This is a genomic window from Roseovarius sp. MMSF_3350 (genome assembly GCF_030733425.1).
GTDB lineage: Bacteria > Pseudomonadota > Alphaproteobacteria > Rhodobacterales > Rhodobacteraceae > Roseovarius.
This window is the reverse complement of the sequence record NZ_JASHIZ010000001.1, coordinates 336279-448176: the sequence shown is the minus strand read 5'-3', so window position 1 is coordinate 448176 and position 111898 is coordinate 336279. Positions and strand designations below refer to the sequence as shown.

Here is a 111898-nt window from a genome sequence, read left to right as displayed (position 1 = left end):
CCAACGCGCTGACCGCGCGCGGCCTGCCGGTGGCCATCCATGCTTTCACCGACGGGCGCGACGTGGCGCCGACCTCGGCCAAGGTCTATCTAGAGGCGCTGCGGGCGGCCCTGCCCCTGGGCGCGCGGATCGCCACCGTGTCGGGACGGTATTACGCGATGGATCGCGACAACCGCTGGGACCGGGTGAAGCTGGCCTACGAGGCGCTGGCCCACAGCGAAGGCTATACCGCCGACACCGCCGCCACCGGCATCGACGACGCCTATGCCAAGGGCCGCACCGACGAGTTCATCAAGCCGCGCGTGCTGGGCGATTACCAGGGCATGAAGGACGGCGACGGTTTGCTTTGCCTGAACTTCCGGGCCGACCGGGCGCGCGAGATCCTGGCCGCCTTCGCCGACCCCGAGTTCGACGATTTCGACACCGGCAGGCGCCCGGCCTTTTCCTGTGTCAGCGGGTTCACCGAGTATTCGCGCCAGCACAGCCGGTACATGGACTGCATCTTTCCCGACGAACAGCCGGTCAACACGCTGAGCGCGTGGCTGGCGCAGCATGGCAAGCGCCAGTTCCACACCGCCGAGACCGAGAAATACCCGCACGTCACCTTTTTCCTGGCCGGCGGGCGCGAGACCCCCGAGGAGGGCGAGGCGCGGTACATGGCCGCCTCGCCCAAGGTGGCCACCTATGACCTGCAACCCGAGATGTCGGCGGGCGAGGTCACCGACCATCTGGTGGGGGCCATCGAAGAGGGGTACGATTTCATCGTGGTGAACTATGCCAACCCGGACATGGTGGGCCATACCGGCGACCTCGATGCGGCGATCCGGGCCTGCGAGGCGGTGGATGCGGGGCTGGGCCGCGTGCTGGAAGCGCTGGACTCGGCAGGCGGCGCGATCATCGTCACCGCCGATCACGGCAATTGCGAGACCATGATCGACCCGCTGACCGGCGGGCCGCACACCGCACACACCACCAACCCGGTGCCGGTCATTGTCAGGGGCGCACCCGAGGGCGCGCGGCTGCGCGACGGGCGGCTGGCCGATCTTGCGCCGACGGTGCTGGACCTGATGGGCCTGCCCAAGCCCGAGGAGATGACCGGGCAGAGTCTGCTGCGATGATCCGCGCGGGGTTTCTGTCGCTGGCGCTTTTGGCCGCCACGCCCGCCCCGGCGCAGGACCCGGGCGCGGATGCGCGCGCGGCGTCGGACCGGCTGAACCGGGCCGCCGCGCTGATGGAGGCCGCCGACGGAGCGGCCAACCGCGTCAAGGCGCTGACCGAGGTTGTGGGCGCCTACGAGGACGGGCTGGAAGCGATGCGCGAAGGGCTGCGCCGCGCCGCCATCCGCGAAGAGGCGCTGTCGCGCCGGCTGCAGTCGCGCGAGGACGAGATCGCCCGCCTGCTGGGCGCGTTGCAAAGCATGGCGCAATCCGAGGGGCCGGTGCTGTTGTTGCATCCCTCGGGCCCGATCGGCACGGCGCGGTCCGGCATGATCCTGTCCGACGTGACCCCGGCGCTGGAGACCCGCGCCGCCGCGCTGCGGGCCGAACTGGAGGAAGTGACCGTCTTGCGGACCTTGCAGGAAAACGCGCTGGACACGCTGCGCGAGGGGCTGCAAGGCGCGCAGGAGGCCCGCACCGCGCTGAGCCAGGCGATTGCCGACCGCACCGGCCTGCCCCGCCGTTTCAACGAGGACCCGGTCAAGACCGCGCTGCTGGTGGCCTCGACCGAAACGCTGGAAGGGTTCGCCAGCGGTCTGAGCGAGATCGCGGTGGACGAGGTGCCCGGCTCGCTGCCCGGTATCGACGCCCGCAAGGGCAGCCTGCGCCTGCCGGTCGAGGGGCGCATCCTGCGCCGGGCCGGAGAGGCCGACGCCGCCGGAATCGTCCGCCCCGGCATCGTGATGGCCGCCCGCCCGCGCGCGCTGGTGACCACCCCCGCCCCCGCGACGCTGCGCTATCGCGGCGAATTGCTGGACTACGGCAATGTGGTCATCCTCGAGCCGCAGGCGGGCCTCCTGATGGTGTTTGCCGGGCTCGACGTGGTCTATGGCGAGATCGGCGAGGTTCTGCCGGGCGGCAGCCCCATCGGCCTGATGGGAGCGCCAGAGGGCGCGGACGGGCAAGGCACTAACGCTCTCTTGATCGAGAATGGCAAAGATGCGGGTGCGTCCCGGACCCAAACACTTTATATAGAAGTCCGAGAAGAAAACGAACCTGTCGATCCGGAGACCTGGTTCGAGACAAGCGAAGGATGAGCAACCCGATGAAGAAGTTTCTGATCGCCGCCCTCGTCGGCAGCCTGACCGGCGCGGTCGTGACAACGCAGGTCGCGGCGCCGCTTTTGGCGCAGGAGGCGGCCAAGACGACGAATGTTTACGAACAACTTGATCTCTTTGGTGATATTTTCGAGCGCATCCGCTCGCAATATGTCGAGGAGGTGGACGAGGGCGAACTGATCGAGGCCGCGATCAACGGCATGTTGACCTCGCTCGACCCGCATTCCAGTTACCTCAGCCCTGACGACGCCGCCGACATGCGGGTGCAGACCCGCGGCGAGTTCGGCGGCCTTGGCATCGAGGTCACCCAGGAGGACGGATTCGTCAAGGTGGTGTCGCCCATCGATGGCACCCCGGCGGAAACCGCGGGCATCGAGGCCGGCGATTTCATCACCCATGTGGACAATGAAAGCGTGCTGGGCCTGACCCTGGACGAAGCGGTGGAGATGATGCGCGGCCCGGTGGGCAGCGAGATCATCATTACCGTGGTCCGCGAAGGCGAAGCGGAGCCGTTCGACGTCTCGATCGTGCGCGACACGATCAAGCTGACGGCGGTGCGGGTGCGCACCGAACAGCAGAGCGTCGTTCTGCGGGTGACGACGTTCAACGACCAGACGTTCCGCAACCTGGAAAGCGGTCTGGCCGAACAGATCGAGGAAGCCGGCGGCATCGACAGTATCAGCGGCATCGTTCTTGATTTGCGCAACAACCCGGGTGGCCTGTTGAACCAGGCGATCGAGGTGGCCGACGCCTTTCTTGAAAAGGGCGAGATCGTTAGCACGCGGGGGCGGCTGGTCGACGATGGCGAGCGGTTCAACGCCAAGCCGGGCGACCTGGCCGAAGGCAAGCCGATCGTGGTGCTGATCAACGGCGGCTCGGCCTCGGCGTCGGAAATCGTCGCCGGCGCGTTGCAGGACCATCGCCGGGCCATCGTGGTGGGCACCAAGAGTTTCGGCAAGGGCTCGGTCCAGACGGTCATGCCACTGCGCGGCGACGGCGCGATGCGCCTGACCACGGCACGGTATTACACGCCCTCGGGCCGCTCGATCCAGGCTCTGGGCGTCAGCCCGGACATCGTGGTGGAACAGCCTCGCCGCGAAGAGGAGACCGAAGAAGAGGAAGAGGAAGGCGCCGCCAACCGCTTTGGCCGGTCCGAGGCCGACCTGCGCGGGCGGCTGGACAATGATAGCCTGAGCGAGGACGAGATCCGCCAGATCGAGGAAGAGCGCGAAAAGGCCGAGGAAGCCGCCGAACTGCGCGAGGAGGACTATCAGCTGGCCTACGCGATCGACATCCTCAAGGGCCTGACGGCGCTGGGACCGCAATACGACTGAGCCGGTCGAACACCGAAAGAATGCGCGGGCGGGGATAATCCCCGCCCGTTTTCGTATTACGCTGCGCCATGCCCGACTTGCGCCGCCCCTCCCCCCGAGACGTCGCCGACCTCACGGCGCTGTGCCTGCGGTCCAAGGCCTATTGGGGGTAGGACGCGGCGTTCATGGCCGCCTGCGTGCCGGTGCTGACGCTGACCGAGTCGGAGTTGCGGAACACCCCGACCATGACCGAGGTCGACGGCGAGACGCTGCTGGGCATGGTGCAGGTCTCGAACGGGAATGACGGCTGATACCTGCAAAAGCTTTTCGTCGATCCCGCGCATATGGGCGCGGACACGGGGCGGCGGCTGTTCAGATGGACGGTCAGGACGGCCCGCGACATGCGCGCGCGCGAGATGATCGTCGAGGCCGACCCCGGCGCGGTGCCGTTCTATATCGCCATGGGCTGTCGCGCGGCAGGCAGAGCCCCGTTCGAGACGATCCCGGGCTTGATGCTGCCGCGCCTGATGTACGATCTGCGGTATGCCCCACAAAATCCGTACGAATTTTGTGGGGCTGCAACTTCAGAGCGTCGAAAAGTTGATCGATACGTAAAGCAACTCCGCCCCGTCGCCGCTGAAGGTGGCTGATACGCTCATGCCGTAGGGTGTCGCCCGTAGACTGCGCCGGATCACCCCCGTCGTGGGAAAGCGTGGACCGTTCCGGCGGATCGACCAACCGCCGCCCACCCGCAGCTTGCCGTCATGCGTGCGGTGGGGTTGATATACCCCGGCCCCGGTACCGACGCACCGGCCCGTCAGAAGCCAGTAGAAAAGGAAAAACAGCGGCAATATTCCCAGAAGGACGTTGACTTGGCCCAGCGGCACCGCGATCACGATAACCGCGAGGGCCAAGACATGAGATGTGGCCCGCAGGCCATCCCGGTTCCAGGCCCACCGATCGATCACATAGAGAGTGGCCGTCGCGGCGGTAATGACCAGAAAGGTCACAGGAAACACGAACATGAGTGGAAAAAGAACGCCCCCTGCCCTGTGCGTTTAGTGAATCTCTGGATCGCCCCAAAGCCCCCCTGCCACCATCGCTGCCGCGAAGAGGGACAGGATGACGGGTGCGTGCGGCACCCGGTCGGTACTGGTCATGGTAGAGTCTCCGCGTCGCGCCCCTGCGCAGAGCATAGGTCTGGATTGGACGGAGAGCAGGTCAGGAAACCCCTGACCCCGGGCTCGCCGCTGCCGCGCCTGGTGTACACTCTGCGATAGGCCCCACAAAATTCGTACGAATTTTGTGGGGCACGCTTCAGCCGGTGCGCGTCAGATGCGCCTCCATCGCCGCCAGCCCGTCGTCCAGCCCGCGCCGACCGAAGCCGAGGCGAAAACGGTCGGTCGGAGTCGGCCCGAGGTCCGAGCGGTAGATCGTGCTGGGCAGCAGCAGGACGCCCGCCTCCTCCACCAGTTTGCGGGCAAACTCCTCGACCCCGTCCGCACCGAGGTAGCGCGGGAAGCCGGTGCAGGCGCCATCGGGACGCTGCCACTCGAAAAGGTCGGCATGGCGCGCGAAGAACGCGTCCCATTTGGGCAGGTTCTCGTCCACGATGGCGCAGTTGCGCGCGAGGATCGCATCGCGGTTCTTCAGCGCGATCAGGGCCAGCCGCTCGCTGGGGCCGGAATTGCAGATCGACAGGTAGTGCTTCATCCGCTCCATCCGGCTCAGCACTTCGCGGTCCTGGCAGGCAATCCAGCCCAGGCGCAGCCCGGGCAAGCCGTAGGACTTGGACATCACGCCCAGCGACAGGCCGCGTTCGTAGACATCGGCGATGAACGGCAGATGCTGCGCGTCCGACGGGCCGAGACCGTTGAAGATCTCGTCATGCAGGATCCAGATGCCGTGCTGGCGGCAAAGGTCGATCAAGGCGTCGTACCGGTCCCGTGGCAGGATCGCACCGGTAGGATTGTGCGGGAAGTTGATCGTCAAAAGCCGTGTGTTGGGCCGGATCGCGTCGCGCACCCGGTCGAGGTCGAGCGACCAGTTGTCGTCAGGATCCAGAGGCACGCCCGTTGCCTCGCAGATGGCCAGCGGCAGGCTTTCATGCGACTGATAGTTGGGCGTGACCACGATTGCGTGGCTGTCCGCATCGAGCAGAACGGCGTTGGCCGCAAAGATGCCTTCGCTGGCGCCGGCAAAGCACAGGATGTCGTCGGCGCCCTGGCCCGCGTAGGTTGCGGCGATGGCTGCACGCAGATCGGGCGCGCCGCAGGTTTCGGTATAGCCCAGCCACATGTTCTCGAACCCGGCGCGGTCCTCGGCGGTGGCCATGGCCAGAAGTTCGGGCAGCGCCATGCTTTCGGCGTCCGAGGCCGTCAGGTGGTGGCGGGCCTTGAACTCCCACTTGGCGAAATGGGTTTCGAGCCGGAATTCGGGCAGCGTCGTCATTGGTGTTCCTGTCGGTTCAGTCCACCGCGCGGATAAGCTTGCGCTCCAGCACGCGCAACACCGTCCGCAGGTCGTGACCGCGCTTGAGCACCTGCCCGTCCATGCCGATCACCGCGTACTGCCCCTGCCGGTTTCTCAGCTTGGGGCGTTTTTCGATGCGGTAGAGCGGGTTTTCGGCGGTGCGCCGGAAGACCGAGAAAACGGCCACGTCGCGCAGGCTGGAAATCCCGTAATCGCGCCACTCACCGGCAGCGACCATGCGGCCATAGACCGACAGGATCGCGGCAAGTTCGGTACGGTGAAAGGCCACCTCAGGCGCACCGGGATGAGGCGGGAACGGGGAGGTGGGTTGGAATGTCATTTTTTCAGAGTTGCGGCAAACGGGCCCCGAGGCAAGGGGTTTGTGGTTTGCGTCGGTCATCCGGCTGTGTGGTGCCGGCGTCATCAGAGACTTGATCCGGGGTCGCGCGGGGCAGAGATCTTCCGGTCAGGCCCGAGTGTGAGCGTGCGCCCGAACTGAACAGCTTTCGGGTCGCCATCCTGCGGGCTGGCAATCGCGCGGCTCTCTACCCCCGGCCGATATAGGGCATCTTCGTCGCCATCACCGTCATGAACTGGACGTTCGCCTCGGGCGGCATTTCGGCCATGTGCAGGACGGACCGGGCGGCGTTTTCCACGTTCATCGTCTGCATTTCGGGACTGGCCTGCTTCAGCCCGGCCACAAGTTCGCTTTCGGCATTGCCGATATCGATCTGCCCGCAGGCGATGTCGAAAGGCCGGCCATCCAGCGACAGCGAGCGGGTCATGCCGGTGATCGCGTGTTTCGACGTGGTGTAACAGATCGAGCCGGGACGCGGCACATAGGCCGAGAGCGAGCCGTTGTTGATGATCCGACCGCCCTGCGGGTCCTGCGCGCGCATCGCCGCGAAGGCCAACCGCGCGGTGATGAACATGCCGCGCAGGTTGACGGCGATGACCTGGTCGAATTCCTCGACGCTGACCGCGTCGGGTGTGGTGGAAGGGCCGAACATGCCGGCGTTGTTGAACACCGCATCCAGACGCCCGGTCTTGCCCAGAAACGTTTCGAAGGCGCGGTCCATGGCGCCCGCGTCGGTCACGTCCGCGGGCAGGACGACCGCCTCGCGGCCCTGTGCCAGTTCCGCCAGTTTTTCGGCGCGACGCGCCAGCAGGCCCACCCGCCAGCCTGCGTCGAGGAATACCTCGGCCGTGGCCCGCCCGATGCCAGAGCTTGCGCCGGTGATCAGAATGGATTTCATAGCTCTGTCTCTGCCTCCATTTCCAGTTCCAGGGGCGCGGGGGCGGCGCGCAGGTCGTCGATGCGCAGAGCGCCGGTGGGTTTCGACAGCCGGTTGCGCACGACCCAGTGCAGACGCTCCTCGGCGCGGGTGATGGCGACGTAGGCCAGACGCTTCCACAAGGGCTGCCCCGCCTCGGTGCGGCCCATGCGGGCGGCGGCGTAGATATCGGGGGCAAAGACCTGCACGTCGGGCCATTGCGAACCTTGCGCCTTGTGGATCGTCACCGCCGCGCCATGCAGAAACGTGGCGCCCATGCGGGCGGCGAAGGGGATGAAGGGCTCTTCCTCGTCGGGCTTCTCGATCTTGACGATGCTGGCGGCGCTGACGCGCGGGTCCTCGGCGCCCATCACGTGCAGGCGGGAAAAGCCCGGCTTGCGGCCCGCGCCCAGATAGATCACCTGCGCGCCCTTGATCAGGCCGCGCGCCTCGAGGTCCAGCCGTTTCTTGCGGTGCTTGAGCGGCAGTTCCAGACCGTCGCAGATCAGCGGCTCGCCTTCCAGAAGCTCGGTTTCGGGCGCGCCATGCACGGCGCGGAAGGCGTTGATCAGGCGGATGCGCGTGGCGTTGCGCCAGACCAGCACGGGGCTGCGCGCCATCAGGTCGACCTCGACCCTTTGCGCCCATTGCACGCGGTCGTCCTGCGCCGCCTTCTGCTCGACCAGCCGCTCGAAATCCTGAAACCCGACCTCGGGGTCGCCCAGGGCGTGCGCCAGATCGAGGATCGGGTTGTCGGCATCCTGCCGGTGGATGCGGTTCAGCGTCAGCTTGGCGGGCGCGGGCAACCCGTCGAAGACCATCGCGCCGGACTGGTTCACCGGGGCAAGCTGGGCCGGATCGCCGAAAATCAGCAGGGTCGGAAAGATCTCCTGCAGATCCTCGTATTGCTTTTCATCCAGCATCGAGGCCTCGTCGATGAAGCCGATATCGAGCGGTTCCTCGCGGCGCTTCCAGCCGGTGATGAAATCGCTGCCCCTGAGACCGGCGGCAGCCAGCGCCCCCGGGATGGACTTGTGCGTGCCGTAGAACAGCCGCGCGCGTTCCAGCGCCTCCTCGGTCAGGCCCTCGATCTCGGGCTTGTCGCCATTGCCGGCCAGCCATTCGGCGATGCGCTCGTATTCCGGGTCATAGACGGGGGTGTATAGGATGCGGTGGATGGTGGTGGCGGGCACGCCGCGCATCCGCAATACGCTGGCGGCCTTGTTGGTGGGGGCGAGAATGGCCAGCGTGCGCCGGTCCTTGCGGCGGCGGCCTTCCCAGTCGCCCGACACCACGTCGACGCCGGCCTCTTCCAGCGCGCGGTAGAGGGCGGCCAGCAGCAGGGTCTTGCCCGAGCCGGCCTTGCCGACAACGGCCATCACGCGGGACTTGCCCTCGCGCGGCGGGGTCAGCATCCCCTCGTCAAGGTCCACGCCCACCTCGCGCAGCGCGGCGGCGATGCGGTCATGGGCCTCGGCCTGGTCGTCGGAATAGGTGAGCGCGGTCTGGGACATGGCGCGATCCTACAACCGCGCTTTGGCCGGCACCAGCGCGGGGGCCGATTTCTTGCAAGAAATCGGATCGGAAAATTGCAATTTTCCGGCCCGGAATTTTAGAGAATTCCGGTGCTGCGCAGATCAGGCGGATTGCGCGAACGGCTGGCGCTCGTCGCCGAAACTGCGGCGGAACCACCCTTCGCTCAATTGCGGGGTCACACCGGCGCGGCGGGCCACCTGCACAAGGGCGGCGTCGGTGAACTCCCACAGGCCCACGCTGATCCGGTCGCGCCCCGTGCCCACGCTGCCCAGAACCTCGGGCGACGCGCCGATCATCCGGTAGATGCGCACCATGCGCGCGTCGAAAACACCGGCAAAATGCTGCACCCCGAAGTGGCGCATCAACTCGCCTCCGCCAAGCATCAGCGCCGCCGCGACCCGCCTTTCGGCGCCGCGCGCGAGGCAGAAGCGGGTGCATTCCCATATATGCGGGCTTTGGATCGTACCGCCGCCAATGATATCAGTGAAATGCTCGTTGATCATCGTCCGCCCGGTGGTGGGCAGGAACCGCATCGAGCCCGTGTGGCGGCCATCCGCTCCTTCCCAGATCACGTAAAGCGGGTTGAGGGCGTCGTATTCATCGCGCTCGAACCCCTGCGCATCGACCGTAACGTTCCAGCCCAGCCGGGTTCCGAACCGGTCGGCCCGGTCGCGGAACATGCCCTCGGCCAGCTTGGTGAAACGGGTCAGTTGATCGGCATAAAGATAACGTAGCACGGGCGGTTTCCCCTCTGTCGTTTTGATAAGAGGAAAAGTCCCGCCAACTTGTTAAACGCCCATGCAGGCACCGCGCGTTGCGTTGACAGGCGGGGTCAGATCACGATCAATCCCTGGCTGATGGCGCGGGCAACCGCGTGGACGGTGTTGATCGCCCCAAGCTTGAAGCGCGCGGATTCGATATAAACCCGCAGCGTGTGCTCCGAGATCGACAGCGTGTCGGCCACCTGTGCCCGTCCATAGCCCAACGCCAGCAGCGTCAGCGCATCCACCTCGCGCGGGGAGAGTTGCCGCGCGGGCGCGGGGGCGCGGTCGGGCTCGAACTCCAGCGCCTTCTGGTTGAACGTGTGCGCGCACAGGATCAGCTCCCGGCGATGCGCCTCGGTGAACGCTGCCCAGGCGTCGTCGTCGCAGCGGTGGTTCACCGTAAAGAGCGCGAATTGCCCATTGGGCCCGCGCAGGGGTATCGAATAGCCCTGGTTGCCCAGCCCGTGATCCAGCGCTTCCTTCAGGAAGGCCTGCTCGGGTTTGCCGGACCAGTCCAGCCGCTTCCAATCGACCGGGTGGAACCGCTGGTAGCACGCCTTTACGACCGGATCTACGCGCAGGTAGTCCTTTTCGATATAGCGATCAATCCAGGCTTGCGGATAGGTCCCGCAGCCATACTGGTCGCCCGCGGCGCTGACCCAGTGATAGATGAGATGATCGATTTGAAACAGCTCGCGCAGGCGGTCTGCCAGGCTTTGCAGGTCCGCCGGGTCACAGGCGCGTTCGAGGTCTTCCAAAATCGGTTCCAGCCGCCGCGGCGGTTGCACGTTCATACCCAATCGTCCCTTCCCGCGCCGGCGTCGATTCAGATGCCAGCTCCGCCGCCGCGACGAGTCTCGTGTCGTCGATCTGTTCGGCGAGTTCCCAAAGACCGTTCTGCCGAGCAAAGGTCCTGAGATCGGCCAGGACGTCCAGTATCCACTCGTTCTGCATGTGAGCCTCCTACGGGAGTAGTTAACGAAAGATTAACTCAACTTTAGCATGTTAAACTTTATTGCCGTATTCGCGCTTTTTCCCTCCCCAAAAATGGTGAGGGCGCGATTTCCAATCCTCTGAAATCGCTGATTCTGCCCGAAACACATGGAAAAAAGCCTGCGAACCGGGACACCGATTCGCAGGCCAGATGCGGGCCGGACCGGCCCGTCAGGGAGAAGTCTTAACCTTTCTTGCCGGCGTCCAGCACGTCCTCGACCGTGCGCAGCCCGGTGCGCGGGGATTGCACCAGCACCGCCATGTTGCCCGGCTTGTGCTCGTTGCGCAGCATCTTCATGTGCGCGCCCGGGATCTCTTCCCAGGGAAAGACCTCGGACATGCAGGGATCGATGCGGCGCTCGATCACCAGCTTGTTGGCGGATGAGGCCTGTTGCAGGTGGGCAAAGTGGCTGCCCTGCAGGCGCTTCTGGTGCATCCACATGTAGCGCACGTCGAAGGTACAGTTGAACCCGGTGGTGCCGGCGCAGATGACGACCATGCCGCCCTTCTTGCACACCAGTGCCGAAACCGGGAAGGTCGCCTCGCCGGGGTGTTCGAACACGATGTCGACGTTGTTGCCTTTGCCGGTGATGTCCCAGATCGCCTTGCCGAATTTGCGCGCCTCGGTGAACCATTCCTTGTATTCCGCACTGTTCACCTTGGGCAGCTGGCCCCAGCAGTTGAAATCCTTGCGGTTGATGACGCCCTTGGCACCCAGCGACATGACGAAATCGCGCTTGTCCTCGTCGGAAATGACGCCGATCGCGTTCGCACCCACCGTGTTGGCCAGCTGGATAGCGAAGGACCCAAGGCCGCCCGACGCGCCCCAGACCAGCACGTTCTGCCCGGGCTTCAGCTCGTGCGGGTGGTGACCGAACAGCATCCGGTAAGCGGTGGCCAGCGTCAGCGTGTAGCAGGCGCTTTCTTCCCAGCTCAGGTGCTTGGGCCGCGGCATCAACTGTTGCGCCTGCACGTTGGTGAACTGCGCGAACGATCCGTCGGGCGTCTCGTAGCCCCAGATGCGTTGCGTGGGCGAAAACATCGGGTCGCCGCCGTTGCAGTGCACGTCGTTGCCGTCGTCCTGGTTGCAGTGGATCACGACCTCGTCGCCCACCTTCCAGTTCTTGACCTTGTCGCCCACGGCCCAGACCACGCCAGAGGCGTCGGAGCCGGCGATGTGATAGTCGGCGCCATGCCCGTCGAAGGGGCTGATCGGCTCGCCCAAGCCGGCCCAGATACCGTTGTAGTTCACGCCCGCGGCCATCACCAGCACCAGCACCTCGTTGCTGTCGAGCGTCGGCGTGTCCACCACCTCGACCTGGAACGACTTGTCGGGCTCGCCATGCCGCTCGCGGCGGATGGCCCAGGCATACATCTGCTTGGGCACATACCCCAGGGGCGGCAACTCGCCGATCTCGTAGAGGTCTTTCTCGGGCGCGTCGTAGGGTGCGATTCCGGTTTCGGTGTCCAGAGCCATCGGGGCCTCCTTCATATGCGTTTGCCGCGATGCAGAATCGCGCCTGTCCGCTCTGAAATATCTTCCATCACGCAACAATGCAATGCCGACTTATGGGTTTTTGAAATTTTATAACCCTGCAGACGCAGAAAAATCACTCGTTTTGCGCCGCATCTGCGAAAAACTGCCGGATGGAATTGGCGTAATAGACCAGCAGGTCGCGCTCTTCGGGCACGATTTCGATGCCCTGTGCCGTGTCGCGGACCAGCCCGCGCTTGCGCAGGATGCGCAGGCCCGCCTCGACGGAATAATCCATGTCCTCGCGCGCGATGTGAACATGCGCCTGGCCAAGGCTGCCAGCCATCTCGGACAGCACCTGTTTCAGCCTTGCCTCGGGCAGCGGCGTTCCGGCCTCCAGCAGGGCATGGGCGACCATCGGCACCGGCAGCACCGGCACCTCCTGCCCGATCCGCGCCATCAGGCGGTCGCCCAGGGTTTCGACCGGAGCGCCCGGGTGTTCGCGCTGAAACGCCGACAGCGACACCGGCGCGCCGAAACTGACCGCGGCATAGCCGTGGCGGTGATAGCGCCGGGTGATCCACAGCCAGAATTGCTTCAGCACGAAGCCCGCCACCACGCTGATCCGCGCGCCGAAGCGGCGCTTGCCCGCCTTTCCCGCGGCGACAAGGATGCGGTCCTCGAACACTCGGTCATAGTTCACGGCGACCGGAACGAAGACCACGTCGCGCCCGTCCGGCTCGCGTTCCTCGATGATGTATTTCAGGATGCCCAGCTTGGGCCTGGCCAGCGCACCATCGAGGCTCAGGCCGCCCTCGGGGAACACCGCCTGGGTCACGCCGCCATCGGTGGCCATGCCGACATAACGCGCCAGCACCCGGCGATAGAGCGCGTTGAGCGACCGGCGCCGGATGAAATACGCGCCCATGGTGCGGATCAGCCGGCTGAGGGGCCAGACCCGCGCCCATTCGCCCACGGCATAGCTGAGCGCCGATTGCTCGGCGGCGAGCCAGGTGACCAGCACGTAGTCCATGTTCGAGCGGTGGTTCATCACGAAGATTATCGTGGCATCGGGGTCGATAGTGCCGATCCCCTTTTCATCGAACCGCCCCATGCGAACGCGGTAGAGCGCCGTGCTCAGCAGCTTGGTCAGCCGGATCGCGATGCCGAAATAGGCGAAGGCGGAAAAGCTGGGGACGATCTCGCGCGCGTAGCGCTTGGCCTTCTCGAAGGCCACGTTCTCGGGGATGCCGTTTTCCTGCGCGTGCTCGGCGATGGCCTTGCTGACCTCGGGGTCGTAGATCAGGCGCTGGATCATGTCATAGCGGCGCGCGAGCTTGAACGGCTCTATCTTGCGCTCCAGCCGTTCGTTCAGTCGCGCCACCACCCGCTCCATCCGGCGGCGGAAGAACCAGCGTACCGAGGGGAACAGGAAATGCGAGGCGAAGGTGACGGCTGCGAAGAGCAGGATCAGCACCAGCAGCCAGAGGGGAAGTTCAACCGTTTGCGTCATTCAGCGCACCATGCCAGCCCGCGGGAGGGGGTACAAAGGAAAACGGGTTTGGGGGGCATCGCTTTGCGGCAAATGATATAGCGAATATTAGATTGCTCTTTCGGTGCAACAACACAGCCGAAATCAATCTCTCAAGTTTACCTTGGCGAATGAAGTGAGCTTCCGCATTTCGGGGTAGCAATGCCAGCTAATACGTTGTTCGGAGCACTTTGCTTTTGGCCAAGATCAAACTATTGTACGGAAAAATTAGTCGCGTATCAGCGACATGGATCTTCGCGATTTTGCACGTGAACGCCATGATCGAGACGAAACAATGATATTTATCTTTTTGGTAGGCGTACCCTTTGGAATTTGGTTGTTTGGCTACCTCAATGAGTTGACCACAGTTTGGATCCCACTGGTTGCCTGGATCGGTGCGCTGGTTTCATTCCCGTTTCGCGAATGGCTACGAAGCGACAGGATAGGAGCCAATGCAGGTGCCTCGGTGGCTCTCAAGCTTATCCTACAAATCTTCCTACTTGCCGGCACACTCGGATTTTGGGCGAGCCTTGGCGTTGTAGCTAGTTGGTTTGCTCGTGGATTAGTACCTTGAGTGTCAATCCACCAGCGTAACCGAACCCTTCCACTTATGGAACGCTCAATACTTCTGTCGCGCACCGCCTCGAATTGCCGCAACGCAGCGAATTGACAGCGTCACATAATTCCGAATAGTTTGCCCACGTTGAAAGAAAGTTGCGCAAACCGATTCACGAGGCCGCCCGATGTCGCAGATGCAGAATGAGACCCCCAAGGATCGTCCCTGGCTGATCCGCACCTATGCGGGCCACTCCACCGCCAAGGCGTCGAACGCGCTCTACCGCTCGAACCTGTCCAAGGGGCAGACGGGCCTCAGCGTGGCGTTCGACCTGCCCACCCAGACGGGCTATGACAGCGACCACGTTCTCAGCAAGGGCGAGGTCGGCAAGGTCGGCGTGCCGGTCTGCCACCTGGGCGACATGCGCACGCTCTTCGACCAGATCCCGCTGGATCAGATGAACACCTCGATGACGATCAACGCCACCGCGCCGTGGCTGCTGGCGCTCTATATCGCTGTGGCCGAGGAACAGGGCGCGGATGTCAGCGCGCTTCAGGGCACGGTGCAGAACGATCTGATCAAGGAATACCTCAGCCGCGGCACGTACATCTGCCCGCCGAAACCCAGCCTCAAGATGATCGGGGATGTGGCCGAATACTGCTACACCCATATCCCCAAGTGGAACCCGATGAACGTCTGTTCCTACCACCTGCAGGAGGCCGGCGCGACGCCGCAGCAGGAGCTGGCCTTTGCGCTGGCCACCGCCTGCGCCGTGCTGGACGAACTGAAGCCGCGCGTGCCCGAGGAAGACTTCCCGGCACTGGCGGGGCGCATCAGCTTTTTCGTCAACGCGGGCATCCGCTTCGTGACCGAGATGTGCAAGATGCGTGCCTTCGTCGACCTGTGGGACGAGATCCTGCAAACCCGCTACGGCGTGGAGAACCCCAAGTTCCGCCGCTTCCGCTATGGCGTGCAGGTCAACTCGCTGGGTCTGACCGAGCAGCAACCCGAAAACAACGTCTACCGCATTCTGATCGAAATGCTGGCGGTGACGCTGTCGAAAAAGGCCCGCGCCCGCGCCGTGCAACTGCCCGCCTGGAACGAGGCGCTTGGTCTGCCGCGCCCGTGGGATCAGCAATGGTCGATGCGGATGCAACAGATCCTGGCCTACGAGACGGACCTCCTGGAATACGAGGACCTGTTCGATGGCAACCCCGCCGTCGACGCCCGCGTCGAGCAGCTCAAGGACAGCGCCCGGCAGGAGCTGGAGACGCTGGGTAGCATGGGCGGCGCCATCGGGGCGATCGAGCACATGAAGGCGCGGCTGGTGGACAGCAACGCCGACCGCCTGGGCCGGATCGAGGCGGGCGAGACCACCGTGGTGGGCGTCAACAAGTTCACCACCTCCGAACCCAGCCCGCTGCAATCCGAGGATGGCGGCATCATGCGCGTCGATCCGGCGACCGAGGCCGAGCAGATCGACCGCCTGAACGCCTGGCGCGAGGAACGCGACGACGCGGCCGTGAAGACCGCGCTAGCGGCGCTGCGCGAGGCCGCGGCGATGAACGAGAACATCATGCCCGCCTCCATCGCGGCGGCCAAGGCGGGTGTCACCACAGGCGAATGGGCCGAGCAGATGCGCCAGATCCACGGCCAGTATCGCGGCCCCACCGGCGTCTCGGGCAGCCCGTCGAACCGCACCGAGGGCCTGGACGATATCCGCGACGCGGTGGATGCGGTCAGCAAGAAGCTGGGCCGCCGCCTGAAATTCCTGATGGGCAAGCCGGGCCTCGACGGGCATTCGAACGGCGCCGAGCAGATCGCCTTTCGCGCCCGCGATTGCGGCATGGACATCTCGTACGAGGGGATCCGCCTGACACCCGAGGAAATCGTCACCGCCGCGCTGAATGACGAGGCGCATGTCATCGGCCTGTCGATCCTGTCGGGCAGCCACATGCCGCTGGTCGAGGATCTGCTTAACCGGATGCGCGAGGCGGGGCTGGGCCACGTGCCGCTGATCGTCGGCGGGATCATCCCCGAGGAAGACGCCAAGCGCCTGCTGGAGATGGGCGTGGCGCGGGTCTACACGCCCAAGGATTTCGAGCTGAACACGATCATGATGGATATCGTCACGCTGGCCGACCCCAAGGCGGTCGCCGCCGAGTGAGCGACAGGGCGGATCGCAACAAGGCCAACGCCATGGCCTTTTACGACCTGATGTTCAACCAGTGCCGCCCGCGCGAAGCCATCGAGCGCTACGCGGGCGAGGTATATATCCAGCACAATCCGCATGTCGCGGACGGTAAGGATGCGTTCATCGACTATTTCGAGCGCATGGCGCGCGAATATCCGGGCAAGCAGGTGCGTTTCGTCCGCGCCGTGGCAGAGGCCGACCTCGTGGTGCTGCATTGCCACCAGACATGGCCCGGCAGCGAAGATTATGCGGGGATGGACATCTTTCGTTTCGACGAAAGTGGCAGGATCGTCGAGCATTGGGACGTCCTGCAGGTCATCGCCGGCCAGTCGGCCAACGAGAACGGGCTTTTCTGATGCGTCCCGGGATCGTCCGCGGAGGGATTGGGCGCGACCCCGGAACGCACTGGGCGTGCCGGATAACCGGCCCGCTTACTCGGTCTGGGTGTCTTCGGTCTCGGCGCCGTCCTCGGCACCTTCGGCGGCCTCGGCCTCTTCTTCCGCGGCTTGCTGAGCGGCCTTGCCTTCGGCGGCGGCAACCTTGATCTCGTCAAGGATGCGCTGGTTCAGTTCCTGATCCTGCTGCGCCGCGATGTCGATCGCCTTGAATTCCGCCGGCGTGATATCGGCGATCACGTCGATGGCGTTCACGATGGAGTCGTTGGCATAGGCCATCAGTTCGGCACGTTTCTCGCCGTCCGCCTCGGCCTCGATCCGCGGCATGAAATGCTCGGCCACGACGTTCACGGCCACCAGCGCCTGCACGAAAGAGCGCAGCTTTTCGTCGGTCAGGGTGTCGTTGGTGATCCCCTCGGCCGGCTCGATCGCCTCGAGCGTGCGGGTCGGGGTCTGTTTCTCGGCGTTCTGCTGGGTTTCACCCTGCGCGGTCCCCTGCTCGGTGGTGCCATCTGCGGCTTCCTGTGCAAAGCCTGCGGTGGTCAGCGCCAGTGCCGCGGTGGTGGCGATTGCGATGCGTTTTATCATTCCTGTCTCCTCGACGGATTGCCTCGGTTTCACTTGGCAGACACATGGACAGTCCCGCCGCCCGATGCAATGCGCTCGGCGAAAAAGCGCTGGAATCCGGGGCTCGGGCAGGACAATGTGCATCCGACCGCAACGGAGCCGTGCCATGCCTCTTACCATTCGCCCCATCGAACCCAAGGACGAGACGCACTGGCGCAGGCTCTGGACCGCCTATCTCGAGTTCTATGAAAGCAGCGTCAGCGAGGAGGTCTACCAGACCACGTTCGCCCGGCTCTGCGCGCCCGAGGTGACCGACCAGAACGGCCTGCTGGCGCTGGACGGCGAGACGCCGGTGGGCTTGGTGCATTACATCTTTCACCCGCACAACTGGCGGGTCGAGAAGATCTGCTACCTTCAGGACCTTTATGCCGACCCTTCGGTGCGCGGCACCGGCGTGGGCCGCAAGCTGATCGAGGCGGTCTATGCCGCCGCCGATGCGAACGGCACACCTTCGGTCTACTGGATGACGCAGGATTTCAACAGCCAGGCGCGGCAGCTCTACGACCGGATCGGGCAGCTGACGCCGTTCATCAAGTATACCCGCTGAGGCGCCCTCTCGCCGGTTCAGGGAAACTGCGCCGCCTCGCGGCGCATAAGTTCGCGCAGGGTATAGGAGCGCGCGATCGGCCCCTCGGCCCCCATCACGTGACGCGGATCGGCGGGAATGCAGCCCGGACCGCAGAGCTGGCGCACCACCATGCGGCGCGTGTCGAGGAACCACAGCCGCCCGGCCGGCGTGCCGACATAGCCGTTGATGCGCTCGCCCTTGTCGGCGCGGATGTCGTTGACGGTGGGCACCTCGGACCAGGCGTTTTCGTCATAGGCGCCGTGGGTGTGCCAGGAGGCCACCACGCGCAGTCCCTTGGGCCAGCTGGGCTGGCAATAGTTCAGGTATCCCCGCCGCGCGCGCGTGGTGGCCAGCTGGCCCGCTGCGGTATAACCGATATAGCCGCAATACTCGCGGTTCTCGGCCACCGACCGGGCCTGCGCCTGAGACAGGACATGCCGCGCAACGCCGATCTCGTCGGCGGTCTGCGCGGGCGCGGCGGCGGGCGCCACCGTCAACAGCGCCAGAAGGGGCAGTATCCGCATCTACGTTTGTCCTCTCTTGCGGCGGCGGGTGCAGGCGTTACCTTAGCCTGATCTCACAGCGAAGGGCAGTCCATGACAATCCATATCGGCGCCGCACCGGGCGACATTGCCGAAACCGTCCTGATGCCCGGCGACCCGATGCGCGCCAAATGGGCCGCCGAGCGGTTCCTCGATGCGCCGCGCCAGATCAACGCGGTGCGCGGGATGCTGGGCTTTACTGGCACGTGGCGCGGCCATGCCGTGACGATCCACGGCAGCGGTATGGGCATGGCGAGCCTGTCGATCTATGCCAACGAACTTCTACGCGACTTTGGGGCAAAGACCCTCATCCGCATCGGCTCCGCAGGCGGGATGCAGGGGCATGTGGGGCTGCGCGACGTGATCCTGGCCATGACGGCCAGCAGCGTCGCGACGCCCTCCTCGACCATCTTCCGGGAACTGAACTATGCCCCCTGCGCCGACTGGGGCCTGTTGCGGGCGGCGGTTGCGGCGGCCGAGGCGCGGGGCGTGCCGCATCACGTGGGCGGGATCTATTCCTCGGACACGTTCTATGACGAGCGGCCCGACCTCAACGAGCAGATGACCCGCCACGGCATCCTTGCCGTCGAGATGGAGACCGCCGAGATGTACACGCTGGCGGCGCGGCACGGGGCACGGGCGCTGTCGGTGCTGACGGTCTCGGACCACCTGTCGACCGGCGAGGCCCTTTCCAGCGAAGACCGCGAGGCAAGTTTTGCCGACATGGTCGAGATCGCACTGGAGGCGTCGTTCCCGTAGGGTGCGTTTTCAACGCACCTTTCCTGGTCCGGAGAAGCACCGTTCCGGCACGGTGCGTTGAAAACGCACCCTACATGTCCTCCAGAAACGCGAACGCGTCCCCTTCGACCCGCACCCGGCCCAGCGACGGCAGCCGGAAATGCGTGCCCAGCACCCGTGCATCCCGCTCCGCCGCCGCCTCCAGCAACGCCCGGCGCGAGCGGACCGCCTGCTCGGGCGACTGATCGAAGGTGAAGTGCCACTCGGGATGCCAGCATTGCGCCGCCGTGTGAATCGCATCCCCCGTAATCACCGCCTCGGCCCCGCCGCTTTGCACCCGGACCGACACATGCCCTCCGGTATGCCCCGGCGTCGGCATCAGCGTCACGTGCTCGCCGATCCCGTGCGCGCCCTCGACCAGCTCCGCCTGCCCGGCCTCGATCACCGGCAGGATGCTTTCGTCATACATGCCCCGGGCCTTCTCGGCATAGAACGCCTCGTCCGCCTTCGGCAGCAGGTAGCGCGCGTTGGGAAAGGTCGGCACCCAGCGCCCGTCAAGCAGCCGCGTGTTCCAGCCGATGTGATCGACGTGCAGATGCGTGCACAGGACATAGTCGATATCCTCCACGCCCACCCCCGCCGCGCCCAGCGCGTTCAGAAAACGCGGCGTGTCGCGCTGATGCCAGTCGGGAAAGCTCGGCGCGGTCTTGTGGTTGCCCACGCAGGTATCCACCAGGATCACGTGATCGGACGTTTTCAGCAGAAAGCCCTGGATCGGCAGCATCACGCGCCCCGTGCGGGGGCAGAGCCCGCCCGGCACCTTTTCGGCGATGACGCGGCCCACATCCCTACCGGCGCCCGGGAACATCTCTTCGGGGGCCAGGAACGGCGCGTCGATCTCCAGGACGCGCCACACCTCCACCTCTCCGATCCGACACAGCATGACGCTCACCCCTCCCTGATCCGCTCCGCCACCCGGCCCGCCCAGAGGTCGTAGAGCGGAGCGGCGGGATGAAACCCGTCGGCGGCCATCAGGCCCCGGTCCGTCGGGAATGCCATTGGAACGTAGCGCAGCGCAGGCGTTCGCGCCACAAGGTCGCGCAGTGCGCCATCCAGTGCCGCCGCGCGCCGCCCGAGAACCCCGCGCAAGGGGCGGGGCAGCAGCGGGAACAGCCCCAGCGGCGGCACGCCCGAGGCGACGACGCGCGTCACGCCGAACCTGTCCTGCAACAAAGCCACGAGGTCACTGTAATTGCGCCGCCACCGCGCCCGGCGCATCCCGTTCTTGGCGTCGTTCACGCCCAGCGCGATCACCGCCACGTCGAATTGCGCGCGCCGCATCTGCGCCAGATCGGCCAGGGCGGTTGCCGTGGTCGCGCCGCCCCGCGCCTCCAGTCGCCAGTGCACGCGGAATTGCGGGGCAAGATGCGCCACAAGCCGCCCGGCCAGCGCGTCCTTTTGCGTCTCGACGCCCACGCCCGCGGCGGAACTGTCGCCCAGGGTCAGCAACCGCAGGTCCGGGCCTTCGCCCGCCACGCCGTTGCGCGGGCCCGCCGCCTCGGGCAGGCGCGAGGCGCGCAGCATGACCCAGGCCACCTGTGGCACCAGCACCGGCGACAGCAGCGCCGCGCGGAACGCGTCACGCATCGGTTTCCGCCTCGCACAGCGCCATGCCGGTGTCGCTCAGGGCATAGACCCCACGCTCGACCCGAAAGAACCAGCCGGAATGATTGTCGGCCATGATCCGCGTGGCCCGCGCCACGCCCGTCGCCCGGGCGATCACCGCGCCCGAGGACGGGCCATGTTCCGACAGGTACGCCACGCAGGCGCGCACATCCTGCTTGTAGGACGTCTCGATCTGCCCGCGCGTGCCGCCCTCGTTCGGATCGCCCCGCCGGGCATTGAACTCCTTCAGCAGCCTTGCGCGCTTGACCTTGGACTGGCGCGGCCGGAACGGCGCGGGGTCGCAATGCACTCGGACCGTGCCCTCGTCGAGCGTCACGCTGAGCACCCCCAGCCCCAGCCGCTTGCAAAGGCCGATATTGCCCTTGAACGCCCGCCAGCCCGCCTTTCCCTTCCAGCGCGGCACGGCCACATAGACCTGCTCGGTCACCGCCTGCCGGGCCACCGCCTGTTGCAGCAGGGTCAGGGAAAACCCGGTCTTCAGCTCCACCACCACCGGCTCGGCCCCGTCGCGCAGGCCCACCACGTCGGCCGGGCCGACCTCGGATTTCACGTCATAGCCCAGCGCCTCCAGCCAGGCCTTGACCGGGGCGTATAACAGGGTTTCGCGGGCATCATGCATCCCGGCAATTTGGCCGCAGGTTGCATGGGTGACAAGCCCTTCGCACAGCCCTATAAGGCGCGCGAACAAACTCATTCCAGCCCCGAGGACGACACATCCGATGACCACGCTCGTATTTGGCCATAAATCCCCCGACACCGACAGCACCGGCTCGCCCATCCTCTGGGCGTGGTACCTCAACGACGTGAAGGGCGGCGATGCCGAGGCCGTCCTTCTGGGCGAGCCCAACACCGAGGCCGCCTTCATGCTGGAACGCTGGGACCTGCCCAAGCCGCGCATCATCGCCAATGTCGATGACGGCCAGCCCTGCATCGTGGTGGACACCAACAACCCCGCCGAGCTGCCGACCAACATCAACGGCGCCGACGTGCAGGGCATCATCGACCACCACAAGCTGGTGGGCGGGCTGGAAACCTCCGGGCCGATCGACATCACCGTGCGCCCGCTGGCCTGCACCGCGACGATCATGATCGACCTGATGGGCGAGGACGCGGAAAAGATGCCCGACTGGGCCAAGGGCGCGGCGCTGACCTGCATCCTCAGCGACACGCTGGAATTCCGCAGCCCCACCACCACCGACCACGACCGCGCCACCGCCGAGCAACTGGCCCGCGATCTCGGCGTGAACATCGCCGACTACGCCGCCGAGATGTTCGCGGCCAAGTCCGACGTGTCGGCCTTCTCCGACGCTGAACTGATCCGCATGGACAGCAAGGAATACGAGGTCGGCGGCACCAAGTTCCGCGTCTCGGTCCTGGAAACCACCGCGCCGGCCACGGTGCTGGACCGCAAGGACAGCCTGATGACCTCGATGCAGGACGTGGCCAAGGAGGACGGCGTCGACCAGGTGCTTCTGTTCGTCGTGGACATCCTGAACGAGGAAGCGACCCTGCTGGTGCCCAACGACCTGGTGAAGGGCGTGGCCGAGAAGAGCTTCGGCGCCTCCGTTTCGGGCGATACCGTGGTGCTGCCCGGCGTGATGAGCCGCAAGAAGCAGATCATTCCCAACCTGGCGGTCTGACACCTTTCGCTATCGCTTGCATTCCGAACGCCTCCGCAGGATTTGCGGGGGCGTTTTTCGTATCCCGCCGGCCCCGTGACGTTGACGCCGCGCGTCGGCATTTTCTCACCGCCATCCCGGACTTGATCCGGGATCTCTCGCGGCAAGAGGTCCCGGGTCAGGCCCGGGACGGGTGCGACTTGTGGCACCGCGCCGCAAACTGTAGGCCTGATTATAAAAACATTCGCCGGAGACGCACCGCATGGGCCTTGTCGTCCTTCTTCTAGTTGCCATCGTGGTGCTGTCCTTCATCGGCATCGGACGCCGCACCCGGCGGCGCGACAAACATCGACGCGACGACGACTGAGCGGGCTCAGCCGCCCGCCTGCCAGTCGGAGATGGCCTCGACCGGGTAGAGCAGCATCACCACGTTCAGCGTCAGGTTATCGCGGATCACCCACAGCGTCAGCAGCTCGAACCCCACAACCACGGCCACGCTGACCCAGACCGGCAAGCGCCGCGCCAGCCAGAAGCCCAGCCACATCGCCGCGATGTCCGAGGCCGAGTTCAGCACGCTGTCGCCGTAGTAATCCAGCGAGATCGTCACCTCGCGGTAGCGCTCGATCACCGCGTCGGTGTTCTCGACGATCTCCCACGCGCATTCCACCGCCGTCGCGATCACCAGCCGCCAGCCCAGATCGACCCGGCGCGCCACCAGCCACAACAGCGCGTAGAACAGGACCCCGTGCAACAGGTGGCTGGGCCAGTACCAGTCGAACACCTGCTGGCTGCCCTCGCTGGTGCCCACGGTGCCCCAAAGGTCCACCCACCCGCAGGGGCATGTCGGATTGCGCCCCATTCCAAGCAGAACCACCAGCGTGGCAAGGCCCATCAGGGCCACGATGCCGAATGTCACGCGCCTGTTGCTCATGCAGACACCGAATCACAGCACCGATCCCCTGTCCATCGCAAAGCGCGATGGCATATCGGGGCAAGGCACACCCGCGCACGAGACGGGCGCGCTCCTGAGTGGACCGCGCCCGCCTGCACATTCAACATGTTTACCGCTTAAGAAACTTCCTGCCCCGGTGCCCTGGGCTTGTTCCAGGCCAGCGCCAGCGTGGCGATGCCCGACAGCGTCAGGTCCACGCCCAGAAACAGGCCCAGCACGTCGGCGGCGGCGCCTGGCAGGCCCAGCACGATCATCCCTGCAAGCGCCAGCGACATCAGCCCGGCACCGGCGATCCAGCCCCAGCCGTGACGCGCGCGCATCCGGAAGGCGTAAACCAGGCGCAACAGCCCCAATATGGCGAACAGCACGGCGACCGCCAGCGTCAGGGTGATCAGTCCGGCCACCGGGTTCAGCAACAGCGAGACAGCAAAGAGCACAAGGGCCAGCCCGATCAGCCCGCCAAGCATGCGACCGCCCAGCGCGTCGCCCCGGTCACTGAAGGCCAGCCAGAGCTGCGTCAACCCGGCCAGCAGGAACGCGGCTCCCGCAACGGCGGTGACGGTCAGCGATGCGGCGAAGGGGTTGAAGAACGCCAGCATCCCGCCCACCAGCATGACGAGCCCCAGGATCGTCAATCCGGTGCGGCCCGGTTCGCGCTCGGTCCGCCCGGTCGGTCTGTGTCGCACGGGGCGGCCCAGGGTTTCGGTCGATGTCATTGCGTGTGTCACCTTCGCAGACGTTTCACGCGCACAACGCGCGAGTTGCGGTGCCGGTTCCCCAACGCCCGCCGCTGGACCTCGGCCCACCGCCGCGTTTAACTGGCCCTCGAACTGAAGACCTTGGAGGCCCGCCCATGTCCGCCCCCGTCAACCGTTTCAAGACCGCCCTCGCCGCCGGAGAGCCCCTCATCGGTTGCTGGGCCGGGTTCGCCGATGCCTATGCCACCGAGATTCTGGGCACTTCCGGGTTCGACTGGCTGATCCTCGACGGCGAGCACGCGCCCAACACCATTCACACCCTCTCGGCCCAAATCGGCATCCTGCGCGCCTCGCCCAGCGAAGCGATCGTGCGCGTGCCCGTGGCCGAGGACTGGATCATCAAGCAGGTGCTCGACGCGGGCGCGCAAACGCTTCTGGCCCCGATGGTCGACACCGCGGCCGACGCCGAGCGGATCGTGCGCGCCATGCGCTATCCGCCCGAGGGCGTGCGCGGCTCCGGCGCGGCGCTGGGGCGGGCCTCGGGCTTTGGCGCGGTGCCCGACTATATAGCCACGGCCAACGACCAGATGTGCCTCGTGGTCCAGATCGAAAGCGTGGCCGCGCTGGAAAACCTCGATGCGATCTGCGCGGTCGACGGCGTCGATGCGGCCTTTATCGGGCCATCGGACCTGGCCAACGACATTGGCCATCACGGCGACGCGAACCACCCGGAGGTGCGCGAAGCCATGCAGGACGCGCTGGCCCGCATTCGCGCCGCGGGCAAGGCGCCCGGCATCCTCGGCATCGACGCGAAGACCACGCGCACCTATCGCGACTGGGGCGCGCAGATGCTGGGCGTGGGGATCGACGTGCTGCTCTTTGCCAATGCCGCCCGGGCGCTGGCGCGCAACTGGCAGGCATGACGCGCCTTCTGGTCGATCTGGGCGGCACCTTTTGCCGCGTCGGACTGTCCGACGGCGCCGGCCTTCTGCCCGAGTCCGCCCTCAGCTTTGCCAATGCCGATCACGCCAGCCTGGCCGCCCTGCTTGGCGCCTATCTCGACACGGTGCGCCCGGGCGCCGTCAGGGCAATATGCGCCGGGGTCGCCGGGCCGGTGCGGGCCGGGGCAGCGCAGTTGACCAACCACGCCTGGCACATCGAGGCCGACGCGCTGGCCCGCGCCACCGGCGCCGACCGGGTTCACCTGATGAACGACCTCCAGGCACAAGCCTACGCGCTGGACGATCTGGACGCGGACAGCCTGACCCCCTTGATTTCCGGCACGCCCGACCCGCAAGGCCCGCGCATGGTGCTGGGGCTGGGCACGGGCTGTAACATCGCGGTCGCGCACCGCGTGGGCGACGACCTTTTCGTGCCGCCGTCAGAATCCGGTCATACCACCCTGCCCGACGCGCCGGGCTTTCGCGCGCTCTACGATCACCTGCGCGGCGAGGCATCACACCTGCCCATCGAAGCGGCCCTTTCCGGCCCCGGCCTCACCCGGCTACACCATTTCTTCACTGGCAAGACGCTGACACCTGCCGAGGTCATCGCGTTGAAGCCGCGCAAGACGCTTCAGGCGTTCGTGTCATTGCTTGGCCTTTCGGCCTCGAACCTCTGCCTGTCACATATGGCGACCGGGGGGCTTTACCTGATCGGCGGTACCGCCCGCGCCATCGCGCCATACCTCAGCCCGCTGGGCTTCACCGACACGTTCCACCCGCGTGGGCCCTACACCGATATCCTGACCGCGATACCCGTTACGCTGATCTCGGATGATAACGCCGCCTTGCGCGGCTGCGCACGATACCTGGCGCAATGCTTGAAATAATATACACTGAAGTGTATATTTTGACGCGCACCTCAGGAGACACCCATGAAACGCCTGCACACGAACCAGATCTGCACCATGACCGAACTGCGCGAACCGCAAAAGGTGCTCGACCGCGCGGGCGGCAAGCCGGTGGCGATCATGAAGAATTCGCGCTGCGTGGGCTACCTGGTGCCGGAAGAGGCCTCGTTGCAAGGCGAGCCGCGCTATGCCACGATGGACGAGGTCATGGCCGCCGTCGAGGCGACCCGCGAGCAGGCGCAGCCCGTGCTTGAGTATCTGAAGGACAAATGAGCTTTCTGCTTCTCTCCGCCGACCAGGTGGAGGCGCTTCACGACATGGCCCTGAATCCCGGCGAATTGCCGGGACGCGCGCGGGACAAGTCGCTGGAAGGTGCGCTCGCGCGCGTCGACAACCGGCTGGTCTACGGCATGATCGAGGATGTCTTCGACCTTGCCGCCGCTTATGCGGGGGCCGTCGCACAAGGCCATTGCTTCAACGACGGCAACAAGCGCACGGCCTATCGCACCATGCTGGTCTGCCTGACCCTGCACGGCGTGTCGATCACCCATGACACCGAAGAGATCGGCCAGATCATCATCGCCCTCGCCCAAGGCAAGCTGGCAGAGGACGACTTGGCCGACTGGCTGCGCACCAAAGCTGCGTAGGGTGCGGTTTCAACGCACCTGACCACTTCCCCCACCGCCTCCCCTCTGCCATACTGCGCCCCAACCCATAAAACAAAGAGCAGCGCACATGGCCGACGACCTTCTGACCCCCACCGATTCCGGCAATTACGACGCCTCCTCGATCGAGGTGCTGGAGGGGCTAGAGCCTGTCCGCAAGCGCCCCGGCATGTATATCGGCGGCACCGACGAGCGGGCGCTGCATCACCTGGTGGCCGAGATCCTCGACAACTCGATGGACGAGGCCGTGGCGGGCCACGCCAACCGGATCGAGGTCGAGCTGCACGAGGATCATTCCATCACCATCCGCGACAATGGCCGCGGGATGCCGGTGGACGAGCACCCCAAGTTCCCGGGCAAATCCGCGCTCGAGGTGATCCTCTGCACGCTGCACGCGGGCGGGAAGTTCTCGGGCAAGGCCTATCAGACCTCGGGCGGCCTGCACGGCGTCGGCGCGTCGGTGGTGAATGCGCTCTCGGACCTCCTGATCGTGCAGGTGGCCCGCGACAAGAAACTGTACGAGCAACGCTTCTCCCGCGGCATCCCGCAAGGCAAGCTGGAAGAGGTCGGCGCCGCCCCCAACCGCCGCGGCACCACCGTGACGTTTCATGCCGACGAGCAGATCTTCGGCCATCACCGTTTCAAGCCCGCGCGGCTCTTCAGTTCGATCCGCTCCAAGGCGTACCTCTTTTCGGGCGTCGAGATCCGCTGGAAATCCGCCATTGCCGACGGCGACACCCCGCAGGAGGCCACGTTCCACTTCCCCGGCGGCCTGGCCGATTACCTGCGCGAGACGATGGGCACCGCCTCGACCTATGCCGAGAATCCCTTTGCCGGAACCGTCGATTTCCAGGAACGCTTCGGCACGCCGGGCAAGGTGGAATGGGCGATCAACTGGACCCCCAGCCGCGACGGCTTCCTGCAATCCTACTGCAACACCGTCCCCACGCCCGAGGGCGGCACCCACGTGGCGGGGTTCTGGGCCGCGATCGTCAAGGGCATCAAGGCGTATGGCGAGCTGGTGAACAACCGCAAGGCCGCAAACATCACCCGCGATGACCTGATGACGGGGGGCTGCGCGCTGGTCTCGTGCTTCATCCGCGAGCCGGAATTCGTCGGCCAGACCAAGGACCGCCTGGCCACGACCGAGGCGCAGCGGCTGGTGGAAAACGCCGTGCGCGACCATTTCGACAACTGGCTGGCCGCCGACACCAAATCGGCCGGCGCCATCCTCGATTTCCTTGTCCTGCGGGCAGAAGAACGCCTGCGCCGCAGGGCCGAGAAGGAAACACAACGCAAATCCGCCACAAAGAAACTTCGCCTCCCCGGTAAGCTGGTGGATTGCTCGTCCTCAACCCGCGACGGCACCGAATTGTTCATTGTCGAAGGGGATTCCGCCGGTGGCTCCGCCAAGATGGGCCGGGATCGCAAGACCCAGGCCCTGCTGCCCCTGCGCGGCAAGATCCTCAATGTGCTGGGCGCGGCCAGCTCGAAACTGGGGAGCAACGCCGAGATCAACGACCTGACGCAGGCGCTTGGCGTCGGGCTGGGATCGCGGTTCAACATCGACGACCTGCGCTATGACAAGATCATCATCATGACCGACGCGGACGTCGACGGTGCCCATATCGCCTCGCTCCTGATGACCTTTTTCTTCACCCAGATGCGCCCGATGATCGACGCCGGGCATCTCTACCTCGCCTGCCCGCCTTTGTATCGCCTGACGCAGGGCGCCAAACGCGTCTATTGCATCGACGAGGCCGAGCGCGACCTCTGGCTGGAAAAGGGCCTGGGCGGCAAGGGCAAGATCGACGTCTCCCGCTTCAAGGGCCTGGGCGAGATGGACGCCAAGGACCTCAAGGAAACCACGATGGACCCGGCCACCCGCAAGCTCATCCGCGTGACCATCGACGAGGACGAACCCGGCGAGACCGGCGACTTGGTGGAGCGCCTGATGGGAAAGAAGCCCGAACTGCGGTTCCAGTACATCCAGGAGAACGCCCGGTTCGTGGAGGAGTTGGATGTTTGAGTAGATGATTTCATGCCGATATACAGTGCAAGCTACTGATCATCCTTACTATTTGCCTGTTCATCTATCGCCATTTTTCCAAAGGTGTTAAGTAAAGTTTCGAAATCAACCATAAAGGATTTCAGTTTGGCAAAATCCATTTTCTCAGCGTCAGGCATTGCCGGAAAACCTAGCATTTCCATCTGCTTAGTCATATTTCTCGAGCGTCGGCTTAACTCTAGTTTTTCTGGTTCCTCGGAATTCAAGAAAGTTTCATTTCCTACGTATTGGTAGATAGAAATTTTTTCTCCATGCTTTATCCGTACTTCAGAAAATCGCTTAAAATTCTCGTCCATGTGAGGATCTTCAACGAGATCAATTAATTGCCAATATGCATCATCGGAGAACAATATCTGATCTGCATCGGCTTGGCCCATCACTCGTGCGGCCAAGTTTATAGCATTTCCAGCAATGTTGTACCGATTATTCAAATCTCGATAAAGTACACACTTACCTTCGGCGACGCCAATCGAAAGCGCAAAATTTGCGTGACAGTTGCACCAACCGTTTTCCTCATATTTTTCGCACTTGTTATTTTCGCGTCGGGTCACGACTTCTTTAATAAGTTCCTTTGCGAAGAACAAATGCACATCGTGAAGTCCTTCAAACGGGAAGCAAACAGCCGCCCCATCACCAGCCGGTAGAAAAAGTACATCGTCTCGGAAGGATATAGAGTTCTTCTCGCTGTAATGCAGATATTTTTTCGCTGTTTCGGCCCGGGCGATGTCTAAGCATTCAATCATGCTATTGATGACCATCGCCTGCGATTGAGTACGACGTTTCGAGTAGGAAACAATGTCAAAGAATACGACTTTCGCACCGATAGTCTGATTTTTGTTTTTTATGATGTCCTCAAAGTAATCGGTCACGTAATCTTCCTCAGAGCAATAGTTTCATTAAGATTTGCACACACGTTAAGGAGGAACAATATGTTTAAACATTTTGGCTATCCTTGCGCAAAGCACGCGACATCTAAGTTGCCTGACCTACTAGTAGTCTAGTCAATCGGTTTGCGATCATCAGAGTTAACAGCGGCGCGCGGAATCAAGGCGCAGCACGCTGCGCCGCCGCGCGATCGCCAGACCGCCCCCCGGGCTGGCGATTGGCTGACGCAAGCACTCCGATCAGAGGTCATGCGGACACAGCAACCATAAACTGCCCTGAACCACCGTCGGATCGCCACCCCGCGGTCTGGCAATCACGCGGCACCTCCCCTCGCGCAACGCAGTCCCGGGCCTGACCCGGGACCTCCTTTCCCCCGGCCGCAAGCGAAATCAGCCGGTTTCTTTTCCCGCGAATCCCGCTAACGTCGCGGCCATGCGCTGGCTTTTCCTGTTGTCCCTTGCCGTTCTGATGTCTTGTGGCCGCCCCCTGACGGACACCGAAAAAGCGTTCACCACGCAGATCCACGGCTCCTCCATCGACACGGGCCGCATCCGGCTGGTGGACGGCGCGCTGATCGGCAAGACCACCTATACCCGCAAGAAACGCCCCCGCGTCGCCTGCCGCGAGCGGATCTTTCCGCCGCAGGCCGAGGAAACGCAGGAAGTCACCGTCAGCCCCGCCGCCCTCGTCTTTCTCAACAAGGTCTTCTTCGCCAAGGACTGGTACCTGGAAAACTACCTGCCCGACTATGACGAGCGCATCTACCTGGTCGAGGCGATGCTCTTTGCCCACGAGATGACCCATGTCTGGCAATGGCAGAACCGCGCCCAGACGGGCTATTCCCCGCTCAAGGCCGTGCGCGAGCATCAGGTCAGCGACGACCCCTACCTCTTCGAGGTCGGCACCGACACGCGGTTCCTCGATTACGGCTATGAACAGCAGGCCTCGATCGTCGAGGAATATGTCTGCTGCGCCACGCTGGACCCCGAAGCGCCGCGCACCGCCCGGCTGAAGGAACTGCTGGAAGGCGCGTTTCCGCTGGGCACGCTCACCATCCCCGACAAGGTCGTGCTGCCCTGGGACGGGGTCGAGCTGAACGGGATCTGCCGGGTCTAAAGCGTTTCGCGATAAAGCTGAATCACAGCGTATCGCGAAACGCAGCACAACAGCCAATCGTTGCACGCGTTTCGCCTTTTGCTGATGGCTCAGGTAAAAGGCGAAACACTTTAGTCCTGGATGCTTTCGATATAGAACAGCAAGGCCGCCAGCGGGCGCGGCGTCGGCGTCATCACCCCGTCGCCCACGTCCACGGGCACCGTGTCACCCTGCAACAGCAGGCCGAATTCCGGCATCTCGTGCCCCGGCAGGCCGGTGCGGTCATAGCCGTCGATCACCGACAGGACCCGCGTGCGGGAAAACACGCCGTCCTCCTTCAGCGCCGTCAGGTCGGCGGGGGGCGGGTTGTAGGAGCCGGCCCAAGGACCGTTACCCATGCCGCGGCTGCCGTGGCAGACGGCGCAATTGTCCTCAAAGATCGCGCGCCCCTCGTCGGGTTCGGGCATCGAGTCCTGCGCGGTGGCCGCCCCGGCCACAAGGCACGCGGCGAGGGTGATTGGTCTGATCATGGTCCTGCTCCCTGTCTTTTTCCCCAGTCTAGCGGGCCGCGAACGGCCCGCCTTGACGTGGATCAAGCCAGCTCGCCCGCCAGCGCACGGTCAATGAGCGCCACGGTTTCGTCAACACCGTAGAGTGCGATGAACCCGCCAAAGCGTGGCCCCTGGCTTGCGCCCAGCAGCGTCTCGTAGATCGCCTTGAACCAGTCGCGCAGCGGGTCGAAGCGGTCACGCCCCACGGCATAGACTACCGATTGCAGCGCCTCGTCCTCGACCGGGCCGTCATAGGCGGCCAGCCGGTCGCGCAAGTCGGTCAGCGCCTCGCGCTCCAGCTCGGTCGGGACGCGATAGGTCTTCGTGGGTGCGACGAAATCCTCGTAGTACTTCACCGCCGAACCTGCCGCGGCATCGAGATCGGGATGCGTCTCGGGGCTGGCATCGGGCGCGTAGCGGTTGATGAAGCCCCAGAGCGTTTCCTTGTCTTGCGCCGAGGCCACCGAAGCGAGGTTCAGCAGCATTGCAAACGACACCACCATCCGGCTTTCCGGCACGTCGCCGTTGTGGATGTGATGCACCGGGTTGTTCAGCTTGCCCGCCGCATCCTGGCCCGGATAGGCGCGCAATTGCTGGTGATACTCGTCCACCGCGCGCGGGATCACGTCAAAGAACAGGCGCTTGGCGGTCTTCGGTTTCTGGTACATGAAATACGAAAGGCTCTCGGTGCTGGCATAGCTCAGCCACTCGTCGATGCTGATCCCGTTGCCCGACGACTTGGAAATCTTCTGCCCCTTGTCGTCGAGGAAAAGCTCGTAGGTGAAATGCTCGGGCGCCGGCGTGCCCAGGATCTCGCAGATCTTGTCATAGATCGGCGTGTTGGTGGAATGGTCCTTGCCGTACATCTCGAAATCCACGCCCAGCGCGGCCCAGCGCGCGCCGAAATCGGGCTTCCATTGCAGCTTCACGTTGCCGCCGGTCACCGGCAGGGTCCATTCCCGGCCTTCCTCGTCATCGAACGTGATCTCGCCTTTCACGGCATCGACGTTCTTCATCGGCACATAGAGCACGCGGCCCGTCTCGGGGTGCAGCGGCAGGAAGATCGAATAGGTCTGCTGCCGCTCCTCGCGCAGGGATTTCAGCATGACCTTCATGATGTCGTCATACCGCTCGGCCGCGCGCAGCAGCGTCGTGTCGAACTGGCCGGACTTGTAGAAATCGGTGGCGGAATAGAACTCGTACTCGAACCCGAAGGTATCGAGGAACCGGCGCAGCATGGCGTTGTTGTGGTGGCCGAAGCTCTCGAATTCGCCGAACGGGTCCGGCACGCTGGTCAGCGGCTTTTGCAGGTGCTCTTGCAACATCTCCTGGTTGGGCACGTTACCGGGCACCTTGCGCATCCCGTCCAGATCGTCCGAAAAGCAGAAGAGCCGCGTCGGGATATCGCTGATCTGCTGGAACGCGTGACGGATCATCGTCGTGCGCAGCACCTCGCCGAAGGTCCCGATATGAGGCAGGCCGCTGGGGCCATAGCCCGTCTCGAACAGCACATATCCCTTTTCGGGCGGCGCCTTTTCATAGCGTTTGAGCAGCCGGCGCGCTTCTTCGAAGGGCCAGGCTTTCGCACTCATCGCGGCGTCGCGCAGTTCGGACATGTCGGTCTCCAGAGGTTGAGGCCCGCACGAACGGCGGGCCGCCTCGGTTCCTATTGCTACACCCCCGGACAGTCAATATTCTGCACCGCGACAAGACCGCCAAAGGACAGCGCATGACCGACCAGGATTCCCACCCGCTTACCCCGCAGGACTGCCTCGTGGCCATGATGATCGCCGTGTCCGCCTCGGACGAGGAAATCCGCACCGCCGAACTGGTCAAGATCGAAAGCGCGATCGACAACCTGCCGATCTTCGCCACCTACGATACCGACCGGATGAAGACCATGGCGCAGACCGTGTTCGACCTCTTCGCCGAAGAGGACGGTCTGGATGCGCTTTTCGGCCTCGTCACCGACAACCTGCCCGAGCGCCTGTATGAAACCGCTTATGCCCTGGCCTGCGACGTGGCTGCGTCCGATGGTCTTCTGGACGAGACCGAACTGCGATTTCTTGGCGAGATCCGCTATCAGCTGAACATCGACCGGCTGCACGCTGCGGCCATCGAGCGCGGGGCGCGGGCACGGCACGTGCGCGAATGATCCCGGCGCGGCCCCTGGTGAAAATTGCCCATTTCCATCTGCGCCGAAAACCGTTCTAAATAGGCCCCAGCCGATCGGGAGACCTGTCACATGCGCCCACTGTTCGTGAATATCCGCTGCCGCCCCGGCACCTCCTACAAGGTGGCCGAGGAAATCGCCCTGCGCGAAATCCATTCGGAGCTTTATTCCACCTCCGGGCCGTTCGACCTGCTCTTGAAGCTCTATGTCCCCGAAGGCGAAGACGTGGGCAAATTCATCAACGAGAACCTCGCGACAATCGACAATATCGAACGCACCGAGACGACGCTGACGTTCAAGGCGTTCTGACACTTCCAAGGGAGAGGAAACAATGAAACTGAAAACTATCCTGGCCGCCACGGCGATGACGGCCCTGGGCGCGATGGCCCATGCCGAAGGCGTGAAGGTCGGCATGATCACCACGCTGTCGGGCGGCGGCGCGGGCCTTGGCATCGACGTGCGCGACGGCTTTCTGCTGGCGGTCAAGATGTCGGGCAACGAGGAGATCGAAGTCGTGGTCGAGGATGACCAGCGCAAGCCCGACATCGCCGTGCAGCTGGCCGACAAGATGATCCAGTCCGAAAAGGTCGACGTTCTGACCGGCATCATCTGGTCGAACCTCGCCATGGCCGTGGTCCCCGCCGCCGTGGCGCAGGGCAAGTTCTATCTGTCGCCGAACGCCGGCCCCTCGGCGCTGGCCGGCAAGGGCTGCAACCCCAACTATTTCAACGTGGCCTGGCAGAACGACAACCTGCACGAGGCCGCGGGCGGCTATGCCAACTCGGCCGGATTCAAGAACACCTTCATCCTCGCGCCCAACTATCCCGCGGGGCAGGACGCGCTCACGGGCTACAAGCGCATCTACGACGGCGAACTGGCCGGCGAGGTCTACACCCAGCTGGGCCAGACGGACTATGCCGCCGAGATCGCCCAGATCCGCGCGTCCGAGGCCGACAGCGTGTTCTTCTTCCTGCCCGGCGGCATGGGGATTTCCTTCCTCAAGCAATATGCCGACAGCGGCGTCGACCTTCCGGTCGTCGGCCCCGCCTTCAGCTTCGACCAGGGTATCCTGCAGGCCGTGGGCGAGGCCGCGCTTGGCATCAAGAACACCAGCCAGTGGAGCAAGGATCTGGACAACGAGGCGAACAAGGAATTCGTCGCCGCCTTCCAGGAGGAATATGGCCGCCTGCCCTCGCTTTACGCGTCACAGGGCTATGACACCGCCAACCTGCTGTTGTCCGCGATGGCCAAGGCCGACGTGACCGATGCCGACGCCTTCCGCGCCGCGCTGAAGGAAGCCGATTTCGAATCGACGCGGGGCGATTTCGAGTTTGCCTCCAACAACCACCCCGTACAGGACATCTATGTCCGCGAGGTGATCAAGGAAGGCGACGTCTACACCAACAAGATCATCGGCACCGCGCTGGAGGATCATTCCAACGTCTATGTCGAAGACTGCGAGATGTAGGACGGGCCGCACCCGGGGGCAGGCAAAAGCCGTCCCCCGGGGTCAGTTCTTTGTATGTTGTGGTGCAGATGGGTGCTTCAGGGGCTCGTGGCGCGATGACCGCTTCGAGCCCTTTGCGGACGGAGGACGTTGCGCTAGCGTAGCAGCGGGGTTGGTATTCGCGAAGGAGATACGGATGATTGTCGATCCTGATAAAGATCTGGAAGAAATGACGAAATCACAACTCTTGGCTGCTGCGCGTATGATGCGAAAACAGATAAGAGTTCATCGGGATACCTCTTTGCATGATCTCTGCTGGCACCATCCTGATCTGTGGGCGTTGCTTCCGGACTCGCCTCCGGGCGGGATGATAGTACCCGATTGGCCACAATTCATGCGCGGATGCACGCGCTATCGTCAATCGTTGGACAAGCAACTGCGGGATGCACCCAGATCGAAGAAAGAGTTTGGCGAGTAAGCAAAGCACATCGGATCGTTGCCGCACTTCGACCACTCAAAAGCCGCCCCGAGGGGCGGCTTTGTTCTTTACGTCTTGGCGATGCGTCCTGCGGGACCTGGTCCGGGATCTTCCGGCCACCGGAGGCTCCGGGTCAGGCCCGGGGCGCGCGGGGCAGAGCGTCGCCGCTATTTCTTCTTCTTTTCCCCAAGCGTGACCGGACCCGCCGCGCCGGAATTTGCCGTTGCCAGAACTTTCGGTTTTTCCTGTTTCGGCTTCTTCACTTCGCGGTTGCCGCGCCTGTTATTGCCTTTTCCCATCATGACCTCACGGTTTGAGTAACCGCCCGGCGACATGCCGGACGGGTCGATCCTCAGGAAGATCAAGGTTGCCTAAAGCGTCAGGGCGATGACTTCGATGAGTCGCGCCGGGGGCCTCGCAATGCCCCCGGACACTGGGTGAAATATACGCCTCGCCAGTCGTTCCGGCAAGTACGCACACGGGCCGCACGTGACGGATGGTCGTGCTCGGGCTCAGGCCGCCGGCAGGGCGATCGCCCTGGCCGCGTCACCGTCGCGCGCACCGAAATGCACCAGCACCCGGGCGGCATATTCGGCACCCAGCCTGCCCGCCTCCTGCACGGGCAGGCCTCGGGCCAGTCCGGCAAGGAAACCGCTGGCATAGGCATCGCCCGCGCCGGTGCTGTCGACGACCCGGGGCACGCTGACCGCCGCAATCTGGTGGCGGCCTTCGGCATCGGCCGCGATCGAGCCCTTCTCGTGCTCGGTCACCGCCGCGACGGACACCTGTGTCATGGCCCAGTCCAGAGCGGCTTCGGCGCCCTCGCATCCCGCCAGCGCGGCCACCTCGACATGGTTGCCGACAAGGATGTCGACATGGCGCGAGACGGTGTTGCGCATGACGTGGATGTTGCGCTCGACACAGCCGGCATCCGACGGCGTCAGCGCCACCTTCGCCCCGGCGGCTTTCGCCGCCTCGGCCAGGCGTTCGATCACCGCCGCGCCGTGCGGGGCGTCCCAGATGTAGCCTTCGATGAACAGGATATCGAACGCCTCGGGCAGCGCCGCGAGCGCCTCCGGAGGCATCAGCGTTGTCGCCGCCCCCAGGTAGGTGCTCATGGTGCGCTCGCCGTCCGGCGTGACCAGCACGACGCAGCGGCCGGTGCCCTGATCGCCATTCTGTGCAACGGCAACCGGCGCCGCCAGACCCATGCCCGACATTTCCTCGCAAAAGGCCTCGCCGAGGTCGTCATTGGCCACCTTGCCCAGGTAGGTCCCCCGGACAGGCATGTCGGCCAGGTGCGCGATGGAGTTGGCCACCGATCCGCCGGACTGGCGGATGCCGGGGGCGACCTCCTCGAACAGGGCGTGGGCCGCGTCGGCATCCACCAGGTGCATGCCTCCCGGGGTCAGCCCGTGCCGCGTGAGGACATCGGGCTCGACCGCGGCGACGACATCGACCAGCGCGTTGCCCAAACCCACGATATGCGGTGTTCGTTCGGTCATGTCTCGCTCCTCAATACCGGTAGTGTTCCGGCTTGTACGGCCCCTCGGGCTGCACGCCGATATAATCCGCCTGGTCTTGCGCCAGTTCCGTCAGCTTCACACCGATGCGGTCCAGATGCAGACGGGCCACTTTCTCGTCCAGATGCTTGGGCAGGATATAGACCTTGTTCTCGTACTCGCCGCCGTTCTTCCACAGCTCGATCTGCGCCAGAACCTGGTTGGTAAAGCTGGCCGACATCACGAAGGACGGGTGGCCGGTCGCGTTGCCGAGATTGAGCAGGCGGCCTTCAGAGAGCAGGATGATGCGGTTGCCCGAGGGCATCTCGATCATGTCCACCTGTTCCTTGATGTTGGTCCACTTGTGGTTCTTCAGGCTGGCGACCTGGATCTCGTTGTCGAAGTGGCCGATATTGCCGACGATCGCCATGTCCTTCATCTCGCGCATATGCTCGATGCGGATGACATCCTTGTTGCCGGTGGTGGTGACGAAGATGTCGGCGGTTTTCACCACGTCTTCCAGGGTCGTCACCTCGAAGCCATCCATGGCCGCTTGAAGCGCACAGATCGGATCGACTTCCGTGACCAAGACCCGGGCGCCTGCACCCTTGAGCGAGGCGGCCGACCCTTTGCCGACATCGCCATAGCCCATCACGACGGCGACCTTGCCCGCCATCATCGTATCGGTGGCACGGCGGATGCCGTCGACGAGCGATTCCTTGCAGCCGTACTTGTTGTCGAATTTCGACTTGGTCACAGAGTCATTCACGTTGATCGCGGGGAAGGGCAGCTGCCCTTCCTGCATCATCTTGTAAAGGCGATGCACGCCGGTCGTCGTCTCTTCGCTGACGCCCTTGATCATCTCGCGCTGCTTGGTGAACCAGCCGGGGCTTTCGGCCATGCGCTTCTTGATCTGGGCGAACAGGAACGTCTCTTCTTCCGAGGTCGGCGTCTCGATCAGCCCGGTTTCACCGGCCTCGACCCGCGCGCCGATCAGGATATAGAGCGTGGCGTCACCGCCATCGTCCAGGATCATGTTGGCGCCGCCGTCTTCGAACTGGAAGATGCGGTCGCAATAATCCCAGTATTCCTCCAGCGTCTCGCCCTTGACCGCGAAGACCGGCGTGCCGCCCTCGGCGATCACGGCAGCCGCGTGGTCTTGCGTGGAAAAGATGTTGCACGAGGCCCAGCGGACCTCCGCGCCCAGCGCCACCAGCGTTTCGATCAGGCAGGCAGTCTGGATCGTCATATGCAACGACCCCGCGATGCGCGCGCCCTTGAGCGGCTTCTCCGCCCCGTATTCCTCGCGCAGGGCCATCAGGCCCGGCATCTCGGTCTCGGCGATGTCCAGCTCCTTGCGGCCGAAACCGGCAAGAGCGATGTCACGGATCGCGCTGTCCGCGGGACTGACTCTCTCTGGCTTGTTCATGTCGCGTCTCCTTTCTTCGTTCTGGTGTTTCGGATCACTCTGCTGCGGCGGATACGCCGAAGGTGCGGGCCAGTTCGTCGGCCAGATCCGTGCGTTCCCAGCTGAAGCCGCCCTCGTCGTCGGGGACGCGTCCGAAATGGCCATAGGCGGCGGTGCGGGCATAGACCGGCTTCAACAGGCCCAGGTGCTCGCGGATGCCGCGCGGCGTCAGGCGAACCATCTCGCGCAGGGTGTCGGCCAGCTTGGCCTCGTCGACCCGGCCGGTGCCCAGCGTGTCGACGTAGATGGCGACCGGCTCGGGCACGCCGATGGCATAGGCCAGCTGGATCTGGCACTTGTCGGCCAGCCCGGCGGCGACCACGTTCTTGGCCATGTAGCGCGAGATATAGGCCGCCGAGCGGTCCACCTTGGTCGGGTCCTTGCCGGAAAACGCGCCGCCGCCATGCGGGGCCGCGCCGCCATAGGTGTCGACGATGATCTTGCGACCGGTAAGGCCCGCGTCACCGTCCGGGCCGCCAATGACGAAATTGCCGGTCGGGTTGACGATGATCTTGTCGGGCGACGGCAGGTTCCAGCCCTCGGTCTTGAAGCAGTCGGTGATGTAGGGCTCGACCAGCGCGCGCACGTCGTCCTGACTCAGCCCCTCGGCATGCTGGGTCGAGACGACCACGGTGTCGAGGCCGACCGGTTTGCCGTTCTGGTATTTCAGCGTCACCTGGCTCTTGGCATCGGGCCCGAAATTCGGCTGCTTGCCGGATTTCCGGTCCTCGGCCATCGTGCGCAGGATCTTGTGGGCGAACTGGATCGGGGCCGGCATCAGCTCTTCGGTCTCGTTGCAGGCATACCCGAACATGATGCCCTGGTCGCCGGCACCTTCCTCGCCCTTGTCGCCCTCGTCCACGCCCATGGCGATATCGGCCGATTGCGCGTGCAGGCGGCAGACGATCTCTGCATCCTTCCACGAAAAGCCATGCTGTTCATAGCCGATGTCGCGGATCGCATCGCGGGCGATCTGCTCGACCTCCTTCAGCACGCTTTCGGGGCCGCGTACCTCGCCGGCGATGGTGACGTGGTCGGTGGTGGCCAGCGTCTCACAGGCCACGCGTGATTGCGGATCGGCGGCGAGGTAGGCATCCAGCACCGCGTCCGAGATTCGGTCGCACACCTTGTCGGGGTGCCCTTCGGACACCGACTCGCTGGTGAAAAGCCATGATCTGTCGCTCATAATCGTTCCTTTCTCCACTGTCGTGGGGTTGGGTCGCTTTTGGCAAAAATCGAATTTTTGCGGGGGGTCAGGCGATCTTTCGATCGGCCGATGACTTGTCGGGGGTGTAGGCCAGGCTGGGTTGCAGCCATGCCTCCACCTCGGCAATCTCCATGCCCTTGCGCTCGGCATAGTCGGCCACCTGGTCGGGGCCGATCCGGCCGATCCCGAAATAGGCCGAGTCCGGGTGGGCGAAATAGAGCCCCGACACCGCCGAGGCGGGCCACATCGCGCAGCTTTCGGTCAGGGTGACGCCGGTATGCTCGGGCGCATCCAGAAGGTCGAACAGCGTGCGCTTCTCGGTGTGGTCGGGGTTGGCCGGGTAGCCGGGCGCGGGGCGGATGCCGCGATACTGCTCGGAAATCAGCGCCTCGTTATCCAGCGTTTCGTCCGCGGCATAGCCCCACAGGCTGCGCCGCACGCGGGCGTGCAATGCCTCGGCAAAGGCCTCGGCAATCCGGTCGCCCAGCGCCTGCACCATGATCGAGTCGTAATCGTTGCCCTCGGCCTTCAGCCGGTCGGAGATGTCGTGGACCTCGCGCCCGGCGGTGACGGTAAAGCCGCCGACCCAATCCTCGGTGCCCTCGGGTGCCACGAAATCGGCAAGGCACATTTGCGGGCGGCCGTTCGCCTTGCTGCGTTGCTGGCGCAGTTGGGGCATCCGGGCGCGCAGGGTCTTGCGGTCTTCGTCCGCCCAGACGACGATATCGTCGCCCTGCGCGTTGGCGGGCCAGAGGCCCACCACGCCGCGCGGGCTGAACCAGTCCTCTTTCTCGATCCGGTCCAGCATCTTTTGCGCGTTGTCGTAAAGCTCGCGCGCGGCGGGCCCCTTGTCGGGGTCGTCGAAGATGTTCGGAAACTTGCCCTTCATCTCCCAGGTGTTGAAGAACGGCGTCCAGTCGATGAACTCCCGCAGCTTGGCGATGCCCATGTCGTCGATCACCGTCAGGCCCGGCGTCTGCGGCGCGGGCGGCGTATAGCTGTCCCAACCGCCGTCGAATTTCGATCTGCGCGCCTCGGCCAGCGCGGCGGTGGGCCGGTCCCCGGCGCCTTTCATCCCGTCGCGCAGCTTGTCCTGCTCGGTGACGACATCGGCCAGAAAATCCGGCCGCGCCGTCTTGGACAGCAGTCTCGAGACCACGCCGACGGCCTTGGAGGCGTCATCGACATGGATCACGCCATGCTCGTATTCCGGCGCGATCTTCAGCGCGGTATGCTTTTTGGATGTGGTCGCCCCGCCGATCAGCAGCGGCAGGTCGAACTCCTGCCGTTTCATCTCGGCGGCCACGTCGACCATCCGGTCCAGCGAGGGTGTGATCAGGCCGGACAGGCCGATGATATCCGCCTTTTCCTTCTTGGCCGCCGCGAGAATGTCCTCGGCCGGAACCATCACGCCAAGGTCGACCACGTCGTAATTGTTGCACTGCAGCACGACGCCGACGATGTTCTTGCCGATGTCGTGCACATCGCCCTTGACCGTCGCCATGATCACCTTGCCCTTGGCCGAGGTGTCGCCCGACAGACGCTTTTCCTCTTCCATGAAGGGCAGCAGATGCGCCACGGCGGCCTTCATCACGCGGGCGGATTTCACCACCTGCGGCAGGAACATCTTGCCCGCGCCGAAGAGGTCGCCCACCACGTTCATGCCGTCCATCAGCGGCCCCTCGATCACGTCGAGCGGCTTGTCGGCGCGTTGGCGACATTCCTCGGTATCGTCGACGACGTAGTCGGTGATGCCGTGCACCAGCGCGTGTTCCAGCCGCTTCTCGACCGGTAGCTCGCGCCACTTGGGGTCTTCCTTCTTGGAGGCCTCGCCGGTGCCCTTGTACTTGTCGGCAATCTCCAGCAGGCGCTCGGTTGCATTGTCGCGGCGGTTCAGCAGCACGTCCTCGACATGCTCGCGCAGTTCGTCGGGGATGTCGTCATAGACGGTGATCTGCCCGGCATTCACGATCGCCATGTCCAGACCCAGCGGGATCGCGTGGTAGAGGAACGCCGAATGCATCGCCTCGCGCACCGCGTTGTTGCCGCGAAAGCTGAAAGACACGTTCGACAGACCGCCCGAGACATGCACATCCGGCATCGCCTCCTTGATCATCCGGGTCGCTTCGAAAAAAGCATTGGCATAGTCGTTATGCTCCTCGATCCCCGTTGCCACGGCAAAGATGTTGGGATCGAAGATGATATCCCAAGGCTCGAACCCTGCCTTCTCGACCAAGAGGTCATAGGACCGCTTGCAGATGTCGAACTTGTGCTGCGCGGTCTCGGCCTGTCCGTTCTCGTCGAACGCCATGACCACCACGGCGGCACCATAGCGGCGCACCGTGCGCGCCTGTTCCAGGAACGCCTCCTCGCCTTCCTTGAGCGAGATGGAGTTGACCACGGCGCGGCCCTGCACGCATTTCAGCCCGGCCTCGATAACCTCGAATTTCGAGCTGTCGAGCATGACCGGCACGCGGCTGATGTCCGGCTCGGACGCGATCAGGTTCAGGAAGGTCGTCATCGCCTGCTCTGAATCGAGCAGCCCCTCGTCCATGTTCACGTCGATGATCTGCGCACCGTTCTCGACCTGCTGGCGCGCCACGTCGAGCGCGGCGGCATAGTCGCCGTCCATGATCAGCTTCTTGAACTTGGCCGACCCGGTGACGTTGGTGCGCTCGCCGATATTGATGAAACTGGCAACTCCGGTGCTCATGCCGCGCCCTCCTTCACGTCCGCGCCTTGTGTCTCGAACATCTCCAGGCCGCTCAGCCGCATGTGCCTGACCTTCTGCGGGATCTTGCGCGGTGCCTTGCCCGCGACCGCCTCGGCGATGGCGCGGATATGCTCGGGCGTGGTGCCGCAGCAGCCGCCCACGATGTTGACCAGCCCCGACGACGCCCATTCGGCCAGGTGCTCGGCGGTTTCCTCGGGCGTTTCGTCGTAGCCGCCCATCTCGTTGGGCAGGCCGGCGTTGGGATAGGCGCTGATGCGCGTGTCGGCCACCCCGGACAAGGTGCGCACGTGCTGGCGCATCTCGCCCGCGCCCAGCGCGCAGTTGAGCCCGATGGAAAACGGGCGCGCGTGGCTCATCGACACCCAGAACGCCTCGGGCGTCTGGCCGGTCAGGGTTCGGCCCGACCGGTCGGTGATGGTGCCCGAGATCATCAGCGGCGGAATGGTCAGCCCCTCGTCCGACAGGCTGTCGATGGCAAAGAGCGCGGCCTTGGCGTTGAGCGTGTCGAAGATTGTCTCGATCAGCAGCAGGTCGGCGCCGCCCTCGATCAGCGCGCGCGCCGCCTCGCCATAGGCGCGGGCCAGATCGTCGAAGGTCACGCCCCGGAAACCGGGGTCGTTCACGTCCGGGCTGATGCTGGCCGTCTGGTTGGTCGGCCCGATCGCGCCGGCCACCCAGCGGGGTTTCCCGGGCGTGGCGACCGCGTCGGCGGCTTCCCGCGCAAGGCGGACGGATTCGACGTTCATTTCGACCACCAGGTCGGTCATGTCGTAGTCGGCCTGGCTGATCGCGTTGGCGCCAAAGGTGTTGGTCCCAAGGATATCGGCGCCGGCCTCCAGGAAATCCTCGTGGATTTTCCGAATCATGTCTGGCTGGGTCAGGGTCAGCAGCTCGTTGTTGCCGCCCACGTCGCTGGGATGATCCTTGAACCGCTCGCCGCGATAGGTGGCCTCGTCGGGCTTTTGCTGCTGGATCATCGTGCCCATCGCCCCGTCGAGCACCAGGATGCGGTCGGCGTTGGCCGCGGCTATGTCGTGTGTCTTGGTCATGCGTTCTTCAATCCTTCAAGCGGCGTTCTCGGCCACAATACTGGGTGTCAGCCCCAATGTCCTGCAAACAGCCAGCGTCACTTTCGGCTGGTTCAGCGTATAGAAGTGAAAGTCGGTAATCCCGGCCTCCATCAGGCGGCGGCATTGTTCGGCGGCCACGCCGGTCGCGACCATCGCGCGGGTCTCTGGCGCATCGTCCAGCCCGTCGAACATCTGGCCCATCCAGTCGGGGACCGAGGCGCCGCAACCCGCGGAAAACCGCTTCAGTCCCTCGAAATTGGCGACCGGCATGATCCCGGCCACGATCGGCGCGTCGATGCCCGCGGCCCGTGCGCGCTCGACGAACCGCAGCACGGTGTCGGTGTCGAAGGCATATTGCGTGATCGCCCGCGCGGCGCCGTTGTCGATCTTGCGCTTGAGGTGGTCCATGTCGGCGGCGGCATCGCGGGCCTCGGGATGCACCTCCGGATAGGCCGCGACCGAGATGTCGAAATCGCCCTTGCGGCGCAGCGCCGCGACCAGTTCCGCCGCGTCGTTATAGCCATCCTCGGGCAGGCTCTGGCCCGCCGGCAGGTCCCCGCGCAGCGCGACGATCCTGTGCATGCCGCTGTCCCAGAACACCTCGGCCTGGCGGTCGATCTCGGCCCGGCTGGCCCCGACGCAGGTAAAGTGATGCGCTACCGGCAGGCCCGTGCGGTTGGCCACCATCTCGACGATGCGCTTGGTACGGTCCCTCGTGCTGCCCCCTGCGCCGTAGGTGACCGAGAAATACTCCGGGTCGGCCGCACTCAGTTGCGCCACGGTATCGCGCAGTCGGGTCACTCCGGCCTCCGTCTTGGGCGGAAAAAGCTCGAATGAAATCGACGGCGTGTCGGACGTAACTGTCATGTGCGTGTCTCCATCTCGTTGATCTTGCGGGATGAGGCGGGGGCGCGGGGGCGCATCACGGCACCCCCGTCGCATGGTTCAGTGTTTGACGGGCTTGCGGAAATGCTGGATGCCCCAGGCAAGGTGGCCGTCATCGGCGGCCTTCACCCAGTTCTGCAATCCAACCGCCATCTTGTCGAGATACTCGGCCGAGCAGCCTTTCTCGCGCAGCTCATCGTAATGCGCCAGCAGCTCTTCGCGGACCCGGGCGTAATGCGCCCGCAGGTCGCCGACCGCATCCTCCTGCTGCACCGTCTCGAAACCGAGCCCCTCGGCGGTCTGGCGGTAGAACGCCGGCGAGCCCAGGCTGTTGAGTTGCAGCCGGTCATAGACGGGTTGCAGAACGCCCTCGGGCACGTCATCGGCCTGCATCGGATCGGTGAATATCAGGTGCCCGCCCGGCTTGAGCACGCGGAACGCTTCGGCCAGGACCTGGTCGCGCTGGTCGGAATGCAGGAAGGCATCCTGGCTCCAGACAACATCGACACTCTCGTCGGCCTCGGGCACGTCCTCGAACACGCCGTGGCGGATGCTGATCTTGTCAGCCAGCCGGGCCGCCCGGACCTTGCCCAGGTTATACTCGTTCTGCGTTTCGGAGATGTTCAGGCAGACAGCCTCGCAGCCGGTCTTCTTCACGACGGTGCGCATCGCCCCGCCATAGCCCGCGCCCAGGTCCAACACGCGGGAGCCTGATTTCAGGCCGGGCAGCGCCTCGATCATGCTTTCGATCGTCAGGTCGCTGGCTTCGCGGATGTTCCTGGTGGTCGTGTAACGCCCGATATGCAGGTCCTCGCCACCCCAGATGGTAGAATAGAACGTGTCGGCATCGTCGCTGTCATAATAGGTTTCCGCAACATCGCGGATATCCGCCTTGCCATCGGCACCGTTGCCGCCCCAGCGGGCCACATGCTCGGCCGATTTCTCGGCGACGTGGATGAAAAAGTCGGGCTCCTCCTCGGCATAGGTGTCCTGGAAGTCGCCGTAGGTGCGCACCCGCTCGAACCCGGCTTCGCGGAACAGGCGGCGCATGTAGTCCTTGCGGATCGGGCACAGGTTCAGCGTATAGGACGCCCCGTCGGGAAAGTCATAGCGCATCCGGCACAGCCCTTCGTCGATATGCTCGGGCTCGGCGCTGACGTCATCGCCGCAATAGTAATACTTGTGCTTGCTGGAAAACCCGCTGTCGAGCATCGCGTCATAGTTCCGCTGATCGAGGATCAGCACGCCGTCATGCTTGAGCGCGGCATAGAATTCGGCCAGGGCGCGGCGGCGGTCCTGCTCCTCGTGCAGATGGGTGAAGGAATTGCCCAGGCAGATGATCGCGTCGTACTTGCCGTGAATGTCCCGGTTCAGCCAGCGCCAGTCCGCTTGCGCCGTCTTCAGGATCAGGCCGCGGCTTTGACCGTTCTCGAACGCCTTGGCGACCATGGCGGCGTTGCCGTCGGCGGCGGTCACGTCAAATCCCGCCTCGGTCAGACGCACCGAGTGAAAGCCGGTGCCACAGGCCACGTCCAGCACGCGCTCCTTGCCGCGCGCCTTCAGGATGTCGATGAAGAACTGACCCTCGCTCTGGGCGCGACCGTCCCAGTCGATCAGCTCGTCCCACTTGTCGACGAAGCTGGTGACGTATTCCTTGCGGTAATGCCCCGTCTCGCGGTCTGCCAGCGGATCCTTGCTGTAGGTCTGCGTGGTCATCGTCAGTTCGGCGTTGCCGGCGACATCGCTGGTCATGTCTCTCTCCGTTTTTGATGACGGCAGCCCGCACTTGGCCGCAACCAGACTTCCGGATTCCGCGAACGGAGTCGGAGGCGGTGCCGTCAGGGTTGTCGTTGTTCAGTCCGCACGTCGTTGCGTGGGCAGATCCCTGTGATCGCTGGCGGTCGGGCCGGGTCTGGCCTTACCACCCGGTCGGAAAGTTTCGCTTATGGAAGTTTCGCCCGACCGCTAATGTACCATTGGTTACATTCTTAAGTGACGCGCATTCAACCTTTGTGTGCGAAATTTTCATGAAATTCGGGAACTCTCGCGCCAAACCACTGCTTAAACTCAAAAATCCGTGATGCTTAAATGTTCATCGTTACGGCCCACAGGCCGCATCCCCGCAAAAACGCACTCGGGGGCCGCAACGATTCTTGCTTAGACTATCTAATTTCCGGTGGGGCCCGTAGGCTGCCGATCGGCCCGTTTCTCCAGCACCAGGAACGTCATCATGCCAAGCGGGGGCAACGACTTCTGCGCGTCAACCTCAAGGCAGCCCTCGCCAAGCACCGTGTCCATCTCGAAATCGGAATGCCAGCCGATGAAATTCGCCACCGGGGCCAGGGCACGCTCCAGCACGGCGAGCGCGCCCGTCTTGCGCACGAAATGGTTGGTGATCACCACCTTGCCGCCCGGCTTGCAGACCCGGGCGATCTCGCCCATCACGCGTTCGGGTTCGGGGACGACCGACAGGACATGCATCGCCGCGATCGTGTCAAAAAGATTGTCCGGGAAATCGAGGGTGCGCGCATCCATCTGCCGCAATTCCCTCACATGGCCCAGGTCCAGGCGCCGGACCTTGTCGCGCGCCTTGGCCAGCATCTCTTCGCTGAAGTCGATCCCGGTGACCTGTAGCGCCGGATCGTAATGCGCCAACGCAAGCCCCGTGCCCACGCCCACCTCGAGAACGCTGCCCGGGCGGGTGTTGATATACTCCACAGCACGCTTTCGGCCCACATTCGTCACGGCGCCGAATGTCCGGTCGTAGATGGGGGCCCACCGGGCATAGGACGTACTGACGGCATCGATATCCATGCGTTCTCCTTACTTGCCGGGCTGTCGCGCCTTCGTCACCGCGGACCATGCCACCATGAGCAGATAACACAAGGACAACACAGACAATGCAGTCCAGGTGAATGTAAAGAATGCGGCCCCGGCTAGGACCACGCCGACCAAAAAGAACTTCACGTTCGACCGCGAGATCGACGCGCCCTTGAGCGAGAGTGTCGGCACGGTGCTTATCATCAACAGGCCGGCGAGCATCATATAGAAGCATACGGCAAGGCCCGGCACCTGCACGGTCTCGAACGCGAAGGACAGGTAGAGCGGCACCATGACCAGCACCGCACCGGCCGGCGACGGCACCCCGGTGAAATGGCCGCTCGGCCCCGGCGCTTCCTCGACCTTGTGGTCGACATTGAAGCGGGCCAGCCGGATGACACAGCAGACCGTGAAGAAAAGCACGAAGATCCACGCCACGCTTCGGATCTCCTGCAGCCCCCAGAAATACAGGATCAGCGGCGGCGCGACACCGAAGTTGAGGAAGTCCGCAAGCGAATCGAGCTCCGCCCCGATCTTGCTGTCGCTGCGCATGAAACGCGCGACGCGACCGTCGATACCATCCAGAACACAAGCCAGCAGCACCAGTTGCACCGCGAAAATGTAATCCCCCTGCACCGCGAACCTGATCGACGTCATGCCGGCACAGATCGCGGCAAGCGTGATCAGGTTGGGCAGCAACTGGACAAGCGCGGCGTCGTTTCGTTTCTTGCCGGCGCTGTTCCGTGGGGTCTGGTTATCGCGTGGCATCAGGCAGGGTGAGGTCGGCCAAAATAGTTTCTCCGGCGATCATGGTCTGCCCCACGCGGACCGAGGGCACGACTCCGTCGGGCAGATAGACATCCAGCCTGGAGCCGAACCGGATCAGCCCGAATCTTTCGGATGTCGACAGGGTATCACCGGGCTTGACGAAACACACGATCCGCCGGGCCACCAGCCCCGCAATCTGCACCACGGCCACGTCCCGCCCGTCCGGCATCGCGATGCGCAGGCTGTTGCGTTCGTTGTCCGCACTGGCCTTGTCCAGCGAGGCGTTGAAGAACTTGCCGGGCCGATAGGCGATCGCTTCGATCCGGCCGCCGACGGGCATTCGGTTCATGTGGCAGTTGAACACGCTCATGAACACGCTGACGCGGGTCAGGGCCTCGCCCGGCATCCCCAGCTCCTTGGGCGGGACCGCCTGCTCGATCAACGATACGATCCCGTCTGCAGGGCTGACGATGACACCGCTTCGCAATGGCGGCACACGCTCGGGATCCCGAAAGAAATAATAGCACCAGATCGTCAGCCCGACGCCGATCCATCCCAGTATGTCGGACACCAGAAACAGCAGAAGGGTCGCACCGGCAAAGATCGCAACGAACTTTCTGCCTTCCGGATGCATCGGCTTGATGAATGTATCGCGCATGCGCATGAATTTGTTCCCTCGCCGCTGGGTTGTGGCGCCTTATGGGGCCCGCCAGCCCCGACTGCAAGCGCAAGAACCGATATCCGCGCGCCGGCGGCGGATGATCGATACCGTGGTTCGGAAGTTTGGTTGCGGGGGTAGGATTTGAACCTACGACCTTCAGGTTATGAGCCTGACGAGCTACCGGGCTGCTCCACCCCGCGCCAATGCGGGCTATCTACTCCTGCACCGGGACCTCCGCAAGGGGCCGCGCGGGCATTTATTACATTTTTTTTACAAGCCTGCCCGCGAAGGGTCAGCGGAACACCACGTCCAGGCTGTCGAAGGCGCCATGGGCGTGATCTTCGCGGAAAAACGCGTGATCCCGCTTTAGCCGCGCCACCGCTTCCTCGGAAAAGCGCACGATATCATCCTCGAACAGTCGCAGGGGGGACATCGCCTCCATGATCGAGGGCTCTACGTCATAATCGATGCGGCCCAGGTCGTCGGACAGGGCATGCGCCTGCGCCAATGCGGCACCGCAGACCCTGGCATAGCGTTTCCAGGACTTGAAGCTCAGGTCGTCAAGGTCGATGTCGTCCCGGAACGGCGCTCGTTCGCGGCTCATGAAACTCTTGCCGTCGATCTCCACCGCGCCATAGAAGATATCCCCGTGCGCCAGTTGCACGCTCTGACCGTGCTTGATGCGCTCGGCCTGCTTGCCGGCGTTAAAGGCGTTGGGCGGGGTCAGCCCCTCCAGCGCCGACCGCCGCGCCGCCTTGAACTCGATAATCAGGTCGTCGGTCGCGTCCTTCGACGGCCCCTCGATCAGCACGTAATAGCGCGGCAGACCCAGCGAGGCCGTGCCCTGCCCGTGCCGCACGCAAACATCCTTGACCTTCAATTCACCGGCGCGGTCAGGCGCATCGATACCATTGGACCTGGCCAGATCATTGATCGCCTTCTGAAACTTCTCGATTTCCGACGACAGCGGCTGCAGTTCCTCGCCGGCGCGAAAGCCCCGGCCGTTCTCGTTGAGGTAATCCGACCATAGCCATTCCTGCCGGTTCTCCCACGCCTCCTCGAACAGCCGACGGATCACCTTGGGCGAATTGTCGATACGGTAGGCGTTGTTGCGCTCGGTCGAGTTGTTGGCGTAATCCTGCATCGCCTCGGCATAGCCGCGCACGAACCGGCGAACGATCTTGCGTGCCTTTCCGGGCTTCAACTCGCCTTCCGTCAGCGCCGCGATCCAGAACCCCACGGCGCCGCGCTTGATGTCCCAGCTGAACGGCGCATAGGTCGTCTCGTCAAAGTCGTTCACACCGAAGATCGGCGCGCCGCTCTTGTCGGGCATGACACCGAAATTCTCCGGGTGCACGTCCCCCAGCGCCATCACCGAGGGCATGTGCCCATCCTCGCCCACCATGTCGCGGTAAAACAGCAGTGCGGTGCCGCGAAAGAAATTGAATGGGCAGTCGGCCAACTTGTCGAACTTGTCGCGCGCACCCTTCGAGCTTTCGGCGATGCGCGCCGCGTGATCCTCGCGGATGGTGGAGCGTACATGATGCCGGCGGTCCTCGCCATGCAGAAACCGCGGCGGCACCACATACTTGCCCGTCTCGATCCCGGCGCTCAGCCGCGCGAACGCCTTGGAGCGTTGCGCATAGCGCGCCTCGATGGATTGCTCGGTCGGAGGGGTGGCGTCGCCGCTCTGCGGCCGTCGCTTTGTCTTTTTCGCCATGACGTCGCCTTGGTCGTTCCGAAGGGAACGAACGGCTGGGCCGTAAAGTTCCGGTCTGAACGACGCCGCCCATCACCCGCAGGCCACGATGGCTGACCCAGCGTACGCGACGGTGCCAGGGCACGATCCGCAACAGCGCATCCGGCCGTCAGAGAGTGAATTGCAGGGGAAAATCGAAAGAGAGATACAATTTCAAGGACCTTACTAGGTTTGGCGGTGACCTACTCTCCCACGTCTTGAGACGCAGTACCATTGGCGCTACGGCACTTAACGGCCGGGTTCGGGATGGGACCGGGTGTTTTGCTCGTGCTATGACCACCAAACCGAGAAAGATCCTTGAACTCCAAGTCAGCACACTTGTTTAAGTGTACGGCTTCTGGATCCGCATAAGCCAATCTGGCTTTTACTGGATCAAATCAAGCCTATCGGACAATTAGTACCGGTCAACTGAACGCATTGCTGCGCTTACATCTCCGGCCTATCGACGTGGTGGTCTACCACGGTCCTCAGGGATACCTTGTTTTGAGGGGGGCTTCCCGCTTAGATGCCTTCAGCGGTTATCCTGTCCGTTCATAGCTACCCAGCACTGCCGTTGGCACGACAACTGGTCCACCAGTGGAACGTTCACCCCGGTCCTCTCGTACTAGGGGCAACTCCTCTCAAGTATCCTACACCCACGGCAGATAGGGACCGAACTGTCTCACGACGTTCTAAACCCAGCTCACGTACCTCTTTAAACGGCGAACAGCCGTACCCTTGGGACCTGCTCCAGCCCCAGGATGAGATGAGCCGACATCGAGGTGCCAAACACTGCCGTCGATATGGACTCTTGGGCAGTATCAGCCTGTTATCCCCGGCGTACCTTTTATCCGTTGAGCGATGGCCCTCCCACTTGGGACCACCGGATCACTATGGCCGTCTTTCGACTCTGCTCGACTTGTCAGTCTCGCAGTCAGGCTGGCTTATGCCATTGCACTCAACGAGCGATTTCCGACCGCTCTGAGCCAACCTTCGCGCGCCTCCGTTACGCTTTAGGAGGCGACCGCCCCAGTCAAACTACCCGCCACGCAGGGTCCCGGATCCGGATAACGGACCGCGGTTAGACATCAAGAATGCATAGGGTGGTATCTCAAGGATGGCTCCACCGCGACTGGCGTCACGGTTTCAAAGCCTACCACCTATCCTGCACAATGCAGTCCTGATGCCAGTGCGAAGCTGTAGTAAAGGTGCACGGGGTCTTTCCGTCTAACCGCGGGAAGCCTGCATCTTGACAGGCAATTCAATTTCGCTGAGTCGATGTTGGAGACAGCGGGGAAGTCGTTACGCCATTCGTGCAGGTCGGAACTTACCCGACAAGGAATTTCGCTACCTTAGGACCGTTATAGTTACGGCCGCCGTTTACCTGGGCTTCAATTCGACGCTCTCACATCTCCTTTTAACCTTCAGGCACCGGGCAGGCGTCAGACCCTATACGTCGTCTTGCGACTTCGCAGAGCCCTGTGTTTTTAGTAAACAGTCGCCACCCCCTGGTTTGTGCCCCCGGACTTCAGTTGCCTGAAACCCGGGCCTCCTTCTCGCGAACTTACGGAGGTATTTTGCCGAGTTCCTTCAACATCGTTCTCTCAAGCGCCTTGGTATTCTCTACCAGTCCACCTGTGTTGGTTTAGGGTACGATCTTATGATGGAGCTATTTCCAGGGACTGCTAAGCTGCCCATCCAATCCGATAAGGATGAACAACCCTCGCAATCCGTCACTTCCATCTGGCTCAGGAATATTAACCTGATTCCCATCGACTACGCCTTTCGGCCTCGCCTTAGGGGTCGGCTTACCCTGCTCAGATTAGCTTTAAGCAGGAACCCTTGGACTTTCGGCGAGAGTGTCTCTCACACTCTTTGTCGCTACTCATGTCATCATTCTCACTAGTGATCTCTCCACGGGATCGCTCACGCGCCCGCTTCATCGAAAGCTCCTATCCTCCAAAGCACCTCGAAAGGTGCTGAAGAGGAGTGGAACTATGTCACACTACGCTCTGCTACCAGTGCATACGCACTCCTCGGCTTCGGCTCATGGCTTGAGCCCCGTTACATCTTCGCCGCAAGACAACTTGTTTAGACCAGTGAGCTGTTACGCTATCTTTAAAGGATGGCTGCTTCTAAGCCAACCTCCTGGTTGTTTTGGTCGTCTCACCTGCTTTCCCACTTAGCCATGAATTGGGGGCCTTAGCCGGAGGTCAGGGTTGTTTCCCTCTCCACTACGGGCGTTAGCACCCGCAGTGTGTCTGCCATCTAGTACTCCTCGGTATTCGGAGTTTGGTTAGGATCAGTAAGCCTGTGGGGCCCCATTACCCATCCAGTGCTCTACCCCCGAGGGTATTCGGATGACGCTCTACCTAAATAGATTTCGCAGAGAACCAGCTATCTCCGAGTTTGATTGGCCTTTCACCCCTAGGCACAACTCATCCCGATCTTTTTCAACAGATGTGGGTTCGGCCCTCCAGTAAGTGTTACCTTACCTTCAGCCTGGTCATGCCTAGATCACTCGGTTTCGGGTCTGATCCATCTAACTCGACGCCCTATTAAGACTCGCTTTCGCTGCGCCTACACCTAACGGCTTAAGCTTGCTAGATAGACCAAGTCGATGACCCATTATACAAAAGGTACGCCGTCACAAGACTGGACACTAATGACAACCATCTCTGGTCATTTTGTCGGGATGGAAACCCGGAATTGAACGGTTTCGAGGCCAGGATTGTCGCTGTAGATCCCGGCGTTCGACCGATGATCGAAACTCAGGCTCATGCGCACGCCGTTGCGTGCCTGATACCCGAATTCGACACCCGATCGAAAGATGATCGGGCCACCCAGGTCGACATCGCTGCCCTCGGCATAAAGCCCGGGCATCGAGTGGAACTGAGCGTACCACCGTTCGTTCGGCGTCGTGTATGTCGTGGTGTTTCCAAGACCCACCCACAGGCCGCCATCATCCGTGATGGACCCACCGTAGGTGAATTGGAACGGGCCGCGTGCCGTCGATGTCTGCCGGCGAATGAACACTTCCTCGCCAACGGCGTTTTCCTGGAAGTAAACCTCGCCAGCTGAAACGCTGGTAAACGGCACCACATCGTTCTTTGCCAGGCAGCCTTCGTTGGGACAGTGATTGACTGCCATGTTCAGCAGGCCAAGGGCCAAGCCGACCACCGCAGCGGTACCATCCGTAATGAAAGCAATGTCTGACATGTCCCGATCTCCATGGAATTTTTTCCATGTGTGACGCAGATTGTCATTAGAGTCCAGTCAAGCTCCGACTGATTGTAGGCGTTCGGTTTCAGGTACTGTTTCACTCCCCTCGTCGGGGTGCTTTTCACCTTTCCCTCACGGTACTGGTTCGCTATCGGTCAGTAAGGAGTACTTAGCCTTCGAAGGTGGTCCTCCGATCTTCAGACAGGATTTCACGTGTCCCGCCCTACTTAATACATCCTATCGAGCTTCCTATACGGGGCTGTCACCCGCTATGGCCATGCTTCCCAACATGTTCTAGTCACTCTCAAGGCTTGGCTGGTCCCCGTTCGCTCGCCGCTACTAGGGGAGTATCAATTGATGTCCTTTCCTCCGGGTACTTAGATGTTTCAGTTCTCCGGGTTTGCTCTTAAAGACCTATGTATTCAGTCCTTAAGTACCTGTTTCAGAACCCTATAAATTACCGAAGTAATTATAGTGAACTGTCAGGTGGGTTGCCCCATTCGGAAATTCATGGATCAAAGCCTATTCTCAGCTCCCCATGACTTATCGCAGAGTATCACGTCCTTCATCGCCTCTTACTGCCAAGGCATCCACCAAACGCCCTTCTCGCGCTTGATTTGATCCAGAAAAAGCAAGATTTGCGTCTTGCGCGGGTCCGTAGCTGGTAACTTCCAGACCCCTTATCCTGGACCAAAAGTCGTACATTTCCCGCTCCGGATTACTCCGGAACTTGGTTATAGTACTTGACTTGGACAACTCTGTTCTTTTCAGCCCGGGATACATAAGGAAAGGCGTGGATGCACCTTTCAGCATGCCTTCCACCGAAGTGGAACCAGACCGAGATCGCTTGCGTACTTGCAAGGATCAAACAGTGTTGATCGTCACTTCAAGATTTCTCTCGAAGCAACTTGTATCTCTCTTTACGATTTCAAAGCGTCCGATTGGACGGCAAAACAGCGATGCTGCTTAACGGTCAAATCGGGATATGGTGGAGCCTAGCGGGATCGAACCGCTGACCTCCTGAATGCAAATCAGGCGCTCTCCCAGCTGAGCTAAGGCCCCCTAAGCGTGGCTTCGCCGATGGCGAAACGCGCGTAAGCCGGCAGGCGTTTCCGCAGGAAATGCCGATAGGCCCGTGTCCGCTGCGTCGATTGCAAGCAATCGACTTACGCGGGCGTCATTTTCGCGGCGCGAAAAGGACGTTGGTGGGTCGAGGAGGACTTGAACCTCCGACCTCACGCTTATCAGGCGTGCGCTCTAACCACCTGAGCTACCGACCCAAGTTGATTTTACCAAAGGTAAAATCGACGTAGCCCGGCAGGCGTTTCCGCAGGAAATGCCGAGAGGGCCGCCGACCGCTGCCGCGGATCGAAGATCAATCCACTTTAACGGCTACGGCTTTCGCGGTGCGAAAGCCTTGACTGAAGAGATATGAGGACGGCCTGGACCGTATGATGTTTGATCGGTTTTGATTACCGATCTGCTAAGTGCGTCGAATGACGCATCCCGGACTTGATCCGGGATCTCGTCGATATGGACGCATCCTTAGAAAGGAGGTGATCCAGCCGCAGGTTCCCCTACGGCTACCTTGTTACGACTTCACCCCAGTCGCTGAGCTTACCGTGGCCAGCTGCCCCCTGCGAACAGGTTGGCGCACCGTCTTCGGGTAAACCCAACTCCCATGGTGTGACGGGCGGTGTGTACAAGGCCCGGGAACGTATTCACCGCGTCATGCTGTTACGCGATTACTAGCGATTCCGACTTCATGCTCTCGAGTTGCAGAGAACAATCCGAACTGAGATGGTTTTTAGGGATTAACCCTCTGTTACCACCATTGTAGCACGTGTGTAGCCCAACCCGTAAGGGCCATGAGGACTTGACGTCATCCACACCTTCCTCCCGCTTATCACGGGCAGTTTCCATAGAGTGCCCAGCCGAACTGCTGGCAACTAGGGATGTGGGTTGCGCTCGTTGCCGGACTTAACCGAACATCTCACGACACGAGCTGACGACAGCCATGCAGCACCTGTCACTGATCCAGCCGAACTGAAGGAATCTCTCTCGAGAAACCGCGATCAGGATGTCAAGGGTTGGTAAGGTTCTGCGCGTTGCTTCGAATTAAACCACATGCTCCACCGCTTGTGCGGGCCCCCGTCAATTCCTTTGAGTTTTAATCTTGCGACCGTACTCCCCAGGCGGAATGCTTAATCCGTTAGGTGTGTCACCGACACGCATGCGCGCCGACGACTGGCATTCATCGTTTACGGTGTGGACTACCAGGGTATCTAATCCTGTTTGCTCCCCACACTTTCGCACCTCAGCGTCAGTATCGAGCCAGTGAGCCGCCTTCGCCACTGGTGTTCTTCCGAATATCTACGAATTTCACCTCTACACTCGGAGTTCCACTCACCTCTCTCGAACTCTAGACTAGTAGTTTTGGAGGCAGTTCCAGGGTTGAGCCCTGGGATTTCACCCCCAACTTTCTAATCCGCCTACGCGCGCTTTACGCCCAGTAATTCCGAACAACGCTAACCCCCTCCGTATTACCGCGGCTGCTGGCACGGAGTTAGCCGGGGTTTCTTTACCAGGTACTGTCATTATCATCCCTGGCGAAAGAGCTTTACGACCCTAAGGCCTTCATCACTCACGCGGCATGGCTAGATCAGGCTTGCGCCCATTGTCTAAGATTCCCCACTGCTGCCTCCCGTAGGAGTCTGGGCCGTGTCTCAGTCCCAGTGTTGCTGATCATCCTCTAAAACCAGCTATAGATCGTAGACTTGGTAGGCCATTACCCCACCAACTATCTAATCTAACGCGGGCCGATCCTTCACCGAAATTCTTTCCCCCGAAGGGCGTATACGGTATTAAACCCAGTTTCCCGGGACTATTCCGTAGTGAAGGGCACGTTCCCACGCGTTACTAACCCGTCCGCCGCTAGAACCGAAGTTCTCGCTCGACTTGCATGTGTTAGGCCTGCCGCCAGCGTTCGTTCTGAGCCAGGATCAAACTCTCAAGTTGAAAAGCTGTTACCAGCTTATCCTTGACGTTCGAACCTCTGCACATCAATTCCGACCGGCTAAGGTCGGAACTTGTCTCTGTTTGTTGTGCTTCTGGTTTTCATCAGAAAACCGGAAACCGTCCAAACAGTGAAGCTGACTATCCATCATCGGATCAGGTCGAAACCCTCTCCTAGGTAGTTTGATATGCGTTTGGCTGATCCATCGAATAGACCAAACCGCCCACATATCTCTTCAGAAACTATCGATTTCAAAGAGCGCAGAGACAAAATCAACACGAAGCGCCATTCCTTTTTGGCGCAACCTGCGTCAGATACCTCAGTGTTTGTTGCCTTCTGTCCCTCTGGAGCGTCGCTCCGTCGTTCCGTCTGGCGTTCCGTTGTGCGCCTCAGCGCCGCCGGTGAGGGGGTATTTACGGATTGGGGCCGAACCTCGCAACCCCTTTTTTCGGGAAACGTCATGTTTTTTTCAAAAATCTCATTTATCGTTTAAAATCAGAGTCTTAAAAATGCGATTTTCTTGCCTGTCCTGTTTCCGGCCCGCGCCGCAGGCGGCTTTACGCAGGGGCAATCGGGCCAGAATCCGGTTATCCACAGCGATTTTTCCGGAATCTGCCGAGTCACGGACGGGAATCTTGCCCGAGTCACCCCCGACTCGGCCCGGAATCATCCGCCGACTCGCGACATTTCGGAAAATGAATCGCCCGATTCCGCGAAAATCCCGGAATCGGCCTTCGGAAATCGCGGAATCACGAAGCAGTCCGCACCCGACTCGCCGCTTTTTTCCGCGTCATCAGGAATCGCCACGCGATCAGCCCCGCGATCACCGCCAGAAACACCAGCGGCCGGATCTGCCAGCCCTTCACCAGCATCACGTAATGCACCCCGCCCAGAATCGCCGCCGGATAGACCAGCTGGTGCAGCCGGGCCCAACCTGCCGCCCCCATCTTGCGAACCGACAGATTGTTCGAGGTCACCGCCAGCGGGATCAACAGCACGAACGCGGCCATGCCAACAGTAATGTAGGGCCGCTTCACGATATCGGCCCACACCCGGTCGATCCTCTGCACGTCCAGCACCGCCCAGACCAGCAGGTGACACACCACGAAGAAAAAGCAGGCCAACCCCAGCGCCCGGCGAAACTTCAGCAGGTTCACCCCCGCCAGTTTGCGCAGGGGCGTCACCGCCAATCCCGCCACCAGCAGGTACAGCGCCATCTGCCCCATCTCGTGCTCCAGCACTTTCACGGGGTCCGCGCCCAGCCGGTTCTGAATGCCCAGCCACAGCATCCACGCGGCATAGCCCAGGCTCGCCACGTAAATGGGCCAGGCCGGCACCCGGCGCAGCGCCTGGTTCATATGATCGACGATCGCCATCAGAAGAATTTTGTCAGGTCCATTCCTTCATAAAGCCCTGCCACGTCGTCGCCGTAGCCGTTGAACATCAGCGTGTCCTGCCGGCGGGCGAACAGCCCCGATCCGATCACCCGCTCGCTCGCCTGGCTCCAGCGCGGGTGGTCCACTTGCGGGTTCACGTTGCTGTAAAATCCGTACTCCCGCGCATTCGCCTTGTTCCAGCTGGTCGGCGGCTCGGCCTCGGTCAGCGTGATGCGCACGATCGACTTGATCGACTTGAAGCCGTATTTCCACGGCACCACCAGCCGGAGCGGCGCGCCGTTCTGGTTGGGGATCTCCTTGCCGTATATCCCCGTCGCCATCAGTGTCAGCGGATGCGTCGCCTCGTCCAGCCGCAGCCCCTCGACATAGGGCCAGTCCAGCACGGGGTATTTCACGCCCGGCATCTCGTCCGGGCGCAGCGCGGTCTCGAAGGCGACAAACCTGGCATTCGACTGCACGCCCGCCATCTCCAGCAGGTCGGCCAGTTCGAACCCGTTCCAGGGCACCACCATCGACCACGCCTCGACACAGCGGAAGCGATAGATCCGCTCCTCCACCGTCATCTTCGCCATGATGTCCTCGAAGGCATAATCGCCGGGCCGGTCCACCAATCCGTCAATGGTCACGCTCCACGGCTCGGTGGTCAGCATATGGGCATGGTCCACCGGGTCGCCCTTGCCGGTGCCGAACTCGTAGTAGTTGTTGTAGGTCGTGATATCCTCGTAAGAGGTCGGCTCCAGACCCTGCGCCCGCGCCTGGGCCGCGCCGATTCCGGCCAGTCCCATACCGGCGGCCGCCCCCGCCATCAACTGCCGCCGGTTCAGGAACGCGGCCTCGTCGGTCACATCCTTGTCGCGCAGCGTGTTCTTCCAACGATAGGCCATGCGGGCTCTCCTCTTCTCGCGGGCATGTCTGTCAGTCTCACATAAGCAAAGCGCATTTCGCGGGCAAAACAAGCTGTCTCACGAAGACGTTGAGGCACGGTAACAATGGCGGCGGCATTCTGTGCGCGCGCGCACGCGCGCGAGACACCGCGGCCGGGCCGTCCCGGACCTGATCCGGGACCTCCTGCGGTAGGGCACCACCTCTATGGATACTGCGCCGCGTCCACGCTCGGCCGGATCTTGGTCAGCGGGATCGAGCTGCCGTCCGCCTGCACGATCCGAACATGCCGCCGCCGCATCAGCCGCGGTTCGGCCACGCCCACCGAATGGGCGATGGTCTCGACCTCCTTGATCACCTGCCGCGCGTAATTGGCCACCTTCACGTATTTGTCCTCGACCACCAGCCCCGCCTGCAAATGCCTGTCATGGGTGGTGATCCCGGTGGGACAGGTGTTGCGGTTGCATTTCAGCGCCTGGATGCAGCCCAGCGAGAACATGAACCCCCGCGCCGAGGTCACGAAATCCGCGCCGGCGCACAGCGCCCAGGCCACGTCGCTGGGGTTGACCAGCTTGCCCGCTGCCACGATCCGGATGCGGCCCTTCAGCCCGTGCCGGTCGCGCAGGTCCACCATCCGGGGCAACGCCTCGCGGATCGGCATCCCCACCAGGTCCATCAGCGGCATCGGCGCCGCCCCCGTGCCGCCCTCGCCGCCGTCGATGGTGATGAAATCCGGCGCGATCTCTTCTCCGCGCGCGACGATCAGTTCGAACATCTCGTCCCAGGCTTCGCTCGACCCGATCACCGTCTTGAAGCCGACAGGCTTGCCCGTGATCTCTCGGATATGCCCGATGAAATCCAGCAACTCGGCAAAGGTGTTCACCTCGCGGTGCCGGTTGGGCGAGATGCTGTCCTGCCCCACCGCGATGCCGCGGATCCCGGCGATCTCGGTTGTGACCTTCTCGCCGGGCAGGATGCCGCCCTTGCCGGGCTTGGCCCCTTGCGCCAGCTTCAGCTCGAACATCTTCACCTGCGGAATGTCTCCCATCGCGCGCAGCTTGTCGTCATCCAGCGCGCCGTCCGGCGTCCGCACTCCGTATTTCGCCGTGCCGATCTGGTAGACCACGTCGCACCCGCCGCTCAGGTGATAGGGGCTCAGCCCCCCCTCCCCGGTGTTCAGCCAGACCCCCGCCTCCGCGGCACCCCGGCTCAGCGCCTCGACCGCGGGGCGCGATATGGCGCCGTAACTCATCCCCGAGATGTTGAAGATCGACCGCGCCATGTAGGGTTCGCGGCAATACGGCCCGATCTGCAACGGCTCGGTCACCGCGAACTGGTCGTCCAGCGGCGGAAAGGCCGCCGGCACGAAGATCGGCGTGCCCACCACGTTCAGGTTCCGGGTCGAGCCAAAGGCGATGGTGTTGCTTTTGCCCTTCGACGCGTGCCCCACCCAGTCGCGCTGCGCCCGGTTGAACGGCATTTCCTCTCGGTCCATGGCAAAGAAATACTGGCGAAAGAATTCCCCCAGCGTGGTGAACAGGCCGCGAAACCGCCCGATCACCGGGTAATTGCGCCGGATCGCGTCGCCGGTCTGGGTCTTGTCGATGACGTAAAACAGCACCACCAGCGCGATGACGACGCCGACCGCCAGCACGAAGACCAGCGCCAGCAGTCCCAGGATATCGAATACCAGTTCCATCTTTGCCTCTCCGAAAGAACGGTGGCTCCCTTATGCCACAGTCGCATGGCACCTCAACTGGAATTACCGACGCGAAAGGGACCTCTTCGCACGCCCCGGTCACATTCATTCATCGGAGTATCTTCGCGGCCCCGGTCCGAGCGCATGCCGCATTTCGTCGACGCGCATCGGGGGAGAGCCCGCGGTGAACCTATCGCTGCGATCCGGCGTTTTCCCGGTGATGCTCAGGCCGGCATCGACCGACGCGCCTACCGATCAACCCGGCCGCCAGGAGACACGACCATGCTTCGCAGGACCTATCTCGCCGTCACCGCCGCCACCATTCTTGGCGGCACCACCATCGCCTTTGCCGACAGCGGCAAGGATATCATCGACACCGCAACCGAGGCGGGTGAGTTCTCCACCTTTCTTGCCGCGGCCGAGGTGGCCGGCCTTGTCGAAACGTTGAAGGGGGACGGCCCCTTCACCGTCTTCGCCCCCACCGACGAGGCCTTCGAGTCACTGCCCGAAGGCACGGTGGACACGCTGATGCTGCCCGAGAACGTCGAACAACTGACTAGCATCCTCATCCACCACGTGGTTCCCGGCAAGGTGATGTCCGGCGACCTGACCGACGGTATGGCGGCCGAAACCGTGCAGGGCAACTCCCTCACCATCGGCACCGAGGGCGGCGTCACCGTCAACGACGCCAATGTCGTCACCCCCGATATCGAGGCCTCGAACGGCGTCATCCACGTGATCGACGCCGTGATCATGCCCGAGTGACATTCCGAGGGCGAGCCGGGCATCCTTGGCTCGCCTTCTCTTTGAAACGCATCCGACGGCTCCGCGCAGCGGCGCTGAAGTCCGCGCTCTGCCTCAGGCCGACTGCCGGAACTGCTGCAACGCATCGTCCTTGTACGGCATCTGGTTCAGGCTTGGTTTGGACAACTTTATCATCTTGCCGACCAACCTGCGGCGACGGCGCGCGAGGGGATGAAAGGCGGCTGTGTCGAAGAACATCCGCCGGTCGTTGAACGGGTTGACGTAAAAGCTTGGTGCAAACGCATAATAGACGTTGTTCGGCGCAGACGGCATGAAGACTTCGGTATGCGCCATGTCCGGCAGTCTTTCCCGGGCGGGTTCCGGCAGACCGTCGCACCATGCGCCATAACGCTCCCGCAAGCTCTCGAGCCGATCCGGCGCAAGACGGTCTGACAGGTCTTCCGCCCGCATATTGAGCAATGCTGCAAGACCGTCGTCGAGGGAACACCCGTTTGCGGCTGTCGCTCGCGTCCACTTGTTCGCCCGCGTCATCTCGGCGCCGTTTCCGCGCAGAACAAGCTCTGTCGCCGGGGCCATTTCCACGGCACGTACCGTCGCGCTATCTATACCGTTGAACGTACGGCTTGTCCTCAGGGCCATGACGTCTCGCAAGGTGGTCAGCTGATTGTCGGTCAGGCACCGTTCAAACTCGGGATCGTCACGCTCGATGACTTCAAGCTTTACGCCGACTTCTTGCGCCACTGCGACTGCGACCTGCCGATCGAACTGGGTGATCCACTTTATGTCGTGCATGAAAAACCGTTCGATGTGATCGAGCACGGGCGTTGCCGCGGCAAGCAACAGCCGCGAATCCGTTCCACCCGATATGGGAAGCGCCGTCGTGTAGCCGCCGGCCAGTGCAGCCATCACCTGCCCGAGTCGCCCGGTTATCCTCTCGGCCAGACCGTTGCGGTCCTCACCTGCGGTTTGAAAGTCATCCTCCGGACCAAGCCAGTGCCGTTTCAGTTCGAAATCGGCAAGATCCAGATAGTGATTGGCATAGATGCGCCTGCAATGGATATCGCAGGTCTCTCCCAAGGCAAACTGCGCCTTGCGGGCCTGCACGCCTTTGGCCGAAACAGCCGTCAGCGGTTCGATGTCCCGGTTCACCGCCAGATGGACGCTTGACGCAAAAGCCTTGTCCTTGTTCGAGTAGACGGCGCTCAGCCCTCCGGACGGGTCGAAATAGACCCGCTTCGTGCCGAATGCCGCCACGACAGCGATGAACCGGCCGGCCAGCCCTTCGATATAGGTTTCAACCGCGTCGATTGTTCCCTTGCCTTGCAGAACAACCCGCCCATTCAGGCAGGCTCCGTCCTGGTCGACTGCGACGCCAAGGACGATGGCGACGGTCCGACCACCCTCAAAGACAAGTTCATGTCGCGGAAGCCGTGGACAATGATGCAAATTCCAATCGCCCAGCCGGAAATGCATCCACGTTTCAGAAGGGCTTGTACGCGACTTCGACAACCTGAACTGAAACGGAAAGGTCTCGTCGAAATCCCAACCATTGGCCTCGCACACCGCTTCCGCGGCGCAAATCCTGCGTTTCATTCTGCCTCACTCTCCGCCGCGTTGTCGCGCGGCCTGCTCTGCTCCTTGGGTCCGGGGGCATTATTATGGTTATGGCCCTCCGGGGTTGGTCTACTTCTTGTGGATCACCGCCATTTGCAGCCGCTTGCCCGGCACCATCCGCGCCGGCGCCAGATGCACGCCCGAAATATCTTCGGCCAGCTTGTTCAGCTCGGCGGCGACCTTCGGGTCCTCATGCACGAAATGGCGCGTCTCGACCCAGTTGCGAAACAGCTCGGCCGTCTTGGTGATCCCCGGCCGCTCATGGGCGTCGGGCTGCCAGCGCAGGTCCTCGATGATGTAAAGCCCGCCCGACTCCAGCCTCGGAAAAACCTCCAGAAAGGCGTTCTGCTGATGATGGCTCGCATGGCTCGCATCGTCGATCACGATGCTGGGCGGGGTCTCGATCTCCTCGATCGCCGCCGCGATACTGTCGCGCTCGTCCATGTCGCAGCGATGATAGGTAAACCGCTCATGCCCGAACCCCGAGAGATCCGCTACGTCCAGCCGATGAATCTCGGCCTTGGGAAAATACTCCAGCCACATGCGGACCGACGGGCAATCTTTTGTCTCGCATTCCGCGTCATGGCCCTGCTCCGGCCCCTGGGCCAGCAGACCCATCTCGACAAAGGTGATCTTGCGCTGCCGGTAGGGGTGAAACAGCATGTGATAAAGCTCGGTGTACCGGTGCTTGGCCGTTCCCTGATCCGAGCCGAAGCGGTCGGCCAGGTCGGTCAGGTTCTCGCCGCCCTTGCCGGTGGGCAAGCGCGGTGCGGTTTCGACCTCGTCAGCCAGTTTCCGACGCTTGATCTCTTCCTTTTCCTCGCGCGACAGCACCGGGGCCGCCTCGCAATCCACCTTGTGCTTTTTCAGCGCCAGGTCCATCCAGCTGTCCGGTTCCGGCAGGCCGCCCTTGTTCGAGAGGAATTCCCGCACACGCCGCCCGTAGAAATGCACCGAATAGGTGTTTTCGGTCACCATATCCTTCGCTTCCTGCGTCGCGCGTTTCAGCATCAGTTTGCGGCGGTCGCGAAAGTTTACGGGATAAAGCCCCTCGATCGGCAGCGCATATTTCGCCTCGCCCGTCTTGTGCAGGTAATGCGTGACCGCGTGCGGCCCCCACGTGCCCCATTTCATCTCGCTGACGTGAACCGGCTTGCCTTCGTCCTGCAACTGGCGCAGCCGGTCCTGTTCCTCCTGCTCGAACCATTCCGGGATGCCGTACTCATCTTCCGTCATCTCCAGCATCAGGCCAAGCGCCTCGCTGTCAGGGGGCAATCCCAGCACACCGCCGTTGATGTGGCTGTCGGACTCCCAGCCAAAGAAATGGCCCGTCGACGTCTCGAACGGTTTGACGCAATAGGCATCCAGATCGGCCCAGATCATGCGGTCGTTCTGTTGCAGCAGATGGTACCGGAACACGTCCGAAAACAGCGCGAAACTGCCCGTGCGCCCGTGCTGGATGAACCGGTCGATCTTCAGCACGCTGTCGCCATGGATCAGCTCGACCCCCTCGGGCACGTTCTGCACGTCCTTGTAGTGGTAAAGTTTCACGTGGTGCCCCGCGTCGAGGAACGACTGGGCGCACAGAACCTCCACATAGCTCAGCGGGCCTTCCACCCACAGCATCCCGATCTCGTAACCCGATTGGGCACTATCCCTCATCACGTGTCTCCATTGGGCTAGACCGCCTTGCGCATCTCGCCCTGCGCGGGGCGCAGGAACGTGATGTCGGGGTCCGCCTCGATCGCGCGAACGTCGCGCTCGTAAATGCGTGTCAGATGCTCGCGCTCGCAACGGGTCCAGGGGTCATACCCGCCATATTCCTTGCCGCGCGGATACCGCTCCTGGATCTCCACCCGCCGGGACAGCGCCGCGTCGGCCCCGTCCTTGTGGATCATCTGCAACAACTCCCGCACGGCACGGCCCGACGCGGTCGGGCGCTTGTTCTTGTCCTTCGGTTCCTTGAGCTTCGTGACATCTATATCCGGGCCGCACAGGTTGCCCAGAATTGCAAGGTCAAGCTGGCGGAAATCCTCGTAACGCCAGGCATGGACCTTGGCGGTCGGAAACGCTTTCTTCGCCGTATCCAGAACCTTGTGCCAGTTCGGCATCCGCGCGGTCACGGCGCGGCGCATGTGACGCTCGTCGATGAACCATTGTCCGCTGACCGAGCGCAGATATTCGACATAGGCGGACGAAAAGAAATCCGCGTAGTTGCGCAATCCGAAATGCACCTCGTCGGGGCCGGACGGGACCTGCATACCAAACACCTGCATCAGCGTCTCTCCCCAGCGATACAGCTTGCCGAAGCGCACGCAATGTCCGCAATGCCCGGCAAGATTTTCGTCGGACAGAATGATCCGCCTGGGCCTGTTCTCCAGGATATCGGCAAAGAACGCGCCCGTCATCGCGGACAGTTCCTCGTCGTATATCTTCGGATCCCAGCCGATCCCGAGCTTGATATACGCGTTGCACTGAACCGGAATAGTCACTTCCTTGCGCGTCTTGCGGTGATGCACGTAATGCACCCCGGCCCGTTCCAGCATCTTGGAATTGCGCGCCAGCATGGACTGGATGTGGCTGGTGGCCGTCTTGTGAAAGCCACCGTGCAAGACGATGTAGGGCCGCGCGCTCATTCGCCCGCCAGATCCGTCAGCAATTCTTCGCTGTTGACCAGATCTTCACCGGGTCGGTTGATCATCTTCAGCAGCTCATGCAGCGCAGACCATTCGTCATTCGCCTTCAGCGCGGCGATCTTGGCGCGGTGCCACGCACACGCCTCGGCATGCAGCCGCGCGATCTCAGGGTCCGCCATCAGCGCATCGAACTCGCGGCGCGTGGCCGCGGCCATCGGCACAAGGCTCGCGTCCTTTTCCAGATTGATGTTCATGTCCGACCAATAGGCGACGCCCTGGTCGCGGTCGATATGGTTGGTGCGCCCCCGGTCGCGCTTTACCAGGAAACTGTCGACCGACCGCACGGCATAGTGATGCAGCCGCGCAAAATCGTGGCGAAAGGTCGGGTGCGCCCGCCAACCCTGCTGAAAGAACGCATCCGGCATGGGCTGGCCCCCGGCATCCTTCCAGATGAAGCCCTCGGGAATGTCGGCATAGAATTTCGGGCGGTGCACGCCGAACTTGCGGATCACCTCGGACGGGCGGAACAGCGTCTTGAGGCCAAGCGCTCGGTACTTGGCGCGAAAATCCTCCGGCGCGGCCCAGACGAAATGTTCGTGGATGAACCTATCCTCGTATGCCACCTGATCGCCACAGCCGAACAGCTTCCAGCACAGCGAAATCGCATCCGCGTCCCCCGTCGCCTCGAACAGGTCTGGCAAACGCCCCGCGCCCACCCGGATGTTCAGGAATTCGTCGCAATCGGCGCAGATGATCCAGTCCGCCTTCTCGAAAGCCTCGTGTTTCAACGCCCGGCGCAGGGCCACCCGCTGCGGGCTCTCACCCTTCTTGAACTGGTTGTCGCAATGGGACGCGACGCCCAGTTCCTCCAGCCGCATGGCGATCCTGTCGGTGCCGTCGTCGCAGTCATTGGTGTAGATCAGAATGTCCCGGAACCCGATCGCCCGGTTATAGGCGATCCATTCCAGCATGAACGGCCCTTCGTTCTTCATCGTCGTGACGATGGCGCAGCGATCGTTGCGCCGCTCGCCCATGGGCCGATCCGACCGGACCGATTTCGGGTTGAACCGGGGAACGGGGCGCGCCTTCTTGTCCGGCGCGGCCTCGGGCCTGGCCTCTGTCGTCTGCTCGGGTGTCCCCGGCCCCTTCGCCTTGACCGCCTTGTCGGTCTTCGCCCTGGGCGTCTCCTCGGCCGCATCGCGCGCCGCCTCGCGCGCCTCCTGGTCCACGGCATCGTCCGCTTCGGCCTCGCCGCCCAGCCCATCGTCCTCCGGCGCCGCGCGCTCCTCCTCGCGCTGCTTGCGCCTCAGCCGCTTGCGGAACGCGATGCCGAACCCGTTCGCGACCTCGTCCCGGCCTTTTTCCGTGAAATAGGCCGCCACCTGGTTCTTGTACCAGGGCAGGTCACGCCGCCCGCGGTAAAGGCGATGAAACTCGAGCGGGGTGAGCTCGTCGAAAATCGCCGCCTGCATCACCGGCTTCAGAGCGCCGATCTTGCGAAGGAACACGGCGGTCTTGTGATCCGAATGACGGCAGTGAAAGACCCGGATGTTGTCGCCGGAAAACCGCCCGATATGCTGTTTGTCCAGCGCATGATAGGGATCGTAGAAGATGTTGACCGGCCCCAAGCCCGCCGTCAGCGCCGCCGCATCCGACAGGGGCAGCGTCCAGTCCTGCCGCCGTCCGTTCTCATAGCGCGTCTCCCACGGCACCAGCTCGGTATCCAGCGTGCTCTGCGGGTTGACCGAGACCACATGCGCCCCCGGCACCAGCGAGCCAAAGGCGATCGCGGCATAGCCCCCCATCGACACACCCGCAAAGATCACCCGGTCATACCCCTCGAAGAACCCCTCGTCGCGCAGCTTCTTGAACCGCGCGATCAGGTGGGAATCCCGGTACCAGTCCGCCACATGCGCCATGACCCCGAGGTGCGAGATATTCACGTCCCGCGCGAACTTGAACGCCCAGGGCTCCCGCTCCACCGAGGTGTCGTTGACGTTGGAAAGGTTGTCGAAGGTGACCAGCAGGCGGTTCACCGGCCGCCGCACGAACATCAGCGAATCCCGCAGATGCCGCTCCATGAACCCCTCACCCTCGCCGCCGGGGCGAAGCTCGTCGAACCAGCGCGGCATCGCTGGCATGTCGTCTGCTGAACTGTCCTGCTCGGCCATGGCCCGATCTTGTATCTGATGTGGTTATCGCGCGGTGAATCCGCGCCATTCCGCCTTTGGCGGCACTATACGCCCGCCCCGCGAATCCGCGCAACACCCGTGTCGATTTGTTGGCGCAAAGGCCATTTCCGCAACACCCACGCAAGCAGCCCCACGTTCCGTCTTCCTCTGGCCATAAATATCCCCGGGGGTTTGGGGGCTGGCCCCCATTCAAAGCTGCGTTTGGGGGCTGGCTCGATCGAGGATACGCCTTTCACGCCGTCACGGACCCGATCAGGGACCTCGTAGGGTGGGTTTCCAACCCACCATTGCAGGCCGACACTCACCGCCCCCAAAAAAACGAAAAACCCCCGCCGGATCACTCCGGCGGGGGCCGCGTTCACGCAGTCACCGTGCTCAATGCACCACGGCGTCGTCCGGCCGCTCGCGGTTGGTCGACCCGACGCGCTCGCCGATGATCAACCCTTCGGGCCCGGCACTCACCGGTACCGTCGCGCCATCCAGGATATCCCCGGCCAGCAATCCTTCGGCCAGCGGGTCCTGCAACGCCTTCTGGATCACCCGCTTCAGCGGTCGTGCGCCATAGACCGGGTCATAGCCTTCATCCGCCAGCCACTTGCGGGCCGCATCGTCCAGCTCCAGCGTGATCTTCCGCGCGGCCAGCCGCTTCAGCAGGCGGGCCATCTGGATATCGACGATCCCGTCCATCTGGTCGCGGTTCAGCCGGTCGAAGACCACGATCTCGTCCAGCCGGTTCAGGAACTCGGGCCGGAAATGCGACCGCACCGCGTCCATCACGTCGCGCTTGGCCGATGCCGCGTCCGACCCTTCCGGCAACTGGCTCAGCGCCTGCGACCCGAGGTTCGACGTCAGGATGATCAGCGTCTGCTTGAAATCCACCGTCCGGCCCTGCCCGTCGGTCAGCACACCATCGTCCAGAACCTGCAACAGCACGTTGAACACCTCCGGATGCGCCTTCTCGACCTCGTCGAACAGCACCACCTGGTAGGGCCTGCGCCGCACGGCCTCGGTCAGCACGCCGCCCTCGTCATAGCCGACATAGCCCGGAGGCGCCCCGATCAGACGGGCGACCGAGTGCTTCTCCATGAACTCGCTCATGTCGATCCGCACCATCGCGCTGTCGTCGTCGAACAGGAATTCCGCCACGGCCTTGGTCAGCTCGGTCTTGCCCACGCCGGTCGGTCCCAGGAACAGGAAGCTGCCCAGGGGACGGTTCTCGTCGTTCAGCCCGGCGCGCGCCCGCCGCACGGCATTGGCCACCGCCTTCACGGCGGCATCCTGGCCAATCACCCGGCGGTGCAGGTTGCCTTCCATGCCCAAAAGCTTCTCGCGCTCGCCTTCCAGCATCTTCGCCGTCGGAATCCCGGTCCAGCGTTCGACCACCTGGGCAATCTGCTCGGGGCGCACGGCCTCCTCGACCATCACGCCGTCTTCCTCGGCCTTCTCGGCCTCGGCCAGCTGCTTTTCCAGCTGCGGAATGACGCCATAGCTCAACTCCCCGGCCTTCGCCAGGTTGCCCTCGCGCTTGGCATGGTCCAGCTCGATCCGCGCACGGTCCAGCTGTTCCTTCAGGTCGCGGGCACCCGCCAGCTTGTCGCGCTCGGATTGCCACTTCGCGGTCATCTGGCTGGATTTCTCCTGCATGTCGGCCAGCTCTTTTTCCAGCTTCTCCAGCCGGTCCTTGCTGGCGGCGTCGTCCTCTTTCTTCAGGGCCTCGGCCTCGATCTGCTTTTGCAGGATTTCGCGGTCCAGCGCGTCCAGTTCTTCGGGCTTGCTGTCCACTTCCATGCGCAACCGGCTCGCGGCCTCGTCCACAAGGTCGATCGCCTTGTCCGGAAGGAAACGGTCGGTGATATAGCGATGGCTCAGCGTCGCCGCCGACACCAGGGCGCTGTCCGAGATCCGCACGCCATGGTGCAGCTCGTACTTCTCCTTGATGCCGCGCAGGATGCTGATCGTGTCCTCCACGGTGGGCTCCTCAACCATCAGCGGCTGGAACCGGCGTGCGAGGGCCGCGTCCTTCTCAACGTGCTTGCGATACTCGTCCAGCGTCGTCGCCCCGACACAGTGCAACTCACCCCGCGCCAGCGCCGGCTTGATCAGGTTGGCCGCGTCCATCGCGCCATCCGCCTTGCCCGCGCCCACCAGCGTGTGCATCTCGTCGATAAAGAGGATGATCTCGCCCGCCGCATCGGTGACCTCGTTCAGCACGGCCTTCAGCCGCTCCTCGAACTCGCCGCGATACTTCGCACCGGCGATCAGCGCACCCATGTCCAGCGCCAACAGCTTCTTGTTCTGCAAACTTTCGGGCACGTCGCCATTGACGATCCGCAGGGCCAGACCTTCCGCAATCGCGGTCTTGCCCACGCCCGGCTCGCCGATCAGGACCGGGTTGTTCTTGGTCCGGCGGCTCAGCACCTGCATCGCGCGGCGGATCTCGTCGTCACGCCCGATGATAGGGTCGATCTTTCCATCCGCGGCCCGTTTCGTCAGGTCCGTGGCGTATTTCTCCAGCGCTTCGTAACTATCCTCGGCCGAGGCACTGTCAGCGGTCCGCCCCTTGCGGATATCGTTGATCGCCTCGTTCAGGCTTTGCGCGCTCAGCCCACCCTGCTCCAGCGCATCCTTGGCCGGGCTCTTCACCATCGCCAGCGCGGTCAGCAGGCGCTCCACAGGCACAAAGCTGTCGCCGGCCTTCTTGGCCAGCTTGCCAGCCTCGTCCAAGAGCTTCACGGTCTGCCCATCCATGTAGATCTGGCCCGAGTCGCCCGAGACCTTGGGGATCTTGCCCAGGCTCAGATCGACGGCCTGCATCACGCGATCGGGCTTGCCGCCCGCCCGCTTGATCAGGTTGCTGGCCATCCCCTCGGGGTCGTCCATCAGTGCTTTCAGTATGTGTTCGGGCGCCAGTTTCTGGTGGCTTTCCCGAATCGCGATCGTCTGTGCGGCCTGAATGAAACCGCGCGACCGCTCGGTGAACTTCGACAAGTCCATCCCGTCTCTCCTTCTCACAAGCGTTACCCCGGTGGCGCACCCAGCATTAGGCATGCGGCTTCGGGAACCTCAGACCATTAGATGGGTAACACGCATGTGAGCTTCAAGTCGGCCCTGCAAATTGTCCGCATCGCGGAAATGCCACCCAGATGTTGAGGTGGCTGCAAGCCAACACCACCACATGCGCGAAAACTTGCTCATGATTTTTGTGAACCTTGCAACCATTTCGACCGACCCAACGTTATCCACACAGTTATCCACAGGCCAAGTGTCCCGGGTAACTCGCAAAACAGGAGCAGACCCATGCAGATCGAGAAGCTTGAATTCGACGCAATCCGCTACAACCCCGAACTGGAAGCGTTCGAGGCGGCCGTTCGTATCCACGACTCCGGTCACATCTATCGCTACCCGGTGCACCTCAGGGCCCCGCTCAACGCGGAATACGGCCTGATCGCCCGTGGCCTCACGCAAAAGGCCAGCCTGCGCCACACGCAAAAGGCACATGACCTGCGCTCAGCGCTGCCGGAATCCGCACAAGGCGCCGCCGCAGCCGCCTGAAAAACAGGCGAAAAATTGCGAGGGAACACCCGTTAACCTTTTTTCCCTCGCAACCCGCGCCCGATTGAGGCACAATTTCTGCGAGTGCAAAGTTGGGTGTGTCATGAAGATCGAGCGAATTTCCCTGGAAAATGTAGCGGTTTCACCACATTCAGGGGCCCACGTCGCCACGGTTCTCTTGCACGGCGACACGGCTTCGCTCAGTCTGCGCGCCTCGGCCATGCCGGCGACCATGCTCGGCGGTTTGACCGAAACAGCGATCGTGACCCGCGCATTGGTTCAGGACGCTCTGCGCCAACTCCGGCGGATGCCCGAATTTCGCAACGCCCCCCAGGCCATCGTGGTCGAGGATACGGCCTGGCCGCTCTCTGCCGAACAGGCTTGACGCCGCCGCCACGCCCCGCAAGAAGGGCGCGACCAGACGCGAAAGGTTGCGCCCATGCCCGAACCCGTCCAGCTCAGACCCAAACGGCCGGCCGATGACCGCCTGATCGTCGCCATCGACCTGCCCAACGCGCTCGAAGGCCTGCGCCTCGCGGAAACCTTGGGCGACGCGGTGTCGTTCTACAAGATCGGCCTCGGGATGCTCACCGGCGGCGGCCTCGCGCTCGCCAACGAGCTCAAGCAGGATCACGGCAAGCGCATCTTCCTCGACATGAAGCTGTTCGACATCGGCGCGACGGTGGAAAACGCCGTGCGCGGGCTGGCGCAGTTCGACCTCGATTTCCTGACCGTGCATGGCGACCCCCACGTGGTCCGCGCCGCCCGCGAAGGCGCGGCGGGCAAACCGATGAAGATTCTCGCCGTCACCGTGCTGACCTCGCTCGACCGCGCCGATCTCGATGCCTCGCTGATCGCCCCCGGCGACATCCCCGATATCGTCGCCACCCGTGCGGCCCGCGCGCTCGAGGCCGGGGCGGACGGTGTCATCGCCTCCCCGCAGGAGGCCGCGATGATCCGCGCCCTGCCCGAGGCCGCGGGCAAGCTGATCGTCACCCCCGGCGTGCGCCCCGCAGGCGCCGCACTGGGCGACCAGAAGCGCGTCGCCACCCCGGCACAGGCCCTGTCGGACGGCGCCGATCACATCGTGGTGGGCCGCCCCGTATGGGCCGCCGACGACCCCCGCGCGGCAACCCAGGCGATCCTGAACGAGATCGCCTGACGTAGGGTGGGTGAAACCCACCTTCGCCCCACCATGGCGCCCTACCTATCCAGATACGCCGCCACCCGCTCGGCAAAATGCGGCACCGCCTTGTCGTGGCTTACGAAATCTTCTGGCCGCATCAGGCACCACCCCTGCCCTTCGCGGCCGAACGCCACCTTCTGCGCCAGTCCGGCCGGGCAATGCGCCGCAAAGAACCACATCCGCGTCGGCGCGGGATAAAACCGTCGCCAGCGCAGCACACCGGGCGCCAGGATCAGGCCCAGCTCCTCGCGGGTTTCGCGCAGAACGCAGGCCTCGGCGCTCTCGCCCTCCTCGCGCCCGCCGCCCGGCAGGTCCAGAAAGCCGGGCCACGGGATATGGCCCAGGTTGTCGCGCTCGATCACCGCAAGATAGTCCCCCAAAAACAGCGCCAGCTTGGTGCCCTCGAACATCTCTTCTTCGCCCGTCGCCTGCATCGCGTCTTTCCCCTGCCACGCCTCGCGCCTAGAATAGCGCCATCGCAACCAATGCCCAGCCCGCCCATGCCCGCCTTCTGCCGCGATTGCCTGACCCAGTTCGACACCGGCCCGCGCTGCCTCGCCTGCCGCAGCCCGCGCGTGCTGTCGCATCCCGAACTCTTCGAGCTTTCCATCGCGCACATGGATTGTGACGCGTTCTACGCCTCGGTCGAGAAACGCGACAACCCCGACCTGGCGCACAAACCCGTCATAATCGGCGGCGGCCGGCGCGGCGTTGTCTCCACCGCCTGCTACGTCGCCCGCATCCGCGGCGTGCGCTCGGCCATGCCGATGTTCCAGGCGCTGAAACTCTGCCCCGACGCCGTCATCATCAAGCCGCGGATGGAGCTTTACGCCCAGATCTCCCGCCAGATCCGCGCGATGATGCAGGATCTGACCCCCGATATCGAACCGCTGTCGCTGGACGAGGCGTTTCTCGATCTGACCGGCACCCATCGCCTGCACGGCGCGCCGCCCGCCGTGATGCTGGCCCGCCTGACCAAACGTATGAAGGACGAGCTTGGCCTCACCGGCTCCATTGGCCTTTCGCACAACAAGTTTCTGGCCAAGATCGCCTCCGACCTCGACAAGCCGCGCGGCTTTTCCATCATCGGCAAGGCCGACACCGCCGATTTCCTGCGCGACAAGCCCGTCAGCCTGATCTGGGGCGTCGGACACGCCGCGCGCAGCTCGCTGGATGCGGCGGGCATCCGCACCTTCGCCGACCTGCTGCGCTGGGAGAAAACCGACCTGGTGGCCCGCTTCGGCTCCATGGGCGAGCGGCTCTGGAACCTCGCCCGCGGGCAGGATCACCGCCGCGTTTCGGCCCATACCCCGATGAAGTCGATTTCCAACGAGACCACCTTCAGCGAGGACACCGCCAGCGCCGACATCCTCGACGGTCACATCTGGCGCATGGCCGAAAAGGTCGCCGACCGCGCCAAGGCCAAGCATCTGGCGGGCCGCGTCGTCACGCTCAAGCTCAAGCGCTCCGACCATTCACTCCTGACCCGCCGCATCTCGCTGCGCGACCCGGCGCAGCTGGCCGATACGCTCTACCGCACCGCCCGCGCCCTTTTCGACCAGGTCGATCACACCAAGCCCTACCGCCTGCTGGGCGTGGGCCTGTCGGACCTCGTGCCCGAAACCGCGGCCGAGGCCTCGGGCGATCTGCTCGACCCCCAGGCCCGCCAGCGCGGCCGCGCCGAACGCGCTACCGACGAGATCCGCGCCCGCTTCGGCGCAGACGCCATCCTCAAGGGCCGTTCCTTGCGCTGAGCAGGATTTTCCCAGCCATGGCAGACTGTTACCGGCAATCCCCTGTTGCACGAAAATCACATTGACGCCGCAAATGAACACTCGCGCAACTTTCCGGCCCGTGTCACGTTGCTTCGGTCATGAAACGCGCAATGCCCTATCCCATCCCCTGTCTCGCCGCTCTGGCGCTCTGCGCCACCGGCCTGCGCCCCGATGCCGCCACCGCCGCCGACTGGGTGGACTTTTCCGGCGACATTTCGGTCGGCGCCAACAGCATCCAGGACAACGCCTTCATGTCCCGCATCGACGCGATGCTGACCTTCACGCTGTTCGACATCGGCGACAGCCCCGTCGCGTTCGAATTCGGCACCTTCGGGTACTACTACAAGGGCGACCGCCCGCACGAAACCTACGCCGCTTTCGTCTATGACGACCGGTTCCGGCTAGGCGTGGTGAAACCGGCCTATGACCGCGTGCTGCTCTCGCCTTTCGATTTCACCGCCGCCTCCGTTGCCGAGACCCGCGCCGAATACACCCGCGCCCGCGCCACGACCGAAGCGCTTCGGTTCAACTCAGTCCCCGTGGGCGTCTCCTATGGCGACACCACGGGCGATATGCGCTGGGCCGTCTCGCTGCTCGATGCCAGCGACGGCAACTTCCGCTCCGCCGCCGCGTCCGCCCAGTGGCAGGCGCAGCCCGTGACCCTCGCCGCCGCGGTCGAGGGCGTCTGGGACCCCAAGGATGATTTCGACGGCATCAACGCCAAGCTCGGCGCCCGCTGGCAGGACGGGCGGCTCGATATCGGCGCGGCCTTCCTGCACCCCGACGCCAACCAGCGCCCCGACGCGGTGGCCTTCGACGTGAACTACAATGTCTGGCGCGACCTGACGCTTTCGGGATTCGGCGAGGTCACGCGCGGCAGCACGACCTCCGCCTACGGGCTCGCCGCCCGCTACGATTTCCAGGATCGCTCGGACGTGACCTTCGCCGTCACCGACACCAAGGCCGACGAGGAAGTCCACTTCACCTACACGCGCCGGTACTGACCTGTCGCGCGGATTCCGGCGCCCGGTGTCTTAACTCGGGCCGTCGACAAACCGCACCGTCGCGATACAGTCGAAATACCGACGCGATACCGATGCACATTTCGGGAACTCTGCGCCGTTAAGCTTCGATTCGCCTCACTCGGCCGCCAGTTGCTGCGGCTTGGGCCGCCCGACCTCGGCGATCTGCGCGATGACACCCTCCAAGAGCATCTTGAACGCCTTGAAATTGCCGTTGGGCCGGATCAGCCGCTCGTTCATGTAAAGCGCCCGGTCGATTTCGACCTGCACCGCGTGCCGGCCCTCCTGCGGGCGGCCGTAATGCTGCGTGATATAGGCTCCGGCAAAGGGTGCGTTGCGCGCCACCTTCAGCCCGGCGGCAGCAAACGCCGCCTCGATCCGGTCCACCACCTCGTCGCTCGCCGCCGCGCCGAACCTGTCTCCCAGCACCACCTCGGGGCGCCGCGCCCCGCTGCGCGCGACCGCGTCCATCGCCTCGTGCGGCATCGAGTGGCAATCGATCAATATCGCCTGCCCGAACATGCCCATCGCCTGGTCCATCTGGGTTTTCAGCGCCGCATGATAGGGCCGCCAATAGGTGTCGATGCGCCGTTGCGCCTCGTCCATGCTGATCTTGCCGGAATAGATCGCCTTGCCGTTGGCCACCACCCGCGGAATCACCCCCAGGCCCGAGGCCACGCGCGGGTTGTGGCCCGTCCGCCGCGCCCCTTCGATCAGCGCCGGGTCCAGCTCCTCGGTCGAGCGGTTCAGGTCCACGAACGCCCGCGGCGCGCCGGCCTTGATGAACGGCGCCCCGTTGCGGGGCGCGGCCTCGAACAGGTCGTCGACGAATGCGTCCTCGGAGCTGCGCACGCTCAACTCGTTGAGGTTCGTGCGCCGCACGAAGGACCACGGGTAATCCCGCCCGCTATGGGGCGACGCGAACACCACCGAGGTCGTGCGACGCTCAGGATGTGTAAGGGTAAACGCGGCTTTTGGCATTCTGTCTCCTGCCCAGACATAATAGTCTGAAAATCAGGTTCTAAAAGCCCTTGATCCCCTTCCCGACTCCTTTTATAGACACGCCTCACCGGCGCGGTTTCCCGCGCCCCTATTCGTTAGGGGCCATGCCAATCCGGTATCAGGGCGATTAGCTCAGCGGTAGAGCACTTCGTTGACATCGAAGGGGTCACTAGTTCGATCCTAGTATCGCCCACCATATTCACTGCCCGGCCTTGCCGGTGCACCCGCAACCCGGCGCCCCGCGCCACGACATTGGAGACGAGTGATGAAAGTCCGGAACTCGCTGCGTTCGCTCAAGAACCGCCATCGCGATTGCCGCGTCGTGCGCCGCAAAGGCCGCGTTTACGTGATCAACAAGACCCAGAAGCGTTTCAAGGCCCGCCAGGGCTGAGACCGCGATCCGGTTCTGCTGAACGAACCCCGCCTCGGCGGGGTTTTTTCGTTTGGCCGAGCGGACGTTTAGCGAGACGCGCGAACGCCCGACCGCGGGCTGGCGACCGACAGTTCTTCAAGGCACTTTATCTCTGCCACAGCCGCAAAACATCGAATTGAGGCGCTCACCTCTCCAAATCGCCAGCCCGTCCGGGCGGTCTGGCGATCGCGCGGCGGCGCGCAAGCGCGCCTTGATTCCGCGCGGTCCGCACTCTTCACACGTCGTTAGGAATTTCGCGGGGCACTACGTCTCATCCCGCTCGAACCGCGCCATCCCCGGCACCTCCGGCAGCCACTTTTCCCGCCGCACGCACCACAGCTCGTAAGTCGGCTCGAACACATTCGGCGCATCCAGCGCCCCAAGGTGGACCTCCACCTCGCCGTCGCTGACGGAAAACACCGACCCGCCGCAGCGCGGGCAGAAATGTCGCCCCTCCCAGTCGCGCGTCTCGCCGCGAATCGTCACCGCCGACGCCGGGAAGATCGCGGCGGCAAAGAACACCGCCCCATGATGCTTGCGGCAGTCCAGGCAATGGCACAGCCCCACCCTGTCGGGCGCGCCCTCCGCCGTGATCCGCACCGCCCCGCACAGGCACCCGCCCTCGACCCGGTCCATGCCGCTATCTCCCGTGGGTCCGGTCATACCCGTTCACCGGCGGGCTGACCCAATCGCCCAAGGCCCCCTCAGCCGGCGCGAAGACCTCCACCTTCAGCGGATAGCACGCCGCCGCGTCGCTGGAATGCTCCGCCGAGCAATCCCCGCCCGGACAGGCGCTCAGCGCCCCCAGCAGGTCGATCTCGGCAAAGAACTCGATGTAGTCGCCGGGCCGAACCGGGCTGGCCTTCATGAAATACTGGCCTGTGTCCCGCGTGAACCCGGTGCACATGAACACGTTCAGCACGTCATGCACCAGCGGCTCGGCCTCCTCCAGCGAGACCTCGAGTTCATCGGCCACCGCCCGGATCAGGTTGGAATGACAGCAATGGTGATACTGCGACCCGGCCAGCAGGTTGCCCGTATAGGGATCGCAGCGCGTGCCGATCACGTCATGCACCGACCCGCCGAACGCATCGATCCCGTACCAGTCCAGCGTATCCGCCACGATGGTCGCCATGGGCCGCAGATAGGGAAAGCCCGACCACATCCGCTCACCGGTCGTCAGGTGCGTGCCGTGCAGCGCCCGCGACTTGCCCGAATAGAACCGCTCGCCCAGGTCCTGCGCGTTCCACAGGTTCAGGTCCCCCACCTGCGGCCCCTCGACACTGGTGATGCGAAAGAACTGCCCCGCCGCCACGCGAAAGCAGGCGGCCTCGCGCGGCGGCGCGATCACCTCACCCACTTTCTCGGCCCCCTCCCGCGCGGCGCGGTACAGCTCCAGGTCCGGCACGGGCAGGGTCTCGTTGGGATAACAGACGACAGGCGCGACGGCCCGGCGCAGATCGGCATCGGTGGGTTCCGGCATGGGCTCCTCAGGAGTGCGGCGTGTTCCTGAAGCAATCCAAAGGCGGTTTGCCATCCGATGTAAAGGCCCGCGCCCCGCAGAACGCACAGCGAAAGGCCGTCTGGCCCGGCTTCGACGCGCCACGGTCCTCGCGCCACCGGCAATTGCGCATCTTAGGGCGCGCGTAAATCGCCACCAGTATGAACGCAATGACAAGACCCACGACAATGAACATGCCGTGGGTCTTACACTGTCCCGCGGGGCAAGGCCAACCGGCCCGCCCCGGATCGGGGGGCAGCTACAGCACGACCACGTCCAGCGGCGGGAAACCGTTGAAGCCCACGCTGGAATAGGACGAGGTGTAGGCACCGCAGCTGCGGATCAACACCCGGTCCCCGGCCTTCAGGCCCAGCGGCAGGTCGATCATGCGTTTTTCATACAGCACATCCGCCGAATCGCAGGACGGCCCGGCCAGGATGCAGGGACCCATGCGCTCGCCATCGCGGGCGGTCACGAACTGGTAACGGATGGCCTCGTCCATGGTCTCGGCAAGGCCCGAGAACATGCCGATATCCAGGTACACCCAGCGGTGCAGGTCGTCGGGCGACTTGCGCGACACCAGCACAACCTCGGCGGCGATCATGCCGGCCTCGGCCACCAGGCCCCGGCCCGGCTCTGCCATCACGCGCGGCACGTCGCCGAAACGCTCGGCCACCATCTCGCGCACTTGGGCTGCATAGATCGCCGGCGCCGCGATTTCCTCGCCATAGAAGGCCGGAAAGCCGCCGCCGATGTTCAGCAGGTCCAGCTTGTGGCCAGCCTTCTGCGCCGCACGCCACACGTCGGCGATCCGGTCCAGCACCGGCGCCCACATTTCGGGCTTGCGGGTCTGGCTGCCGACGTGGAACGACACGCCCACCGGGCGCAGGCCCAGCGATGCGGCGTAATCCATCAGCGCCACGGCATGATCCGGCGCGCAGCCGAACTTGCGGGTCAGCGGCCAGTCGGCGCCCGACGCCTCGACGATCAGGCGGATATAGACCTCCGCACCCGGCGCGTGCTCTGCGATCTTGTCCAGCTCTTCCTCGGCATCGGCGGCAAAGAGCGTCACGCCGACATGGTAGGCAAACGCGATATCGCCCGGTTTCTTCACGGTGTTGCCAAAGGAAATATGCTCAGGCGCGGCGCCCTGCGACAGGCACAGCTCGATTTCGCCCCGGCTGGCCGCGTCGAATCGGCTGCCTTCACGCACCAGCGCCTCGATCACCTGCGGCTCGGGGTTGGCTTTGACGGCATAGTGAATATGCGCGTCGCCCAGCCCCTGCGCCAGCGCGCGATAGTTTTGCAGCACGACTTCGGTGTCGATCACCAGGGTCGGGCGGTCGAATGTGGTGGTACGCAGAAAACCCTCGATACGGGCGGCGCAAGCATGGCGGAAATCACCCGACAGGTCGGTGACGAAAGCGGTCATGGACATCTCCAAAGGTCACGAGGCGGCACAGGGCCGCGAGGTAAAGTTCAGAGACGTTACCGTCGCTACGTAACCGCTGGGGTCATGGCCTTCGGGACAGAGGCGCGTGCGTTGGCGTCTGATCGTGCAAATGGGGCCAATCCCCGAGTCGTGCAAGAGTTTTCGCAGACCGCGGAAATTATTTTTTCCGACGGTTTGAACTGTGTTTTCACTACATCAGTTTCAGGCGCTCAACCCCGCCGCGCGCCCCGAGAAAATGCACCCGCCAAGGAAGGTCCCCTCCAGCGCATTGTAGCCGTGATAGCCTCCGCCACCAAAGCCCGCGACCTCTCCGGCGGCATAAAGCCCGTCCAGCACGGCGCCATCCGGGCGCAGCACTTTTGCTTCCAGATCGGTATGCAGCCCGCCCAGCGACTTGCGCGTCAGGATATTCAGCCGCACGGCAATCAGCGGGCCATTGGCGGGGTCGAGAATCGCGTGCGGTTTGGCGGTGCGGATCAGCCTGTCGCCCCGATAGGCCCGCGCCTGCCTTATGGCGATCACCTGCGCGTCCTTGGCGAACGGGTTGGCCAGCTGCGCATCCCGCGCCGCCACCTGCGCCCGCAATGCTCCTGCGTCCAGCGGCGCCTCCGGGGTGATCTCGTTCATCCCCTTCACCAGCGTCTCGAAATCCTTTGCCACGACGAAATCCTCGCCATGCGCCTTGAACGCCTCCACCGCGCCCGTCGCCCCCTTGCCCAGCCGTTCCTTCAGCACCTCGCGCCACTTGCCCGAGGTCAGGTCGGGGTTCTGCTCGCTGCCCGACAGGGCAAATTCCTTCTCGATGATCTTCTGGGTCAGGATGAACCAGGAATGCTCAAACCCCGTGGACAGAATGCGCCTCAACGTGCTCAGCGTGTCGAACCCCGGCAGGCACGGCGCCTCCATCCGCACGCCTTTGGCGTCGAACCACATCGAGGACGGCCCGGGCAAAATCCGAATCCCGTGGTTGGGCCAGATCGGGTCCCAGTTCTTCAGCCCCTCGCAATAGTGCCACATCCGGTCCTCGTTGATCGCCCCGGCGCCTGCGGCCTTGGCCACGTCCTGCATCTGGCCGTCGACGTAATCCGGCACGCCCGCGACCATGACCTTGGGCGCAGGCCCAAGCCGGTCGACGGGCCACAGCTTGCGCACCTTCTCATGGTCCCCGCCGATTCCGCCCGAGGCGACGATCACGCTCTCGGCCTGCACCTGAAACTGCCCTGTCACCTCGCGATTGGTCGAGGCTCCGCGCACCGCGTCATCCCCGGCCAGCACGTCCCCACGCAGCCCCGTCACGCGCCCATCGGTCACGTCCAGCCCGGTCACCCGGTGCCGGAACGCGAACCGCAGCTTTCCCGCCTCCTCGGCCTCCTGCACCAGCCGCACGAACGGGGCCACAACGCCCGTCCCCGTCCCCCAAGTCACGTGAAAGCGCGGCACCGAATTGCCATGCCCGTCGGCCTTGGCCCCGCCCCGCTCGGCCCAGCCGACCACGGGGAACCAGCGCATCCCCAAACCATGCAGATACCCCCGCATCGGCCCGGCGGCGAAGTCCAGATAGGCTTCGGCCACGCGGCGGGGGTTGTCATCCTCGGGCCGGTCGAACCCGGCGCTGCCCATCCAGTCCTGCGCCGCAAGGTCCCGGCTGTCGCGGATGCCCATGCGGCGCTGCTCGGGCGTGTCGATCATCATCAGACCGCCCAGCGACCAGAACGCCTGCCCGCCCAGGGATTGCAGCCCTTCCTGGTCCAGCAGCACCACCTTGCGCCCGCGCTTCACCGCCTCATACGCAGCCACAAGGCCGGCCAGCCCGCCACCCACGATCGCGACATCGGTCTTGTCCATGATCTCCTCCCACGCTTGCGGGGCAGCCTAACCCGGCCGCCCCGCCTCAGGGAAGGAAACGTCGCGTCAGCTTGTGGGCTGGGGCGCCTGCGGCTGCGGTTCGGGCTTGCGGAACCAGCCCCGGCGCGGCCCCTCGCGCGGCTCGCCGTACCAGTTCTCGTTCCGCGTGGCGAACATGGTGCCCGCGATGGCCGCGAACAGCAGGATCGACCCGGCCAGCAACGCGTAATCGGCACTGCGCAGAATGAGATAGAGCACACCGTAAAGCACCGCCAGCATCGCACCCACCACCAAAGTTCGCTTACCCAGCTTCAGCGCCGTCGCGGCAAAGGCCGTGACCAACCCAACCGTCGCCGCGCCCGACACCAGGTAGGCCATGCCGAACCCCACCTGTTCCGACAAGGCCAGCATCAGCAGGAAGAACGCCGACTGCGCCAACCCGATCAGGATATACTGCACCGGGTGCGTCGGCCGCTTGGTTTGCCCTTCGACCAGAAAGATCGTCAGGAACGTCAGGCCGATGAACAGCACGCCGTACCGCGCCGCGCGATAGGCTTTCTGGTAGAAGTCATTCGGCTGATAGAGCCCCACACCAAAGCTCGACGAACTCCGCGCCACCTCGTTCTGATCCGCGCGGCTGACCTGCGGCAAGGGGCGCGCCAGATGCGGGATCACCCAATTGGCCTGAAACCCGTCGTCGCGCACCGCGTGGCTGTCGGGCAGGAACGCGCCCTGAAACTCCGGATGCGGCCAGTCCGAGGTCAGCCTCACCCTCGTCTCGCGCCCCACCGGCGTGAACGAAAGTGCCTCGGCACCATTCAGCCCCATCTTCAGATCGAACGCCCCGATCTCTCGCGGGTCGCCCGTCGGTGCGCGCAGCCCGCCGATGTAACGGTTCTCGCTCGCCACCGGCTCCATCTCCAGCGCGCGGCCATCGGCCATCAGCCGGGTCTCGCCCCGCAGCGCGCGGTTGGAACTCACGTACACCCGCACCTCCGCCTGATCCCACAGCAGCACCTCCTCGCCGCGCAGCGCTTCCTCGGCCTCCTCCGCATTGAAATCGAACGCGCCCTCGGCCTTGGCGGTATAGACCGGGACCGAGAATATGCCCCGGCTGCGTTCCTGCGTGGTCTTCTCCACGCCCAACTCCAGCAGACCGGGATAGACATAGACCGGATCGCGGCGCAAAGTGCGCTCCACTTCGCGGAACCGAAACACCGGCTGGTCGTCGCCATCCAGCTTCTGTTCGCCGGTCTGTGGGTCGACCACCTCTTCCCGTTCGCGCACCATCACCGTCTCCTGGACCGGGATGATCAGGACGGGGCCGGACAAGAGCTGTTGCCCACCCCACTCCTGCCCGACCGAGGCGATGGCCTGGCGGTTGTAATCGGCGCGGCTGTCGATGATCGCACCGACGAAAAACACGGGGATGGTCATCAGCAGCACCAGCAGGCCCACGATGATGAACCGCAATCCGGGGGAACGCAGCATTGGAATGTCCTCTCGTTTCTTATTCCGATGCCCCGTTTTGCACAGGCGCTCGTGCAGACGCCCCCGCCCCGGTTGCGCAGATTTCGTGCAGGCGGGCCTGCGGCCCCTTGCCCCGCAAATGCACCTGCATTTAAGGTCCGGGCATGAGCAGAACACCCCAGAACCTTTCCGCGTGGCAGGTCCTGTCGCGCGCCCATCGCCGCCTCCAGAGCCATCTGGAGTCCGCGCTCAAGGCCGAGGGCCTGCCGCCGCTCGACTTGCTGGATGCGTTGGCGGCCCTGGATGCCGGGCCCGACAGCCAGACCGCGAAATCACTGGAAAAAGGCCTGATGCTGCCGCAATACGGCGTTTCGCGACTGCTCGACCGCATGGAAAAGGATGGTCTGATCCGCCGTGTTGCCGATGCCACCGACAAGCGCCTGAAGCATGTGCACCTGACCGAGGCGGGCCGCGCCACGCGTGCCGCCATAGTCCAGACCCGCGATGCCGCGCTCGACGCGTTCCTCGCCCCGCGCGCCAAGCCGGGGCAACTGGACCGCATCACCGATCTTGTCGGCCTGCTGGATCAGGACTTGTCCGACCCGACCTCGGGATAAAGCAGCCCGAACAGCGCCAGGGGCCGCTCGTGGCGCGACAAGGTGCCTGGCTCCCATCCGTCGCCGAAGGCCGCGAAGACATCCTTGTCATCGTAATGCTCGTCAAAGACCTTTCCGGCGCGCTTCACGAGTTCGGCCAGTTCGCTGACGAACTTGCTCTCCCCGATCGCCGTCCGGTTCAGGTAATGCAGCCGCCCCGACAGGTGGCGGCACACGTCCCGAAACTCTTCCTTCGACTTGAAATCGAGCTCGGGACGCGGCTTCATCATTACACCGCGCGCTCCAGCATCAGCTTCTTGATCTCGGCAATCGCCTTGGCGGGGTTCAGCCCCTTGGGGCAGGTCTTGGCGCAGTTCATGATCGTGTGACAGCGATACAGCTTGAACGGATCTTCAAGATCGTCCAGCCGCTCGCCCGTCGCCTCGTCCCGGCTGTCGATGATCCAGCGATAGGCATGTAGCAGCGCGGCCGGTCCAAGATACTTGTCACCGTTCCACCAATAGCTCGGGCAGGCGGCAGAACAGGACGCGCACATCACGCATTCATACAGGCCGTCCAGCTTTTCGCGATCCTCAATGGACTGCTTCCACTCCTTCGCGGGGCGGTTCGTCTTGGTCTCCAGCCACGGCATGATGCTGGCGTGCTGGGCGTAGAAATGCGTCAGGTCCGGGATCAGGTCCTTGACCACCGGCATGTGCGGCAGCGGATAGATCTTCACGTCGCCCTTCACCTCGTCCAGCCCGTAGATACAGGCCAGCGTGTTGATCCCGTCGATATTCATCGCACACGACCCGCAAATCCCCTCGCGGCAGGACCGCCGGAAGGTCAGCGTCGGGTCGACCTCGTTCTTGATCTTGATCAGCGCGTCCAGAACCATCGGGCCGCACTTGTCCATGTCGAGGAAATAGGTGTCGACCTGAGGGTTCTTCCCGTCATCGGGGTTCCAGCGATAGATCTGGAACTTGCGCACATTCTTCGCGCCCTCGGGCTTGGGCCACGTCTTTCCCCTGGTGATCCGGGAATTCTTCGGAAGCGTCAGCTGTACCATTTACGTGTCCTCTCCGTTCAACGGCCCAGCAGGACCAGACCGTTTTCAGCAATACATTGAACCGACTCGGGCCGGCTCGCGATGTCCACCACCAGCTCGACCGTCGCAGGCTGGACCCCGCCGACCGTGTCGCGGGCAATTGTGATGATTTCCCCGGCCGAGGCCGCGTCGATGATGCAGTCGGTGACAGGCGCCACGGTGACGCCCGGAAAGCGCCGCGCGACGATGCCGTTGACCACGGATTTTGCCCGCTCCCGCGCGATGGCGTCGGCGGCATCGTTGGCCGCGTCGCACCCCGCCAGCAGCAGGGGCAGCGCAAGAATGGCAAGCCACCTCATTCCGCCGCCTCCAGCTCCGACAGCTCCGGCAAAGCGTCCTCGACCTTGCACATCTGCATGATCTGCTTGAGGTTCGTCGGCCCGAAATCCTCGATCGTCAGGTCCATGAACTTCTCCACGATTTCGTCCCGCGCGTCTTCCAGCACCCGGTTCTGCGGGTCCAGCCCGGTGACGATCCCCAGCCCGCAGGGCCGCGGGTTCAAAACGTCGAACGCCAGTTCGGGGCGGTATTCGCGCAGGATCAGCGTCATCTTCCACACGTCGCCCGACCAGCCCTTGGTGCGCTCGGGGTCCCACTCGCGCTCGGCGGCGGCGGGCGAGAACGGCACAAGGTCATGCAGCAGGATCGCCGCATCGGGATGGCACAGCTTTTCCGTGGCGATGAAATCGTCCAGCACATACTCGAACAGGTGCATCCCGTCGATGAACGCCATATCGATGCGCGGCGCAATCTCCTGCGCCTGCCCGCTGGCAAAGAAATCACCGCTGGTCTGTCGGATCAGGTGCAGCGCCGGCTTGTCGCCCATCACGTCACCGTTCAGCCGGAAATCGGGATCCACCGCGATGGCCCTTCCCGGGCACCGCATCAGCGAATGCCCGCGCCCGCTGCCGATCTCCAGATACCACTCCGGGCGTCTCGTCCGGTGCAGCACCTCCAGCGCATCGAGGTAATGCCGCCCCCGCGCACGCGGCCAGCCCGCCGGGCGGGCAGGCTTTGCCGTGATATGCGTGGCGGCCTTGGGCATCGCGATCAGTTGCCGATGCAGTAGTGCGTGCCGCCATACATGACCGGCGCGTGTTTCGGGCACAGCCCCGCCTTGCGCGCGACACCAACCACCTTGAGGACCGGGCTGCCGCCACGGCCAAGCGCCTGATCGGCACAGGCATTGATCCGGTTCGCCGCCTCGGCGGTCACCCGGCCATGCGGCACGATCCAGATGCGCGTCTGCTGACCGATCGGAATCTCCTGCCATTGTCCGCCCAGACGGACACCGCCGCCAATGCCGAACTTGTGCTTGCAGTCCAGGATCGCGCTGCGCTGCTCACCGACAGAGATATACCGGTTCGGCTTCGCCGCCGCGATGACGGTCGACGCGCCGAAGCGATAGGCGATGCAACTGTTCAGCGCCTGCGCCTCGTAGGTGGACGCGCCGGACCCGCGCACGGGCGTCAGGATAACATCGTTGCCCCGCACGTTCGTCACGTAAGACCCCTCGGGGCTGACCTCGGCAAAGCATGCCTGCACGACGCGGTCCACGTTGGCCGGTGTGGTGTCGACGGCCTGCGCCGCGCCTGCCAGCATCGTCAGGCCGCCAATGGCGGCGACGCTTCTCAGAATGGCTTTCATCAAAATGTCCTTTCCTTGGGTGCGATCTTCTTCAGATTGATCCCACCCTCGGATTCGGTCGTGAGCGGGTCCTCGATGACAGGACGATAGCTCAATTCGACCGATGTGCCATCCACCCGCGCAACCGTGTGCACGCGCCAGTTCTCGTCATCGCGCTTCGAGAAATCCTCGTGCGCGTGCGCGCCGCGGCTTTCCTTGCGCGCCTCCGCGCCGGCGATGGTGGCCAGCGCGTTGGGCATCAGGTTGGTCAGCTCCAGCGTCTCCATCAGGTCGCTGTTCCACACCAGGCTGCGGTCGGTCACCTTCAGGTCGCCCACCTTGGCCGCGATCGCGTCCATCTTCTTGACGCCCTCGGACAGTGTCTTCGAGGTGCGGAAGACGGCGGCGTCCTCCTGCATCGTGCGCTGCATTTCCAGCCGCAGCTCGGCCGTGGGCATGCCGCCATCGGCGTGGCGGAAATGGTCGAAGCGATCCAATGCCTTGTCGACCTGGGCGGTATTCGTCGCCGGAACGGCGCTCTCGGGGTTCACCACCTTGCCCGCCCGGATGGCCGCGGCCCGCCCGAACACCACCAGGTCGATGAGCGAGTTCGATCCAAGCCGGTTCGCGCCATGCACCGATGCACAGCCCGCCTCGCCCACGGCCATAAGACCGGGAACGACCGCGTGCGGGTCGCCTTCGACGGGGTTCAGAACCTCGCCCCAATAATTCGTCGGAATGCCGCCCATGTTGTAATGCACGGTCGGCAACACCGGGATCGGCTCCCGGGTCACGTCCACACCCGCAAAGATCTTGGCGCTCTCCGAAATCCCCGGCAGGCGCAGGTTCAGCGCTTCGGCGGGCAGGTGGCTCAGGTTCAGGTGAATGTGGTCCCCGTGCTCGCCCACGCCGCGCCCTTCGCGGATCTCCATCGTCATCGACCGGCTGACATAGTCGCGCGGCGCCAGGTCCTTGTAGTTGGGCGCATAGCGCTCCATGAACCGCTCGCCTTCGCTGTTGGTCAGGTAACCGCCCTCGCCCCGCGCGCCCTCGGTGATCAGGCAGCCCGAGCCGTAGATGCCGGTGGGGTGGAACTGAACGAACTCCATGTCCTGCAGCGGCAGGCCCGCGCGCGCCACCATGCCCCCGCCGTCGCCGGTGCAGGTATGCGCTGACGTCGCGCTGAAATAGGCGCGGCCATAGCCGCCGGTCGCCAGCACGACCATCTTGGAGTTGAACACGTGGATCGTGCCGTCATCCAGCTTCCAGCAGACGACGCCGGTGCATTGCCCGTCCTCGCTCATCATCAGGTCGATGGCGAAATACTCGATGTAGAACTCGGCATTGTTCTTGAGGGATTGGCCGTAAAGCGTGTGCAGGATCGCGTGGCCCGTCCGGTCGGCGGCCGCGCATGTCCGCTGCACAGGGGGGCCTTCACCGAACTCTGTCGTGTGCCCGCCGAAGGGCCGCTGGTAGATCCGCCCTTCCTCGGTGCGGGAAAACGGCACGCCGTAATGCTCCAGCTCATAGACCGCCTTGGGCGCCTCGCGCGCCAGGTATTCCATCGCGTCCGTGTCGCCCAGCCAGTCCGACCCTTTCACGGTGTCGTACATGTGCCACTGCCAGCTGTCGGGTCCCATGTTGCCAAGGCTGGCCGCGATACCGCCCTGCGCCGCCACAGTGTGGGACCGCGTCGGGAACACCTTGGTCACGCAGGCCGTGCGCAGGCCCTGTTCGGCCATGCCCAGCGTCGCGCGCAGCCCAGCGCCGCCCGCGCCAACCACAACCACGTCGTAATCGTGTGTCTCGTATTCGTAAGCCGCCATGCTTCGTGCCTTTTCCGGTTCGTCTGCTCGGGCCATGCCGGCCCCGGCTATATGGTCTCACAGGGGCCAAGGCGGCGCGCGCCCTGCCCTTGAATGTCTCTCAGAGCGCCAGTCGCGCGATGGCGAACAGCCCCGTCGCCATGGCGCCATAGCTCAGGCAGGTCACCAAAATGATCGTGACCTTCTGCGCCGTGCCATGCACATAGTCCTCGATCAGCACCTGGCACCCATCGGCGAAATGCTTGAAGCCGACCACCAGCGTCAGCGCCGCGACGATGGCCGGGAAGGGCCGCGCGTAATAGGCCGTGACCTCCTCGAACGAACTGCCCAGGATGCCGCCGAAGGTGAACACGAAAAGCGGGATCAGGATAAGCAGCGCGACGCTCTGCAGCTTCATCGCCCAGAAATGGCCAACGCCGGATTTGGCCGAGCCCAGGCCCATGGCGCGCTTGCGGTCTGTCAGGTAACGCATGTCCGGCCCTCTCAGATGAACAACACGGTCAGGATGGTCAGCACGACCGATCCGCCGATCGCGATCCAGCCCAGCATCTCCGCGCGGTCGATCTGCAGCATCTTCCCGCTGTCCCAGATCAGGTGCCTGACCCCCGCCAGCGTGTGATACCACAGCGCCCAGAGCGACAGGAACATCACCACGTCTCCGAACCAGCCGGTCACCACCGCGTCGGCGGTCGCAAAATAGTCGGCCGAGGTCGCGGCGGCCAGCAGCCACCAGACCGTCAGCAGCGCCGCCACGATCAGGGCGTTGCCGGTGATCCGGGTCAGGATCGAGGTGATCGACGTCAGCTGTGGGCGATAGATCGTGAGGTGGGGCGAAAGCGGCCGGTTGCCGCGATTTACGTCTGCCATTGGCAATCCCTTTCTCGTCGCGATGTGGCGCCGACCCGGGTGGGCCAGCCTGCCCCGCGATTTGAGTTCGTTTTATCCAATCATCCGGGGCGTCTGCAAACCCGTATTCTTCAAATAGTGCAGGCATTTCGTCGCAAATCGGAAATTCGTGATCACATCACCAACTGCGTGATCACAAATTCGGCAAAAAGGAATCACTCACCACTTTCGAGATCGGTTTGGTGACTTCGCGCAGCAGTTTCCGACGCATTCGGGCGGGGTACTCGTCGTAATCGTTGGCTGTGATCACAAAAGCGCCCGGCCCGTGGATGACGTTCTTCCAGAAATACTCGGTCATCCTCGGCTCCGCCCCTTCGATGACCAGCGCATTGACCACGATTCCCTGCTCGGTCAGCAGGCCATGCATGTCGCGCGGCTCCGGGCCTTCGTTCGACGACCCGTCGCCCGAGACGTCAATCACCCGCCTCTCGCAATCGGGCACCTCCGCGAACTGCGCCGCGCCGACCTCCAGCGCCTCGCCGATCGCGGTGGAAAAGTTGCGCCACACGCGCGGCGCGGTCTCGATCCGCGCCGCCAGCGCCTCGACCGCATCGAAATCGTTCAGGCGCTGCCACGGCACAACCACGCGCTGGCGAGAGGTGCCGGTCCATTGCAGCACCAGCACCGCCGCCTCACCCACGACCAGCGCCTCGCTGACCGCGCCATCGCGCAACCCGTCCGCCAATCCCTGCATCTGGATACGGTATTCGGATTCGTCGACTGAACCCGAAACGTCCACGGCCAGCACAAGTGCCACCTCGCAGGCGGCGGCGGATACCGCCGCGCCACAGGCCACGGCGGCCGACAGCCACAGGCACGGGAAAGCGCGTTTCATGGCCAAAGCATGCGCCGAACCGGCGCCGCTGCCCAGCAAAACCGCTTGGGGCGCGGCTCACATTCGCGTTGTCCGGCGGTCAGGCGCTTCGACGCACCGGTCCCGCCACGCGCCGCGTGATCAGGTCCCCCACGCACTCGCGGAAGAAATCCCGCAGCTTGCGCATCGGATCGTCCGTCTTGTCGATCACGCACAGCCCCGCCGCGCGCGCCTTGTCCCACATGAAGGGGGACGGCCAGCCCGAGACGATGACGATGGGCACGTCCGACAACTCCGGCGCGCCGGCCAGTTCACCGGCAAACTCGCTGCCGGACCCGTCGGGCAAGCTGTTGTCGCACAGGATGGCCGAGTAGCGCGATTGGGACAGCGCCTTGCGCGCGGTTTCGATGGTCGAGACGAAGTCAATCTCGGCCTCTACCCGCGCCCCGCGCATCGCGCGGCGGATCATCTCCTGGTCATGGGCACTGTCTTCGAGGACGAGGCACCGCAGGCGCGGGCCTTCAAATGGCGTTGGATCAGGCATGGCAACCTCCTTTCGCACAGGACCGAAGGTTACAGACCACCTGTTAACAAAGCGAAAACGCCACCCATGCCTCAGATCGGCATCAGCGCCCAGTAATCCAGGTCCAGCAACACATGGCGCAGGTACTTGCCGTCCTCGCCGCGCAGGCCGAACGCCTCGCCACCCTTGGTCGCCACCAGCCGCAGCCGCAGCGCGCCCACACCCGGCGCGTCGGTCTCGGCTCGGTCCAGCACCTCGGACCATGCCCTGACGGTATCCCCGGCAAAGCACGGGTTCACGTGACTGCCCGCGTTGATCGCCGCGATCATCTGCGCATTGGCCAGCCCGTTGAAGCTCAGCGCGCGCGCCATCGAAATCACGTGCCCGCCATAGATCAGCCGCTTGCCGTCCTCGCGCTGGGTCGCGTCGAAATGCGTCTTCGAGGTGTTCTGCCACAGGCGCGTCGCCATCATGTGCTCGGCTTCCTCGATGGTCACGCCATCGACATGGTCGATCGTCTCGCCGACCTCGTAATCGCCCCAGCGATGCGGCTCGCCCGCCAGCGTCAGGTCGTATTCCGAGAAATCCAGCCCCGCTGGAACAACCAGATCCTCCGCCGCCACATGCGGCGCGGTCTCCGGCACCACGGGCTCGGGCGCGGGCGCATCCACGTCCTTTTTGCGCACCATCACCCAGCGGACGAACTGCAACACCGGCTCGTCCTTCTGGTTCAGGCCCGTGGTCCGCACCCAGACGATCCCGGTCTTGCCGCTGGAGGTCTGCTTGACCCCGATCACCTCGGACTCCGAGCGCAGCGTATCGCCCGCATAGACCGGCCGCAGCCACCGCGCCTCGGCATAGCCCAAATTCGCCACCGCGTTCAGCGAGATGTCCGGCACGCTCTTGCCGAAGACGATGTGAAACGCCGCCAGATCGTCTATCGGGCTTTCAGGCAGGCCACACGCCCGCGCGAACGCGTCCGAGGAATAAAGCGCGTGGCGCGCCGGATAAAGCGCATGGTAAAGCGCCCGCTCGCCCCCCGACACGGTGCGCGGCACCGCATGCGGGATCACGTCACCGACGCTGTAATCCTCGAAGAACCGCCCCGCATTGGTCTTGGCCATGCTCACTGCTCTCCCAGCTTGGTGTCGGGCGTATAGGTGCCCTCGGCCTCTTTCACCACGGCCTGCCCGCACCGCATCACGCCATTGGCCGCGTCGAACGCATAGGTCGGGCTGCCATAGAGCTCCCACCCCTTGTTCAGCGCGTCGGTCACCTTGTGGCAAAAGGCCGACGTGTCATCGGCCGACAGGAATCGATAAAGTTTCATATGTTCACCCAAACACCGGATAGCCCAGCCAGTAATGCACGGCCACGATCAGGCCGTAGACCACGACACTGCCCGCCACCGCGGCGATTTCCTTGGATTTCGGCGCCGGGTCGGGGCGCACCCATTCCGGCTGCGCCTTGTTGATCACGATCATTTCGATCACCGCCCAGGCCAGCAGCCCGCCGAACAGGATGAACGACGGCACATCCCCGTTCACCAACAGGTGCGCCAGCGCCCAGACCTTGACCGCGCCCAGCATCGGATGCCGCATCCTGCGCGCCAGCGCGGTTTTCATGCCAGCGGCGGCGAACATGTAGACCGACAGCAGCATCAACAGGTTGTTGATCCCCACCGTTGCCGGGTGCCGCCCCCAGAAAAACGCGCCATCGGCGGCCTGGTAGCCCTTGGTCATCATCCAGATGCTGACCAGCAGCACCACGGCGATCACCGCCTTGCCCGCGTTGCCCATCGCCGCCCTCGGCCCCGGCGCGATCCGTTTGAACAGATGCGTCCCGGACCAAAGCAGCACGCCTGCGATCAGCAATCCCATGATCTACTCCGCCGCCATCTGTGCAATCGCCTCGGCCTTCGCCAGCGTCCGCTGCGCCGCGACGACATGCAGGTTTTCCACGATCTGCCCGTCCACGACGGCAATCCCCTGCCCCTGCTTCTTGCTTTCCTCGTAGGCCTCGATCTGGCGCATCGCCATGTCGATCTCGGACTGCGTGGGCGCAAAGGCCGTGTTGGCGATGTCGATCTGGTCGGGATGGATCAGCGTCTTGCCGTCAAAGCCCAGGTCGCGGCCATGCTCGCATTCCAGCTTCAGCCCGTCGCCGTCGCGGAAGCGGTTGTAGACACCGTCCAGCGCCACCACGCCCCGTGCCGCTCGCGCCGCCATCACGATCATCTGCAACGACGCCAGCAGCGGCATCCGGTCGGCGCGAAACCGGCATCCCAGTTCCTTGGTCAGGTCGTTCGTACCGGCCACCAGCCCCGTCACCTGCCGGTGGGCCGCGATCTCGCGGGCGTTGAACACGCTGGCGGGCGTCTCCATCATCGTCCAGATCGGGATCTCGGTGCCGATCAGATCCGACAGGTTGTCGACATCCGCATAGGTGTTCACCTTGGGCTGCAGGATCACGTCCGCACCCGCATCGCCCAGCACGCGGGCATCCTCGAACCCCCATTCGGTGGTCAGCGCGTTGATCCGCACGACCTTCACGCGGTTGCCATAGCCCCCGTCGCTCAGCGCCTGCGCCAGCGTCTGGCGCGCCTCGGCCTTGGCATCGGGCGCCACGGCATCCTCCAGGTCAAAGATGATCGCGTCGGTGGGCAGGGTGCGCGCCTTGTCCAGCGCCCGTTCCTTCGAGCCGGGAATATAAAGGACGGATCGGTAAGGATGGGTGGTAAGGTCCATGGCGTGCCCCGCTGTCTGGTCGAAATTTTCTTGCGCGGGAATTCGCCATTTTTGGAACGAAAGTTCAAGACCTTTCTCGCCGCATTGCAGAATAGCCCCCTGCCGCGCGTCCCTCCCCAGCGGCTGCGAACGGTCCGTTAACCCTGGCTTGATACGGTCGCCTCCACGCTGTCTGCACCAGAAAAAGGGCAGGGACCCAACGCAGAAAGGGTAAGACGATGAAGACCACACTGATGATGATTGCCACGCTCGTGGCCACGGGTCTGTCCGGTCCCGCCTTCGCCGCGAACTGCGCGCCCCGCGATGCGGTCGTCGACCGGCTCGCCTCCAAGTATGGCGAGTCGCGGCAATCCATGGGCCTTGGCGCCAACAACGCGGTGATCGAGGTGTTCGCCTCGTCCGAGACCGGCACCTGGACGATCACCGTCACCTCGGTGCATGGCGTGACCTGCCTTGTCGCCAGCGGCCAGTCCTTCGAGGAACTGGACGAGGTGCTGCCTGTCGATGGCGACGACGCCTGACACCGCGCGGGCGGTGCGCCGCCCGCGCAGCAGATTCGCCGCCGCAGCCCCGGGGGCAACCAATTCGATGCGCCCCGCCGCCATCAAGGCGCGCACCCTAAGCACCTGAGAATTCAGCGGCTTTCGGCACGCCTACCGTGCCTCGCCCGCCTGCCGTCGACGCGCCGCAGTGCAGCACACTTGAATTGACCCCGGTTTGCGACTACCCCGTAGCGCGAAAACAACCCCACCGGAGATCAATTTCCATGGCCAGACCCAAGATCGCCCTCATCGGCGCCGGACAAATCGGCGGCACGCTCGCCCATCTCGCCGCCATCAAGGAACTGGGCGATGTCGTCCTCTTTGACATCGCCGAGGGCACGCCGGAGGGCAAGGCGCTCGACATCGCCGAATCCGGCCCTGCCGAAGGCTTCGACGCCGCGCTCAAGGGCACGCAGGATTATGCCGACATCGCCGGCGCCGACGTCTGCATCGTCACCGCCGGTGTCCCCCGCAAGCCCGGGATGAGCCGCGACGACCTTCTGGGCATCAACCTCAAGGTCATGAAATCCGTGGGCGAGGGCATTGCCGCCAACGCCCCCGACGCCTTCGTCATCTGCATCACCAACCCGCTCGACGCGATGGTCTGGGCGCTTCAGAAATTCTCGGGACTTCCGCCAGAGAAGGTTTGCGGCATGGCTGGTGTGCTCGACAGCGCCCGCTTCCGCCACTTCCTCAGCCTGGAATTCAACGTCTCGATGAAGGACGTCAGCGCCTTCGTGCTGGGCGGCCACGGCGACACCATGGTGCCCTGCGTGCGCTACTCCACCGTCGCCGGCATCCCGCTGCCCGACCTCGTCGACATGGGCTGGACCACGCAAGAGAAACTCGACGCGATCGTGCAGCGCACCCGTGACGGCGGCGCCGAGATCGTCGGCCTGCTGAAAACCGGCTCGGCCTTCTACGCCCCCGCCACCTCGGCCATCGAAATGGCCGAAGCCTACCTCAAGGACCAAAAACGCGTCCTGCCCTGCGCCGCCCATTGCGACGGGGAATTCGGCCTCAAGGGCATGTATGTGGGCGTGCCCACCGTGATCGGCGCCGGCGGGATCGAGAAGATCGTCAACATCAAGCTCAACAAGCAAGAGCAGGAAATGTTCGACACCTCCGTCAAGGCCGTGAAGGGCCTGGTCGAGGCCTGCAAGGGCATCGACAGCTCGCTCGGCTGAACTCCGGCCCATAGCCTGCAATCAGAACGCGCGGTCCGGATCGGCCCGCGCGTTTTTTGTTTCGGCAGACCGCGGGCTGACACCGCCAGCGTTTCGATTCGTCATGCATATCAACGCCCTGTTTTGTGATCACAGCGCAAAATCGTGTGATCACAAATGGCGGAAATTCGCCGCAAAACGCGGGCCATGTCACGAAAGGGGTTAAGTCCCGCTTCATCCTATGGCTATACCAGATGCAAACGTACAGAAAGATGGGAAATCCGCATGAACATCCATGAATACCAGGCGAAGGCCTTGCTGCGCTCTTACGGGGCGCCTGTTTCGGACGGGCGTGTCGTGTTGCGCGCGGAAGAGGCGAAGACGGCGGCGGGTGAGCTTGACGGCCCCGTCTGGGTGGTCAAGGCGCAGATTCATGCGGGCGGCCGCGGCAAGGGCACCTTCAAGGAGGAAGGCGCCGGCGACAAGGGCGGCGTGCGCATCACCAAGTCGGTCTCCGAGGCCGCCGAGGAAGCCAAGAAGATGCTGGGCCGTACCCTGGTGACCAAGCAGACCGGCGAGGCCGGCAAGCAGGTGGGCCGCATCTATATCGAGGAAGGCGCCGCCATCGCCAAGGAGTTCTACCTCGCCCTTCTGGTCGACCGGGTGACGTCCCGCGTCAGCTTCGTCGCCTCCACCGAGGGCGGCATGGACATCGAGGAAGTGGCCGAAAAGACGCCCGAGAAGATCCTCAGCCTGAGCGTCGATCCGGCCACCGGCTATCAGCCCTTTCATGGCCGCCGCATCGCCTTCATGCTCGAGCTCGAGGGCGCGGCGGTCAAGCAATGCGTCAAGCTGATGGGCACGCTCTACAAGATGTTCCTGGAAAAGGACATGGAGATGCTCGAGATCAACCCGCTGATCCTCACCGAGGGCGGCGAGCTCAAGTGCCTCGACGCCAAGATGGGCTTTGACTCCAACGCGGTCTACCGCCACGCGGACATCGCCGAGCTGCGCGACACCACCGAGGAAGACCCCAAGGAGCTGGAGGCGTCGAAGTACGACCTCAACTACATCGCGCTCGACGGCGAGATCGGCTGCATGGTCAACGGCGCGGGCCTGGCCATGGCGACGATGGACATCATCAAGCTCTACGGCGCGGAACCGGCCAACTTCCTCGACGTGGGCGGGGGGGCCACCAAGGACAAGGTGACGGAAGCCTTCAAGATCATCACCTCCGACCCGCAGGTGAAGGGCATCCTGGTGAACATCTTCGGCGGCATCATGCGCTGCGACGTGATCGCCGAGGGCGTGGTCGCGGCCGTCAAGGAAGTGGGCCTGAAAGTGCCGCTCGTCGTCCGGCTCGAGGGCACCAATGTCGAGAAGGGCAAGGAGATCATCAACAACTCCGACGTTGACGTGATCGCCGCCGACGACCTCAAGGACGGCGCCCAGAAAATCGTCAAGGCGGTGAAGGGATGAAAATGCCTGTAAAAGCAAGAAGTTGGCTGGAGTACCCATTCTGGGTCGATTGGGTGGGACCGGATTGGCTAGATCCAGGCCTGAAGAGGTCAGATTGGGCTAGCCGTCCGTTCGAACAGAGAAAAGACGCGATTGATTTTGCAACCGCGCTTGAAGAAACTGGTTCAGCTATCGTTCTCTATGAGCGAGGAACAGCTTCGGACGGTTCAAGTGACAGCTTGTTCATCTTCCATCAGATCAATGCGGAAGACGAATTCCACGACGGCGATGATTTGACCAAAATCAAGTCCGGTTTTGGTTACCGTTGGACCGATGGAAGAACTTCGAGAACACCCGAAAAATACAAACCGCTGCGAGGAGCCTAATAAGTGGCCGTCCTCGAAAATCCTCAAGGCGGTGAAGAGGTGAACACCCCTTCAGCAAATTCCCGGGCGTTGCCACACGCGCGCGCCCGCAGATCCGCGCGCGCGGCAGCCAAGGCCGGCCTGCTGGCCGCAACGCTCCTGCTTGCCGCCTGCGGAACCGGCGGCGACGGGATCTCGCGCTCCGACACCGACCCGGTCAGCCTCGACCGCGTGATCACGCTCAACGACAGCATCTGCGGCCCGACCCGACCCGATTTTGCCGGGGCCAGGGCGCGCATGGTGGCCGAGGGCCTGACGGTCGAGGAGGGCGGGCGCAACTTCTCGCCCACCGAGGCCGTTTCCGCCGCCGTCACCCGCACGCCAGAGGGCCGCACCTTCTGTGCCGTCAGCGCGCGGTTCCCGGGCAATGTCTACACGCTGGAACAGGCCATGACCGAACGCTTCGGCGCGCCGCGCATGACCGATCGGATCACCCCGCCCGCGCGCGTCTACAACCTGGGCGCCAAGGGCAACATGATCCTGGTGATCCGCGACACGCCGGGCCGCACCGTGACCGCCTATGACCTCGGCTATGCCACGGGCATCTGAGGCCCCGAAGATATCCTCGCGCGGGGGCTGAACCCCGCGCCAAGACCAACAAGACCCCGGTTGCCGGGGAAGAGATCATCAAGGAAGGAGACGCCACAATGGCCGTTCTCGTCGACAAGAATACCAAAGTCATCTGCCAGGGCCTGACCGGCAGCCAGGGCACGTTCCACACCGAGCAAGCGATTGCCTACGGCACGCAGATGGTCGGCGGCGTCACCCCCGGCAAGGGCGGCCAGACGCATCTGGACCTGCCCGTGTTCAACTCGGTCCATGAGGCCATGCATGAAACCGGCGCCAACGCGTCCGTCATCTACGTGCCGCCGCCCTTCGCCGCGGACAGCATCCTGGAAGCCATCGACGCCGAGATCCCGCTGATCGTCTGCATCACCGAAGGCATTCCGGTTCTGGACATGATGCGCGTCAAGCGCGCGCTCGAAGGCAGCACATCCACCCTCATCGGCCCGAACTGCCCCGGCATCATCACGCCCGATGCGTGCAAGATCGGCATCATGCCCGGCCATATCCACAAACGCGGTTCGGTCGGCGTCGTCTCCCGCTCCGGCACGCTCACCTACGAGGCCGTGAAGCAGACCTCCGACGTTGGCCTCGGCCAGTCGACCTGCGTCGGCATCGGCGGCGACCCCATCAAGGGCACCGAGCATATCGACGTGCTGGAATGGTTCCTCGCCGACGATGAAACCGAAAGCATCATCATGATCGGCGAGATCGGCGGCAGCGCCGAGGAAGACGCAGCACAGTTCCTCAAGGACGAGGCCAAGAAAGGCCGCTCCAAACCCTGCGCCGGCTTCATCGCCGGCCGCACCGCCCCCCCGGGCCGTCGCATGGGCCACGCCGGCGCCATCGTCGCCGGCGGCAAGGGCGGCGCCGACGACAAGATCGAGGCGATGAAATCCGCCGGCATCACCGTCGCCGAATCCCCCGCAGGCCTCGGCGAGGCCGTGCTGAAAGCGATTGGAAAATGACCCGTAGGGTGGGGTTGCACCCCACCCGCCCTTCCGCAGCGGCGGGATGAAATCCCGCCCTACGGTCAACCCCAACGAGGGAGCCTGAGATGACCGACCAATCCCCCAACGACCAGTTCCACGCCTCCAGTTTCATGCAGGGGCACAACGCGGAGTATCTCGAACAGCTTTACGCGCGATACGCCAACGACCCCAATGCGGTCGACGAGGCCTGGCAGGCCTTCTTCCGGGAACTGGGCGACGGGGATACGGACGTCAAGAAAGAGGCCGCCGGGCCAAGCTGGGCGCGCCCCGACTGGCCGCCGCAGCCCGCCGATGATCTGACCAGCGCGCTGACCGGCGACTACCCGACCGAAATCGAGGCGCGACAAGCCGGCGACAAGATCAAGTCGAAGGCCGCCGAGAAGGGGGTCGAGGTCTCAGACGACGCGGTGAAACGCGCCGTGCTCGACTCCGTCCGCGCCCTCATGCTGATCCGCGCCTACCGCATCCGCGGCCACTTGGCCGCCGATCTCGACCCGCTGGGCCTGCGCGAAAGCCCCGACCGCCCCGAGCTTGATCCGAAATCCTACGGCTTCACCGATGCCGACATGGACCGGCCCATCTTCATCGACAACGTGCTGGGCCTGCAGGTTGCCTCGATCCGCGAGATCCTCGCCATCGTCAAACGCACCTATTGTGGCACCTTCGCCCTGCAATACATGCACATCTCCGACCCCGAAGAGAGCGCCTGGCTGAAAGAGCGCATCGAGGGCTACGACAAGGAAATCACCTTTACCCGCGAAGGCCGCAAGGCGATCCTGAACAAGCTGGTCGAGGCCGAGGGCTTCGAGAAATACCTGCACGTGAAATACATGGGCACCAAGCGCTTTGGCCTCGACGGGGGCGAGGCGCTGATTCCGGCCATGGAACAGATCATCAAGCGCGGCGGACAGCTGGGCCTGAAGGAGATCGTCATCGGCATGCCCCACCGCGGCCGCCTGTCGGTGCTGGCCAACGTGATGGGCAAACCCTACCGCGCCATCTTCAACGAATTCCAGGGCGGCTCGTTCAAGCCCGAGGACGTGGACGGCTCGGGCGACGTGAAATACCATCTCGGCGCCTCCTCGGACCGCGAATTCGACGGCAACACCGTGCACCTGTCGCTCACGGCCAACCCAAGCCACCTCGAGGCCGTGAACCCCGTCGTGCTGGGCAAATCCCGCGCCAAGCAGGATCAACTGGCCGACCGCGAGCGCACCGCGGTCATGCCGCTCCTGCTGCATGGCGACGCGGCCTTTGCCGGACAGGGCGTCGTGGCCGAATGCTTTGGCCTCTCGGGGCTGAAGGGCCACAAGACCGGCGGCACCATGCACCTTGTGGTGAACAACCAGATCGGTTTCACCACTGCGCCGCACTTCTCGCGCTCCTCGCCCTATCCCACGGATATCGCCCTGATGGTCGAGGCGCCCATCTTCCACGTCAACGGCGACGACCCCGAGGCCGTGGTGCACGCCGCCAAGGTCGCCACCGAGTTCCGCCAGAAGTTCCGCAAGGACGTGGTGATCGACATCATCTGCTACCGCCGCTTCGGTCACAACGAAGGCGACGAGCCGATGTTCACCAACCCGATCATGTACAAGAAGATCAAGTCGCAGAAGACCACGCTGTCGCTCTACACCGAGCGGCTGGTAAAGGACGGCCTCATCCCCGAGGGCGAGATCGACGACATGAAGGCCGCGTTCCAGTCCTACCTCGCCGACGAGTTCGAAGCCGGCAAGGAATACCGCCCGAACAAGGCCGACTGGCTGGACGGCAAGTGGTCCCATCTCGACAGCAAGGACGAGGATTACCAGCGCGGCGAAACCGCCATCAAGAAAAAGACCATGGCCGAAATCGGCCGCGCCCTGACCACCCCTCCCGAGGGCACGCCGCTGCACAAGACCGTGTCACGGCTCCTGGAAACCAAGGCCAGGATGTTCGAAACCGGCGAAGGCTTCGATTGGGCCACCGCCGAGGCGCTGGCGTTCGGCTCGCTCCTGACCGAGGGCTACCGCGTGCGCCTGTCTGGCCAGGACAGCACCCGCGGCACCTTCAGCCAGCGGCACTCCGGCCTGATCGACCAGGATTCGGAAGAACGCTACTATCCGCTCAACCACATCCGCGAAGGCCAGGCGCAGTACGAGGTCATCGACTCGATGCTCTCGGAATACGCCGTGTTGGGGTTTGAGTATGGCTACACCCTGTCCGAGCCCAACGCGCTCACCTTGTGGGAGGCCCAGTTCGGCGACTTCGCCAACGGCGCCCAGATCATGTTCGACCAGTTCATCAGCTCAGGCGAATCCAAGTGGCTCCGCATGTCCGGCCTCGTCTGCCTGCTGCCCCACGGCTACGAAGGGCAAGGCCCGGAACACTCCTCCGCACGCCTCGAACGCTTCCTGCAGATGTGCGGACAAGACAACTGGATCGTCGCCAACTGCTCGACCCCGGCGAACTATTTCCACATCCTGCGCCGGCAGCTGCACCGCACCTACCGCAAGCCGCTCATCCTGATGACGCCGAAATCGCTTCTGCGCCACAAGCTGTGCGTCTCCAAGGCCGAGGAATTCACCACCGGCAGCAGCTTTCACCGCGTGCTCTGGGACGATGCCCAATACGGCAATTCCGAGCTCAAGCTGAAATCCGACGACAAGATCAAGCGCGTCGTCATGTGCTCGGGCAAGGTCTATTTCGACCTTCTGGAAGAACGCGACAACCGCGGGCTGGACGATGTCTATCTCCTGCGCGTCGAGCAGTTCTACCCGTTCCCCGCAATCTCCATGGTCAAGGAGCTGGAACGCTTCAAGAAGGCCGAGATGGTCTGGTGCCAGGAAGAACCCAAGAACCAGGGCGCCTGGAGCTTCATCGAGCCCAACATCGAGTGGGTGCTCGAACGCATCAAGGCCAAGCACACCCGTCCGGTCTATGCCGGGCGCTCCGCCTCCGCCTCGCCCGCAACCGGGCTTGCCAGCCAACACAAGGCCCAACAAGAAGCGCTGATTGATGCCGCGCTGACGATCGAAGGATAACACGTAATGACCACCGAAGTACGCGTGCCCACCCTGGGCGAATCCGTGACCGAAGCCACCGTCGCCACCTGGTTCAAAAAGGCCGGCGACAAGGTCGAGGCCGACGAGATGCTGTGCGAGCTGGAAACCGACAAGGTCACCGTCGAGGTCCCCTCGCCCGCCGCCGGCACATTGGCCGAGATCGTCGCGCAAGAGGGCGAGACCGTGGGCGTCGACGCCCTGCTCGCTACCCTGTCCGAAGGCGACAGCGGCTCCGACAGCGCGCCCAGGAAGGCCGAGAAGACCGCAGAGAAAAGCGCCGAGTCCGAGTCCGGCAAGTCCGGCGGCGAAAGCGGCGGCAGCGGCGGCCGCGCATCGGGAGGCGACACCAATGTCATGGTTCCGACCCTGGGCGAATCCGTAAGCGAGGCGACCGTCTCGACCTGGTTCAAGAAGGTCGGCGACACTGTCAGCCAGGACGAAATGCTCTGCGAACTGGAAACCGACAAGGTCTCGGTCGAGGTTCCCGCGCCCGCGGCCGGGACGCTTACCGATATCTTCGCCCAGGAAGGCGACACGGTACAGGCAAACGCCAAGCTGGCCGTGATTTCGGGCGGCGCGGACGGCACGGTGGAACCCGCCGAACGTCCCGCTCCCAAGGATGCCACGGCCAAGACGGATGACGCCCCGGCCACCGCCAATGGCGGCCAGTACACCACCCCGCCTGCGGGCCGCGATATCGAGGATGCGCCCTCGGCCAAAAAGGCGATGGCCGAAAAGGGCCTCGGCCGCGATCAGGTGCAGGGCTCGGGCCGCGACGGCCGCGTGATGAAAGAAGACGTCGCACGCGCCGCAGCCGCCGCCAGCAGCGCCGCGCCCGCCGCCTCGTCGGCCCCCGCACAGGCGCCCCGCGCGCCGGTGTCGGCCGAGGATGCCAGCCGCGAGGAACGGGTCAAGATGACAAGGCTAAGGCAGACCATCGCCCGCCGCCTCAAGGACAGCCAGAACACCGCCGCCATGCTCACCACCTATAACGAGGTGGACATGACCGAGGTGATGGCCCTGCGGAACGAGTACAAGGACGAGTTCCAGAAGAAGCATGGCGTCAAGCTGGGCTTCATGTCCTTCTTCACCAAGGCCTGCTGCCACGCGCTGAAAGAGGTGCCCGAGGTCAACGCCGAGATCGACGGCACCGATATCGTCTACAAGAACTTCGTGCACATGGGCATCGCGACAGGCACGCCCACCGGCCTCGTGGTTCCGGTGATCCGCGACGCCGACGCGCTCGGCTTTGCCGATATCGAGAAAGCCATCGCCGAAAAAGGCGCCCGCGCCCGCGACGGCAAGCTCTCCATGGCCGAAATGCAGGGCGGCACCTTCACCATCTCCAACGGCGGCGTCTACGGCTCGCTGATGTCCTCGCCCATCCTCAACCCGCCGCAATCGGGCATCTTGGGGATGCACAAGATCCAGCAGCGCCCGATGGTGGTCAACGGCGAGATCAAGGCGCGGCCGATGATGTACCTCGCCCTCAGCTACGACCACCGCATCGTCGACGGCAAGGGCGCCGTGACCTTCCTCGTCCGCGTCAAGGACGCGCTCGAGGATCCGCGGCGGTTGTTGATGGATTTGTGACGTCGCGCGTGGGTTTTCACCCACCCTACGGGTATCTCGTAGGGTGGGGTTTCACCCCACCATTCCGCAACACCAATGCGCAAACCGGACACACCCCATGACCACCCAACTCCTCCTCCGCTACGACAGCTTCGACCAGGGCGCCCACGACTCCCATGCCGAGGACCGGGCCAATGCCGGTCTCACCCAGCTTCAGATGTGGCGCGAGGGCACGGCCACCCATTGGGTTCTCTTCGACGTCAATGACATCGCCCGCGCCAGGGCCTGGGTCGACAAGGAAACCGGCCTCGGCCACGGCCCCGCCGCCTCCCACATGCTGGAGACGGCATGAAGATCGTGTTGCCCGCCCCGGACGTGATCCGGGAGCCCGCCCCGGACTTGATCCGGGAACCCGCCCCGGACTTGATCCGGGGCCTCCCAGGGCAAGAGGCCCCGAGCCGGACCGGGGACGCGACCCACGGATGACCAACGCCGCCGGATATGCCCGCGCCGTCGCCGCACGCCGCGCCTTCCGCCTGCCCGGCTACCCGACGCTGGCCGAGGAAGGCTTCGACGGCGCCTATGTCTCGCCCATCCAGATGACCTCCGGCAGCCTCACCGGCCCCATGCTGGTGTCCAAGGACTGGCTCGACGTCCCCTCCGTGCGCCGCCACCGTGCGGAACTCAGCCGCCAGGGCTACCTCTCCACCAACCCCTTCAACCGGGTGATCGACAAGGTGCTGGCGCTGCTGAATCTCACCCGCGCCGACATCTACATCACCCCGGTCTTCCACCTGCTGACGCCGCAGCGGTCCTCCACCATCCCCCCGTCTCATGCCCGCGCCAGCTGGGAGGCCGTGGGCCAGCACGAACGCCTCGGCCGCCGCCCCATCGCCCTCGGCCACGATGCCGCCCGCGTGCTGGGGCATTTCAACGTGCCGCACATCCGTGCGCCCCACCCCTCGGCCCGGACCGGCACCTATGACGCCAAGGCCGAGGCGATAGCAGAGGCGATAAACGCCGCATGACCCTCGGATCCCACGCCCCCGCAACAAGGAGGTCCCGGATCAAGCCCGGGACGCGTGATCGCTCATGACCCCAGAACTCACCGTCCTCACCCTCGCCGCCCTCCTGCAGGTGGTGCAATTCGCCCTCTACGCCGTGCCCGCCAATCTCGAACTCGGGCCGGGCTACACCACTTCGGCGCGCGACCGCGAGCCGTCGCGCCGGATGTCGGACGGCACCGCCCGCCTGGGCCGCGCGATGGACAACCATTTCGAGGGGCTGATCCTCTTCACCATCGCCTGCGTCGTGATCAGCGTTTCGGGTCAATCCACCGGGGTCACGACCGCCTGCGCCTGGACCTACCTCGTCGCCCGCATCGCCTATATCCCGGCCTATTTCCTGGGCCTGCGCCCGTGGCGCTCGCTGATCTGGATGGTGGGCTTCGCCGCCACCGCGCTGATGTACGTCGCGGCACTGGTATGATCCGCGCGACCGCCCTCGCCCTCGTCCTCGCGGCCCCACAGGCCTCGGCAGAGTTCGTGATCGCCGAGGGCACGCATTTCGTCATGCACCGTGATTACGACCATGTCACCAACACTTTCACCGACACCCCGGCCGACGGCGAAGGCGACGGCTGCTTCCGGATCACCCGGGTGGACCTTGCCGCCGAGATCATCGACTTCACCCTCGTCAGCGGCACCATCACCCCCTGGTGGGCGGACGGTAGAACCTTTCATCCCGGCTTCAGCAACGCCTTCGTTCCCGCCACCGCCTTCATGGAAAACAACCCCGACGCCGAGTGGACGGACCTCCTGCACGAAATCCTGAAAACCGTGCCGGACTGCGCCCCGCCCGCATCGTGACACCGCACCACAAAAAGCATAGGTTCGGGACCAACACGCCCGACACGCGAAGGAGAATATCAAATGGCTTCCTATGACGTCATCGTAATCGGCTCCGGCCCCGGCGGCTATGTAGCGGCCATCCGCTGCGCCCAGCTTGGCCTGAAAACCGCCTGTGTCGAGGGCCGCGAAACCCTGGGCGGCACCTGCCTGAACGTGGGATGCATTCCCTCCAAGGCGCTCCTGCACGCCAGCCACATGCTGCACGAGGCGGAACACAACTTCGCCGCCATGGGCCTCAAGGGCAAAAGCCCGTCGGTCGACTGGAAACAGATGCTCTCCTACAAGGACGAGACCATCGGCCAGAACACCAAGGGCATCGAGTTCCTGTTCAAGAAGAACAAGATCGACTGGCTCAAGGGCTGGGGCTCCATCCCCGAGGCGGGCCGCGTCAAGGTCGGCGACGACACGCACGAGGCCAAGAACATCATCATCGCCACCGGCTCCGAGGTCAGCACGCTTCCCGGCGTCGAGATCGACGAGAAAACCGTGGTCTCCTCCACCGGCGCGCTGGAACTGCCCAAGGTGCCGAAAAAGCTGGTCGTCATCGGCGCCGGCGTCATCGGGCTGGAGCTTGGCTCGGTCTATTCCCGCTTGGGCTCCGACGTGACGGTCGTGGAATATCTCGACCATGTCACCCCCGGCATGGATGGCGAGGTGCAGAAGAACTTCCACAAGCTGCTGAAAAAGCAGGGCCTGAACTTCATCATGGGCGCCGCCGTGCAGGGCGTCGAGGCGATGAAGACCAAGGCCAAGGTCACCTACAAGCTGCGCAAGGACGACAGCGAGGAAACGCTCGATGCCGACGTCGTGCTGGTCGCAACGGGGCGCAAGCCCTTCACCGACGGGCTGGGGCTGGACAGCCTCGGCGTCGAGATGACCGAGCGCGGCCAGATCAAGACCGACGACCACTGGCAGACCAACGTCAAGGGCGTCTACGCCATCGGCGACTGCATCTCGGGCCCGATGCTGGCCCACAAGGCCGAGGACGAGGGCATGGCCGCCGCTTGCGTCATCGCGGGCCAGCACGGTCACGTGAATTACGGCGTCATCCCCAGCGTGATCTACACCCACCCCGAGGTCGCCGCCGTCGGCAAGACCGAGGAACAGCTGAAGGAGGAGGGCCGCGCCTACAAGGCCGGCAAGTTCTCCTTCATGGGCAATGGCCGGGCCAAGGCGAACTTCGCCGCCGACGGCTTCGTCAAGATCCTCGCCGACAAGGAAACCGACCGCATCCTCGGCGCGCATATCATCGGGCCGATGGCCGGCGATCTCATCCACGAGATCTGCGTCGCCATGGAATTCGGCGCCGCCGCCGAGGACGTGGCCCTGACCTGTCACGCCCACCCGACCTATTCCGAAGCGGTGCGCGAAGCGGCCCTGGCCTGCGGCGACGGCCCGATCCACTCGTAAGCGTCCCAGCAGGCGGGGTGCGCCCCGCCCGTCCAATCACAAGCCCGGTCCGGCATCTCGTAGGGTGGGTGAAAACCCACGCGCCGGACGGTTTACGCGTCAGAGGGAACTACGACTGGGTGCGGACGAGGCGGACGTCATTTTCCCACGGTGAGGAGACGCGCATCGACGGGCCGTGGTGCGGCGAACCGACGATTGTAATGTGCAATTCATGCCGGCCAAGCACATCCAACTTCAGAGCGTGGCACGTCACTTGCCAAATCGCCGGGCCGTCGCACCAAAGGTGCGCCAACTATAGTCGGCACGACTCTGACGTGACGGGGCGGCCCGTCGCGCCGAAGGCGCGCATTTAAAGTGACGCGCCTCTGGCGCGATGCGCGGCGGTGCAGCAAGCAGCACCTGGAGTCCGCGCGGGGTGCTTCGCCTTGGACGTTCGCTTTGCGTACAAAGCCGCCATTCACGACGGAGGCGATCGTCAGCCCCTGGGGTGGCGATCCGACGGCAATTCTGAAGCACTTTATGCCTGCCAAACACAGCCTTGGAACGATCGTTGCGCCCAGCCCCCGCCAAATCGCCAGCCCGTGGGAGGGGCTGACGATGGCCGGGCCGCTGCGCGGCTGTTAACCGGCTGGGTGCTCGAAACCAGCGTCTCATAAGGGCTCGAACCCGACATTCGCTGCGGCGGGCAAGAATGGCGGTTGTGCGGACATAAAAGACGTTTGATCTACAGCCCCGGCGCGGAAACAGGCCGCAGGTCCCGCGCCATCGACGGGCCGCCCCCACGGCCCGGCGGTTGGGTGAAGTTCGGTGCATCGCTCAATCCTGTTTCGGATTTGGCCTGGATAAAGTGCTGCCGAACTACCGTCGGATCGCCGCGCCGCGGCCCGTCGATGGCGCTCGGGGATATTAATCACATTTGTCCGCAAAGGGCTCTAAGCAGACCTACGCCGTAGCGAGCGCGATTTCTCATCGGCGGACAGCCGCGAGCGTTAACCCGTCCCGCCCGGCATCACGTCCACCGACGCGATGCTACTGAAATACCGACGCGATACCGACGTGCCAAATCGCGTTAACCACCCCTGCACCAGCTACCACATGGTCTTCGCCGCCCGGGCACTCCATCCGGCGTCATACTCCGCGCCGCCCTCGTCCCCGTCCGAGGCCTCGGCCAGCAACTCGCCAACCGTCGGCAAGCCGTCACTGTCGTCCCGGCTCCACAGACCTGCCCGGATCGTGGCCCGTGCGCATTGGCTGTAGATCTCGGAAATAGCGATCACGATCACCGTTGCCGGGTGCCTGCCCTGCCGCTCGAACCGGGCGCGCAGGCCCTCGTCTGCGGTCAGCTTCGCGGTGCCGTTCACCCGCACCACGGTGTTCGACCCGGGCACCATGAACATCAGCGACACGCGCGCGTCCGACACGATATTCCTCAGTGAATCCAGTCGGTTGTTCCCGCGCCAGTCGGGCATCGCCAGGGTCGTCTCGTCCAGTTCCAGCACCACCGGGCCATCATCGCCGCGCGGGCTGCCATCGGTGCCGCCCGGCCCCACGGTGCTCAGCACGCAATAGCGCGAGGTCATGATCCATTTCCGGTAAAGCGGCGTCAGCCGATGCGCCACCTTGCGCATACTGGCCGCCCCCGGCGTGCCGTAAAGCGCCTCCAACCCCTTGATATCGTCAATGAATTTCATCCGGCTCGAACCCCGCTTCGCGCATCAGGCGGTTGGAATTGCTCTCGATCGTCTCTTCCAGCCGCGTCATGAATTCCTCCCTCGGCAGCCCCGCCCTGATGGCCGGCAGAAACTCCACCACCCCGGTTCCGGGATGCCGCATCACCCCCTTGCGGGGCCAGACCAGCCCGACATTCGTCGCCACGGGAATACAGTCCTGCGCGATCTCCTCGTAAAGGATGGCCGAGCCGACCTTGTAGGGCGCCTTCACCCCCGGCGCGATGCGCGTGCCCTGCGGGTAGATGATCAGCTGACCGGGCCGCAAACGCCCCCGCCCCACATCCGCGATCATCTTCTTGATGGCCTGGCTACGCTTGCCGCGGTCGACCGGAACACAGCCCAATTTCAGCGCGTACTGCCCGATGATCGGCGCGTACATCAACTCGCGTTTCATGATGAACTTGCCCGCCGGAACGCTGCCAAAAATAAGGATAATATCCAGAAAAGACTGGTGCTTGGCGACGATAAGGCATTCGTGCGTGGGGGGCGTGCCGCGCACCTCGGTCTTCAGCCCCACCATCCAGCGGGCGGTCCAGCGCACCCAGGCACACCACGTCCTGCAGGCCGCGTTCGCCCCCTTCGAGGACACCAGCGCCCAGGGCAGGAACACGATGCCGATAGGCAGCATCATGAAATAGATCTGCCCTACGAAGACAGCCGATCGGACCCATTGAAACGCGTATCTCATGGCGTGTCCTTCAACGTCTTGCGCGCGGCGGCGCGGGTGGCGGCAAAGGCGACGGCCGCGGCCAGCGGCGGGATGACCAGCAGCCACAGCCACTGCGCGCCGCGAAAGCCCAGGCCGGTCAGAAAGCCACCATCTTCCTGCGCCGCGGGCAACAGGAACACCGCCACACCGGCGGCCACGGTGCCCACCGCGCCCCCGGTCAGAGCCCGCAGGGTGAAGCGCCGCACGAAAGCCCGGGCGATATAACTGTCCCGCGCGCCCACAAGGCGCAGCACGCCGATCACCTGCGTGTTCGCTGCCAGCGCCGCATTGGCCGCCAGCGTGATCATCGCGGCCGTCGCCGCCGCGATCAGAAGGATCGAGATATACCCCAGCATACGCAGGCGCGTCGCGGCGCTCACCAGCGGTCTGCGCCACCGCGTGTGGTCATCCAGCACCGCGCCCGGCACCTCGGCCGACAGCCGCAGCCGCAGCCCGCCCGCGTCGAATCCCTCGCCTTCCTCGATGACCTCGATCAATTGCGGGATCGGCAGGGTATCCACCGGCAGGTCGGGGCCGAACCACGGCTCCAGCAAGGCGCGCTGCTCGTCGGCGTCCAGCGCCCGGGCCGAGGCAACGCCCTTGGTTGTCTCCAGTATCTTGAGCGTCGCCGCCGTCTGCGCCGCCATCTGTCCCTCGGGCGCCGATATCCGGATGGTCGAGGACCGGGCCAGTTCCGATCCCCAGCGGTCGGCCAGCCGCCCTGTCGCCATCGAAAGGGCCAGCGCGAATACTGCCAGGAACGCCATCGCCCCGGCACTGAACACGGTCAGCGAGGCCGTGTACCCCGTGGGCGGCACAACCCGGTCGGCCTGGGCATCGCCCATCACGAACTCGGTCAACTGATTGAAATCCGGCTTCACAGGTCGGCCCCCGCCAGTTGAAGCCGCCGGTTCGAGATCCGCAGCACGCGGGCCTGCACATGGCTCTTCGCGGCGCGGATCAGCGCAAGGTCGTGGGTGGCCACCATGATGGTCTTGCCCATCCGGTTCAGTTCGATCAGCAGCCGCAGCAGGCGCTGCGACATGTCCCAGTCGACGTTGCCCGTGGGCTCGTCGGCCAGCACCGCGTCGGGCGACATGATGATCGCCCGCGCCAGCGCCGCGCGCTGCCGTTCCCCGCCCGACAACTCCGGCGGCAGCGCCTCGGCGCGCGCCTTGAGGCCCACCCAGCCGATCAGTTCCTTCAGGTTCGCGGACTCGCTCAAAAGGTCACGCCCCGACACCATCAGCGGCAACGAGATGTTGTCGGCCACGCTCATGTGATCGAGAAACTGGCAATCCTGGTGCACCACGCCGATCCGTCGCCTTGCATAGGCGATGTCGTCCCGCTCCATCGCGCGCACATCCGTGTCGAACAGCCGAACCTCGCCGGCCGTGGGCATCAACGCCCCGTAACACAGCTTCAGAAGCGTGGTCTTGCCCGACCCCGACGGTCCGGTCAGGAAATGAAACGACCCGGCCTGAAGCTTGAGCGAGATATCACTCAGCAGCTCCCCCCCGCCGTAGCTGTAGGCGACGTTTTCCAGCTCGATCACTTCGGCCCCCAATGCATTTTGCCCTTCATGCCCCACAGGACACACTTGTGCAACGACTACGGCACTTCCTTGATTGCCTCTTTTCCGGTCCGGTAATTGTGCGTAAGGTATTCCAAACAATAGGCTAGGTATGCTGGTCGGACGACAGGCAGCGGGTGGCACAATGCGATTGATATGCCCGAATTGCGGGGCACAATACGAAGTCCCGACGGAGGTTATTCCCACAAGCGGGCGCGATGTGCAGTGTTCCGATTGCGGAACGACCTGGTTTCAGAACCATCCAGACCACCCCGCCGAGGAACCGGAAGCGGCTCAGACCGACACGCCCGTCCAGGATGGCGGCACCGCGGAAGAAACGCCCTCCTGGCCCGAGCCGGACGCCGACTATGGCGCGGAAGAGGATGAAGACGACGCACCCCGCGCCGAAGATCCGGCCCAGGATGATGCGGACATGGCGTTCGAAGACGACGCCCCTGAGGATGAGCACTTTCCGGAAGAACGCATCGCACCCGCGAGCGACCCGAAGCGACGCGAAATCGACCCCGCCGTGGCCGACGTCCTGCGAGAAGAGGCCGAGCGGGAAGCCCGCGCGCGCGAACAAGATCATCGCGGCACTGTCGAGACGCAGCAGGAACTAGGGCTTCAGGAAGCCGATAACGACGCCCGGCGACGCTCGGCAGAGGCCCGCGCGCGCATGGCTCGCCTGCGCGGCGAACCCGAGGCGCGCAAGACCGATGCCGAAATCGAAGAGATCGACCCCGCATCGCGCAGCAACCTGCTTCCCGATATCGACGAGATCAACTCATCGCTCGATTCCGATGGCAGAAAGGAAGAGCCGCGCCCCATATCGGCGGCCGACGACAACACCGATGCGTCAGTCAAAAGCGGCTTTCGCTCCGGGTTCCGGCTGGCGGTCGTCCTTGCGGTGCTGGCGCTGGTGATCTACGTGTTCGCGCCGCAACTCTCCGATGCCGTGCCGCAGTTGGCGGGGCCACTCACGGGCTATGTCGAGATGGTGAACGGCTGGCGCGCCGGTCTCAACGACCTGATCCAGAGCATGGCAGCCTCGCTATCCGAAGACACCGCCGCGGACGGCTGATCGCGCAACGCGCCGGCCCGCCGTGCCGGCTCAGAACCTGTCCAGAAGCCGCCGCAGATAGTCGAGTTCGACTTCGGGCCGCGCGGCGTCGCCCGACCGGCGGCGGATTTCGTCCAGCAATTCTCCGGCACGGCGATACACGTCTTCCCGCGCGGTGAATTCGCCCTGGTCTCCGGCCAGCCCGCGCTGTGACCGGCCCAGCGGATCCTGCTCGCCGAACTGCCCCGGTGTCTGGCTTTGCGCCTGGCCCTGGCCCGGCTGGGACTGGCTGTTCTCGGCCATCGCCTCGCCCAGGCTGCGCATCCCGTCGCGCAGGGCATCCATCGCCTCGGCCTGCCGGTCGATCGCCTCGGGAAGGTCGTCGCCGCGCAGCGCTTCCTCGGCACCTTCCATGGCGCGTCCCGCCCGGTCCAGTGCCTCGCGGGCGTCCTCGCCGGCCTGACCGCCGACATTGGGCAGACCCTGCCGCTGTCGCTCCAACTCGCGCCGCAGCGCTTCCTGCCGTTCCGAAAGGTTGCCGGCCTGGCCGCCCTGCTGGCCTTGGGCGGATTGATTGCCCTGGCCCTGCCCGGGTTGCTGACCCTGTTGCTGGCCCTGGCCCTGCCCTTGCTGCTGACCCGGTTGCTGCCCCTGGCCCTGTTGCGAATGCTGCTGGCCCTGG

108 protein-coding genes, 4 tRNA genes, 3 rRNA genes and 1 pseudogene (2 of these 116 only partly in view) are annotated in these 111898 nt (G+C 64.0%); 44 read left to right on the top strand and 72 right to left on the bottom strand.

Annotation, left to right across the window (positions count from 1 at the left end; genetic code table 11):
• The 5 genes from gpmI to RBB31_RS20540 form a co-directional block, all read left to right on the top strand.
• Nucleotides 1–1118, top strand: partial view of a 2,3-bisphosphoglycerate-independent phosphoglycerate mutase gene (gene gpmI / locus RBB31_RS02205; protein ID WP_306127615.1) — the 3' portion only. Its footprint begins 400 nt before the window's first position; 1118 of the gene's 1518 nt are visible here — the last part of the coding sequence; its start codon lies off the left edge, out of view; its stop codon occupies nt 1116–1118.
• Entirely contained in the window at nt 1115–2254 is a 1140-nt protein-coding gene (locus RBB31_RS02200; protein WP_306127614.1) for a murein hydrolase activator EnvC, read from the top strand. The genes gpmI and RBB31_RS02200 overlap by 4 nt, the downstream gene beginning before the upstream one ends.
• An 8-nt stretch (nt 2255–2262) precedes the next feature.
• A complete protein-coding gene (locus RBB31_RS02195) occupies nt 2263–3609 on the top strand; it encodes a S41 family peptidase (RefSeq protein WP_306127613.1) in 1347 nt (448 codons plus the stop codon).
• A gap of 164 nt (nt 3610–3773) precedes the next feature.
• Entirely contained in the window at nt 3774–3899 is a 126-nt protein-coding gene (locus RBB31_RS02190) for a hypothetical protein (protein WP_306127612.1), read from the top strand.
• 3 nt (nt 3900–3902) lie between these two features.
• Nucleotides 3903–4238, top strand: coding sequence for a GNAT family N-acetyltransferase (locus RBB31_RS20540; protein ID WP_371931282.1), 336 nt, complete (start codon nt 3903–3905; stop codon nt 4236–4238).
• Here RBB31_RS20540 and RBB31_RS02185 read toward each other — a convergent pair.
• The 10 genes from RBB31_RS02185 to RBB31_RS02140 form a co-directional block, all read right to left on the bottom strand.
• Nucleotides 4173–4613, bottom strand: a complete 441-nt coding sequence (locus RBB31_RS02185; RefSeq protein ID WP_306127611.1) for a hypothetical protein — start codon at nt 4611–4613, stop codon at nt 4173–4175. The two genes, RBB31_RS20540 and RBB31_RS02185, sit on opposite strands and share 66 nt — an antisense overlap.
• A gap of 292 nt (nt 4614–4905) precedes the next feature.
• On the bottom strand, nt 4906–6039 hold the full coding sequence (locus RBB31_RS02180) for a pyridoxal phosphate-dependent aminotransferase (protein WP_306127610.1): 1134 nt from the start codon (nt 6037–6039) through the stop codon (nt 4906–4908).
• Between the two features lie 16 nt (nt 6040–6055).
• Nucleotides 6056–6400: a DUF2794 domain-containing protein gene (locus RBB31_RS02175; protein ID WP_306127609.1), complete on the bottom strand. Its 345-nt coding sequence runs from the start codon at nt 6398–6400 to the stop codon at nt 6056–6058.
• A 205-nt stretch (nt 6401–6605) separates the two neighbouring features.
• The gene (locus tag RBB31_RS02170) at nt 6606–7316 is read right to left on the bottom strand and encodes an SDR family oxidoreductase (protein ID WP_306127607.1); all 711 of its coding nucleotides are present in this window, start codon (nt 7314–7316) and stop codon (nt 6606–6608) included.
• Nucleotides 7313–8848, bottom strand: a complete 1536-nt coding sequence (locus tag RBB31_RS02165; protein ID WP_306127606.1) for an AAA family ATPase — start codon at nt 8846–8848, stop codon at nt 7313–7315. Before RBB31_RS02165 ends, RBB31_RS02170 begins: the two co-directional genes overlap by 4 nt.
• Nucleotides 8849–8971: 123 nt before the next feature.
• Nucleotides 8972–9607 carry an acyl-homoserine-lactone synthase gene (locus RBB31_RS02160; protein WP_306127605.1) on the bottom strand — a complete coding sequence of 212 codons (636 nt, stop codon included), beginning with the start codon at nt 9605–9607 and terminating at the stop codon, nt 8972–8974.
• 95 nt (nt 9608–9702) lie between these two features.
• On the bottom strand, nt 9703–10428 hold the full coding sequence (locus tag RBB31_RS02155) for an autoinducer binding domain-containing protein (protein WP_306127604.1): 726 nt from the start codon (nt 10426–10428) through the stop codon (nt 9703–9705).
• Nucleotides 10367–10588, bottom strand: a complete 222-nt coding sequence (locus RBB31_RS02150; protein WP_306127603.1) for a hypothetical protein — start codon at nt 10586–10588, stop codon at nt 10367–10369. The genes RBB31_RS02155 and RBB31_RS02150 overlap by 62 nt, the downstream gene beginning before the upstream one ends.
• Nucleotides 10589–10811: 223 nt before the next feature.
• On the bottom strand, nt 10812–12104 hold the full coding sequence (gene ccrA / locus RBB31_RS02145) for a crotonyl-CoA carboxylase/reductase (RefSeq protein WP_306127602.1): 1293 nt from the start codon (nt 12102–12104) through the stop codon (nt 10812–10814).
• A gap of 133 nt (nt 12105–12237) precedes the next feature.
• Entirely contained in the window at nt 12238–13614 is a 1377-nt protein-coding gene (locus tag RBB31_RS02140; RefSeq protein ID WP_306127600.1) for a 1-acyl-sn-glycerol-3-phosphate acyltransferase, read from the bottom strand.
• Nucleotides 13615–13879: 265 nt separating this feature from the next.
• Between RBB31_RS02140 and RBB31_RS02135 the strand changes: the two genes are divergently transcribed.
• The 3 genes from RBB31_RS02135 (at nt 13880) to RBB31_RS02125 (ending at nt 16738) form a co-directional block, all read left to right on the top strand.
• Complete coding sequence (locus RBB31_RS02135) at nt 13880–14206, top strand: hypothetical protein (protein WP_306127599.1); 327 nt, start codon at nt 13880–13882, stop codon at nt 14204–14206.
• A gap of 169 nt (nt 14207–14375) precedes the next feature.
• Entirely contained in the window at nt 14376–16355 is a 1980-nt protein-coding gene (locus RBB31_RS02130; RefSeq protein WP_306127598.1) for a protein meaA, read from the top strand.
• Nucleotides 16352–16738 carry a nuclear transport factor 2 family protein gene (locus RBB31_RS02125; RefSeq protein ID WP_306127597.1) on the top strand — a complete coding sequence of 129 codons (387 nt, stop codon included), beginning with the start codon at nt 16352–16354 and terminating at the stop codon, nt 16736–16738. Before RBB31_RS02130 ends, RBB31_RS02125 begins: the two co-directional genes overlap by 4 nt.
• Before the next feature lie 75 nt (nt 16739–16813).
• On the opposite strand, the gene RBB31_RS02120 is transcribed toward RBB31_RS02125, so the two are convergent.
• Entirely contained in the window at nt 16814–17365 is a 552-nt protein-coding gene (locus RBB31_RS02120) for a DUF4168 domain-containing protein (protein WP_306127596.1), read from the bottom strand.
• Nucleotides 17366–17510: 145 nt separating this feature from the next.
• Here RBB31_RS02120 and RBB31_RS02115 point away from each other — a divergent pair, with 145 nt between their 5' ends.
• Complete coding sequence (locus tag RBB31_RS02115; protein WP_306127595.1) at nt 17511–17951, top strand: GNAT family N-acetyltransferase; 441 nt, start codon at nt 17511–17513, stop codon at nt 17949–17951.
• A gap of 17 nt (nt 17952–17968) precedes the next feature.
• Here the strand turns inward: RBB31_RS02115 and RBB31_RS02110 are convergent, their stop codons facing one another.
• The gene (locus tag RBB31_RS02110) at nt 17969–18496 is read right to left on the bottom strand and encodes a DUF4329 domain-containing protein (RefSeq protein ID WP_306127594.1); all 528 of its coding nucleotides are present in this window, start codon (nt 18494–18496) and stop codon (nt 17969–17971) included.
• 72 nt (nt 18497–18568) lie between these two features.
• Here RBB31_RS02110 and deoD point away from each other — a divergent pair, with 72 nt between their 5' ends.
• Entirely contained in the window at nt 18569–19273 is a 705-nt protein-coding gene (gene deoD / locus RBB31_RS02105; protein WP_306127593.1) for a purine-nucleoside phosphorylase, read from the top strand.
• A gap of 70 nt (nt 19274–19343) precedes the next feature.
• Here deoD and RBB31_RS02100 read toward each other — a convergent pair whose 3' ends face one another.
• From RBB31_RS02100 to RBB31_RS02090, 3 genes are read right to left on the bottom strand one after another with little or no spacing between them, the layout of a single operon-like run.
• Entirely contained in the window at nt 19344–20195 is an 852-nt protein-coding gene (locus RBB31_RS02100) for an MBL fold metallo-hydrolase (protein ID WP_306127592.1), read from the bottom strand.
• Between the two features lie 5 nt (nt 20196–20200).
• Nucleotides 20201–20899: an SGNH/GDSL hydrolase family protein gene (locus RBB31_RS02095; protein ID WP_306127591.1), complete on the bottom strand. Its 699-nt coding sequence runs from the start codon at nt 20897–20899 to the stop codon at nt 20201–20203.
• Nucleotides 20892–21557, bottom strand: a complete 666-nt coding sequence (locus RBB31_RS02090; protein ID WP_306127688.1) for a DUF2161 domain-containing phosphodiesterase — start codon at nt 21555–21557, stop codon at nt 20892–20894. The genes RBB31_RS02095 and RBB31_RS02090 overlap by 8 nt, the downstream gene beginning before the upstream one ends.
• A gap of 100 nt (nt 21558–21657) precedes the next feature.
• On the opposite strand from RBB31_RS02090, the gene RBB31_RS02085 reads away from it, so the two are divergent.
• Nucleotides 21658–22578 (top strand): manganese-dependent inorganic pyrophosphatase, encoded by a 921-nt coding sequence (locus RBB31_RS02085; RefSeq protein ID WP_306127590.1) that lies wholly within the window; start codon nt 21658–21660, stop codon nt 22576–22578.
• Between the two features lie 352 nt (nt 22579–22930).
• Here the strand turns inward: RBB31_RS02085 and RBB31_RS02080 are convergent, their stop codons facing one another.
• The gene (locus tag RBB31_RS02080) at nt 22931–23488 is read right to left on the bottom strand and encodes a DUF2585 family protein (RefSeq protein WP_306127589.1); all 558 of its coding nucleotides are present in this window, start codon (nt 23486–23488) and stop codon (nt 22931–22933) included.
• Between the two features lie 137 nt (nt 23489–23625).
• Nucleotides 23626–24225: an HdeD family acid-resistance protein gene (locus RBB31_RS02075; RefSeq protein WP_306127588.1), complete on the bottom strand. Its 600-nt coding sequence runs from the start codon at nt 24223–24225 to the stop codon at nt 23626–23628.
• 137 nt (nt 24226–24362) lie between these two features.
• Here RBB31_RS02075 and RBB31_RS02070 point away from each other — a divergent pair, with 137 nt between their 5' ends.
• From RBB31_RS02070 to parE, 5 genes are all read left to right on the top strand, one after another.
• Nucleotides 24363–25130, top strand: coding sequence for an HpcH/HpaI aldolase/citrate lyase family protein (locus RBB31_RS02070; RefSeq protein WP_306127587.1), 768 nt, complete (start codon nt 24363–24365; stop codon nt 25128–25130).
• Nucleotides 25127–26038, top strand: coding sequence for a glucokinase (locus RBB31_RS02065; RefSeq protein ID WP_306127586.1), 912 nt, complete (start codon nt 25127–25129; stop codon nt 26036–26038). The genes RBB31_RS02070 and RBB31_RS02065 overlap by 4 nt, the downstream gene beginning before the upstream one ends.
• Nucleotides 26039–26083: 45 nt before the next feature.
• A complete protein-coding gene (locus tag RBB31_RS02060; protein ID WP_057793239.1) occupies nt 26084–26332 on the top strand; it encodes a hypothetical protein in 249 nt (82 codons plus the stop codon).
• Nucleotides 26329–26706, top strand: a complete 378-nt coding sequence (locus tag RBB31_RS02055; protein WP_306127585.1) for a type II toxin-antitoxin system death-on-curing family toxin — start codon at nt 26329–26331, stop codon at nt 26704–26706. Before RBB31_RS02060 ends, RBB31_RS02055 begins: the two co-directional genes overlap by 4 nt.
• 88 nt (nt 26707–26794) lie before the next feature.
• Complete coding sequence (gene parE / locus RBB31_RS02050; protein WP_306127584.1) at nt 26795–28753, top strand: DNA topoisomerase IV subunit B; 1959 nt, start codon at nt 26795–26797, stop codon at nt 28751–28753.
• Nucleotides 28754–28785: 32 nt separating this feature from the next.
• On the opposite strand, the gene RBB31_RS02045 is transcribed toward parE, so the two are convergent.
• Nucleotides 28786–29661 carry an adenylate/guanylate cyclase domain-containing protein gene (locus RBB31_RS02045; protein WP_306127583.1) on the bottom strand — a complete coding sequence of 292 codons (876 nt, stop codon included), beginning with the start codon at nt 29659–29661 and terminating at the stop codon, nt 28786–28788.
• 448 nt (nt 29662–30109) lie between these two features.
• Here RBB31_RS02045 and RBB31_RS02040 point away from each other — a divergent pair, with 448 nt between their 5' ends.
• The gene (locus tag RBB31_RS02040) at nt 30110–30793 is read left to right on the top strand and encodes a hypothetical protein (protein WP_306127582.1); all 684 of its coding nucleotides are present in this window, start codon (nt 30110–30112) and stop codon (nt 30791–30793) included.
• A gap of 110 nt (nt 30794–30903) precedes the next feature.
• Here RBB31_RS02040 and RBB31_RS02035 read toward each other — a convergent pair whose 3' ends face one another.
• Nucleotides 30904–31302, bottom strand: coding sequence for a cytochrome c (locus tag RBB31_RS02035; protein WP_306127581.1), 399 nt, complete (start codon nt 31300–31302; stop codon nt 30904–30906).
• 62 nt (nt 31303–31364) lie between these two features.
• Nucleotides 31365–32939, bottom strand: a complete 1575-nt coding sequence (locus RBB31_RS02030; protein WP_306127579.1) for a lysine--tRNA ligase — start codon at nt 32937–32939, stop codon at nt 31365–31367.
• A gap of 113 nt (nt 32940–33052) precedes the next feature.
• Here RBB31_RS02030 and RBB31_RS02025 point away from each other — a divergent pair, with 113 nt between their 5' ends.
• From RBB31_RS02025 to RBB31_RS02010, 4 genes are all read left to right on the top strand, one after another.
• Complete coding sequence (locus RBB31_RS02025; protein WP_306127578.1) at nt 33053–33478, top strand: tellurite resistance TerB family protein; 426 nt, start codon at nt 33053–33055, stop codon at nt 33476–33478.
• Between the two features lie 90 nt (nt 33479–33568).
• Entirely contained in the window at nt 33569–33805 is a 237-nt protein-coding gene (locus RBB31_RS02020; protein ID WP_306127577.1) for an Lrp/AsnC ligand binding domain-containing protein, read from the top strand.
• A 22-nt stretch (nt 33806–33827) separates the two neighbouring features.
• The gene (locus RBB31_RS02015) at nt 33828–34964 is read left to right on the top strand and encodes an ABC transporter substrate-binding protein (RefSeq protein ID WP_306127576.1); all 1137 of its coding nucleotides are present in this window, start codon (nt 33828–33830) and stop codon (nt 34962–34964) included.
• A 175-nt stretch (nt 34965–35139) separates the two neighbouring features.
• Nucleotides 35140–35421, top strand: coding sequence for a hypothetical protein (locus tag RBB31_RS02010; protein ID WP_306127575.1), 282 nt, complete (start codon nt 35140–35142; stop codon nt 35419–35421).
• A 167-nt stretch (nt 35422–35588) separates the two neighbouring features.
• Here RBB31_RS02010 and RBB31_RS02005 read toward each other — a convergent pair whose 3' ends face one another.
• From RBB31_RS02005 to RBB31_RS01910, 21 genes and pseudogenes are all read right to left on the bottom strand, one after another.
• Complete coding sequence (locus RBB31_RS02005; RefSeq protein ID WP_306127574.1) at nt 35589–35786, bottom strand: hypothetical protein; 198 nt, start codon at nt 35784–35786, stop codon at nt 35589–35591.
• 147 nt (nt 35787–35933) lie between these two features.
• Nucleotides 35934–36926: an adenosine kinase gene (locus RBB31_RS02000; RefSeq protein ID WP_306127573.1), complete on the bottom strand. Its 993-nt coding sequence runs from the start codon at nt 36924–36926 to the stop codon at nt 35934–35936.
• 10 nt (nt 36927–36936) lie between these two features.
• Nucleotides 36937–38352 (bottom strand): adenosylhomocysteinase, encoded by a 1416-nt coding sequence (gene ahcY, locus RBB31_RS01995; RefSeq protein WP_306127572.1) that lies wholly within the window; start codon nt 38350–38352, stop codon nt 36937–36939.
• A gap of 34 nt (nt 38353–38386) precedes the next feature.
• Nucleotides 38387–39577 (bottom strand): methionine adenosyltransferase, encoded by a 1191-nt coding sequence (gene metK, locus RBB31_RS01990; protein WP_306127571.1) that lies wholly within the window; start codon nt 39575–39577, stop codon nt 38387–38389.
• 67 nt (nt 39578–39644) lie between these two features.
• Entirely contained in the window at nt 39645–42311 is a 2667-nt protein-coding gene (metH, locus tag RBB31_RS01985; RefSeq protein ID WP_371931281.1) for a methionine synthase, read from the bottom strand.
• The gene (locus tag RBB31_RS20535; RefSeq protein ID WP_371931280.1) at nt 42308–43381 is read right to left on the bottom strand and encodes a homocysteine S-methyltransferase family protein; all 1074 of its coding nucleotides are present in this window, start codon (nt 43379–43381) and stop codon (nt 42308–42310) included. Before RBB31_RS20535 ends, metH begins: the two co-directional genes overlap by 4 nt.
• 15 nt (nt 43382–43396) lie before the next feature.
• Nucleotides 43397–44269 (bottom strand): methylenetetrahydrofolate reductase [NAD(P)H], encoded by an 873-nt coding sequence (gene metF / locus RBB31_RS01980; protein ID WP_306127570.1) that lies wholly within the window; start codon nt 44267–44269, stop codon nt 43397–43399.
• 78 nt (nt 44270–44347) lie between these two features.
• Nucleotides 44348–46039, bottom strand: coding sequence for a methyltransferase domain-containing protein (locus tag RBB31_RS01975; protein WP_306127569.1), 1692 nt, complete (start codon nt 46037–46039; stop codon nt 44348–44350).
• Between the two features lie 414 nt (nt 46040–46453).
• Nucleotides 46454–47101 (bottom strand): class I SAM-dependent methyltransferase, encoded by a 648-nt coding sequence (locus RBB31_RS01970; protein ID WP_306127568.1) that lies wholly within the window; start codon nt 47099–47101, stop codon nt 46454–46456.
• Between the two features lie 9 nt (nt 47102–47110).
• Complete coding sequence (gene pssA, locus RBB31_RS01965; RefSeq protein WP_306127567.1) at nt 47111–47875, bottom strand: CDP-diacylglycerol--serine O-phosphatidyltransferase; 765 nt, start codon at nt 47873–47875, stop codon at nt 47111–47113.
• Nucleotides 47862–48542, bottom strand: a pseudogene (locus RBB31_RS01960) (phosphatidylserine decarboxylase); the annotation flags it as partial. The gene pssA and the pseudogene RBB31_RS01960, both read right to left, overlap by 14 nt.
• A 117-nt stretch (nt 48543–48659) precedes the next feature.
• Nucleotides 48660–48736, bottom strand: a tRNA-Met gene (locus RBB31_RS01955).
• Between the two features lie 92 nt (nt 48737–48828).
• Nucleotides 48829–50256: a DUF2252 domain-containing protein gene (locus tag RBB31_RS01950; protein WP_306127566.1), complete on the bottom strand. Its 1428-nt coding sequence runs from the start codon at nt 50254–50256 to the stop codon at nt 48829–48831.
• Nucleotides 50257–50464: 208 nt separating this feature from the next.
• Nucleotides 50465–50579 (bottom strand): 5S ribosomal RNA (rrf, locus tag RBB31_RS01945).
• A gap of 89 nt (nt 50580–50668) precedes the next feature.
• A 23S ribosomal RNA gene (locus RBB31_RS01940) occupies nt 50669–54114 on the bottom strand.
• 368 nt (nt 54115–54482) lie between these two features.
• A tRNA-Ala gene (locus tag RBB31_RS01935) sits at nt 54483–54558 on the bottom strand.
• A 141-nt stretch (nt 54559–54699) separates the two neighbouring features.
• Nucleotides 54700–54776 (bottom strand) — tRNA-Ile (locus RBB31_RS01930).
• Nucleotides 54777–55045: 269 nt separating this feature from the next.
• Nucleotides 55046–56514, bottom strand: a 16S ribosomal RNA gene (locus RBB31_RS01925).
• The 16S, 23S and 5S rRNA genes sit together here with 2 tRNA genes alongside, the layout of an rRNA operon.
• Nucleotides 56515–57261: 747 nt before the next feature.
• The gene (gene msrQ / locus RBB31_RS01920; RefSeq protein WP_306127565.1) at nt 57262–57888 is read right to left on the bottom strand and encodes a protein-methionine-sulfoxide reductase heme-binding subunit MsrQ; all 627 of its coding nucleotides are present in this window, start codon (nt 57886–57888) and stop codon (nt 57262–57264) included.
• The gene (gene msrP, locus RBB31_RS01915) at nt 57888–58793 is read right to left on the bottom strand and encodes a protein-methionine-sulfoxide reductase catalytic subunit MsrP (RefSeq protein WP_306127564.1); all 906 of its coding nucleotides are present in this window, start codon (nt 58791–58793) and stop codon (nt 57888–57890) included. The genes msrQ and msrP overlap by 1 nt, the downstream gene beginning before the upstream one ends.
• 203 nt (nt 58794–58996) lie before the next feature.
• Nucleotides 58997–60490, bottom strand: coding sequence for an FMN-binding glutamate synthase family protein (locus tag RBB31_RS01910; protein ID WP_306127563.1), 1494 nt, complete (start codon nt 60488–60490; stop codon nt 58997–58999).
• 282 nt (nt 60491–60772) lie between these two features.
• On the opposite strand from RBB31_RS01910, the gene RBB31_RS01905 reads away from it, so the two are divergent.
• Entirely contained in the window at nt 60773–61255 is a 483-nt protein-coding gene (locus RBB31_RS01905) for a fasciclin domain-containing protein (protein WP_306127562.1), read from the top strand.
• A gap of 93 nt (nt 61256–61348) precedes the next feature.
• On the opposite strand, the gene RBB31_RS01900 is transcribed toward RBB31_RS01905, so the two are convergent.
• The 5 genes from RBB31_RS01900 to clpB form a co-directional block, all read right to left on the bottom strand.
• On the bottom strand, nt 61349–62848 hold the full coding sequence (locus RBB31_RS01900; RefSeq protein ID WP_306127561.1) for a hypothetical protein: 1500 nt from the start codon (nt 62846–62848) through the stop codon (nt 61349–61351).
• A 90-nt stretch (nt 62849–62938) separates the two neighbouring features.
• A complete protein-coding gene (locus RBB31_RS01895; RefSeq protein ID WP_306127560.1) occupies nt 62939–64531 on the bottom strand; it encodes a hypothetical protein in 1593 nt (530 codons plus the stop codon).
• A 17-nt stretch (nt 64532–64548) separates the two neighbouring features.
• A complete protein-coding gene (locus RBB31_RS01890) occupies nt 64549–65505 on the bottom strand; it encodes a hypothetical protein (RefSeq protein WP_306127559.1) in 957 nt (318 codons plus the stop codon).
• Nucleotides 65502–67676, bottom strand: coding sequence for a glycosyltransferase family 2 protein (locus RBB31_RS01885; protein WP_306127558.1), 2175 nt, complete (start codon nt 67674–67676; stop codon nt 65502–65504). The genes RBB31_RS01890 and RBB31_RS01885 overlap by 4 nt, the downstream gene beginning before the upstream one ends.
• Before the next feature lie 396 nt (nt 67677–68072).
• Nucleotides 68073–70691: an ATP-dependent chaperone ClpB gene (gene clpB / locus RBB31_RS01880; protein WP_306127557.1), complete on the bottom strand. Its 2619-nt coding sequence runs from the start codon at nt 70689–70691 to the stop codon at nt 68073–68075.
• A 303-nt stretch (nt 70692–70994) separates the two neighbouring features.
• Here clpB and RBB31_RS01875 point away from each other — a divergent pair, with 303 nt between their 5' ends.
• The 3 genes from RBB31_RS01875 (at nt 70995) to pyrF (ending at nt 72411) form a co-directional block, all read left to right on the top strand.
• The gene (locus RBB31_RS01875) at nt 70995–71249 is read left to right on the top strand and encodes a hypothetical protein (RefSeq protein ID WP_306127556.1); all 255 of its coding nucleotides are present in this window, start codon (nt 70995–70997) and stop codon (nt 71247–71249) included.
• 103 nt (nt 71250–71352) lie between these two features.
• Entirely contained in the window at nt 71353–71634 is a 282-nt protein-coding gene (locus RBB31_RS01870) for a hypothetical protein (RefSeq protein WP_306127555.1), read from the top strand.
• Nucleotides 71635–71688: 54 nt separating this feature from the next.
• Nucleotides 71689–72411: an orotidine-5'-phosphate decarboxylase gene (gene pyrF / locus RBB31_RS01865; RefSeq protein ID WP_306127554.1), complete on the top strand. Its 723-nt coding sequence runs from the start codon at nt 71689–71691 to the stop codon at nt 72409–72411.
• 41 nt (nt 72412–72452) lie between these two features.
• Here the strand turns inward: pyrF and RBB31_RS01860 are convergent, their stop codons facing one another.
• A complete protein-coding gene (locus tag RBB31_RS01860; protein ID WP_306127553.1) occupies nt 72453–72869 on the bottom strand; it encodes an NUDIX hydrolase in 417 nt (138 codons plus the stop codon).
• Between the two features lie 66 nt (nt 72870–72935).
• Here RBB31_RS01860 and RBB31_RS01855 point away from each other — a divergent pair, with 66 nt between their 5' ends.
• Both RBB31_RS01855 and RBB31_RS01850 read left to right on the top strand, forming a co-directional pair.
• Nucleotides 72936–74189, top strand: a complete 1254-nt coding sequence (locus tag RBB31_RS01855) for a DNA polymerase IV (protein ID WP_306127552.1) — start codon at nt 72936–72938, stop codon at nt 74187–74189.
• Between the two features lie 119 nt (nt 74190–74308).
• Entirely contained in the window at nt 74309–75214 is a 906-nt protein-coding gene (locus tag RBB31_RS01850) for a hypothetical protein (protein WP_306127551.1), read from the top strand.
• A 135-nt stretch (nt 75215–75349) separates the two neighbouring features.
• Here RBB31_RS01850 and RBB31_RS01845 read toward each other — a convergent pair whose 3' ends face one another.
• Nucleotides 75350–76213: an N-formylglutamate amidohydrolase gene (locus tag RBB31_RS01845; protein WP_306127550.1), complete on the bottom strand. Its 864-nt coding sequence runs from the start codon at nt 76211–76213 to the stop codon at nt 75350–75352.
• 142 nt (nt 76214–76355) lie between these two features.
• Between RBB31_RS01845 and RBB31_RS01840 the strand changes: the two genes are divergently transcribed.
• Both RBB31_RS01840 and ykgO read left to right on the top strand, forming a co-directional pair.
• A tRNA-Val gene (locus tag RBB31_RS01840) sits at nt 76356–76430 on the top strand.
• 69 nt (nt 76431–76499) lie between these two features.
• Nucleotides 76500–76625 (top strand): type B 50S ribosomal protein L36, encoded by a 126-nt coding sequence (ykgO, locus tag RBB31_RS01835; protein ID WP_025058716.1) that lies wholly within the window; start codon nt 76500–76502, stop codon nt 76623–76625.
• A 285-nt stretch (nt 76626–76910) separates the two neighbouring features.
• On the opposite strand, the gene RBB31_RS01830 is transcribed toward ykgO, so the two are convergent.
• The 5 genes from RBB31_RS01830 to creD form a co-directional block, all read right to left on the bottom strand.
• Nucleotides 76911–77282 (bottom strand): GFA family protein, encoded by a 372-nt coding sequence (locus RBB31_RS01830; RefSeq protein ID WP_306127687.1) that lies wholly within the window; start codon nt 77280–77282, stop codon nt 76911–76913.
• 4 nt (nt 77283–77286) lie between these two features.
• On the bottom strand, nt 77287–78129 hold the full coding sequence (locus tag RBB31_RS01825) for a DUF1989 domain-containing protein (protein WP_306127549.1): 843 nt from the start codon (nt 78127–78129) through the stop codon (nt 77287–77289).
• 277 nt (nt 78130–78406) lie between these two features.
• Nucleotides 78407–79579: a type III PLP-dependent enzyme gene (locus tag RBB31_RS01820; protein ID WP_371931279.1), complete on the bottom strand. Its 1173-nt coding sequence runs from the start codon at nt 79577–79579 to the stop codon at nt 78407–78409.
• A 222-nt stretch (nt 79580–79801) separates the two neighbouring features.
• Nucleotides 79802–81445 carry an FAD-binding dehydrogenase gene (locus tag RBB31_RS01815; RefSeq protein ID WP_306127547.1) on the bottom strand — a complete coding sequence of 548 codons (1644 nt, stop codon included), beginning with the start codon at nt 81443–81445 and terminating at the stop codon, nt 79802–79804.
• A 66-nt stretch (nt 81446–81511) separates the two neighbouring features.
• On the bottom strand, nt 81512–82936 hold the full coding sequence (gene creD / locus RBB31_RS01810; protein ID WP_306127546.1) for a cell envelope integrity protein CreD: 1425 nt from the start codon (nt 82934–82936) through the stop codon (nt 81512–81514).
• Between the two features lie 143 nt (nt 82937–83079).
• On the opposite strand from creD, the gene RBB31_RS01805 reads away from it, so the two are divergent.
• The gene (locus RBB31_RS01805; RefSeq protein ID WP_306127545.1) at nt 83080–83532 is read left to right on the top strand and encodes a MarR family winged helix-turn-helix transcriptional regulator; all 453 of its coding nucleotides are present in this window, start codon (nt 83080–83082) and stop codon (nt 83530–83532) included.
• Here the strand turns inward: RBB31_RS01805 and RBB31_RS01800 are convergent.
• From RBB31_RS01800 to RBB31_RS01735, 14 genes are all read right to left on the bottom strand, one after another.
• Complete coding sequence (locus RBB31_RS01800) at nt 83502–83801, bottom strand: hypothetical protein (RefSeq protein ID WP_306127544.1); 300 nt, start codon at nt 83799–83801, stop codon at nt 83502–83504. The two genes, RBB31_RS01805 and RBB31_RS01800, sit on opposite strands and share 31 nt — an antisense overlap.
• Complete coding sequence (locus RBB31_RS01795) at nt 83801–84580, bottom strand: succinate dehydrogenase iron-sulfur subunit (protein WP_306127543.1); 780 nt, start codon at nt 84578–84580, stop codon at nt 83801–83803. Before RBB31_RS01795 ends, RBB31_RS01800 begins: the two co-directional genes overlap by 1 nt.
• Nucleotides 84581–84597: 17 nt before the next feature.
• On the bottom strand, nt 84598–84918 hold the full coding sequence (locus tag RBB31_RS01790; RefSeq protein WP_306127542.1) for a succinate dehydrogenase: 321 nt from the start codon (nt 84916–84918) through the stop codon (nt 84598–84600).
• The gene (locus tag RBB31_RS01785) at nt 84915–85664 is read right to left on the bottom strand and encodes a class I SAM-dependent methyltransferase (RefSeq protein WP_306127541.1); all 750 of its coding nucleotides are present in this window, start codon (nt 85662–85664) and stop codon (nt 84915–84917) included. The genes RBB31_RS01790 and RBB31_RS01785 overlap by 4 nt, the downstream gene beginning before the upstream one ends.
• Nucleotides 85665–85669: 5 nt before the next feature.
• On the bottom strand, nt 85670–86266 hold the full coding sequence (locus RBB31_RS01780; RefSeq protein ID WP_306127540.1) for a hypothetical protein: 597 nt from the start codon (nt 86264–86266) through the stop codon (nt 85670–85672).
• Nucleotides 86266–88071, bottom strand: a complete 1806-nt coding sequence (gene sdhA / locus RBB31_RS01775; RefSeq protein ID WP_306127539.1) for a succinate dehydrogenase flavoprotein subunit — start codon at nt 88069–88071, stop codon at nt 86266–86268. Before sdhA ends, RBB31_RS01780 begins: the two co-directional genes overlap by 1 nt.
• Nucleotides 88072–88171: 100 nt before the next feature.
• Complete coding sequence (gene sdhD, locus RBB31_RS01770) at nt 88172–88543, bottom strand: succinate dehydrogenase, hydrophobic membrane anchor protein (protein WP_306127538.1); 372 nt, start codon at nt 88541–88543, stop codon at nt 88172–88174.
• Nucleotides 88544–88554: 11 nt separating this feature from the next.
• On the bottom strand, nt 88555–88938 hold the full coding sequence (gene sdhC, locus RBB31_RS01765) for a succinate dehydrogenase, cytochrome b556 subunit (protein ID WP_306127537.1): 384 nt from the start codon (nt 88936–88938) through the stop codon (nt 88555–88557).
• A 172-nt stretch (nt 88939–89110) separates the two neighbouring features.
• Nucleotides 89111–89812, bottom strand: a complete 702-nt coding sequence (locus RBB31_RS01760) for a DUF1194 domain-containing protein (RefSeq protein ID WP_306127536.1) — start codon at nt 89810–89812, stop codon at nt 89111–89113.
• A gap of 79 nt (nt 89813–89891) precedes the next feature.
• Nucleotides 89892–90335, bottom strand: a complete 444-nt coding sequence (locus RBB31_RS01755) for a response regulator (protein ID WP_306127535.1) — start codon at nt 90333–90335, stop codon at nt 89892–89894.
• Between the two features lie 71 nt (nt 90336–90406).
• Nucleotides 90407–91438 (bottom strand): MaoC family dehydratase, encoded by a 1032-nt coding sequence (locus RBB31_RS01750; RefSeq protein WP_306127534.1) that lies wholly within the window; start codon nt 91436–91438, stop codon nt 90407–90409.
• 2 nt (nt 91439–91440) lie between these two features.
• Nucleotides 91441–91644 (bottom strand): DUF1737 domain-containing protein, encoded by a 204-nt coding sequence (locus tag RBB31_RS01745; protein ID WP_306127533.1) that lies wholly within the window; start codon nt 91642–91644, stop codon nt 91441–91443.
• A 4-nt stretch (nt 91645–91648) separates the two neighbouring features.
• Nucleotides 91649–92194, bottom strand: coding sequence for an NnrU family protein (locus tag RBB31_RS01740; RefSeq protein WP_306127532.1), 546 nt, complete (start codon nt 92192–92194; stop codon nt 91649–91651).
• A 3-nt stretch (nt 92195–92197) separates the two neighbouring features.
• Nucleotides 92198–93061, bottom strand: a complete 864-nt coding sequence (locus RBB31_RS01735) for a CoA ester lyase (RefSeq protein ID WP_306127531.1) — start codon at nt 93059–93061, stop codon at nt 92198–92200.
• 233 nt (nt 93062–93294) lie between these two features.
• Here RBB31_RS01735 and RBB31_RS01730 point away from each other — a divergent pair, with 233 nt between their 5' ends.
• From RBB31_RS01730 to lpdA, 13 genes are all read left to right on the top strand, one after another.
• Nucleotides 93295–93582 carry a hypothetical protein gene (locus RBB31_RS01730; RefSeq protein WP_306127686.1) on the top strand — a complete coding sequence of 96 codons (288 nt, stop codon included), beginning with the start codon at nt 93295–93297 and terminating at the stop codon, nt 93580–93582.
• Between the two features lie 245 nt (nt 93583–93827).
• The gene (mdh, locus tag RBB31_RS01725) at nt 93828–94790 is read left to right on the top strand and encodes a malate dehydrogenase (protein ID WP_306127530.1); all 963 of its coding nucleotides are present in this window, start codon (nt 93828–93830) and stop codon (nt 94788–94790) included.
• Nucleotides 94791–95054: 264 nt separating this feature from the next.
• A complete protein-coding gene (gene sucC / locus RBB31_RS01720; protein WP_306127529.1) occupies nt 95055–96248 on the top strand; it encodes an ADP-forming succinate--CoA ligase subunit beta in 1194 nt (397 codons plus the stop codon).
• On the top strand, nt 96245–96613 hold the full coding sequence (locus tag RBB31_RS01715) for a hypothetical protein (RefSeq protein ID WP_306127528.1): 369 nt from the start codon (nt 96245–96247) through the stop codon (nt 96611–96613). Before sucC ends, RBB31_RS01715 begins: the two co-directional genes overlap by 4 nt.
• A gap of 69 nt (nt 96614–96682) precedes the next feature.
• Entirely contained in the window at nt 96683–97201 is a 519-nt protein-coding gene (locus RBB31_RS01710) for a hypothetical protein (protein WP_306127527.1), read from the top strand.
• Between the two features lie 98 nt (nt 97202–97299).
• Entirely contained in the window at nt 97300–98184 is an 885-nt protein-coding gene (gene sucD / locus RBB31_RS01705; protein ID WP_222451048.1) for a succinate--CoA ligase subunit alpha, read from the top strand.
• Between the two features lie 89 nt (nt 98185–98273).
• A complete protein-coding gene (locus RBB31_RS01700) occupies nt 98274–101231 on the top strand; it encodes a 2-oxoglutarate dehydrogenase E1 component (protein WP_306127526.1) in 2958 nt (985 codons plus the stop codon).
• Nucleotides 101232–101237: 6 nt separating this feature from the next.
• The gene (odhB, locus tag RBB31_RS01695) at nt 101238–102845 is read left to right on the top strand and encodes a 2-oxoglutarate dehydrogenase complex dihydrolipoyllysine-residue succinyltransferase (RefSeq protein ID WP_306127525.1); all 1608 of its coding nucleotides are present in this window, start codon (nt 101238–101240) and stop codon (nt 102843–102845) included.
• Nucleotides 102846–102942: 97 nt separating this feature from the next.
• Nucleotides 102943–103176: a hypothetical protein gene (locus RBB31_RS01690; RefSeq protein WP_306127524.1), complete on the top strand. Its 234-nt coding sequence runs from the start codon at nt 102943–102945 to the stop codon at nt 103174–103176.
• Nucleotides 103177–103306: 130 nt separating this feature from the next.
• Nucleotides 103307–103852, top strand: coding sequence for a hypothetical protein (locus RBB31_RS01685; protein ID WP_306127523.1), 546 nt, complete (start codon nt 103307–103309; stop codon nt 103850–103852).
• 64 nt (nt 103853–103916) lie between these two features.
• Nucleotides 103917–104312: an MAPEG family protein gene (locus RBB31_RS01680; RefSeq protein ID WP_306127522.1), complete on the top strand. Its 396-nt coding sequence runs from the start codon at nt 103917–103919 to the stop codon at nt 104310–104312.
• Nucleotides 104309–104692, top strand: coding sequence for a hypothetical protein (locus tag RBB31_RS01675; protein ID WP_306127521.1), 384 nt, complete (start codon nt 104309–104311; stop codon nt 104690–104692). Before RBB31_RS01680 ends, RBB31_RS01675 begins: the two co-directional genes overlap by 4 nt.
• A 63-nt stretch (nt 104693–104755) precedes the next feature.
• Nucleotides 104756–106144, top strand: coding sequence for a dihydrolipoyl dehydrogenase (gene lpdA, locus RBB31_RS01670; protein ID WP_306127520.1), 1389 nt, complete (start codon nt 104756–104758; stop codon nt 106142–106144).
• A 1088-nt stretch (nt 106145–107232) separates the two neighbouring features.
• On the opposite strand, the gene RBB31_RS01665 is transcribed toward lpdA, so the two are convergent.
• From RBB31_RS01665 to RBB31_RS01650, 4 genes are read right to left on the bottom strand one after another with little or no spacing between them, the layout of a single operon-like run.
• Nucleotides 107233–107835: a pyridoxamine 5'-phosphate oxidase family protein gene (locus RBB31_RS01665; protein ID WP_306127519.1), complete on the bottom strand. Its 603-nt coding sequence runs from the start codon at nt 107833–107835 to the stop codon at nt 107233–107235.
• Entirely contained in the window at nt 107822–108562 is a 741-nt protein-coding gene (locus tag RBB31_RS01660; RefSeq protein WP_306127518.1) for a 1-acyl-sn-glycerol-3-phosphate acyltransferase, read from the bottom strand. Before RBB31_RS01660 ends, RBB31_RS01665 begins: the two co-directional genes overlap by 14 nt.
• Entirely contained in the window at nt 108559–109428 is an 870-nt protein-coding gene (locus tag RBB31_RS01655) for an ABC transporter permease (protein ID WP_306127685.1), read from the bottom strand. Before RBB31_RS01655 ends, RBB31_RS01660 begins: the two co-directional genes overlap by 4 nt.
• Nucleotides 109429–109460: 32 nt before the next feature.
• Nucleotides 109461–110138, bottom strand: coding sequence for a cell division ATP-binding protein FtsE (locus RBB31_RS01650; RefSeq protein ID WP_306127684.1), 678 nt, complete (start codon nt 110136–110138; stop codon nt 109461–109463).
• A gap of 130 nt (nt 110139–110268) precedes the next feature.
• Here RBB31_RS01650 and RBB31_RS01645 point away from each other — a divergent pair, with 130 nt between their 5' ends.
• On the top strand, nt 110269–111237 hold the full coding sequence (locus tag RBB31_RS01645) for a zinc-ribbon domain-containing protein (RefSeq protein ID WP_371931278.1): 969 nt from the start codon (nt 110269–110271) through the stop codon (nt 111235–111237).
• 30 nt (nt 111238–111267) lie between these two features.
• On the opposite strand, the gene RBB31_RS01640 is transcribed toward RBB31_RS01645, so the two are convergent.
• Nucleotides 111268–111898, bottom strand: the 3' portion of a protein-coding gene (locus RBB31_RS01640; RefSeq protein ID WP_306127516.1) for a TIGR02302 family protein. Its footprint extends 2015 nt past the window's final position; the window shows 631 of its 2646 coding nt (coding positions 2016–2646); its start codon lies beyond the right edge, outside the window; the stop codon is at nt 111268–111270.

Coding starts and splice junctions, on each gene's coding strand:
- ahcY (WP_306127572.1), bottom strand. CDS start 38,352: ATGAACAAGCCAGAGAGAGTCAGTCCCGCGGACAGCGCGATCCGTGAC.
- RBB31_RS02115 (WP_306127595.1), top strand. CDS start 17,511: ATGCCTCTTACCATTCGCCCCATCGAACCCAAGGACGAGACGCACTGG.
- RBB31_RS02135 (WP_306127599.1), top strand. CDS start 13,880: ATGGATCTTCGCGATTTTGCACGTGAACGCCATGATCGAGACGAAACA.
- RBB31_RS01685 (WP_306127523.1), top strand. CDS start 103,307: ATGACCAACGCCGCCGGATATGCCCGCGCCGTCGCCGCACGCCGCGCC.
- RBB31_RS01655 (WP_306127685.1), bottom strand. CDS start 109,428: ATGGGCGATGCCCAGGCCGACCGGGTTGTGCCGCCCACGGGGTACACG.
- RBB31_RS02075 (WP_306127588.1), bottom strand. CDS start 24,225: ATGACATCGACCGAAACCCTGGGCCGCCCCGTGCGACACAGACCGACC.
- sucC (WP_306127529.1), top strand. CDS start 95,055: ATGAACATCCATGAATACCAGGCGAAGGCCTTGCTGCGCTCTTACGGG.
- RBB31_RS02100 (WP_306127592.1), bottom strand. CDS start 20,195: ATGCTGTGTCGGATCGGAGAGGTGGAGGTGTGGCGCGTCCTGGAGATC.
- RBB31_RS02170 (WP_306127607.1), bottom strand. CDS start 7,316: ATGAAATCCATTCTGATCACCGGCGCAAGCTCTGGCATCGGGCGGGCC.
- metF (WP_306127570.1), bottom strand. CDS start 44,269: ATGACAGTTACGTCCGACACGCCGTCGATTTCATTCGAGCTTTTTCCG.
- RBB31_RS02015 (WP_306127576.1), top strand. CDS start 33,828: ATGAAACTGAAAACTATCCTGGCCGCCACGGCGATGACGGCCCTGGGC.
- RBB31_RS01855 (WP_306127552.1), top strand. CDS start 72,936: ATGCCCGCCTTCTGCCGCGATTGCCTGACCCAGTTCGACACCGGCCCG.
- RBB31_RS01805 (WP_306127545.1), top strand. CDS start 83,080: ATGAGCAGAACACCCCAGAACCTTTCCGCGTGGCAGGTCCTGTCGCGC.
- RBB31_RS01790 (WP_306127542.1), bottom strand. CDS start 84,918: ATGAGGTGGCTTGCCATTCTTGCGCTGCCCCTGCTGCTGGCGGGGTGC.
- odhB (WP_306127525.1), top strand. CDS start 101,238: ATGACCACCGAAGTACGCGTGCCCACCCTGGGCGAATCCGTGACCGAA.
- parE (WP_306127584.1), top strand. CDS start 26,795: ATGGCCGACGACCTTCTGACCCCCACCGATTCCGGCAATTACGACGCC.
- sdhA (WP_306127539.1), bottom strand. CDS start 88,071: ATGGCGGCTTACGAATACGAGACACACGATTACGACGTGGTTGTGGTT.
- RBB31_RS01895 (WP_306127560.1), bottom strand. CDS start 64,531: ATGAGGGATAGTGCCCAATCGGGTTACGAGATCGGGATGCTGTGGGTG.
- RBB31_RS01905 (WP_306127562.1), top strand. CDS start 60,773: ATGCTTCGCAGGACCTATCTCGCCGTCACCGCCGCCACCATTCTTGGC.
- RBB31_RS02020 (WP_306127577.1), top strand. CDS start 33,569: ATGCGCCCACTGTTCGTGAATATCCGCTGCCGCCCCGGCACCTCCTAC.
- RBB31_RS02080 (WP_306127589.1), bottom strand. CDS start 23,488: ATGAGCAACAGGCGCGTGACATTCGGCATCGTGGCCCTGATGGGCCTT.
- RBB31_RS02110 (WP_306127594.1), bottom strand. CDS start 18,496: ATGCGGATACTGCCCCTTCTGGCGCTGTTGACGGTGGCGCCCGCCGCC.
- RBB31_RS02120 (WP_306127596.1), bottom strand. CDS start 17,365: ATGATAAAACGCATCGCAATCGCCACCACCGCGGCACTGGCGCTGACC.
- RBB31_RS01690 (WP_306127524.1), top strand. CDS start 102,943: ATGACCACCCAACTCCTCCTCCGCTACGACAGCTTCGACCAGGGCGCC.
- RBB31_RS01815 (WP_306127547.1), bottom strand. CDS start 81,445: ATGGACAAGACCGATGTCGCGATCGTGGGTGGCGGGCTGGCCGGCCTT.
- RBB31_RS01735 (WP_306127531.1), bottom strand. CDS start 93,061: ATGGACCTTACCACCCATCCTTACCGATCCGTCCTTTATATTCCCGGC.
- RBB31_RS02035 (WP_306127581.1), bottom strand. CDS start 31,302: ATGATCAGACCAATCACCCTCGCCGCGTGCCTTGTGGCCGGGGCGGCC.
- RBB31_RS01910 (WP_306127563.1), bottom strand. CDS start 60,490: ATGGAACTGGTATTCGATATCCTGGGACTGCTGGCGCTGGTCTTCGTG.
- RBB31_RS01665 (WP_306127519.1), bottom strand. CDS start 107,835: ATGAAATTCATTGACGATATCAAGGGGTTGGAGGCGCTTTACGGCACG.
- RBB31_RS01800 (WP_306127544.1), bottom strand. CDS start 83,801: ATGATGAAGCCGCGTCCCGAGCTCGATTTCAAGTCGAAGGAAGAGTTT.
- RBB31_RS01645 (WP_371931278.1), top strand. CDS start 110,269: ATGCTGGTCGGACGACAGGCAGCGGGTGGCACAATGCGATTGATATGC.
- clpB (WP_306127557.1), bottom strand. CDS start 70,691: ATGGACTTGTCGAAGTTCACCGAGCGGTCGCGCGGTTTCATTCAGGCC.
- creD (WP_306127546.1), bottom strand. CDS start 82,936: ATGCTGCGTTCCCCCGGATTGCGGTTCATCATCGTGGGCCTGCTGGTG.
- RBB31_RS02195 (WP_306127613.1), top strand. CDS start 2,263: ATGAAGAAGTTTCTGATCGCCGCCCTCGTCGGCAGCCTGACCGGCGCG.
- lpdA (WP_306127520.1), top strand. CDS start 104,756: ATGGCTTCCTATGACGTCATCGTAATCGGCTCCGGCCCCGGCGGCTAT.
- sucD (WP_222451048.1), top strand. CDS start 97,300: ATGGCCGTTCTCGTCGACAAGAATACCAAAGTCATCTGCCAGGGCCTG.
- RBB31_RS01860 (WP_306127553.1), bottom strand. CDS start 72,869: ATGCAGGCGACGGGCGAAGAAGAGATGTTCGAGGGCACCAAGCTGGCG.
- RBB31_RS01825 (WP_306127549.1), bottom strand. CDS start 78,129: ATGCCGGAACCCACCGATGCCGATCTGCGCCGGGCCGTCGCGCCTGTC.
- sdhC (WP_306127537.1), bottom strand. CDS start 88,938: ATGGCAGACGTAAATCGCGGCAACCGGCCGCTTTCGCCCCACCTCACG.
- RBB31_RS02000 (WP_306127573.1), bottom strand. CDS start 36,926: ATGACCGAACGAACACCGCATATCGTGGGTTTGGGCAACGCGCTGGTC.
- RBB31_RS01660 (WP_306127518.1), bottom strand. CDS start 108,562: ATGAGATACGCGTTTCAATGGGTCCGATCGGCTGTCTTCGTAGGGCAG.
- RBB31_RS02040 (WP_306127582.1), top strand. CDS start 30,110: ATGCGCTGGCTTTTCCTGTTGTCCCTTGCCGTTCTGATGTCTTGTGGC.
- RBB31_RS02070 (WP_306127587.1), top strand. CDS start 24,363: ATGTCCGCCCCCGTCAACCGTTTCAAGACCGCCCTCGCCGCCGGAGAG.
- sdhD (WP_306127538.1), bottom strand. CDS start 88,543: ATGCGTTACCTGACAGACCGCAAGCGCGCCATGGGCCTGGGCTCGGCC.
- RBB31_RS01890 (WP_306127559.1), bottom strand. CDS start 65,505: ATGAGCGCGCGGCCCTACATCGTCTTGCACGGTGGCTTTCACAAGACG.
- RBB31_RS01850 (WP_306127551.1), top strand. CDS start 74,309: ATGAAACGCGCAATGCCCTATCCCATCCCCTGTCTCGCCGCTCTGGCG.
- RBB31_RS01795 (WP_306127543.1), bottom strand. CDS start 84,580: ATGGTACAGCTGACGCTTCCGAAGAATTCCCGGATCACCAGGGGAAAG.
- RBB31_RS01715 (WP_306127528.1), top strand. CDS start 96,245: ATGAAAATGCCTGTAAAAGCAAGAAGTTGGCTGGAGTACCCATTCTGG.
- RBB31_RS01680 (WP_306127522.1), top strand. CDS start 103,917: ATGACCCCAGAACTCACCGTCCTCACCCTCGCCGCCCTCCTGCAGGTG.
- RBB31_RS01830 (WP_306127687.1), bottom strand. CDS start 77,282: ATGGACCGGGTCGAGGGCGGGTGCCTGTGCGGGGCGGTGCGGATCACG.
- RBB31_RS01975 (WP_306127569.1), bottom strand. CDS start 46,039: ATGACCAGCGATGTCGCCGGCAACGCCGAACTGACGATGACCACGCAG.
- deoD (WP_306127593.1), top strand. CDS start 18,569: ATGACAATCCATATCGGCGCCGCACCGGGCGACATTGCCGAAACCGTC.
- RBB31_RS01745 (WP_306127533.1), bottom strand. CDS start 91,644: ATGAAACTTTATCGATTCCTGTCGGCCGATGACACGTCGGCCTTTTGC.
- RBB31_RS01740 (WP_306127532.1), bottom strand. CDS start 92,194: ATGGGATTGCTGATCGCAGGCGTGCTGCTTTGGTCCGGGACGCATCTG.
- RBB31_RS01760 (WP_306127536.1), bottom strand. CDS start 89,812: ATGAAACGCGCTTTCCCGTGCCTGTGGCTGTCGGCCGCCGTGGCCTGT.
- metK (WP_306127571.1), bottom strand. CDS start 39,577: ATGAGCGACAGATCATGGCTTTTCACCAGCGAGTCGGTGTCCGAAGGG.
- msrQ (WP_306127565.1), bottom strand. CDS start 57,888: ATGGCGATCGTCGATCATATGAACCAGGCGCTGCGCCGGGTGCCGGCC.
- RBB31_RS01755 (WP_306127535.1), bottom strand. CDS start 90,335: ATGCCTGATCCAACGCCATTTGAAGGCCCGCGCCTGCGGTGCCTCGTC.
- RBB31_RS02190 (WP_306127612.1), top strand. CDS start 3,774: ATGGCCGCCTGCGTGCCGGTGCTGACGCTGACCGAGTCGGAGTTGCGG.
- RBB31_RS01785 (WP_306127541.1), bottom strand. CDS start 85,664: ATGCCCAAGGCCGCCACGCATATCACGGCAAAGCCTGCCCGCCCGGCG.
- RBB31_RS02165 (WP_306127606.1), bottom strand. CDS start 8,848: ATGTCCCAGACCGCGCTCACCTATTCCGACGACCAGGCCGAGGCCCAT.
- RBB31_RS02200 (WP_306127614.1), top strand. CDS start 1,115: ATGATCCGCGCGGGGTTTCTGTCGCTGGCGCTTTTGGCCGCCACGCCC.
- RBB31_RS02185 (WP_306127611.1), bottom strand. CDS start 4,613: ATGTTCGTGTTTCCTGTGACCTTTCTGGTCATTACCGCCGCGACGGCC.
- RBB31_RS01750 (WP_306127534.1), bottom strand. CDS start 91,438: ATGGCCAAGACCAATGCGGGGCGGTTCTTCGAGGATTACAGCGTCGGT.
- RBB31_RS01885 (WP_306127558.1), bottom strand. CDS start 67,676: ATGGCCGAGCAGGACAGTTCAGCAGACGACATGCCAGCGATGCCGCGC.
- RBB31_RS01870 (WP_306127555.1), top strand. CDS start 71,353: ATGAAGATCGAGCGAATTTCCCTGGAAAATGTAGCGGTTTCACCACAT.
- msrP (WP_306127564.1), bottom strand. CDS start 58,793: ATGGCCTATCGTTGGAAGAACACGCTGCGCGACAAGGATGTGACCGAC.
- RBB31_RS01700 (WP_306127526.1), top strand. CDS start 98,274: ATGACCGACCAATCCCCCAACGACCAGTTCCACGCCTCCAGTTTCATG.
- RBB31_RS20535 (WP_371931280.1), bottom strand. CDS start 43,381: ATGACCAAGACACACGACATAGCCGCGGCCAACGCCGACCGCATCCTG.
- RBB31_RS01845 (WP_306127550.1), bottom strand. CDS start 76,213: ATGCCAAAAGCCGCGTTTACCCTTACACATCCTGAGCGTCGCACGACC.
- RBB31_RS02085 (WP_306127590.1), top strand. CDS start 21,658: ATGACCACGCTCGTATTTGGCCATAAATCCCCCGACACCGACAGCACC.
- RBB31_RS02140 (WP_306127600.1), bottom strand. CDS start 13,614: ATGACGCAAACGGTTGAACTTCCCCTCTGGCTGCTGGTGCTGATCCTG.
- RBB31_RS02055 (WP_306127585.1), top strand. CDS start 26,329: ATGAGCTTTCTGCTTCTCTCCGCCGACCAGGTGGAGGCGCTTCACGAC.
- ccrA (WP_306127602.1), bottom strand. CDS start 12,104: ATGGCTCTGGACACCGAAACCGGAATCGCACCCTACGACGCGCCCGAG.
- RBB31_RS02155 (WP_306127604.1), bottom strand. CDS start 10,428: ATGAACGTGCAACCGCCGCGGCGGCTGGAACCGATTTTGGAAGACCTC.
- RBB31_RS02030 (WP_306127579.1), bottom strand. CDS start 32,939: ATGTCCGAACTGCGCGACGCCGCGATGAGTGCGAAAGCCTGGCCCTTC.
- RBB31_RS01950 (WP_306127566.1), bottom strand. CDS start 50,256: ATGGCGAAAAAGACAAAGCGACGGCCGCAGAGCGGCGACGCCACCCCT.
- RBB31_RS01900 (WP_306127561.1), bottom strand. CDS start 62,848: ATGAAACGCAGGATTTGCGCCGCGGAAGCGGTGTGCGAGGCCAATGGT.
- RBB31_RS01875 (WP_306127556.1), top strand. CDS start 70,995: ATGCAGATCGAGAAGCTTGAATTCGACGCAATCCGCTACAACCCCGAA.
- RBB31_RS02130 (WP_306127598.1), top strand. CDS start 14,376: ATGTCGCAGATGCAGAATGAGACCCCCAAGGATCGTCCCTGGCTGATC.
- RBB31_RS02090 (WP_306127688.1), bottom strand. CDS start 21,557: ATGCATGATGCCCGCGAAACCCTGTTATACGCCCCGGTCAAGGCCTGG.
- RBB31_RS01970 (WP_306127568.1), bottom strand. CDS start 47,101: ATGGATATCGATGCCGTCAGTACGTCCTATGCCCGGTGGGCCCCCATC.
- pssA (WP_306127567.1), bottom strand. CDS start 47,875: ATGCCACGCGATAACCAGACCCCACGGAACAGCGCCGGCAAGAAACGA.
- RBB31_RS02095 (WP_306127591.1), bottom strand. CDS start 20,899: ATGCGTGACGCGTTCCGCGCGGCGCTGCTGTCGCCGGTGCTGGTGCCA.
- RBB31_RS02065 (WP_306127586.1), top strand. CDS start 25,127: ATGACGCGCCTTCTGGTCGATCTGGGCGGCACCTTTTGCCGCGTCGGA.
- metH (WP_371931281.1), bottom strand. CDS start 42,311: ATGAGCACCGGAGTTGCCAGTTTCATCAATATCGGCGAGCGCACCAAC.
- RBB31_RS02060 (WP_057793239.1), top strand. CDS start 26,084: ATGAAACGCCTGCACACGAACCAGATCTGCACCATGACCGAACTGCGC.
- RBB31_RS02175 (WP_306127609.1), bottom strand. CDS start 6,400: ATGACATTCCAACCCACCTCCCCGTTCCCGCCTCATCCCGGTGCGCCT.
- ykgO (WP_025058716.1), top strand. CDS start 76,500: ATGAAAGTCCGGAACTCGCTGCGTTCGCTCAAGAACCGCCATCGCGAT.
- RBB31_RS02150 (WP_306127603.1), bottom strand. CDS start 10,588: ATGCAGAACGAGTGGATACTGGACGTCCTGGCCGATCTCAGGACCTTT.
- mdh (WP_306127530.1), top strand. CDS start 93,828: ATGGCCAGACCCAAGATCGCCCTCATCGGCGCCGGACAAATCGGCGGC.
- RBB31_RS02010 (WP_306127575.1), top strand. CDS start 35,140: ATGATTGTCGATCCTGATAAAGATCTGGAAGAAATGACGAAATCACAA.
- RBB31_RS01730 (WP_306127686.1), top strand. CDS start 93,295: ATGATGATTGCCACGCTCGTGGCCACGGGTCTGTCCGGTCCCGCCTTC.
- RBB31_RS02025 (WP_306127578.1), top strand. CDS start 33,053: ATGACCGACCAGGATTCCCACCCGCTTACCCCGCAGGACTGCCTCGTG.
- RBB31_RS01820 (WP_371931279.1), bottom strand. CDS start 79,579: ATGACCGCTTTCGTCACCGACCTGTCGGGTGATTTCCGCCATGCTTGC.
- RBB31_RS01780 (WP_306127540.1), bottom strand. CDS start 86,266: ATGAAAGCCATTCTGAGAAGCGTCGCCGCCATTGGCGGCCTGACGATG.
- pyrF (WP_306127554.1), top strand. CDS start 71,689: ATGCCCGAACCCGTCCAGCTCAGACCCAAACGGCCGGCCGATGACCGC.
- RBB31_RS02180 (WP_306127610.1), bottom strand. CDS start 6,039: ATGACGACGCTGCCCGAATTCCGGCTCGAAACCCATTTCGCCAAGTGG.
- RBB31_RS01675 (WP_306127521.1), top strand. CDS start 104,309: ATGATCCGCGCGACCGCCCTCGCCCTCGTCCTCGCGGCCCCACAGGCC.